General features: G+C 61.6%; 109 protein-coding genes, 3 tRNA genes and 2 rRNA genes (2 of these 114 only partly in view). 47 read left to right on the top strand and 67 right to left on the bottom strand.

Annotation, left to right across the window (positions count from 1 at the left end; all coding sequences use genetic code 11):
* On the top strand, positions 1-377 hold the end of the coding sequence (locus JHW44_RS01940; protein ID WP_245846968.1) for a L,D-transpeptidase family protein. Its footprint begins 871 nt before the window's first position; only the last 377 of its 1248 coding nucleotides appear in the window; its start codon lies beyond the left edge, outside the window; the stop codon is at positions 375-377.
* A 104-nt stretch (positions 378-481) separates the two neighbouring features.
* Here JHW44_RS01940 and JHW44_RS01935 read toward each other — a convergent pair whose 3' ends face one another.
* Positions 482-1807: a FliI/YscN family ATPase gene (locus JHW44_RS01935; RefSeq protein WP_089343813.1), complete on the bottom strand. Its 1326-nt coding sequence runs from the start codon at positions 1805-1807 to the stop codon at positions 482-484.
* 97 nt (positions 1808-1904) lie between these two features.
* Here JHW44_RS01935 and JHW44_RS01930 point away from each other — a divergent pair, with 97 nt between their 5' ends.
* The 10 genes from JHW44_RS01930 to JHW44_RS01885 all read left to right on the top strand — a co-directional run bounded on the left by JHW44_RS01930 (position 1905) and on the right by JHW44_RS01885 (position 7580).
* Positions 1905-2291 carry a FlgB family protein gene (locus JHW44_RS01930; protein ID WP_089343814.1) on the top strand — a complete coding sequence of 129 codons (387 nt, stop codon included), beginning with the start codon at positions 1905-1907 and terminating at the stop codon, positions 2289-2291.
* Positions 2292-2306: 15 nt separating this feature from the next.
* Positions 2307-2699 carry a flagellar basal body rod protein FlgC gene (flgC, locus tag JHW44_RS01925; RefSeq protein ID WP_089343942.1) on the top strand — a complete coding sequence of 131 codons (393 nt, stop codon included), beginning with the start codon at positions 2307-2309 and terminating at the stop codon, positions 2697-2699.
* Between the two features lie 11 nt (positions 2700-2710).
* On the top strand, positions 2711-3001 hold the full coding sequence (gene fliE, locus JHW44_RS01920) for a flagellar hook-basal body complex protein FliE (RefSeq protein ID WP_089343815.1): 291 nt from the start codon (positions 2711-2713) through the stop codon (positions 2999-3001).
* 9 nt (positions 3002-3010) lie between these two features.
* Positions 3011-3277 carry a flagellar biosynthetic protein FliQ gene (locus JHW44_RS01915; RefSeq protein WP_089343816.1) on the top strand — a complete coding sequence of 89 codons (267 nt, stop codon included), beginning with the start codon at positions 3011-3013 and terminating at the stop codon, positions 3275-3277.
* Between the two features lie 2 nt (positions 3278-3279).
* Positions 3280-3996, top strand: coding sequence for a flagellar hook-basal body complex protein (locus tag JHW44_RS01910; RefSeq protein ID WP_089343817.1), 717 nt, complete (start codon positions 3280-3282; stop codon positions 3994-3996).
* An 11-nt stretch (positions 3997-4007) separates the two neighbouring features.
* Entirely contained in the window at positions 4008-4793 is a 786-nt protein-coding gene (flgG, locus tag JHW44_RS01905) for a flagellar basal-body rod protein FlgG (RefSeq protein ID WP_089343818.1), read from the top strand.
* Positions 4793-5212 (top strand): flagellar basal body P-ring formation chaperone FlgA, encoded by a 420-nt coding sequence (gene flgA / locus JHW44_RS01900; RefSeq protein WP_089343819.1) that lies wholly within the window; start codon positions 4793-4795, stop codon positions 5210-5212. Before flgG ends, flgA begins: the two co-directional genes overlap by 1 nt.
* A gap of 25 nt (positions 5213-5237) precedes the next feature.
* Entirely contained in the window at positions 5238-5963 is a 726-nt protein-coding gene (flgH, locus tag JHW44_RS01895; protein WP_179217671.1) for a flagellar basal body L-ring protein FlgH, read from the top strand.
* A gap of 9 nt (positions 5964-5972) precedes the next feature.
* Positions 5973-6485 carry a hypothetical protein gene (locus tag JHW44_RS01890; RefSeq protein ID WP_089343821.1) on the top strand — a complete coding sequence of 171 codons (513 nt, stop codon included), beginning with the start codon at positions 5973-5975 and terminating at the stop codon, positions 6483-6485.
* Positions 6486-6575: 90 nt separating this feature from the next.
* A complete protein-coding gene (locus tag JHW44_RS01885) occupies positions 6576-7580 on the top strand; it encodes a glycosyltransferase (protein WP_089343822.1) in 1005 nt (334 codons plus the stop codon).
* On the opposite strand, the gene rfbA is transcribed toward JHW44_RS01885, so the two are convergent.
* The 4 genes from rfbA to rfbC are packed head-to-tail and all read right to left on the bottom strand — an operon-like array spanning position 7547 to position 10876.
* Positions 7547-8428 carry a glucose-1-phosphate thymidylyltransferase RfbA gene (rfbA, locus tag JHW44_RS01880; protein ID WP_089343823.1) on the bottom strand — a complete coding sequence of 294 codons (882 nt, stop codon included), beginning with the start codon at positions 8426-8428 and terminating at the stop codon, positions 7547-7549. The two genes, JHW44_RS01885 and rfbA, sit on opposite strands and share 34 nt — an antisense overlap.
* Positions 8425-9285: a dTDP-4-dehydrorhamnose reductase gene (gene rfbD, locus JHW44_RS01875; protein WP_089343824.1), complete on the bottom strand. Its 861-nt coding sequence runs from the start codon at positions 9283-9285 to the stop codon at positions 8425-8427. The genes rfbA and rfbD overlap by 4 nt, the downstream gene beginning before the upstream one ends.
* The gene (rfbB, locus tag JHW44_RS01870) at positions 9282-10319 is read right to left on the bottom strand and encodes a dTDP-glucose 4,6-dehydratase (RefSeq protein ID WP_089343825.1); all 1038 of its coding nucleotides are present in this window, start codon (positions 10317-10319) and stop codon (positions 9282-9284) included. Before rfbB ends, rfbD begins: the two co-directional genes overlap by 4 nt.
* Positions 10316-10876: a dTDP-4-dehydrorhamnose 3,5-epimerase gene (gene rfbC / locus JHW44_RS01865; protein ID WP_089343826.1), complete on the bottom strand. Its 561-nt coding sequence runs from the start codon at positions 10874-10876 to the stop codon at positions 10316-10318. Before rfbC ends, rfbB begins: the two co-directional genes overlap by 4 nt.
* A 247-nt stretch (positions 10877-11123) precedes the next feature.
* Between rfbC and JHW44_RS01860 the strand changes: the two genes are divergently transcribed.
* Together JHW44_RS01860 and JHW44_RS01855 are read left to right on the top strand one after the other, a co-directional pair.
* On the top strand, positions 11124-11930 hold the full coding sequence (locus tag JHW44_RS01860; protein ID WP_089343827.1) for a thymidylate synthase: 807 nt from the start codon (positions 11124-11126) through the stop codon (positions 11928-11930).
* A gap of 5 nt (positions 11931-11935) precedes the next feature.
* Positions 11936-12418, top strand: a complete 483-nt coding sequence (locus JHW44_RS01855) for a dihydrofolate reductase (protein WP_089343943.1) — start codon at positions 11936-11938, stop codon at positions 12416-12418.
* A gap of 112 nt (positions 12419-12530) precedes the next feature.
* On the opposite strand, the gene JHW44_RS01850 is transcribed toward JHW44_RS01855, so the two are convergent.
* From JHW44_RS01850 to JHW44_RS01795, 12 genes are all read right to left on the bottom strand, one after another.
* Positions 12531-13628, bottom strand: coding sequence for a flagellar basal body P-ring protein FlgI (locus tag JHW44_RS01850; protein ID WP_089343828.1), 1098 nt, complete (start codon positions 13626-13628; stop codon positions 12531-12533).
* A complete protein-coding gene (locus tag JHW44_RS01845) occupies positions 13625-14545 on the bottom strand; it encodes a hypothetical protein (protein ID WP_143811442.1) in 921 nt (306 codons plus the stop codon). The genes JHW44_RS01850 and JHW44_RS01845 overlap by 4 nt, the downstream gene beginning before the upstream one ends.
* 98 nt (positions 14546-14643) lie before the next feature.
* Positions 14644-16092 carry a flagellar hook-associated protein FlgK gene (gene flgK, locus JHW44_RS01840; protein ID WP_089343830.1) on the bottom strand — a complete coding sequence of 483 codons (1449 nt, stop codon included), beginning with the start codon at positions 16090-16092 and terminating at the stop codon, positions 14644-14646.
* 43 nt (positions 16093-16135) lie between these two features.
* Positions 16136-17452, bottom strand: coding sequence for a flagellar hook protein FlgE (locus tag JHW44_RS01835; protein ID WP_089343831.1), 1317 nt, complete (start codon positions 17450-17452; stop codon positions 16136-16138).
* A gap of 84 nt (positions 17453-17536) precedes the next feature.
* Entirely contained in the window at positions 17537-18298 is a 762-nt protein-coding gene (locus JHW44_RS01830) for a flagellar motor protein MotB (RefSeq protein WP_089343832.1), read from the bottom strand.
* Positions 18299-18381: 83 nt separating this feature from the next.
* Positions 18382-19602 carry a phenylacetate--CoA ligase family protein gene (locus JHW44_RS01825; protein WP_179217672.1) on the bottom strand — a complete coding sequence of 407 codons (1221 nt, stop codon included), beginning with the start codon at positions 19600-19602 and terminating at the stop codon, positions 18382-18384.
* Between the two features lie 9 nt (positions 19603-19611).
* Complete coding sequence (locus JHW44_RS01820) at positions 19612-20433, bottom strand: ABC transporter ATP-binding protein (RefSeq protein ID WP_089343833.1); 822 nt, start codon at positions 20431-20433, stop codon at positions 19612-19614.
* 53 nt (positions 20434-20486) lie between these two features.
* A complete protein-coding gene (locus tag JHW44_RS01815; RefSeq protein ID WP_089343834.1) occupies positions 20487-21770 on the bottom strand; it encodes an ABC transporter substrate-binding protein in 1284 nt (427 codons plus the stop codon).
* A gap of 51 nt (positions 21771-21821) precedes the next feature.
* A complete protein-coding gene (locus JHW44_RS01810) occupies positions 21822-22898 on the bottom strand; it encodes a branched-chain amino acid ABC transporter permease (RefSeq protein ID WP_089343835.1) in 1077 nt (358 codons plus the stop codon).
* 108 nt (positions 22899-23006) lie between these two features.
* Positions 23007-23990: a branched-chain amino acid ABC transporter permease gene (locus JHW44_RS01805; RefSeq protein ID WP_089343836.1), complete on the bottom strand. Its 984-nt coding sequence runs from the start codon at positions 23988-23990 to the stop codon at positions 23007-23009.
* Between the two features lie 21 nt (positions 23991-24011).
* The gene (locus JHW44_RS01800; RefSeq protein WP_089343837.1) at positions 24012-24836 is read right to left on the bottom strand and encodes an ABC transporter ATP-binding protein; all 825 of its coding nucleotides are present in this window, start codon (positions 24834-24836) and stop codon (positions 24012-24014) included.
* Positions 24833-26809: an AMP-binding protein gene (locus tag JHW44_RS01795; RefSeq protein WP_089343838.1), complete on the bottom strand. Its 1977-nt coding sequence runs from the start codon at positions 26807-26809 to the stop codon at positions 24833-24835. The genes JHW44_RS01800 and JHW44_RS01795 overlap by 4 nt, the downstream gene beginning before the upstream one ends.
* A 244-nt stretch (positions 26810-27053) precedes the next feature.
* On the opposite strand from JHW44_RS01795, the gene JHW44_RS01790 reads away from it, so the two are divergent.
* On the top strand, positions 27054-28922 hold the full coding sequence (locus tag JHW44_RS01790; RefSeq protein ID WP_089343945.1) for a hybrid sensor histidine kinase/response regulator: 1869 nt from the start codon (positions 27054-27056) through the stop codon (positions 28920-28922).
* Positions 28919-29620: a response regulator transcription factor gene (locus tag JHW44_RS01785; protein ID WP_089343839.1), complete on the top strand. Its 702-nt coding sequence runs from the start codon at positions 28919-28921 to the stop codon at positions 29618-29620. The genes JHW44_RS01790 and JHW44_RS01785 overlap by 4 nt, the downstream gene beginning before the upstream one ends.
* Positions 29621-29659: 39 nt before the next feature.
* On the opposite strand, the gene JHW44_RS01780 is transcribed toward JHW44_RS01785, so the two are convergent.
* On the bottom strand, positions 29660-31111 hold the full coding sequence (locus JHW44_RS01780; RefSeq protein WP_089343840.1) for an aldehyde dehydrogenase family protein: 1452 nt from the start codon (positions 31109-31111) through the stop codon (positions 29660-29662).
* 168 nt (positions 31112-31279) lie between these two features.
* Between JHW44_RS01780 and JHW44_RS01775 the strand changes: the two genes are divergently transcribed.
* Genes JHW44_RS01775 through JHW44_RS01765 form a run of 3 tightly spaced genes read left to right on the top strand, consistent with a single transcriptional unit; the run spans position 31280 to position 33950 of the window.
* The gene (locus JHW44_RS01775; RefSeq protein ID WP_089343841.1) at positions 31280-31936 is read left to right on the top strand and encodes a peroxiredoxin; all 657 of its coding nucleotides are present in this window, start codon (positions 31280-31282) and stop codon (positions 31934-31936) included.
* Between the two features lie 8 nt (positions 31937-31944).
* Positions 31945-32817: a hypothetical protein gene (locus tag JHW44_RS01770; RefSeq protein WP_089343842.1), complete on the top strand. Its 873-nt coding sequence runs from the start codon at positions 31945-31947 to the stop codon at positions 32815-32817.
* Entirely contained in the window at positions 32817-33950 is a 1134-nt protein-coding gene (locus tag JHW44_RS01765; protein WP_089343843.1) for a capsular polysaccharide export protein, LipB/KpsS family, read from the top strand. Before JHW44_RS01770 ends, JHW44_RS01765 begins: the two co-directional genes overlap by 1 nt.
* Here the strand turns inward: JHW44_RS01765 and JHW44_RS01760 are convergent.
* The 7 genes from JHW44_RS01760 to JHW44_RS01730 all read right to left on the bottom strand — a co-directional run bounded on the left by JHW44_RS01760 (position 33947) and on the right by JHW44_RS01730 (position 39602).
* On the bottom strand, positions 33947-34711 hold the full coding sequence (locus JHW44_RS01760; protein ID WP_143811443.1) for a glycosyltransferase family 25 protein: 765 nt from the start codon (positions 34709-34711) through the stop codon (positions 33947-33949). The two genes, JHW44_RS01765 and JHW44_RS01760, sit on opposite strands and share 4 nt — an antisense overlap.
* Before the next feature lie 85 nt (positions 34712-34796).
* Complete coding sequence (pnp, locus tag JHW44_RS01755; RefSeq protein ID WP_089343845.1) at positions 34797-36941, bottom strand: polyribonucleotide nucleotidyltransferase; 2145 nt, start codon at positions 36939-36941, stop codon at positions 34797-34799.
* A 277-nt stretch (positions 36942-37218) separates the two neighbouring features.
* Positions 37219-37488, bottom strand: a complete 270-nt coding sequence (rpsO, locus tag JHW44_RS01750; RefSeq protein ID WP_089343846.1) for a 30S ribosomal protein S15 — start codon at positions 37486-37488, stop codon at positions 37219-37221.
* Between the two features lie 162 nt (positions 37489-37650).
* A complete protein-coding gene (locus tag JHW44_RS01745; protein WP_089343847.1) occupies positions 37651-38652 on the bottom strand; it encodes a calcium-binding protein in 1002 nt (333 codons plus the stop codon).
* A 90-nt stretch (positions 38653-38742) separates the two neighbouring features.
* Positions 38743-39246, bottom strand: coding sequence for a DUF1643 domain-containing protein (locus JHW44_RS01740; protein WP_089343848.1), 504 nt, complete (start codon positions 39244-39246; stop codon positions 38743-38745).
* A gap of 72 nt (positions 39247-39318) precedes the next feature.
* Entirely contained in the window at positions 39319-39444 is a 126-nt protein-coding gene (gene ykgO / locus JHW44_RS01735; protein ID WP_042245282.1) for a type B 50S ribosomal protein L36, read from the bottom strand.
* Positions 39445-39527: 83 nt separating this feature from the next.
* Positions 39528-39602: transfer RNA gene (locus JHW44_RS01730), tRNA-Val, on the bottom strand.
* 118 nt (positions 39603-39720) lie between these two features.
* On the opposite strand from JHW44_RS01730, the gene JHW44_RS01725 reads away from it, so the two are divergent.
* Entirely contained in the window at positions 39721-40632 is a 912-nt protein-coding gene (locus tag JHW44_RS01725; protein ID WP_089343849.1) for an N-formylglutamate amidohydrolase, read from the top strand.
* A 46-nt stretch (positions 40633-40678) separates the two neighbouring features.
* Here the strand turns inward: JHW44_RS01725 and pyrF are convergent, their stop codons facing one another.
* On the bottom strand, positions 40679-41359 hold the full coding sequence (gene pyrF, locus JHW44_RS01720) for an orotidine-5'-phosphate decarboxylase (protein WP_179217673.1): 681 nt from the start codon (positions 41357-41359) through the stop codon (positions 40679-40681).
* 223 nt (positions 41360-41582) lie between these two features.
* Here pyrF and clpB point away from each other — a divergent pair, with 223 nt between their 5' ends.
* The 4 genes from clpB to msrA all read left to right on the top strand — a co-directional run bounded on the left by clpB (position 41583) and on the right by msrA (position 46348).
* Positions 41583-44222 carry an ATP-dependent chaperone ClpB gene (gene clpB / locus JHW44_RS01715; protein WP_089343850.1) on the top strand — a complete coding sequence of 880 codons (2640 nt, stop codon included), beginning with the start codon at positions 41583-41585 and terminating at the stop codon, positions 44220-44222.
* A gap of 145 nt (positions 44223-44367) precedes the next feature.
* Positions 44368-45333, top strand: a complete 966-nt coding sequence (locus tag JHW44_RS01710; protein ID WP_089343851.1) for an NAD(P)H-dependent flavin oxidoreductase — start codon at positions 44368-44370, stop codon at positions 45331-45333.
* A gap of 66 nt (positions 45334-45399) precedes the next feature.
* Entirely contained in the window at positions 45400-45840 is a 441-nt protein-coding gene (gene msrB / locus JHW44_RS01705) for a peptide-methionine (R)-S-oxide reductase MsrB (RefSeq protein WP_089343852.1), read from the top strand.
* Between the two features lies 1 nt (position 45841).
* On the top strand, positions 45842-46348 hold the full coding sequence (msrA, locus tag JHW44_RS01700; RefSeq protein WP_089343853.1) for a peptide-methionine (S)-S-oxide reductase MsrA: 507 nt from the start codon (positions 45842-45844) through the stop codon (positions 46346-46348).
* Between the two features lie 179 nt (positions 46349-46527).
* On the opposite strand, the gene JHW44_RS01695 is transcribed toward msrA, so the two are convergent.
* The 4 genes from JHW44_RS01695 to kynU all read right to left on the bottom strand — a co-directional run bounded on the left by JHW44_RS01695 (position 46528) and on the right by kynU (position 53008).
* Positions 46528-49596 (bottom strand): efflux RND transporter permease subunit, encoded by a 3069-nt coding sequence (locus tag JHW44_RS01695; RefSeq protein WP_089343854.1) that lies wholly within the window; start codon positions 49594-49596, stop codon positions 46528-46530.
* On the bottom strand, positions 49593-50699 hold the full coding sequence (locus tag JHW44_RS01690; RefSeq protein WP_089343855.1) for an efflux RND transporter periplasmic adaptor subunit: 1107 nt from the start codon (positions 50697-50699) through the stop codon (positions 49593-49595). The genes JHW44_RS01695 and JHW44_RS01690 overlap by 4 nt, the downstream gene beginning before the upstream one ends.
* The gene (locus tag JHW44_RS01685) at positions 50696-51757 is read right to left on the bottom strand and encodes an efflux RND transporter periplasmic adaptor subunit (RefSeq protein WP_089343856.1); all 1062 of its coding nucleotides are present in this window, start codon (positions 51755-51757) and stop codon (positions 50696-50698) included. The genes JHW44_RS01690 and JHW44_RS01685 overlap by 4 nt, the downstream gene beginning before the upstream one ends.
* A 63-nt stretch (positions 51758-51820) precedes the next feature.
* Positions 51821-53008: a kynureninase gene (gene kynU, locus JHW44_RS01680; protein WP_089343947.1), complete on the bottom strand. Its 1188-nt coding sequence runs from the start codon at positions 53006-53008 to the stop codon at positions 51821-51823.
* A gap of 62 nt (positions 53009-53070) precedes the next feature.
* Between kynU and JHW44_RS01675 the strand changes: the two genes are divergently transcribed.
* Positions 53071-53880: an alpha/beta hydrolase gene (locus JHW44_RS01675; protein ID WP_089343857.1), complete on the top strand. Its 810-nt coding sequence runs from the start codon at positions 53071-53073 to the stop codon at positions 53878-53880.
* On the opposite strand, the gene JHW44_RS01670 is transcribed toward JHW44_RS01675, so the two are convergent.
* Positions 53877-54347, bottom strand: a complete 471-nt coding sequence (locus JHW44_RS01670) for a YbaK/EbsC family protein (protein ID WP_089343858.1) — start codon at positions 54345-54347, stop codon at positions 53877-53879. The two genes, JHW44_RS01675 and JHW44_RS01670, sit on opposite strands and share 4 nt — an antisense overlap.
* Positions 54348-54488: 141 nt before the next feature.
* Between JHW44_RS01670 and JHW44_RS01665 the strand changes: the two genes are divergently transcribed.
* The 3 genes from JHW44_RS01665 (at position 54489) to JHW44_RS01655 (ending at position 56610) form a co-directional block, all read left to right on the top strand.
* The gene (locus tag JHW44_RS01665; protein WP_089343859.1) at positions 54489-54842 is read left to right on the top strand and encodes a hypothetical protein; all 354 of its coding nucleotides are present in this window, start codon (positions 54489-54491) and stop codon (positions 54840-54842) included.
* A 121-nt stretch (positions 54843-54963) separates the two neighbouring features.
* Positions 54964-56226, top strand: a complete 1263-nt coding sequence (locus JHW44_RS01660; RefSeq protein WP_089343860.1) for a lytic murein transglycosylase — start codon at positions 54964-54966, stop codon at positions 56224-56226.
* 144 nt (positions 56227-56370) lie between these two features.
* Positions 56371-56610: a hypothetical protein gene (locus JHW44_RS01655; RefSeq protein WP_272850291.1), complete on the top strand. Its 240-nt coding sequence runs from the start codon at positions 56371-56373 to the stop codon at positions 56608-56610.
* A gap of 43 nt (positions 56611-56653) precedes the next feature.
* Here the strand turns inward: JHW44_RS01655 and JHW44_RS01650 are convergent, their stop codons facing one another.
* The 7 genes from JHW44_RS01650 to JHW44_RS01620 all read right to left on the bottom strand — a co-directional run bounded on the left by JHW44_RS01650 (position 56654) and on the right by JHW44_RS01620 (position 63674).
* A complete protein-coding gene (locus tag JHW44_RS01650) occupies positions 56654-57145 on the bottom strand; it encodes an RNA pyrophosphohydrolase (protein ID WP_089343861.1) in 492 nt (163 codons plus the stop codon).
* A 4-nt stretch (positions 57146-57149) separates the two neighbouring features.
* Positions 57150-58565, bottom strand: a complete 1416-nt coding sequence (locus JHW44_RS01645; RefSeq protein WP_089343862.1) for a S41 family peptidase — start codon at positions 58563-58565, stop codon at positions 57150-57152.
* A 16-nt stretch (positions 58566-58581) separates the two neighbouring features.
* Positions 58582-59757, bottom strand: a complete 1176-nt coding sequence (locus JHW44_RS01640; protein WP_089343863.1) for a murein hydrolase activator EnvC family protein — start codon at positions 59755-59757, stop codon at positions 58582-58584.
* Positions 59754-61271, bottom strand: a complete 1518-nt coding sequence (gene gpmI / locus JHW44_RS01635; protein ID WP_089343864.1) for a 2,3-bisphosphoglycerate-independent phosphoglycerate mutase — start codon at positions 61269-61271, stop codon at positions 59754-59756. Before gpmI ends, JHW44_RS01640 begins: the two co-directional genes overlap by 4 nt.
* A 92-nt stretch (positions 61272-61363) precedes the next feature.
* Positions 61364-61831, bottom strand: a complete 468-nt coding sequence (gene rlmH / locus JHW44_RS01630) for a 23S rRNA (pseudouridine(1915)-N(3))-methyltransferase RlmH (RefSeq protein WP_089343865.1) — start codon at positions 61829-61831, stop codon at positions 61364-61366.
* 3 nt (positions 61832-61834) lie between these two features.
* Complete coding sequence (rsfS, locus tag JHW44_RS01625; protein WP_089343866.1) at positions 61835-62242, bottom strand: ribosome silencing factor; 408 nt, start codon at positions 62240-62242, stop codon at positions 61835-61837.
* A gap of 76 nt (positions 62243-62318) precedes the next feature.
* Positions 62319-63674 carry a mechanosensitive ion channel family protein gene (locus tag JHW44_RS01620; RefSeq protein WP_089343867.1) on the bottom strand — a complete coding sequence of 452 codons (1356 nt, stop codon included), beginning with the start codon at positions 63672-63674 and terminating at the stop codon, positions 62319-62321.
* Between the two features lie 261 nt (positions 63675-63935).
* On the opposite strand from JHW44_RS01620, the gene leuC reads away from it, so the two are divergent.
* On the top strand, positions 63936-65363 hold the full coding sequence (gene leuC, locus JHW44_RS01615) for a 3-isopropylmalate dehydratase large subunit (RefSeq protein WP_089343868.1): 1428 nt from the start codon (positions 63936-63938) through the stop codon (positions 65361-65363).
* Positions 65364-65418: 55 nt separating this feature from the next.
* On the opposite strand, the gene JHW44_RS01610 is transcribed toward leuC, so the two are convergent.
* Positions 65419-65976 carry a hypothetical protein gene (locus tag JHW44_RS01610; protein ID WP_089343869.1) on the bottom strand — a complete coding sequence of 186 codons (558 nt, stop codon included), beginning with the start codon at positions 65974-65976 and terminating at the stop codon, positions 65419-65421.
* A gap of 82 nt (positions 65977-66058) precedes the next feature.
* Here JHW44_RS01610 and leuD point away from each other — a divergent pair, with 82 nt between their 5' ends.
* The gene (gene leuD / locus JHW44_RS01605) at positions 66059-66664 is read left to right on the top strand and encodes a 3-isopropylmalate dehydratase small subunit (RefSeq protein WP_089343870.1); all 606 of its coding nucleotides are present in this window, start codon (positions 66059-66061) and stop codon (positions 66662-66664) included.
* Entirely contained in the window at positions 66655-67743 is a 1089-nt protein-coding gene (locus JHW44_RS01600; protein ID WP_089343871.1) for an endonuclease/exonuclease/phosphatase family protein, read from the top strand. The genes leuD and JHW44_RS01600 overlap by 10 nt, the downstream gene beginning before the upstream one ends.
* Here JHW44_RS01600 and JHW44_RS01595 read toward each other — a convergent pair.
* The 13 genes from JHW44_RS01595 to JHW44_RS01535 all read right to left on the bottom strand — a co-directional run bounded on the left by JHW44_RS01595 (position 67680) and on the right by JHW44_RS01535 (position 78703).
* Entirely contained in the window at positions 67680-68918 is a 1239-nt protein-coding gene (locus JHW44_RS01595; RefSeq protein ID WP_245846972.1) for an adenosylmethionine--8-amino-7-oxononanoate transaminase, read from the bottom strand. The genes JHW44_RS01600 and JHW44_RS01595 overlap by 64 nt on opposite strands.
* Positions 68915-69607, bottom strand: coding sequence for a dethiobiotin synthase (bioD, locus tag JHW44_RS01590; RefSeq protein ID WP_089343873.1), 693 nt, complete (start codon positions 69605-69607; stop codon positions 68915-68917). Before bioD ends, JHW44_RS01595 begins: the two co-directional genes overlap by 4 nt.
* Complete coding sequence (locus tag JHW44_RS01585) at positions 69592-70752, bottom strand: 8-amino-7-oxononanoate synthase (RefSeq protein ID WP_245846974.1); 1161 nt, start codon at positions 70750-70752, stop codon at positions 69592-69594. The genes bioD and JHW44_RS01585 overlap by 16 nt, the downstream gene beginning before the upstream one ends.
* 5 nt (positions 70753-70757) lie before the next feature.
* Positions 70758-71822 carry a biotin synthase BioB gene (gene bioB / locus JHW44_RS01580; RefSeq protein WP_089343874.1) on the bottom strand — a complete coding sequence of 355 codons (1065 nt, stop codon included), beginning with the start codon at positions 71820-71822 and terminating at the stop codon, positions 70758-70760.
* Positions 71823-71919: 97 nt separating this feature from the next.
* Positions 71920-72288: a hypothetical protein gene (locus JHW44_RS01575; RefSeq protein WP_089343875.1), complete on the bottom strand. Its 369-nt coding sequence runs from the start codon at positions 72286-72288 to the stop codon at positions 71920-71922.
* Positions 72282-73343: a flagellar type III secretion system protein FlhB gene (flhB, locus tag JHW44_RS01570; RefSeq protein WP_089343876.1), complete on the bottom strand. Its 1062-nt coding sequence runs from the start codon at positions 73341-73343 to the stop codon at positions 72282-72284. The genes JHW44_RS01575 and flhB overlap by 7 nt, the downstream gene beginning before the upstream one ends.
* A complete protein-coding gene (locus JHW44_RS01565) occupies positions 73340-74074 on the bottom strand; it encodes a flagellar biosynthetic protein FliR (protein ID WP_245846976.1) in 735 nt (244 codons plus the stop codon). The genes flhB and JHW44_RS01565 overlap by 4 nt, the downstream gene beginning before the upstream one ends.
* A 20-nt stretch (positions 74075-74094) precedes the next feature.
* On the bottom strand, positions 74095-76191 hold the full coding sequence (locus JHW44_RS01560) for a flagellar biosynthesis protein FlhA (protein WP_089343878.1): 2097 nt from the start codon (positions 76189-76191) through the stop codon (positions 74095-74097).
* Entirely contained in the window at positions 76188-76466 is a 279-nt protein-coding gene (locus tag JHW44_RS01555) for a hypothetical protein (RefSeq protein ID WP_089343879.1), read from the bottom strand. Before JHW44_RS01555 ends, JHW44_RS01560 begins: the two co-directional genes overlap by 4 nt.
* Positions 76466-77332 carry a flagellar motor stator protein MotA gene (motA, locus tag JHW44_RS01550; protein WP_089343880.1) on the bottom strand — a complete coding sequence of 289 codons (867 nt, stop codon included), beginning with the start codon at positions 77330-77332 and terminating at the stop codon, positions 76466-76468. The genes JHW44_RS01555 and motA overlap by 1 nt, the downstream gene beginning before the upstream one ends.
* Positions 77333-77341: 9 nt before the next feature.
* On the bottom strand, positions 77342-77884 hold the full coding sequence (locus JHW44_RS01545; protein ID WP_089343881.1) for a MotE family protein: 543 nt from the start codon (positions 77882-77884) through the stop codon (positions 77342-77344).
* Positions 77877-78230: a hypothetical protein gene (locus tag JHW44_RS01540; RefSeq protein WP_089343882.1), complete on the bottom strand. Its 354-nt coding sequence runs from the start codon at positions 78228-78230 to the stop codon at positions 77877-77879. The genes JHW44_RS01545 and JHW44_RS01540 overlap by 8 nt, the downstream gene beginning before the upstream one ends.
* Positions 78227-78703, bottom strand: a complete 477-nt coding sequence (locus JHW44_RS01535) for a flagellar basal body-associated FliL family protein (protein ID WP_089343883.1) — start codon at positions 78701-78703, stop codon at positions 78227-78229. The genes JHW44_RS01540 and JHW44_RS01535 overlap by 4 nt, the downstream gene beginning before the upstream one ends.
* Before the next feature lie 116 nt (positions 78704-78819).
* On the opposite strand from JHW44_RS01535, the gene fliF reads away from it, so the two are divergent.
* Genes fliF through fliP form a run of 4 tightly spaced genes read left to right on the top strand, consistent with a single transcriptional unit; the run spans position 78820 to position 81922 of the window.
* A complete protein-coding gene (fliF, locus tag JHW44_RS01530; protein WP_089343884.1) occupies positions 78820-80394 on the top strand; it encodes a flagellar basal-body MS-ring/collar protein FliF in 1575 nt (524 codons plus the stop codon).
* Entirely contained in the window at positions 80391-80951 is a 561-nt protein-coding gene (locus JHW44_RS01525) for a hypothetical protein (protein WP_089343885.1), read from the top strand. The genes fliF and JHW44_RS01525 overlap by 4 nt, the downstream gene beginning before the upstream one ends.
* A gap of 3 nt (positions 80952-80954) precedes the next feature.
* Positions 80955-81212, top strand: coding sequence for a FliM/FliN family flagellar motor switch protein (locus JHW44_RS01520; protein WP_089343886.1), 258 nt, complete (start codon positions 80955-80957; stop codon positions 81210-81212).
* Complete coding sequence (gene fliP, locus JHW44_RS01515) at positions 81176-81922, top strand: flagellar type III secretion system pore protein FliP (protein ID WP_089343887.1); 747 nt, start codon at positions 81176-81178, stop codon at positions 81920-81922. The genes JHW44_RS01520 and fliP overlap by 37 nt, the downstream gene beginning before the upstream one ends.
* Before the next feature lie 21 nt (positions 81923-81943).
* On the opposite strand, the gene dxs is transcribed toward fliP, so the two are convergent.
* From dxs to dapF, 5 genes are all read right to left on the bottom strand, one after another.
* Positions 81944-83860, bottom strand: a complete 1917-nt coding sequence (dxs, locus tag JHW44_RS01510; RefSeq protein ID WP_089343888.1) for a 1-deoxy-D-xylulose-5-phosphate synthase — start codon at positions 83858-83860, stop codon at positions 81944-81946.
* A 23-nt stretch (positions 83861-83883) separates the two neighbouring features.
* The gene (locus JHW44_RS01505; protein ID WP_089343889.1) at positions 83884-84747 is read right to left on the bottom strand and encodes a polyprenyl synthetase family protein; all 864 of its coding nucleotides are present in this window, start codon (positions 84745-84747) and stop codon (positions 83884-83886) included.
* Positions 84747-84983, bottom strand: a complete 237-nt coding sequence (locus JHW44_RS01500; RefSeq protein ID WP_089343890.1) for an exodeoxyribonuclease VII small subunit — start codon at positions 84981-84983, stop codon at positions 84747-84749. Before JHW44_RS01500 ends, JHW44_RS01505 begins: the two co-directional genes overlap by 1 nt.
* 165 nt (positions 84984-85148) lie before the next feature.
* Complete coding sequence (gene mtaB / locus JHW44_RS01495; RefSeq protein WP_089343891.1) at positions 85149-86402, bottom strand: tRNA (N(6)-L-threonylcarbamoyladenosine(37)-C(2))-methylthiotransferase MtaB; 1254 nt, start codon at positions 86400-86402, stop codon at positions 85149-85151.
* Positions 86399-87196, bottom strand: coding sequence for a diaminopimelate epimerase (gene dapF, locus JHW44_RS01490; protein WP_089343950.1), 798 nt, complete (start codon positions 87194-87196; stop codon positions 86399-86401). The genes mtaB and dapF overlap by 4 nt, the downstream gene beginning before the upstream one ends.
* 125 nt (positions 87197-87321) lie before the next feature.
* Between dapF and JHW44_RS01485 the strand changes: the two genes are divergently transcribed.
* A tRNA-Lys gene (locus tag JHW44_RS01485) sits at positions 87322-87397 on the top strand.
* Positions 87398-87716: 319 nt separating this feature from the next.
* Here the strand turns inward: JHW44_RS01485 and JHW44_RS01480 are convergent.
* Complete coding sequence (locus JHW44_RS01480; protein WP_089343892.1) at positions 87717-88556, bottom strand: NAD(P)H-binding protein; 840 nt, start codon at positions 88554-88556, stop codon at positions 87717-87719.
* 41 nt (positions 88557-88597) lie between these two features.
* Positions 88598-88879, bottom strand: a complete 282-nt coding sequence (locus JHW44_RS01475; RefSeq protein ID WP_089343893.1) for a DUF2218 domain-containing protein — start codon at positions 88877-88879, stop codon at positions 88598-88600.
* A 435-nt stretch (positions 88880-89314) separates the two neighbouring features.
* Here JHW44_RS01475 and JHW44_RS01470 point away from each other — a divergent pair, with 435 nt between their 5' ends.
* Positions 89315-91879: a beta strand repeat-containing protein gene (locus JHW44_RS01470; RefSeq protein WP_272850290.1), complete on the top strand. Its 2565-nt coding sequence runs from the start codon at positions 89315-89317 to the stop codon at positions 91877-91879.
* 86 nt (positions 91880-91965) lie between these two features.
* Here JHW44_RS01470 and carB read toward each other — a convergent pair whose 3' ends face one another.
* Together carB and JHW44_RS01460 are read right to left on the bottom strand one after the other, a co-directional pair.
* Complete coding sequence (carB, locus tag JHW44_RS01465; protein ID WP_089343895.1) at positions 91966-95304, bottom strand: carbamoyl-phosphate synthase large subunit; 3339 nt, start codon at positions 95302-95304, stop codon at positions 91966-91968.
* A gap of 208 nt (positions 95305-95512) precedes the next feature.
* Entirely contained in the window at positions 95513-96235 is a 723-nt protein-coding gene (locus JHW44_RS01460) for an SDR family oxidoreductase (RefSeq protein WP_089343896.1), read from the bottom strand.
* A 120-nt stretch (positions 96236-96355) separates the two neighbouring features.
* On the opposite strand from JHW44_RS01460, the gene JHW44_RS01455 reads away from it, so the two are divergent.
* On the top strand, positions 96356-97261 hold the full coding sequence (locus JHW44_RS01455; RefSeq protein WP_089343897.1) for a LysR family transcriptional regulator: 906 nt from the start codon (positions 96356-96358) through the stop codon (positions 97259-97261).
* Between the two features lie 247 nt (positions 97262-97508).
* On the opposite strand, the gene JHW44_RS01450 is transcribed toward JHW44_RS01455, so the two are convergent.
* Complete coding sequence (locus JHW44_RS01450) at positions 97509-98288, bottom strand: hypothetical protein (RefSeq protein ID WP_245846982.1); 780 nt, start codon at positions 98286-98288, stop codon at positions 97509-97511.
* Positions 98289-98315: 27 nt separating this feature from the next.
* Positions 98316-99419, bottom strand: a complete 1104-nt coding sequence (locus JHW44_RS01445; RefSeq protein WP_089343898.1) for a site-specific integrase — start codon at positions 99417-99419, stop codon at positions 98316-98318.
* A 137-nt stretch (positions 99420-99556) separates the two neighbouring features.
* On the opposite strand from JHW44_RS01445, the gene JHW44_RS01440 reads away from it, so the two are divergent.
* The 7 genes from JHW44_RS01440 (at position 99557) to JHW44_RS01410 (ending at position 108360) form a co-directional block, all read left to right on the top strand.
* A complete protein-coding gene (locus tag JHW44_RS01440) occupies positions 99557-100012 on the top strand; it encodes a MerR family transcriptional regulator (RefSeq protein ID WP_089343899.1) in 456 nt (151 codons plus the stop codon).
* Positions 100013-100039: 27 nt separating this feature from the next.
* Positions 100040-100285 carry a hypothetical protein gene (locus JHW44_RS01435; RefSeq protein ID WP_245846983.1) on the top strand — a complete coding sequence of 82 codons (246 nt, stop codon included), beginning with the start codon at positions 100040-100042 and terminating at the stop codon, positions 100283-100285.
* Positions 100282-100611 carry a hypothetical protein gene (locus tag JHW44_RS01430; RefSeq protein ID WP_089343900.1) on the top strand — a complete coding sequence of 110 codons (330 nt, stop codon included), beginning with the start codon at positions 100282-100284 and terminating at the stop codon, positions 100609-100611. The genes JHW44_RS01435 and JHW44_RS01430 overlap by 4 nt, the downstream gene beginning before the upstream one ends.
* A gap of 3 nt (positions 100612-100614) precedes the next feature.
* Positions 100615-103224, top strand: a complete 2610-nt coding sequence (locus JHW44_RS01425; protein WP_089343901.1) for a PriCT-2 domain-containing protein — start codon at positions 100615-100617, stop codon at positions 103222-103224.
* Between the two features lie 102 nt (positions 103225-103326).
* A complete protein-coding gene (locus tag JHW44_RS01420) occupies positions 103327-103836 on the top strand; it encodes a hypothetical protein (protein WP_089343902.1) in 510 nt (169 codons plus the stop codon).
* Positions 103826-105634 (top strand): phage terminase large subunit family protein, encoded by a 1809-nt coding sequence (locus JHW44_RS01415; protein WP_245846985.1) that lies wholly within the window; start codon positions 103826-103828, stop codon positions 105632-105634. Before JHW44_RS01420 ends, JHW44_RS01415 begins: the two co-directional genes overlap by 11 nt.
* A complete protein-coding gene (locus JHW44_RS01410) occupies positions 105622-108360 on the top strand; it encodes a DNA methyltransferase (RefSeq protein WP_143811444.1) in 2739 nt (912 codons plus the stop codon). Before JHW44_RS01415 ends, JHW44_RS01410 begins: the two co-directional genes overlap by 13 nt.
* Here the strand turns inward: JHW44_RS01410 and JHW44_RS01405 are convergent.
* Complete coding sequence (locus tag JHW44_RS01405; protein ID WP_089343904.1) at positions 108357-109352, bottom strand: HNH endonuclease; 996 nt, start codon at positions 109350-109352, stop codon at positions 108357-108359. The genes JHW44_RS01410 and JHW44_RS01405 overlap by 4 nt on opposite strands.
* 133 nt (positions 109353-109485) lie before the next feature.
* On the opposite strand from JHW44_RS01405, the gene JHW44_RS01400 reads away from it, so the two are divergent.
* From JHW44_RS01400 to JHW44_RS01390, 3 genes are read left to right on the top strand one after another with little or no spacing between them, the layout of a single operon-like run.
* On the top strand, positions 109486-110898 hold the full coding sequence (locus tag JHW44_RS01400) for a phage portal protein (protein WP_089343905.1): 1413 nt from the start codon (positions 109486-109488) through the stop codon (positions 110896-110898).
* A complete protein-coding gene (locus JHW44_RS01395; RefSeq protein WP_089343906.1) occupies positions 110891-112702 on the top strand; it encodes a prohead protease/major capsid protein fusion protein in 1812 nt (603 codons plus the stop codon). The genes JHW44_RS01400 and JHW44_RS01395 overlap by 8 nt, the downstream gene beginning before the upstream one ends.
* Before the next feature lie 2 nt (positions 112703-112704).
* Positions 112705-112914 (top strand): phage head-tail joining protein, encoded by a 210-nt coding sequence (locus tag JHW44_RS01390; protein ID WP_089343907.1) that lies wholly within the window; start codon positions 112705-112707, stop codon positions 112912-112914.
* 295 nt (positions 112915-113209) lie between these two features.
* Here the strand turns inward: JHW44_RS01390 and JHW44_RS01385 are convergent.
* The 3 genes from JHW44_RS01385 to JHW44_RS01375 all read right to left on the bottom strand — a co-directional run.
* Positions 113210-113286, bottom strand: a tRNA-Met gene (locus JHW44_RS01385).
* A gap of 73 nt (positions 113287-113359) precedes the next feature.
* Positions 113360-113474, bottom strand: a 5S ribosomal RNA gene (gene rrf / locus JHW44_RS01380).
* Positions 113475-113567: 93 nt separating this feature from the next.
* Positions 113568-115343 (bottom strand): 23S ribosomal RNA (locus JHW44_RS01375) (it continues 1057 nt past the right edge of the window).

Genomic DNA, 115343 nt, shown 5'->3' with positions numbered 1-115343 from the left:
CATCGCGCCTGTTCCACAGCCAGTCTCATGGTTGCGTGCGCCTGACCAACTGGGATGCGCAGGAGCTGGCCGGCATGGTGCGCGGCGGCGTGACCACAGTCGAATTCCTTCAGCCCGGCGTCACCATCGCTGATGCAACCGGAATCACCGCCCCGCCTCTGGCCCGCACCTCCAAACCCTTGAAGGCCACCGCCACGCCAGCGGCCATCGCGGCAACCCCGGAACCCAGCGAGAGACTGGAATTCCCCGACCAGACAGCCGTGCCCGATGCCGCGCCAGCACCGGCCACCGATGAAACGCCCGCCGATCCGCTCAGCACGGCCCTGTCAGACGCCCTGCCCGACGGGTTCGTCCCGCCCGGCTCTTCTGAAAACTGACCCCAACCTTGCCGATTGCCCCGATCCTTTGACAAACAGCACCATCGGGGCTTCCGTGCGGTTCTGCCGCCCATCGCGCCAATATGACGGGGACCGGATTTGCCCTAGCTGCTCACCCGCGAGGCGGGCAGGCGCAGAGCTTGGTCAAGCAACTTGAAGCTCTGCGCGATATCCTTGCTGCCCAGCGTCACGAAGTCATCCAGTTGCGGATAGAGGCTGACCGCCTCATCCAGTTTTGGATCGGCGCCGCGGGAATAAAGCCCCGCGCGAATCATCAACTCTGACTCGGCATAGGCCCCCAAAGCCGCGCGGGCACGAGCGATCATCCGGTTCTCCTCGGGCAAGGCCGCATCCGGCAGGGAGCGGGACACGGATTTCACCACATCTACGGCCGGGAAACGCCCGCGTTCGGCAATCGCGCGGTCCAGCACCACATGACCGTCCAGCGTTCCGCGCAGGATGTCGGCGATCGGTTCCTCCATATCCGATGCCGCGACCAGCACGCTGAATATTGCGGTAATATCACCCGAGCCTTCGATCCCGGGGCCTGCGCGCTCGGCCAGGGCCATGACCATGTTCGACACCGAAGGGGGAAAACCGCGAAAGCTGGGCGGTTCCCCTGCGGCAAGGGCAATTTCACGATGCGCCTCGGCAAAACGGGTGATGGAATCAGCCAGCAACAGGACATGCTTGCCCTGATCACGGAAATACTCGGCCACGGCCATCGCGGCCCAGGCGCAGCGACGGCGAATCAGCGGAGAACGGTCCGAGGTCGCAGCGACGATGACGGAACGCGCCATTCCCTGCGCCCCCAACGTGTTCTCGACGAACTCCCGCAACTCTCGCCCACGTTCTCCGATCATGGCGATCACGACGACATCCGCCCTGACCCCGCGCGCCAGCTTCGACAGCAGGGTCGATTTCCCCACGCCCGAACCGGCAAAAAGCCCCAGCCTTTGCCCCGCAACCAGTGGCAGCAGCGTATCGAACACCGCCATTCCGGTGGGCAATCGTTCGCCCAGCCGCTTGCGTTGCACGGCAGGTGGCGCTTCGCAACGAAACGGACGCGGCACCGCTCCACGTGGCAATGGCCGGTCATCCAGAGGCTCCCCCAACGGATCAATGATTCGTCCGATCCATGCATCACATGGCGCGATTTCCGGCGAAAAGAGCAGTTCAGCCTCGGCACCGATGGACAGACCTTCATGATTGCCTTCCGCCAGGACCTCGGCCGCGTGCGGCGTCAGCCCGACAATTTCACCGCCGATCCGGCGATCGGGCATCCGGATCATCACCCGATCCCCGACCGAAGCGCAGCGGTTGAGCCCCTGCAGGCTGATCAGCCCTGCACGGATCGCCTGCACCCGCCCGAAATGTCGCGCCACCCGCAAGGCGGATATCCGTTCGGCGATGGCCTTCAATTGATCCATGGCTGCATCCCTTTCGCTCAGGACAATCATTCCTCACGAAACGGTTTCTAAACCAATTGCCGTTAAGACCGGGTTATCGCCAATGCGGAGAAGCCTCATGTTTGAGAAGATCGAGATGATGCGGATGGCCCGTGCCATGGGGCAGCATGTCGCCCAACGCCAGACCGTGGTCGCACGCAATATCGCAAATGCCGACACGCCGGGTTTCAAGGCCCAGGACCTGCCCGGGTTCGAGGAAAGCTATCACCGCAGCGTCGGCATGGCTGAGCTGAAAACAACATCCATACGTCATTTTTCCACGCCGCAATGGTCCACGGCAATGCCGCGCGCCGAAACCACAGAAGGGGAAAGCTCTCCCAACGGCAATTCCGTTTCGCTGGAGAAAGAGATGCTGAAAGCGGCCGAGGTGAAACGTGCCCACGAGCTGTCGCTTGGTATCTATCAATCCGCGCTGACCCTGATGCGCAGCAGCATCGGCCGCTAAATGGGGGGCGAAAGGATGACGGATCTTCTATCTCCCCTCAGGCTCTCGGCATCGGGCATGCAGGCCCAAAGCGAACGCCTGCGCCGCACGGCGGAAAATATCGCCAATGCCGATACACCGGGTTATCGCCGCAAGCTGGTGACATTCCAGGAGGCAACGTCCTTCGGGCGCCATACCGGCGAGGTCAAAGCCTCGGACACCATGCTTGATCGCCGTGAATTGCAGCGAATTCACGACCCTGCGCATCCGCTGGCGGATGCAGAGGGATATTACCTCGGATCCAACGTGAACCTGTTGATCGAAATCGCAGATTCCCGAGAAGCCGGCCGCAGCTATGAGGCCAACCTGAAAATGTTCGAACAGACCCGACAGATGGGGTCCTCTCTGCTGGAACTGCTGAGACGCTGAAAGGTCATCTCATGATTTTCAATCTGAACGCCGCAAATGCCTATACCGTCGCGCGACAGGCTGTTGCGCCATCACATGCAGCAAGCTCGCCGACAGTCGAACGGCTGGGCTCTGCCGCCGAGGAATTCGCTGCGCAGATGGCGCAGGTCGATGCGGTTTCGACCGGTGCGATGACGGGCCAGATCGAGACACATCAACTGGTACAGACGATTGCCGAAGCCGAACTGGCGATGGAGACGGTCGTCGCCATTCGCGACAAGGTTGTCGAGGCCTACCAGGACATCCTGCGGATGCAGGTCTGAGGAGGCAGCATGAGTGAAACCCTGCTCTTCGACATGCTGCGCCAGGCCTTGCTGATCGCCGTGCGCATTTCGGCGCCGCTTCTGGGTGTGGCGCTGGTCACAGGTGTCGTCATCGGTCTTTTTCAGGCCTTGACCTCGGTTCAGGAGATGACCCTGACCTTCGTTCCCAAGGTCGGTCTGATGCTGGTCGTTTTCTGGGTCACCATGAGCTTCATGACCACCGCCCTTTCCGATTTCTATCTGGGGCAGATCATTCCCCTGATTGCAGGAGGCTAGGAATGGACAATGCGATCTATGCCACACTGACGCGGCAATCCGGCCTGATGAATGAAATGCGCGTCGTGGCGAACAACATCGCCAATGTGAACACGACCGGTTTTCGTCGCGAAGGTGTGATCTTTGCCGAGTATCTTTCCTCGGTCGGAGACCGCGGAAAGACACTGTCGATGGCCCATGCCCGGGGACGGCTGATCGATCTGCGCCAGGGGGTGCTGACGCAGACCAATGGCAATTTCGACCTGGCCATCGAAGGACAGGGTTTCTTTTTGGTGGAAACTCCTGAAGGCAACCGGCTGACGCGCAACGGTGCCTTCATGCCCTCGCCGGAAGGCGAGTTGATGACGGCCGATGGCTTCCGCCTGCTTGACGAAGGACAGGCTCCCATCGTCATTCCTGCGGGGGCAAGCAGCGTCAAGGTCGGCCAGGATGGCACGCTCTCGGCCAATGGTCTGGAATTCGGTCGTATCGGAGTTTTTGCGCCCGCCGGTGACGCGCAGATCACCCATCACGGCGGAACCATCTTCGCCACGGAGCTTCCGCCTGAAGTGATCGAGAACCCGCAGATCCGGCAAGGCTTCCTCGAGGAATCCAATGTCGATCCGGTTTTCGAGATCACCCGCATGATCGAGGTCCAGCGGGCCTATGAACTGGGCCAGTCATTTCTGGACCGCGAAGATCAGCGCATTCGCAACGCAATCTCTGCCATGAGCAGCTGAGAGGATTCACCATGCGAGCATTACAGATTGCCGCAACCGGCATGAGCGCACAGCAAACACGCGTCGAGGTCATCTCCAACAACCTCGCCAACATGTCGACCACCGGATATAACGCCCGCCGCGCCGAATTTGCCGACCTGCATTACCAGCAGGCCACACGTCCCGGCACTGTCACGGCGGCCGATGGCACGATCATTCCCGCCGGTGTCCAGATGGGGCTGGGGGTGCGCCCAACCGCAGTCACCGTGAACCTGCAGCAAGGCTCGCTGAACCAGACGGGAAGCGACCTGGATCTTGCCATTGATGGTGACGGCTATCTTGAGGTCATGCTGCCGTCCGGGCTGTCTGCCTATACGCGCGACGGCAGCCTCAAGCGTTCGGCCGACGGGCTGATCGTGACATCGGACGGCTTCCCGCTGGTACCGGAAATCACCATCCCGGATGACGCGCGCAGCATTGCCATCAACGCGGGTGGCGAGGTTTACGCCTATTTCAACGACCAGGTCGAACCCGAGCTTCTGGGCCAGATCACCCTGGCCAGCTTTGCCAATCAGAAAGGGCTGGAGGCGATTGGCTCGAACCTGTTCCTGGAAACTGCGGCCTCGGGCAATCCGCAGGTCGTCGATCCGGGGCAAGAGGGCACCGGCACCCTGCGCCAAGGGTATCTCGAGGAAAGCTCAGTCGATGCGGTCCGTGAAATTACCGAGCTGATCAAGGCACAGCGCGGCTACGAGTTGAACGCCAAGGTCATCACCGCCGCCGATCAGATGCTTGGCGCCACCACGCAGGTGCGCTGATGACGCGCCATGCCATCGCCGCCCTGTTTGCCCTCCTGCCCCTGACCGGACAGGCCGCCGTGCTTGCCGCCGCCCGCACATTGCAGGCCGGCACAATCATCACCGCATCGGATTTGCGCGCCATTGATGGAAAATCGGCCGGTCTCAGCGATCCGGCGAGCGCCATTGGCAAGCAAGCCCGCGTGACAATCTATGAAGGCCGCCCGATCCACGCCAACCTGCTTCAATCACCGCGCATCGTCAGGCGAAATCAAACAGTGCAGGTGATCTTTCAGCGCGGTGCATTGCAGGTCAGGGCACAGGCACGCGCCCTGTCCGATGGCGGCGAAGGAGACGTCATCCGGGTCATGAACACCGATTCTCGCAAGGTCATCTCGGCCCTCGTTCAACCCGATGGCAGCCTGCTTGCCGGATTCTAGGCCCACATTAGCCCAGGAACACCTCATGACATATCTCAAGCTCATCTGCCTCGCGCTGGTATTGGGCGCCTGCTCGCGGGTCGCCAATCTGGGGCAGGCCCCCGATCTGACATCGCCGCGAAATACCGAGGAATTTCTGGCAATCACCAATCCGCCACTGGATCTCCCCGTGAATTCCGGCCGACCCGAGGCCGCAGCCTCGCTCTGGGCAGGCAATTCATCATCCCTGATCTCTGACCGGCGCGCCTCGACACGCGGAGACCTGCTGACGGTGGTCATCGAAATCGACGACAGCGCGGAAATTTCCAACAGCTCCGACCGGTCACGCAGCGCGGGCGACAACCTGGAAATCCCGCAACTGGCCGGCATTCCCCAGCGGCTGAACGACAAGCTGCCCGAGGGTGCCAGCTTCGACGAACTGATTGATGCATCCTCAAGCTCCACCTACAAGGGCAGCGGCAATATCTCTCGCCGGGACAAGCTGACCCTGCGCATCGCGGCCACCGTGATCGACCGACTTCCCAATGGAACGCTTCAAATTCAGGGCACCCAGGAGGTCCGCGTAAATTACGAACTGCGCGAACTGACCGTCGAGGGATTTGTCCGACCCGATGACATCGATCTCAACAATGAAATCGAATACGACCGCATTGCTGGCGCACGGATTTCCTATGGCGGACGCGGACAGATCACCGATGTCCAGCAGCCGCGCTACGGGCAGCAGATCGCCGACATCCTTCTGCCATATTGAGGACCAGCCATGACCAAGATCCTCTTCCTGTCAGCACCGGTGATCGCGCTTGTCGCAGGCATCGCCGCCGGGGACTACCTGCGTCCGGCATCACCCGGCAGCGAAGCCGAGGACAACGCGAGTTTGTCCCCACTGATCGAGGCGAAGAACGATGCAGATACGCGCCAGGATCCCCCTGCGAATACCGGGACAGATGTAAGGACTGCCACCTTCAGCTTTCCTTCGCAGTTCTTCGTTCCGCTGATGCGCAACGGCGACATGGGGGCGATGATGATCCTGACCCTCAGCGTGGAAACCGCCAAAGATCAACTGGAAGCCATGAAACAACAGGAACACCGCTTGCGCGATGCCTTGCTGCGGCAATTGCTGATTCACGCCAATACGGGCGGATTCGACGGCAATTTCACCACCGAAGTCAGTTTGCGTGTCTTGCGCGAAAGTCTTCTGAAAGCGGCAAGGCACGCCACGACCCTGCCCGTCCACGCAGTCCTGATCGAAGATATAGCCCGTCAGGACGGATAACATGCCGGTTCGCGCGTGGTCGCCGCATTGCACCACGCCTTGTCACAAGGCAAAAGAAGGGCGAGCATCGAAGGATCGCGATCACTGGCCATGACCGAAATTCATCCCACGCCCCCCGGCAAGCCAGCAAACGGCGGCACCGCCCCAGAGGTGCAGATCCTGATGGCGACCTACCAGGGAGGGCGCTTTCTTCAGGAGCAGCTGCACAGCATTGGCGCACAGCGCTATACGAACTGGCAGCTGTTCGTGTCAGATGACGGCTCGTGGGACAATACCCGCGATCTGGTCGCCAGCTTTGCCGCGCAGGTCGGGCACGGTCGGGTGCATCTGATCGAAGGGCCGCGTCAGGGCGCAACGCAGAACTTTCTGCATCTGATCCAACAGGCGCCGGATAACCGGATGCTTGCCTTTTGCGATCAGGACGATGTCTGGCACCCGGACAAGCTTGCTTTTGCAGTTGAAAGCCTTGGCGAGATCAAGGGGCCGGCCCATTATGCCGCGCGCACGATCATCACTGACGAGAAGCTTGCCCCGGTCGCGCAATCGCGCCGCTTCAACAGACCGCTGACGTTTCGCAATGCCCTGGTGCAGGCCTGCATGGCGGGGAATACCTCGGTGTTCAACCCGGACGCCGCCGCATTGCTGAAATCAGGCGTCGAGGCCGCCCGCCTTGCAAAGATCGAATCCCATGACTGGTGGGCCTATCAGCTGACCTCTGGCGCTGGCGCGGCCATCATTCACGATCCCCGTCCGATGCTGATGTATCGTCAGCACAGCCAAGCCGAAATGGGCCGCAACGATACGATATCCGCAATGGCCAAACGGCTGGGGAAACTGTTCGCGGGGGATTACGGCAGCTGGGTCGGCGCGAATCTGGCCGCCTTGTCGCAATGCCGTGCCCTGCTTACCACCGAAAACCGACAGGTTCTGGATGGCGTTGTCGCAGCCCTGCAGTGTCGCGGCCCGTTTGCCGCACAGAGATTGCGCAGGCTTGGCCTTTATCGCCAGACCACCGCAGGGACGGTCGCGCTGCTAGCTGCGACCACAATGGGGCGGCTGCGTCAGCCCCTGTCGTCCAACAACCGCAGCAGATAGGTCCCATATTCATTCTTGGCGAATCTTGCGGCCCTGTCACGCAGTTCATCCGCTGTGATCCACCCGGCCTCAAAGGCGATTTCTTCCGGACAACCGGTCTGAAGCCCCTGCCGGTTTTCCAGCGTGCGCACGAAATTCCCGGCGTCCAGCAAGCTGGCGTGGGTTCCGGTATCAAGCCAGGCAAAGCCGCGCCCCATCTTCTCGACCGTCAGAATTCCGTCAGACAGATAGCTTTCCAGCAGGGTGGTGATTTCCAGCTCTCCGCGCGCGGATGGGCGAACCTCGGCTGCTCGATCAGATGCCGTCCCGTCCAGAAAGTAAAGGCCGGTCACAGCGAAATGCGACGGCGGATCGGCCGGTTTTTCAATGATCGCGCGCGCCCGCCCCGTCTTGTCGAAATCAACGACACCATAGCGTTCGGGATCACTGACCTGATAGCCAAAGACCGTGCCGCCCTCGCTTCGCTGGTCGGCAGCCTGCAGCAGGATCGGCAACCCGTGGCCAAAGAATATGTTGTCGCCCAAGACCATCGCCGAGGGCGCACCTTGCAGGAAGTCGCGCGCCAGCAGATAGGCCTGCGCAAGACCGTCGGGGGACGGCTGAACGATCCAGGTGAAGCTCACCCCCCATTGCGCGCCATCGCCAAGCAACCGCTGAAACTGGGCCTGATCCTCGGGCGTGGTGATGATCGCGATATCGCGGATGCCGGCCAGCATGAGAACCGTGATCGGATAATAGATCATCGGCTTGTCATATAGCGGCAGCAACTGCTTCGAGACCCCCATCGTGATGGGATAAAGCCGGGTTCCCGAGCCGCCCGCCAGAATGATACCTTTGCGCTGCGTCATGCCGTTTGCTCCAGTCTTGCCAGCACATCGGCCAGCCCCTTGCGCCAATCTGGACGATCAACGCCAAAATCCGCCTTGATTGCGCCGCAATCCAGCCGCGAATTCAAGGGCCGCGATGCCGGAGTCGGATATTGCGATGTCGGAATGGGCGTGATCTTGCAGGTCAGCCCGGCCTGACGGAATATCTCGGCGGCGAAATCCGCCCAGCTTGCATCGGGTGCACCTGCAAAGTGATACAGCCCGCCCTTGCCCGGATCCGAAAGCATCTGCTCGGTCATTTTGACCAAGGCGGCGGCGATATCGCCCGCCGGTGTCGGGCCACCGATCTGATCACAGACAATGTTCAGTTGATCACGCTCGGCCCCCAGCTTCAGCATGGTCTTGACGAAATTCGCACCGAAGCTTGAAAACACCCAAGAGGTTCGCAACACCGCCCATTGGCCACCGTTTTCCGCGATACGCTCTTCGCCCTTTCGTTTCGTCCGCCCGTAAACACCCAAAGGCGCGGTCGGAGATCCTTCGGCGCGCGGCCGGTCGCCCGAGCCGTCGAACACATAATCGGTCGAGACATGCAGAAAGGGAACAGACAGCTCTGCCGCCGCCTGAGCCATGGCCGCAGGTGCATCGGCATTGACGGTCCGCGCCAGTTCTGCCTCGGTTTCAGCGCGGTCCACCGCCGTATAGGCCGCTACATTCAGGACGGCACGCGGCCTCTCGGCCAGAATCACCTGGGCGCAATGCCCTGGATCGGCCAGATCGGCCTCGGCACGCCCCAGAAAACGAGCCTCGGGGAGAAGCCCTGCCAGCTCACGCGCGACCTGCCCCGTCTTGCCGAAAACAAGAATCCCCTCGCTCATCCGGTACCCAGCCTCTTGCCAACACCATCACGCTGATACAGTGGTTCCCACCAGTCGCGATTGTTCAGATACCACTCGACCGTCAGGCGCAGCCCTTCCTGCACCGTGACGGAAGGCCGCCAGTTCAGCTCGGTGCGGATGCGCTGAGGATCAATGGCATAGCGACGGTCATGACCGGGACGATCGGGGACGAATTCGATCAGCCGGTCATGAGGAGCACCCTGCGGATTCAGGCGATCCATATGGTCACAGATCATTCTGACCAGATCAATATTGCGGGCCTCGTTCTCGCCGCCGATATTGTAGCTGCGCCCGTTTTCGCCCTTTTCCAGCGCAAGCAGCAACGCATCGGCATGGTCTTCGACATACAGCCAGTCGCGCACATTCCCACCATCGCCATAGACCGGGATCGTTTCACCCGCCAGGGCACGCAGGATAACTACGGGCACCAGTTTTTCGGGGAAATGATAGGGACCGTAATTGTTCGAACAATTGGTCAGCACGACGGGCAACCCATAGGTTTCATGCCAGGCCCGGACCAGATGGTCAGAGCCTGCCTTGCTGGCGGAATAGGGACTGCGAGGATCATAGGGGGTCGTTTCGGTGAACTGGCCGGTCTCGCCGAGGCTGCCGAATACCTCATCGGTCGAGATATGGTGGAAACGGAATGAATCAGGGCGCCCCTGTGAAACCCAATAAGCCCGCGCCGCCTCCAACATGTTGAATGTGCCGATCACATTCGTCTCGATAAAGGCCGCAGGTCCGTCGATGGACCGGTCAACATGGCTTTCGGCCGCCAGATGCATCACCGCATCGGGGGCGTGTTTGTCAAAGATACGGTCCAATGCAGCGCGATCGCGAATATCGGCCTGCTCGAACCAGTAAAGCCCGCTGTCCTTGACCGAAGCGACATTTTCCAGATTCGCGGCATAGGTCAACGCATCCAGGTTGACCACCTCGTGACCGCGCCGAACGGCAAGCCGCACCACTGCCGAACCAATGAACCCGGCCCCGCCCGTTACCAGAATCTTCATGTCTCACCGTTGAAATTGAAGGGTGTCGTCCATTCGGCAAATGCCGTGCCGTTTCGATCCTTGTCAGAGAGGACCGGCCGCGCAAGGCCCCAGTCGATGTCCAGGCTGTCCCAGCGGACGCAGCCATCGCTGGTGCTGTCGTAATACGCCGTGCACTTATAGATGATTTCGGTCTCCGCTTCGCGCGTAACGAACCCATGCAGGAAGCCCGGTGGAATCCACAGCTGCCGACCATTTTCATAGGACAGTTCCACCCCGACCCAACGCCCGTAATCAGGGCTGCCGCGGCGCGCATCGACAGCCACATCATACAGCCGACCACGGCCACATCGCACCAACTTGCCCTGCGCATGAGGGGGCGCTTGATAGTGCAGGCCGCGCAATGTCCCGACCTCGCGCGACATGGAATGATTGTCCTGTACGAATTCCGGCAGATGAAGACCCGCGTCCTCAAGTCTGCGTTTGTTCCAGCTTTCGGAAAAAAAGCCTCGATGATCGCCATGGCGCTTGGGCGTAATGATCAGAACACCCGGCAGGGCCGTATTCTCAATCTGCATATCAACAATCACTTACTACAGGTACATCAAACATATATGCGCACCCAGGCGTCATGTCACGCGACACGTAGCCCCAACGGGCTGACCCGCGCGAAACCTGGACCGAGGAAGCCGGCATTGCAAAGCGGTTTCTTGTCATGTCGGATGGCATCGATCACAGGCGGGTTTAACATTCCGTTCTGCTGACTTACGAAACCAGACGTAAGATACGTCCCAGAGATCCATCCAACAGGCCGAGGAGCACGCCATGAAACCCTATCTGGATGCCCTGCAAACGATCCTCGACCAGGGGGTTGAGACCACCGACCGGACCGGCACCGGTACGCGATCCTGTTTCGGCATGCAGATGCGCTATGATCTGAGCCAGGGCTTTCCGCTTGTCACCACCAAGAAGCTGCACCTGCGATCGATCATACATGAACTGCTCTGGTTTCTGTCGGGTGATACCAATATCGCCTATCTGCAGCAGAACGGCGTCTCAATCTGGAATGAATGGGCCGACGAGAATGGCGAGCTTGGTCCGGTCTATGGCCACCAGTGGCGCCGCTTCGGGGCAGAGGGTGAAACCGATCCCCTGCCAGAGGCCGACCAGATCCGCACGTTGATGGATGCCATTCGCGACACCCCCGACAGCCGCCGCCTGATCGTCTCGGGTTGGAATCCGCTCCAGGTGAAGGCCATGGCCCTGCCACCCTGTCATACCCTGTGGCAGGTGCGCATTCTGGGCGGAAAGCTGCATCTGCAGTTGTATCAGCGCTCGGCCGACATGTTTCTGGGCGTCCCCTTCAATATCGCCAGCTATGCGCTGCTGACGCATATGATTGCACATGTCAGCGGCTATACGCCGGGCGATTTCGTGCATACGATCGGTGATGCGCACATCTATTCCAATCACATGTCTCAGGTCAAAGAGCAGCTGAGTCGTCAGCCCAGGGTGCTGCCGACCCTGAAGATCACGCGCGACGTTTCTCAGCTGACTGATTTCCGCTATGATGATTTCATCTTCGAGGGGTATGATCCGCATCCCTCGATCAAGGCCCCGGTGGCGGTCTGATGGCAATGCTGACACTGATTGCCGCACGGGACCGCAAGGGCGCGATAGGCCGCAACAACACCATCCCATGGCATGTCCCCGAGGACTTCGCGTTCTTCAAGCGTGAAACTTCTGGTTGCGCGATCATCATGGGTCGCAAGACTTGGGACAGCCTTCCCAAGAAACCCCTTCCGAACCGTTTGAACATTGTCGTCACCCGTCAGATGCAAGACCCGGCTCCGAACACATTATTTCTCGATTTCGAGCAGGCGATTCTCCAAGCGAAATCTGCCGGTCACGATCATATCTTCTGCATCGGTGGAGAGCAGATCTATCGGCAGATGTTGCCCCTTGCTGACCGTATCCTGCTGTCAACGGTCGAGACGGATATTCCGGATGCAGATGCCTTCTTCCCGGAATTTTCCGCATCGGAATGGCGCCCGGTGCAGACACAAATCCTGCGCGAAGCCGACCCTCGTTGCTCGGTGACGGAATATCACCGGGCGTGATCATGACAGCGCGTCAAACATGTCGTAGTGACCTGATATCCAGAGTTTTCCGGCCTGCAACCGGATAGCGGGAAGCCGGGGGCGAAGGATCGGGCGTCCCAGGGAACGACATTTATTGCACAACCAGATCCGCATGCAGCGCCCCGGCGGCATGTATCGACTTCAGGATATCAATCATGTCGCGAGGTCGAACCCCCAGCGCGTTCAAACCCTCGACCAACTGACTCAGAGACGTATTGCCCGCCACCTCGGCAAAGCCGATGCCCGGCTCCTCGGTCACGTTGGCAGAGCTACGTGGGACCGTTACGGTTTCGCCATGCGCGAAGGGATTGGGCTGCGATACCAATGGCGCTTCGCTGACCTTCAATGTCAGGTTTCCTTGCGAAACGGCAACGCGAGAGATCCGCACCCGTTCGCCCATGACGATTGTCCCAGCCTTGTGATCAATGACGACCTTGGCACGATCCTCGGGTTCTATCAGCAGATTTTCGATACGCCCGACGACGCGGGCCGGATTGACCTCCCCCAGGTTTCGGAATTCGACAAGCACCGTTCCGCTATCTTGCGCAACGGCGATAGGTTTCGAAAATTCGCGATTGATGGCGTCCTCGACTCTCATCGCCGTAGTGAAGTCGGCATTCCGCAGGGCAAGGCGAATATTCCGAACCTCTCCGAAATCGAACTCGACTTCTCTCTCGACCCTGGCGCCGACAGGGATCGTGCCGCCGGTCGGCACACCCTCCACCACACGCGCAGCCTCGCCGGATACCGACACACCGCCTGCAATGATCGAGCCCTGGGCGACAGCATAGATATTGCCATCCGCAGCTTTCAATGGCGTCATGACCAGCGTCCCGCCCAGCAGGCTTTTGGCATCCCCAATTGTCGATACATTCACATCTATTCGGCTGCCCGAGCGGGCAAAAGGAGGCAGCGTCGCCGTGACGATGACTGCGGCAACATTCTTTGACCGCATCGCATCATCGCTGACATTGGTCCCCAGCCGTTCCAACAGGCCCGCAAGCATCTCCTCGGTAAAAGGCGCATTGCGCAGCCCGTCGCCGGTTCCATCCAGTCCTACGACCAGACCATAGCCCACAAGGTCGTTGCCACGAACCCCGTCAAAATCAACCAGGTCCTTGATCCGTACAGGTATCGCGTTCGCTGCCGAACACCAGATGACAAGCAAAGCGGTCAACAGCCATCTCATCTCAGGAACTCCGACAAACGTAGCTGAGACAGGCGGGCCGTCACTGTGTAAAGCGTTTGCAACTGCGTTTCGACCTGTGTCAGCGCACCCGCTGTTTCAAACGGATCGGCGACACGCATATCATTGCGAGCAGTTTGCAACATCGCGATTGCCGAAGAATTTTCCGCCTGGGACCGCTGCGCGAACTGTTGTTTCTGGCCGATCCGGGCCATCTCGGCCAGCAGATCGGCGTCATTGTCGGCGAGGATCTGCCCGCCGCGCCGCAAAAGTTCTCTCTGTTCATGATGCTCACCGGTCAAGATACCTCGATCAACCAAGGCGGCAGTCGCCAGGCCTGTCAGTACCTTTCGAACAGACGAAGATGCCGCAGTGGTTGTCACGCTGATCGATTGTCCTTCCGACACCGGGAAAACCAACGGCGCATCAAGGCTACCTTCATATGCGACATCCAGAAACCCGCCTGCACCTTCAGGTCCATCGAACCAATCCTCTACTGCAGCTGCCACATCCGTCGCAGTCGTCAGGCCAGCCGTCAGGGTCTCCAGTTCAGACAGAATTTCCGCTCCTGACCGCAAGGCCGGTTGGTCGACATTCTGCCCGGAAAACAAATACGCTCCACCCAGGTTGCTATTGAGATGCGATACGACCGAGGCCAGCATGTCGCCGGCCTCTCCCGAGCGCATTCTTAGCAGCCCCTCGGTTTCGGCAAAGGGTGAGGCCAAGAGCGAAAGCCCCAGTTCGGAGGTTTGCGATTGCACCTGCCCCAGGATCTCCTGCATGCCGTTCAACCACAGGCTGGCTTCTTCGGAATTGGTCCCATATTGCTGTGCCGCTGCAAGCTGGGTCTCGATCCGGCGCAAGACCTGAGTGTTCCCTTGCAGCCGTTGACCAATATCCGAAACCTCGCCGCTGGCCAATTCGTCGCTCAGGGTCCCCAAGGATGTTTTCAGACGGTTCGAAGCGACCTGCACTGCAAAGGCCCTTGCCTGATCGCCAATTGAATACAAGGCCATCTTCATATCCTCAGAATTTGATCCATCATTTCTTCAATCGCCTGAACGACCCGTGCATTCGCGGCATATGCTTGTTCGTATTGCAGCAAGCGCTGCATCTCGGCATCACTGTCGACGCCATCCGCCATCAATGCGCCTGACACGACTTCCCATTGGCTGCTGCGCATTGTTGCATCGCTTTCCGCATTGACGCGACGTGTCGCGACGCGAGCTTCCAGATCGGCAAAACGTCCTTGAAGAGAGGCATTTCCGATGAACGGGCTGAAGGCGTCCGCTGACCGTATGCTGTTCATCGCATCGCACATGGCGGTCAGGAAACTGCTGTCACCGACCGCTCCTGCGACAGGCGCGGCAAGACCACTGCGGACACGCCAGACACCACCACTGTCCGGCTTGACCGCAAGATTGACGTCAATACGCACCGCCAGGCCTGTCATTCCTCCTGCAGAGGCCCGGCTCCCAGCATCAGTGAAGAGACCAGTATCCACGGAAGACAACGATAGATCCGCAGATAGAATCCGTTCGTGGAGATCGAAGGCCAAAGCATCCAGTTCTTCCTGGATCCGGGGGGCGTGCTCATCACGAATATCAAAATTCGCAGACAGTGTCCCTCCCGCAAAGAGCTGCATCCTGCCCTCAGACAACTCCTCGCCATTCAGGACAAGACGCCCGACCGGTGCTGTTTCGACGACCATTCCCGGGGTCATCTGGCCGACCGATGTATAGCTGATCTGCGCGGGACGGCTGCCGTCCAGCAAGGGCGCGCCTTCGGCGGTAAAAAGGGCAACCGCCCCGTGATCCCGTCCGACTTCCTGAATCGGAACGATTTCCGAGATGCGGTCAATGGTGGCCTGCCTCTGATCCTCCAGCCCGGACACATCGTCTTGCTTGGCAAGGGAGCGCGCGATCTGCCGGTTCAGCATGGCGACAGTTTCAAGCCCCTCATTCAGAGCCGCAACATCCGCCGCAATGGCCGCGTCAGCCATTGTCCGCAAGTCCTGCACAGCCCGCGACGAATCGTTCAATGCCCGTGCAAGTCGCATGGCAGCGTCCACCACCTGCTCGAGCCGAAGGTCGTCGTCCGGACGTGAGGCTGCCGACTGCAGGGAAGACTGGAATTCGCTCAGCGCTGTTCCCAGCGAGGATTCTTCACCGGGCATCCCAATGACAGCACCCATCTCGGCAAAGAAGTCTGCAAGGACGGATGTTTCGGCCTTGGCTGCACTGGCGAGTCGGGTTCCTGAAACCAGATTGGCATCGACCAGCCGCGCCACACCGTCGATGCGAACGCCGCCCATCCCCCCGCCCGGAGCTTGTGAGGACAGCGCAACCTCTCGGCGCGCATAGCCAGGCGTCATGACATTGGCGAGATTTGACGCGACCGTCTCGGTCCCCTTGGCTGTCGCGGTCAGACCCGACAGTGCATTGTTCAACGCAGTTGCAATGCTCATTGCCACCTCCTCATCTGTTTATGCGCCCCCCCGCAGGAACCCACTATCGTTTGATATTCGTGGTCTCCTGAAGCATCTCGTCGACGGTCTGGATGATCTTGGCGTTCGACGAATATGCGCGCTGTGTCTCGATAAGATGGGTCAGCTCTTCGGCAACGTCCGTGGTCGACGCCTCGCGCGCAAAGCCCTGCACCGAACCGGTCGGCCCGTCCCCGGCGTCCCAAAGGAAGAAATTCCCCGATGTCGGCGATACCTTGAAGGCCTGTGCATCAACAGAAATCAGACCGTTGGGATTGGGAACATCGGCCAGCGGAATCTGGTACAGCGTCTTGACGAAGCCCGTATCATAGGTCGCCTTCAGGAACCCGTCGGGATCGACCTCGACAGTTGTCAGGTTGCCCACCGGCGAACCGTTCTTGGAAATATTGGTAGGCGAGAAACTGTCCGACAGCTGGCGCAAACCGGTCACGCCGCCGGGAGTGCCGATGAACAACTCCATCGGCCCGCCGGCCACATCGATATCAAGGGTGCCGGTCGTATCGTCATAGGTGCCACCGGAAAGCACCGTGACGGATTCGATGCTGCCGCCATTGGCCTGCGTCTCGTCAAAGACGATGCGATAAGAGCCCACCAGATTGTCGGCGGGATCCGAAGCTGAGTCGCGTATCTCGACCAACCAGGTGTTGGACATCCCGGTGGTGTCCGAGGTATCCGGCAGGAAGGTCAGATCAAGGGATTCAGATGTTCCCAGATTGCCGAAATACTCCACCTTCAGCGCCAATGGATCACCCGAAGCATCCGGTCGTGTCTCGGCCGCAGGAAGGTTGACGCCCAGGCCTATCCGCGTTGTCGGATCGCCCGCCGTCTGATTGGCGGAAATGCGTATTGGTTCCAATGCGCCCATCGTGTCGCGCGGCATCAGGGGAACCGTTCCATCGGACTGTGCGGGCCACCCCAACAGAACCAGCCCGGAATCTGTTCTCAGCACACCTTCGGAATCGGTCCGAAAGGATCCTGTCCGGGTCATCATCATGGGCAAGTCCTCGAAACCATTGTCCAGATCGACCGCCGATGTCACCGGCAACATGCCGCGCCCACTGATGGCAATGTCCAACGGGTGGGAGGTCGGGACCAGCGCCCCGTCCTCGTCGATTTCACGAAAGGCCGTGGCACGCACCCCTCCGGCGGAATAGGCGCCCGCCGCATGGTTCTGGTTGAGCACGAAAGCGTCAAATTCGGTTTCCATGCGTTTGTATCCGTAGGTGCCGGAATTCGCGATATTGTCCGAGATCGTGGCAAGCCGCGTGGAATTCGCGGAAAGCCCGACCACTCCGGCATTCAGGGCTGAAGACATGGACATAGAAACATCCTTTCTAACCAGGGGCTGGAGGCAGTCTCGGCGGGACTGCTTAAGATTCGCCTAACGGCGCGCAGGCGAGGCCTGTCATCTGAGTAAAATCACCTCTATTCGGTTGTTCTTGGCATCCATGGGGTTGGCGACGCGGTTCTTGCGGTCGGCATAGCCCGTCACCCGATGAATTCGCTGTGCGTCAAAACCGCTCTGCTCAAGCAGGTTTCGGACCGTATGTGCCCTTGCGTCCGAAAGCGCCCAGACCGGCGATGAGACCAACATCTCGGGATAGGCCCGCACATGGCCCGAAATCGCCAGGTGATTCCGCACATGCCCCAGAACCCGGGCAACAATTGCGCTCAATTCCTTCAGCGCCGGCCGGGGCTGGGCCGTGCCATCGACGAAAAGCGGTTCATCGACCAGATCGCCCAGTTCGATCACCAGCCCCTCATCCGTCATGCGCGTCACCACATGCCGCAAAAGGTTGGTGAGTTGCATCGACTCGGCCCCGGTGCCAGTCAATTGCTGCTGGATCTGCCGGGCCAGTTCCTCGAATTCGGCCGCCTTGCTGTCAGGAAGAGTTTGATCGACCCCATGCCGCACGCCGTCCTGCACCCCGTCGCCGCTTGCTCCGGGTCTCTGCACAATGGTCGGGCTGAAATATTCCGCCAGACCGACGCGCTGCTTTTCGGTCGTCGCGCTCAACAGCCACATCAGCAGGAAGAAGGCCATCATCGCCGTCACGAAATCGGCATAGGCGACCTTCCATGCGCCACCATGGTGCCCCTGTTCAGTCACGGGGGCCAGGCGCTTGATGATGATATCGGGTCCGTTCGAGCCGCGCTGCGCTGCCATGTCACCACCTGCATTCTGACATCCGCGATGAATGTCGTCGCAATGCTGGTGGCAAACAAGTTAACGCATCAAATGCTGCCTATTCAGTCATATTTGCGCAGGTCCTCGATGACCTTGCCATCATTGGGCAGGCTGCCCGGCGGCACGATCTGGATCCGCGCCTTCATCTTCAGCGTATCGACCACCGATGCGGCATAGGCCTCGCCATCTCCGGCAGGGGCTTCCACCTTGACGGTCATCACGTCCATTTCCCCGTCACGATCTGCCACCACGCGGGCACGGCTGATCTCGGGGTGGCGCGCCACCAGGGCCGCAACCTGTTCCGGACGCACGAACATCCCCTTGATCTTGGTGGTCTGATCGGCACGCCCCATCCAGCCCTTGATGCGCATGTTCGTGCGCCCGCAGGGGGAGATGCCCGGCAGAACCGCCGACAGATCGCCCGTTGCAAAGCGGATCAACGGATAGTCGGGATTCAGCGTGGTCACGACCACCTCGCCGACCTCACCCTCGGGCAGGGGATCACCGGTGCCGGGACGCACGATCTCGACGATCACCCCCTCATCCACGATCATTCCCTCCAGCGCATCGCTTTCATAGGCGATATTGCCAAGATCCGCCGTCGCATAGCATTGCCGCGTGGTGATTCCCCGATCCGCATATTCCTGACGCAGTGACGGGAACAAAGCGCCCCCGCCCACCACCGCCCGCGAAATCAACAAAGTCTCGCCCATGGCATCGGCGCGATCCAGGATAACCTTCAGAAAATCCGGCGTGCCGGCATAGCAGGTCGACCCGATATCGACGGCGGCGCGAACCTGCAGTTCGGTCTGCCCCGTGCCTGCAGGCAGAACTGCGGCATCCACGGCACGGGCGCCGGATTCGAACATCATCCCCGCAGGCGTCAGATGATAGCCGAAACAATTCTGCACGATATCGCCGCGCCCCACGCCCGAGGCATGCAGAAAGCGGCCCAGTCGCCACCAGTCGCCCTCGCGCCGCCCCGGCTCATAGATCGGGCCCGGGCTTTGAAAGACATGATCAAATTCGGCGACCGGTCGCGTCGTGTAACCGCCAAAGGGCGGGTTCTTTTTCTGGGCCTGCGACAGTTCCGCCTTGCGGATCACCGGCAGCCGCGCCAGGGCCGCGCGATCGACCACCCTGGCAGGATCAACCTCGCGCAGCAGCCGCGCCAGCGCCGGAGCCGTCTTGGCCCGTGCAAGTGTCGCGGACAACTCGCGGGCAAGCGCCGCCTCACGCGCGTCCTGACTGCGCGTTTCCAGTTCGTCATAATGTCCGATCATTTTCGCTCCTCAGGCCAGCCAGCGCTTGCGGCGGCGATAGCTGCGCACATCGCGAAAGGACTTGCGCCCCTCGTCCGACATGCCCAGATAGAATTCCTTGACGTCGGGATTTTCGCGCAGGGAGGCCGCCGGGCCATCCATCACGACGCGACCGTTCTCCAGAATATAGCCGTAATGCGCATAGCGCAGCGCGACATTGGTGTTCTGTTCCGCCAGCAGGAAGGTGACGCCCTCGCCCTCGTTCACCGCCTTGACGATTTCGAAGATCTGCTCGACCAGTTGCGGAGCCAGTCCCATCGACGGCTCGTCCAGCAGGATCGTTTCGGGACGCGACATCAACGCGCGGCCCATCGCCACCATCTGCTGTTCCCCGCCCGAGGTATATCCGGCCTGGGATTTCCGCCTTTCGCGCAGACGCGGGAAATAGTCGTAGACCATCTCCAGATCGCGCTTGATGGCGGCACTTCCATCGCTGCGCGTATAGGCACCGGTCAGCAGATTTTCCTCGACGGTCAGATGCTCGAAGCAATGGCGGCCTTCCATCACCTGTATCACGCCGGTCTTGACCAGGGCGGCGGGATTGGCGTCCGAAATCGGCTTGCCGTGGTAGAGGATACTGCCCTTGGTGACCTCTCCACGTTCACTGGCAAGCAGGTTGGAAATCGCCTTCAGGGTGGTCGTCTTGCCAGCGCCATTGCCCCCCAGCAATGCGGTGATGCCGCCCTTGGGCACGGAAAGGCTTACCCCTTTCAGCACCAGAATGACGTGATTGTAGATCACCTCGATATTGTTGACTTCCAACAGGTTTTCTTGGTCTGGACTATCCAGCATGGCGCGTCTCCCAAAGGGTATCCCCGGCGGCGACCCGCGCCGCCGGGAGAAGGTCAGCAATCGCGCGGCGTGATGCCCGATTCCTTGGCATAGGCGGCGCTGTCTTCCTCGACCAGCGGCGCGAGAATATCCTGATCAGGTTCGGTGAATTCGGTGATCAGGTTCCACTGCTTGGCAGTTGCATCCCATTGCTGCAGACGGGCCATGCCGCTGCCGCCATGGTTGTCGCAGCTCATCTTGATCTCGGGACCAAAGTCCGGCAGCCCGATTTCAGACAGGCGTTCGGGGGTGATTTCAAGATTCTCGAAGCCGTCGCGCAGTTGTTCGGCGGTGATTGCGGACACGCCCGACAGTTCCTGCGCCGTGCGGATCGCCTCGGAGATCACCACGGCCGCATACATGCCCCGCGAATACAGCGCCGAGCCGACATGCTCGCCCCCCTGGGACGCCTTGTCGGCATCCAGAAGATAGGTCTTGATATCGTCATAGATCGGATAGTCCATGCCGACACCGTTGAAGGTCAGCGCCTTGTAACCATTGGCCTTGTCACCGACCGGCAGCACGTCCACCTCGGAACCGGACCACCAGATGCCGATGAAATTCTCCATCGGGAAACGGATATTGGACGCTTCCTGAATCGCCGCCTGGTTCATCACGCCCCAGCCATACATGATGACATAATCGGGCTTGTCGCGGCGGATTTGCAGCCATTGCGACTTTTGCTCCTGACCCGGCGCGTCAACAGGGACCAGGCTCAGCTCGTAGCCGTGCTTTTCGGCCAGTCCCTCCAGCGTGCGGATGGGTTCCTTGCCATAGGCCGAGTTGTGATAGACCAGCGCGATCTTCTTGCCGGACAGATCGCCGCCGTTTTCATCCAGCAGGTATTTGATCGCGACCGAGGCGCCGTCCCAGTAATTGGCAGGCGCATTGAAGACCCATTCGAAGACCTTGCCGTTCTTGGCCGAGGTCCGCCCGTAGCCCGGTGTATAGAGAACCTTCTTGTCGACCGAGACCTTGGGGATCAGCTGATAGGTGATGCCGGTGGACAGCGGGTTATAGACCAGCGCGCCGGTATCCTTGGTCTCTTCATAACATTCGATGCCTTTTTCGGTGTTATAGGCCGTTTCGCATTCAGGGACCTGAATGATCTCGCCCCCGATACCTCCGTCACGTTCGTTCAACAGGGCGAAATAGTCGTTGAAGCCATCGGCATATTGCGTGCCATTGGCGCCATAGGCCCCGGTGCGATAGCTGAGATTGGGCACGACAAGATCGGCCATGGCGGGTGCCGCACCCATCAGTCCGGCGACGGTCAAAGCGATAAGTCTGGTTTTCATTCGGGTCTCCTCCCCAAGTTCAAATGTGCCGGTTCTCCGGTCTTTTCGGGTTCAGTGCGGGAATGGCCAAAGGCGCAGCTTCTCCTTGGTCAGAGCCCAAAGGCGCGCCAGCCCATGCGGCTCGACGATCAGAAAGAACACGATCAGCGCGCCCACGATCATCAATTCGAAATGCGCCGACAGATCGGTCGGCCATCCCAGCGAGCCGACCAGCAGGTTCTTCAGCATCACCGGCAACAGCACCATGAAGGCCGCCCCGGCAAAGCTGCCGAAGATACTGCCCAGCCCGCCGATGATGATCATGAACAGCACCAGAAAGCTCTTGTTGATGCCGAATGCCTCGCCCACCTCTGCCGCGCCCAGGTAGACCGAGAACAACAGTGCCCCGGCGATGCCGATGAAGAAGCTGCTGATTGCAAAGGCCGACAGCTTGGCGGTCAGCGGATTGACCCCGATGATCTCGGCCGCAATGTCCATGTCCCTGATCGCCATCCATTTGCGTCCCAGCATGCCGCGCGTCAGATTGCGCGCGACCCAGGCCAGAACGAAGGCGAAGCACAGGCATATCAGGTATTTGGCGGGGGCGCTGGTCGCAGGCCCCGTGACCGCCCAGCCCAGCACCGTACGCTCGGGCGAGTTGATCTGCCCCGAAGCCGAATAGTTGTAAAACCACGGCACCTTGTTGAACAGCCAGACCAGAAAGAACTGCGCCGCCAGCGTCGCCACCGCCAGGTAAAAGCCCTTGATGCGCAGGCTGGGCAGACCGAACAGCATGCCGACAATGGCCGTCACGCCACCCGCCAGCACGATGTGGATGACGATGCTGACATCGGGAAATGCGGTCATCAGCTTGTAGACGGCATAGGCCCCCACCGCCATGAAGCCACCGGTGCCCAGACTGACCTGCCCGGCATAACCGGTCAGGATGTTCAGCCCCAGCGCCGCAATGGCATAGATCAGAAAGGGTACCAGAACCGCACTGGCCCAGTAGTCATTGATGATGAAGGGAATGATCCCGAAGGCCACCACCAGCACCGCGTAATAGCCCCAACGGTCCAGCTTGATCGGAAAGGTCTGGCCGTCACTGCGATAGCTGGTCTTGAAGTCGCCCGCCTCACGATAGAACATTGCACGCTCCTGCCTGTCCGGTCATGCGTCCATGGTTCAGGGGAAAGCCGCCCTGCACATGCCACGCTGAGATTGCTGTTTCGGGATCTGTGAAATGCGTCATCATCCTCAGACCCTCTCGATGATCCGCTCGCCGAACAGACCCTGTGGACGGAACACCAGGAAGATCAGCGCCAGCACATAGGCAAACCAGTTCTCGGTCGCGCCGCCGATCATCGGCCCGATCAGGAATTCGAACAGCTTTTCGCCGACGCCGATGATCAGCCCGCCCACGATTGCCCCCGGGATCGAGGTAAAGCCTCCCAGCATCAGCACCGGCAGCGCCTTGAGCGCGATCAGCGACAGGCTGAACTGCACGCCCGATTTCGTGCCCCACATGATCCCGGCGACCAGCGCGACAAAACCCGCGATCGACCAGACCATCACCCAGATGAAGCGCAGGGAAATCCCCACCGACAAGGCGGCCTGATGGTCATCGGCCACGGCCCGCATGGCGCGCCCCTGCTTGGTATATTGCGCAAATGCGACCAGGGCGGCGACCAGCAGCGCTGCAATCGCCGTCGCCCAGATATCCAGGCGGTCGATAAAGAAACCATAGCCGAACCACTTGTCGGTCGCGATCTCGATACTATCCGAAATCCCCTGCGGCAGACCGACATCCAGACGCTTGATATCCGCGCCCCACATGACATCGCCCAGACCTTCCAGGAAATAGGCCAGACCGATCGTCGCCATGAACAGGATGATGGGTTCCTGCCCGACCAGATGCTGCAGGACCAGCTTCTCGATCAGGAAGGCCAGCAAGACCATCACCACTGCGGTCAGCAGGATCGCCAGAAAGGACGGCACGCTCCAGCCGAAGGTTTCCAGATGGGTACCGAAGGTGGCATTGATCATATGGGCAAAGGGCACCTGCCCCTGCTGTATGCCCACCAGCGTCATCGCCGCAAAGAGGGCCAGCACGCCCTGCGCATAGTTGAACACGCCTGAAGCCTTGAAGATCAATACGAATCCCAAGGCCACAAGCGCATACATGACACCCGTCATCAGCCCGTTCAGGACCACTTCGATGGCGTAGATCAGCTGATCCATCAGACAGCCCTCCTTGTGCGATCAGTCATGGGCGACCCCCAGATAGGCATCGATGACCTCTTTGTTGTTGCGCACCTCATGAGGGGTGCCGTCGCCGATCTTGCGGCCATAATCCATCACCACCACGCGATCCGAGATATCCATCACCACGCCCATGTCGTGTTCGATCAGCGCGATGGTGGTGCCGAATTCGTCATTCACATCCAGAATGAAACGGCTCATGTCCTCTTTTTCCTCGACGTTCATGCCGGCCATCGGCTCATCCAGCAGCAGAAGCTGAGGCTCGGCCGCCAGGGCGCGCGCCAACTCGACACGTTTCTTCAGGCCATAGGGCAGACGCCCGACCGGCGTCTTTCGGATGTTCTGGATTTCGAGGAAGTCGATGATCTTCTCGACCTGCTCGCGGTTTTCGTTTTCTTCGCGCTCGGCCGCACCCCACCAGATCGCCTGTTTCACAATGCCCGAGGACATCTTGTTCAACCGTCCGGTCATGATGTTGTCCAGCACGGTCATGCCATCAAACAGCGCGATGTTCTGAAAGGTGCGCGCAATGCCGAGGCGGGCGACCTCATAGGGTTTCATCGGGCCGCGACGATAGCCCTTGAACCACACTTCGCCCTCTTGCGGGTTGTAAAAGCCCGAAATGACGTTGAGCATGCTTGATTTGCCCGCGCCATTGGGGCCGATGATGGCCCTGATCTCGCCCTGCCGGATGTCAAAGCTGATCTTCTTGATCGCCTCGACCCCGCCAAAGCGCAGCGTGATGTCGCGCATATCCATCAGCACGCCGCCGATTTTCCGGCCATCCGCCGTGGTGAAGCCTTCCTGCGCCTGTTCCTGTGTCATTGCGCCGCCACCCTCTGTCGCTGTGCCGCCCCGAAGACCTGCACATCCTCGATCTTCAGTGTCGCGGTGATCTTGCCCCTGCGGCCGTCCTCATAGGTGACCTCGGTTTCGGTATAGACGCTGTCCGACCCGTCATAGAGCGCATCGACCAGATCCGAGAATTTCTCGCCGACAACCGCGCGGCGGACCTTGCGGGTGCGGGTCATCTCGCCGTCATCCGGGTCCAGTTCCTTGTGCAGGACAAGAAAGCGATGCACCTGGCAGCCCGCCAGCATTTCATCCTCGGCGACCGATCTGTTCACCGCCTCGACATGTTCCTTGATGGTGGCATAGACCTGCGGATGCCCGGCCAGTTCCTGATAGGAGGCATAGGCGATATTGTTGCGCTCGGCCCAGTTCCCGACCGCGCCCAGATCGATATTGATCATCGCCGTGCAGAAATCACGCCCATTCCCCAGCACCACGGCCTCAAGGATATTGGGATAGAATTTCAGTTTGTTCTCTACGAATTTCGGCGCGAACATGCCGCCATCGGCCATCTTTCCGACATCCTTGGCGCGGTCGATGATGCGCAGATGCCCGGTCGATTCCTCGAAGAAACCGGCATCTCCCGTCGCGACCCATCCTTCGGGATCCTTGGTCGAGGCCGTGCTTTCCGGGTTCTTGTAATAGGCGACAAAGGTCCCGGGGCTGCGATAGAAAACCTCGCCATTTTCTGCGATCCTGACCTCGACCCCCGGTGAGGGAACGCCGACCGTATCGGAACGCACCTGACCATCGGGCTGCTGGGTGATGAAGACCGAGGCCTCGGTCTGGCCGTAAAGCTGTTTCAGATTGATCCCCAGAGAGCGATAGAAATCAAAGATCTCCGGGCCGATCGCCTCGCCGGCGGTATAACCCACCCGCACACGTGACAGCCCCAGCGTGTTCTTCAGCGGGCCATAGATGAACATCTTGCCCAGCCCATAGGACAGCCGGTCCATCAGGCCGACGGATTCTCCATCCAGCAATGCCGGGCCGACACGCTGCGCAACCGCCATGAAATGCTTGAACAGCCAGCGCTTGAAGCGACCTGCATCCTCCATGCGGATCATCACCGTGGTCAACTGGCCTTCAAAGACCCGCGGCGGTGCAAAGAAATAGGTCGGGCCGATCTCGCGCATGTCGGTCATCATCGTATGCGCGCCCTCGGGGCAATTGACGGTGAAGCCGGCCCACATCGCCTGACCCAGCGAAAAGATGAAATCGCCCACCCATGCCATGGGCAGATAGGCAACGATTTCCTCGCTTTGGCGAAGATGGTCGAATTGGGCCGAATTCCTGGCGGTCTCGATGATATTGCGATTGGACAGGATCACGCCCTTGGGCTTGCCCGTCGTGCCGCTGGTATACAGCATCACGCAGGTGCTGTCGTAATCCAGTGCCGCGATGCGGGCGTCCAGTTCGCCACCCAGACGTTGCGCGGCGGCGCGGCCTTCGGTCTGCACATCAACCAGGGCGTTCATGCGGGAATGATCGTATTTCCGCATGCCGCGCCGGTCGGTATAGATGATCTGATCGACGGCCTTGACCGTTTCCTCGACCTCCAGAACCTTGTCGACCTGCTCCTGATCACCGCAAATCACGAAACGCGCGCCGCAATGTTCCAGCACATAGGCCATCTCTTCGGCAACGGCGTCCTGATACAGCGGCACCGGAATGGCTCCACACATCTGTGCGGCGATCATGCCCCAGTAATGGGCAGGCCGGTTGCGGCCGATGATGGCCACATAATCCCCCTGTTTCAGGCCCAGGGCCAGAAACCCCAGCGCCAGCGCCCGGATTTCCTCGGCGGCCTCTGCCCAGGTCCAGCTCTGCCAGATCCCGAATTCCTTTTCGCGATAGGCAGGCCTGTCGCCGTAGCGGGCCACATTGCGCGCCAGCAACGCAGGAACAGAAAGCAATTCGCCTGCCGGCGTTTGCGGGTCCGTCATCTTACCTCCCCTGTCGCGCGGCTTTTGATGCCGCGTCGTCCAAAGCCTCCTCCGCCCTGGATTGACTGACTGTCACCGCCAATCATTGCCGCAGTTTTTCACAAATCCAACGAATTGTTTCAGCGCTTTTGCAGCTAGGATGCGAATGCTATCGCTGATGAACAGGAGGAAAGACGCCCATGACATGCCGTTCAGCCACTGCCTGCTGGCCGATCGAGACCCGGCGCACCCCGGTGGCACAGCCATGACCTCGGACAAGCTCCGCGCCGATCTGACCCGTTCCGGGCTGAATCTGATCGGACAGGCGCTGTCGATCTTTGACGCGGACCTGCGGCTGGCAGTGGCGAATCGCAAGTATCAGATGATGTTCGACCTGCCGGACGAACTGATCCGCCCCAATGCCAGCTTCGAGGACACGATCCGCTATCTGGTCCTGCGCGGCGAATACGGCCCGCAGCCCGATACCGAGGCCGCCGTGGCGCTGCGTGTCGAACAGGCGCGAACCTTTCAGCCCCATTACTTCGAACGCCAGCGCGCCAATGGTCGCTGGATTGCTGTCGAGGGCGCTCCGCTCAGCCAGGGGGGCTGGGTGACGGTCTACACCGACATGACCGACATCAAGCGGCAAGAGGCCATGCTGCGTGCCAGATCGGCCGAACTGTCCGAACAGGTGCTGGAAAACGCCGAACGTCTGGCCGCCACCAACCGACAGCTTGAAGCAACCAATGCCGCCCTGCACGAGGCACAGCGCATCCTGACCCGGACCGAGGCACATACCCGCCAGGTCACCGAGATGGTGCCCGCCCATATCGCCCATGTCGATCGCGAATACCGCTACAGTTTTTCAAACAGGCGCCAGCCATTGATCTTTCCGGGCGCGGCCAGCGATGTGGTGGGGCTGAGCGTCGAAGAGGCGTTGGGAACGCCGACCTTCCTGCTGCTGAAACCCTATCTCGACGAGGCGCTGGCCGGCGAGGCTCAGGTCTTCGAGATCACCCATCCGCAGTCAGGGCGCCGGATCCGCATTGCCCTGACGCCCGATCAGACCCGTGGCGGGGTCTATATCCTGTCCACCGATGTCAGCGCCGAGGTGCAGGCCCGCGAGGCCCTGACCCATGCCAGCAAACGCAGCCTTGCCGCGCAGCTCACATCGGGCATGGCGCATGATTTCGGCAATCTTCTGACCATCATTCTGGGCCTGCAAACCCGCCTTGCCGCGCAGAAGCTGCCGGAAGCAGCCAGCGAGGACGTGCAGGCGACGCTGGCGGCCGCCCGCCGTGGCGCGACCCTGCTGGAGCGACTTGCCAAGATCAGCGGCCCGCGCGAGGTCTCGTTGCAGCCTGTCGACCTGGCCGGGCTGATCCATGAAACCGCGACGCTTGCGCGCCCTTCGATGAACGAGGGCACGGTGCTTGAACTGCAGATCGATCTGCCACAAGAGAAATTGCTGCTGGACCCGGGTGCCCTGCAGGATTCCCTCCTCAACCTGATTCTGAATGCCAATACGGCAATCAATGGCGCAGGCCGAATCGTGATTGCCGCATCGACAAGATCCGAATGGGTCGAGGTCATGGTCAGCGACACCGGTCCGGGCTTTTCGGAAGAGGCGCTGAAACGTGGGGCCGATCCGTTCTTTTCGACGAAGAAGGGGCATGGATCGGGGCTGGGGCTGTCGATGGTCTATGACCAGACCAAGCTGATGGGCGGAACCATGCGGCTGGACAATACCGGCACCGGGGCGCGCGTCACCCTGCGCCTGCCCCGCCGCAGCGTTGCGCGTCAGCTGGTGCTGCTGGTGGAAGACGATGACACCATCCGCGCACAGGTCCGGGGCCAACTGACCGGGCTGGGCCATGCCGTCATCGAGGCCGAAAGCCTGGCCGAAGCGCGGGCGATGACCGATCTGCCCGGTCTCAGCCTGATCCTCTCGGATATCCAGCTGGGCGACGGGCTGGGACTGGATCTGAACACCGCGCTGCCCACCGTGCTGATGACCTCGCTGCCGCCGGGGGATGCCCTGCGCGACCGCGCATCGGGGCCGGTGCTGACCAAACCCTTCACCTCTGCCCGCCTTGCCGCAGCGCTGGCACAGGCCATTCAGGACTGCCCATGACCGAAGCCCCCCTGATCGCAATCCTCGACGATGAACCGGAAATCCGGCGCCTGCTGTCCGCCGCGCTGCAAGATGCAGGCTTTCGCACCCAAAGCTATGGCCGCGCCACCGAGTTCGAGGCCGCGCTGCGCCGCATCATGCCCGATGCCTGTCTGATCGACCTGGGCCTGCCCGACCGCGATGGCCTGGCGCTGGTGCATCGCCTGGCCACCGAATCCGGCGCGGCGATCATCATCATATCTGGTCGGTCACAGGTTCAGGATCGTGTCACCGGGCTGGAACTGGGGGCAGATGATTACATCATCAAACCCTTTGAGCCGGCCGAGGTCGTCGCCCGCATCCGCGCAAGGCTGCGCCGCCCCGCACAGCCACAGGGGCGCAACGGCCAAAAGGTCGGATTTGCCGGATGGACGGCGGATTTCGACCGCTACACGCTGACCTCGCCCGAGGGTGTGGACGCGCCGCTCAGCCATGCCGAAGCCGAGGTTCTGCGCATGTTCACCGACAACCCTCGCCGGCTGATCACCCGTGCCCAGATGCTGGAAACCCTGGGCGGCACCGCCGGGGACAGCTTTGACCGGGCCATGGACGTGCGGATTTCGCGCCTGCGCACCAAACTGGGCGAGGATCCGAAAAACCCGCGCCTGATCAAGACGATCTATGGCGCGGGTTACATCTTTCTTGCCGAGATCGATTAGGCTCTGACCGGCGGGACTGCCCCGCCGGCCGGAAAAACATCAGGCGTCGCGGTCCCAGCCGCTGATCGACTTGGAATCCATGAATTCCTCCAGCCCCATGATGCCGCCCTCGCGGGCACGACCCGACATCTTGACGCCACCAAAGGCGGCACCGGCCCCGCGCGATTCACCGTTCATCTCGACCATGCCGGACTGCAGCTGCCGGGCGACACGATTGCGACGGGCACCATCCGAGGACTGCACGTAATTTGTCAGCCCATAGGGGGTGTCATTGGCGATCTCGATGGCCTCTTCCTCGGAATCGAAGGGGATCATGCTCAGGACCGGGCCAAAGATTTCCTGCTGGGCGATGGTCATGTCGTTGCTGACATCAGCAAAGACCGTCGGGCGCACGAAGTAGCCGCGATTGACGCCTTCGGGCAAGCCGGTACCCCCGGCCACAAGCCGCGCCCCTTCGTCGATTCCGGCCTGGATCAGACCCTGGATCTTTTCCCACTGGGCCTTGCTCACCACCGGGCCGATATGCCGCCCGGGCTGATGGGCGGAACCGACTCTGGTTTCCTCGGCGACCTGAACTGCAGTCTCGACCGCCGATTCATAGATGCTGCGCTCGACCAGCATGCGGGTCGGAGCGTTGCAGGACTGGCCGGTATTGTTGAAGCAATGCTGCACGCCACGCCGCACGGCCTTGTCGTCGGCATCTGCAAAGACGATATTGGCGCCCTTGCCTCCCAGTTCCAGCACGACCTTTTTCAGGCTGTCGGCGGCGGCCTTGGTGATCGCGATGCCCGCCCGTGTCGAGCCGGTAAAGCTGATCATGGCCACATCGGGATGCGTGGACAGTTGCGTTCCCACGCCCAGCCCATCGCCATTCACAAGGTTGAAGACGCCCTTGGGCAGCCCGGCCTCGTCAAGGATTTCCGCAAACAGCATCGAGCTGAGCGGCGCAATCTCGGATGGTTTCAGCACGCAGGTATCGCCTGCCAGAAGCGCCGGGATCACCTTGAGCGTCACCTGATTCATCGGCCAGTTCCACGGCGTGATCAGACCGACGACCCCGACAGGTTCCCATGCCACCATGGTCGTGGGGGCGTGATCGCCAAGCGGACGGATGAACTGGAAATCGCGGAAGGCATCGATGAAGTTCTGGATGTGATAGCTGCCCGAGGCCACCTGGCTGTTCAGCGACATGTCCTGGGGGGCGCCCATTTCATGGCTGATTGCCCATGCCATGTCCTTGGCGCGGCGCTTGTAAACCTCAAGAATCTTCTCGACATGGGCCAGACGCTCTGCCGGGGGAACACGCGACCATGCCGGCAGGGCGCGCTTGGCGGCGGCGACGGCGGCATCGGTATCGCTCTGATCGCCAAGGCTGATGACAGCGACCGCTTCCTCGGTCGAGGGATCGATCACCTCCAGATCGCGGGCCTGCGCCGGATCGACCCAAACCCCGTCGATGTAGAATTTGCGCTTGTCCAATAGCGTGCTCATCGCGTCCTCCAGTGACTTGTCGACATGAAGGTGGCATCTGCCCCTTGCCACTGCAAGGGTCGGCCATGCAATGATTCCGCCATCACAGGCCGCGACGACATGTGCCTATGGCAATTCTTTCCCGCAGGCCTATGTTACCCACAGCGCAACCAACCGAAAGGACCCGCCATGTCCCTGCGTATCAATGACATTGCCCCCGACTTCACCGCCGATTCAACCGAAGGCAAGATCCATTTCCACGAATGGCTGGGCGACAGCTATGCCATCGTCTTCAGCCATCCGCGCGATTTCACCCCGGTCTGCACGACCGAATTCGGCGCTGTGGCGCAACTGGCCCCCGAGTTCGAAAAGCGCAACACCAAGGTGCTGGGTGTGTCGGTCGATTCCGTTGAAGACCACGTGAAATGGAAGAACGACATTCAGAAGGTTGCCGGAACGCCTGCGAATTTCGCGATCATCGATGACACCTCGCTGGCAGTCGCCAAGGCCTATGACATGCTGCCCGCAGAGTTCTATCTGCCGCAGGAAGGCCGCAGCCCGGCCGATTCCGCGACGGTGCGGACAGTCTTCATCATCGGGCCGGACAAGAAAGTCCGCCTGACCATGACCTATCCGATGTCGGTGGGCCGCAATTTCGCGGAAATCCTGCGTGCTCTGGATGCAGTGCAGAAGACTGATGGCGCCCCGCTGGCGACGCCTGCCAACTGGGTGCCGGGTCAGGATGTGATCGTTGCGCTGTCACTGGACGATGCCGCCGCAGAAGAACGTTATGGTGCGCTGGATATCCGCCTGCCCTACCTGCGCTACGCCAAGGATCCGGCCTGATTGCGCGCATGACCCGGTCCGACCGTCCGCTGTCGCGAAAACTGGTGCGTCTTGGCTTTCAACTGCTGGGGCGTGACAGGGCGCATCGACAGGATGTCTGGCCGGGTCTGAAGATCGACAAGGACAGCGGCCGCACCCGATGGCGCGGCCGCCATCTTCTGACCCTGTGTCGCGCGAACAGCTTTATTCCCGCGCAACGGCCCCAGATCGCGGTGGTCGGTTCAGGGCCTTCGCTTGGCAGTCAGAAGGTCGAGGCCATTGGCGACGACAACGCCATCCTGTGCAATGGCGCCGCCAGCCTTGCCGACCGGCTTCGCCCCCTGGCCGTCGCGGTCGAGGATGAACGCTTTGTCTTTCGCCATCTGTCGATGCTGGGCAATCTGCCCCGCGACGTTCCCCTGCTGCTGTCCCCCGCCGCGCTGCGCGCCTGGGCCGAAGGCGACAGCGCTTCACTTTCAGGACGCCGGGTCGCACTGATCGACAATCTGCTCAAGCCTCTGGGTCAGCCCCGCCGCAAGATTTCCGATCCGGCCTTGCGTGACATCGTGATCCGCAGCCCGCAATCGGCGCTGTCGTTGCGCCCCGATGAGGGCGTAGTGATCACCGGCACCGTGGCATTTTCGGCGCTGCAATTTGCATTGGCCGCACAACCCGAACGAATACTGCTGGCCGGAATCGACCTGTCAAACGACCAGCTGCCGCGCTTCTACGAAGGCGAGGAGCGCGCGCCCTCGGGGCTGACAACGGGGCTTGATCGCATTCTTGCCGGATTTGCCCTGGCCCATCAGATTGCCGACCGACGCGACTGCAAGCTGGCCTGCGCGTCGCCCGTTTCGGCGCTGTTGCCGCTTGGTATTCCTCTGGATCGGTCATTGATGTGATGCAGCGCAGCCTCCACCGCTCGGCCTATATGGTTTCCAGGGACAGCTTCTGCGATGGCATCATGCAATCGCTGTTGCTGAATGGTGCAGCGCCGCAGCCGATCAGGATGGAATCGCGCATCGGTGCATTTTCGCGCAGATCATGGCGCGACTCTGGGCGACTGTGCGCGCTGCATGAATTTCGGCCCGGATGGTCGCAGGTCAAGCGCCTGTCGATGGCGGCCCGACACGCGCGCTTTGCACGCAAACTGCGCGACGAGCAGATCGACATTCTTTTCCTCTGGCGCGGCCTGCTGGGACGGGCCGGGCTGGCCTCGCTTGCCGCGCAGAGCGCCGGTCTGCCCTGCATCTATTTCGAACGCGGCCCGCTGCCCGGTTGGATCCAGATCGACCGGATGGGCGTCAACGCGCGCAGTTCGATCCCACGCGATCCGGAATTCTTTGCGCGCTGGCGGGCGGCTGCCGGCCCCCTTCGCGATTGGCGCAATCTCAAGGAAAGCCTGGCTGCCCGCACACCACGCCGGGACCGGGTGGCGCAACATGCCCGCAAGGAATGGAGCGACGAAGGCCCCTTCCTGTTCTGCCCCTTTCAGCTGAACGCCGCGCGCGACATGCTGCCCGATGGCGGCTGGGTCGCAGATCCGGCGCGGCTGGTGCTTGCCCTGGCGCGGGCCAGCGCCAGGCTGCCCGATGGGTGGCATCTGCGGATCAAGCCACATCCCAACGCGCCGGGCGATCTGGCCCATTTGCTCGCCCCGCATCTGAGCCCCAAACTGCGGCTGGACCGCGACACCAATTCGCTGGACCAGCTGGCCGCGTCACAGGGCGTGATCACGGTGAATTCGGCCATGGGGCTGGAAGCCTTCTTTTTCGACAAACCCGTGATCGTTCTGGGCGACAGCTATTACAGCGGGGCCGGACGCAGCGCCATCGCCCGTTCGGACGAAGAGCTTGGCACCCTGGTGTCACATCCTGACAGTTTGGGCTTTGACCAGAGGGCGCGGGATGATCTGATGAGCTTTCTGTTCAACGATTTCTTCGTCACCGAAGGGGATCTGCAAGCCGGGAAGTTCACCGTCGAGACCTTGCTGGAACGGCACGAACGTCATCAGAATCTGGCCCGGAGCCTCTAGCGCCGGCGAAGCCAGTGCAAAAACCTCAGCACGCCCGGAGAGCGCCGCGCCGCCGCCGTCAGCTGCCGCAGGACCGGAAGCCGGTCCCAGAACCTCAGTTCGGCGATATCGCTGCGCGAGGACCTTTGCACCGCCAGCGGCGCGCGGCTGCCCAGAACCACCAGATCGGGAAAGGCGGCGCGCATCCAGCAATAGGCGCCATCGACATGCATGGGCCCACCCTTGGGGTCTCCATTTGGTCGGGCCTGCATTTCTTCAAGGTAGGGCACCGCGCGCCGGGAAAAAGCTGCACTGAAGCCGACAAAATGTGCCAGGGGAAAGGTATGTTCGGGCGAAAGCTGCAGCAAATGGTCGCCAATTTCCCTGTCGCCGGGGCCTGGTTCCAGTGGCGAGACCGAATAGAACATGTCCCAGTCGATCTTGCGCAGGTCATCGGCCATTGCGGACAGCAAGGCGTGGAAATCCGGCGCGAAATCGGCATCATCCTCCAGCATCAGGGCGCGGCGGGCTCCATCTTTCACGATGGCCCGATGGACACCCAGCTGGCTTTCGAAACAGCCCCTTGCTCCGCGGGTCGGAAACTTGCCCTCATCTGGGGGAAAGCTGGCCGGGAACAGCACCACGGCCGGATGATCAAGACCCAGACCGATGCGGCTCAACTGCTCTTGCATCTCGGCACGTCGATCTTCGCGATGTGCCAGATTGATAATGTAGATCCGGTCAAAGACCGACAGCAGAACTTCAGACCCCAGACGCGACAACAATGAACCCCCGACATGATGACAGCCCCGGAATTTCCGGGGCTGTCCATATCTTACAGGAGTTTCCGAATTCGACGAAGCGCGATCACGCGTCGTTGGATTCTTCTTTCTTCTCGGTGATTTCTTCACCGGTTTCCTGATCGACCATCTTCATGCCAAGGCGAACCTTGCCGCGATCGTCAAAGCCCAGCAGTTTGACCTTAACTTCCTGACCTTCCTGCAGCACCTCGGACGGATGCCCCAGACGGCGATTTGCGATCTGGCTGACGTGAACCAGACCATCGCGCTTGCCGAAGAAGTTCACGAAGGCACCGAAATCGACCAGTTTCACGACCTTGCCGGTGTAGATATGGCCTTCTTCAGGCTCGGCCACGATCGAATAGATCATGTCATAAGCCTTCTGGATCGAATCGCCATTTGCCGAAGCGATCTTGATGATGCCGTCGTCATTGATGTCGACCTTGGCACCCGAGGTTTCCACGATTTCGCGGATGACCTTGCCGCCCGAACCGATCACTTCACGGATCTTGTCGGTCGGAATCTGCATCGTCTCGATGCGCGGGGCATGGGCGCTGAATTCGCGGCGACCTTCGGTCAGGGCCTTGCTCATCTCACCCAGGATATGCATCCGGCCGTCCTTGGCCTGGGCCAATGCCTGCTGCATGATTTCGGGCGTGATGCCGGCAACCTTGATGTCCATCTGCAGGCTGGTGATGCCGTTTTCGGTACCCGCAACCTTGAAGTCCATGTCGCCCAGGTGGTCTTCGTCACCCAGGATATCGGTCAGAACGGCGTATTTGCCGTCTTCTTCCAGGATCAGACCCATGGCGACACCGGCAACCGGTGCTTTCAGCGGAACACCCGCATCCATCATCGACAGCGAACCACCGCAGACCGAGGCCATCGAGGAGGAACCGTTGGATTCGGTGATCTCGGAGACAACGCGGATGGTATAGGGGAAATCGGTCGCAGCCGGCAAAACCGCCTGCAGGGCGCGCCAAGCCAGCTTGCCGTGGCCGATTTCGCGACGACCGGGCGAACCGACGCGGCCAACTTCACCAACCGAATAGGGCGGGAAGTTGTAATGCAGCAGGAAGTTCGAACGGAAGTTGCCATGCAGCGCGTCGATGATCTGTTCGTCATCACCGGTGCCAAGCGTGGTCACGACCAGCGCCTGCGTTTCACCGCGCGTGAACAGCGCCGAACCATGGGTGCGCGGCAGGAAGCCGACTTCGCTGTCGATCGGACGAACCGTCTTGGTGTCGCGACCGTCGATGCGCGCACCACCGTTGATGATGTCACCACGCAGAATGCCGGATTCCAGCTTTTTCAGCGCTGCACCCAGATTCGGATCGGCCAGTTCCTCTTCGGAAAGGGCGGCTTTCACCTTGTCCTTGGCGGCAGCAACAGCGTCCTGACGTTCGCTCTTGTTGCGGATACCATAGGCGGCGCGCATATCGGCCTCGCCCAGTTCCTTCACACGTGCATAAAGTGCGCTGTAGTCGGGCGACTGGAAGTCGAACGGCTCTTTGGCGGCAACTTCGGCCAGATCAATGATCAGGTCGATGACCGGCTGGATCTGCTCGTGGCCGAACTTGACCGCGCCCAGCATTTCTTCCTCGGACAGCTCATAGGCTTCCGATTCGACCATCATCACGGCGTCCTTGGTGCCGGCGACAACCAGGTCCAGACGCTGTTCGGGGTTGTTGCGCAGCTGGTCCATGTCCTGAACTTCGGGGTTCAGCACATATTCGCCATTGGCATAGCCCACGCGAGCCGCGGCGATCGGCCCCATGAAGGGCACGCCGGAAATGGTCAGCGCCGCCGAAGCGGCGATCATCGCAACCATGTCGGGATCATTGACCAGATCGTGGCTCAGCACCGTGCACATTACCAGGACTTCATGCTTGAAGCCGGGGGCGAACAGCGGGCGGATCGGGCGGTCGATCAGACGGGCCGTCAGCGTTTCTTTTTCGGTCGGGCGCGCTTCGCGCTTGAAGAAGCCGCCCGGCACTTTGCCGGCAGCATAGTATTTTTCCTGATAGTGAACCGTCAGCGGGAAAAAATCCTGCCCCGGCTTCGGTTCCTTGGCGAAGGTCACGTTGGCCATGACACTGGTTTCCCCCAGCGTGGCAATCACCGTGCCATCGGCCTGACGGGCAACTTTGCCCGTTTCCAGTGTCAGGGTTTCCTGACCCCACTGGATTGATTTCTTCACTTCATCAAACATCTGATTTCCTCTCGGGCATCACACCGACCCTTTCGGTGGTACCCATGTCCAATGGCGGCCCCATTGCCGCCGCCCCGATCCTTTGCGTAGCCCCGGGGCCGGGCGTCACGTCTCAGATTGTGGGCGAATACAGGAAAACATGACAGTTGGGAAGTGCAGCAAAACCACAGTCCCACAGCAAAACCCGCCAGGGGAAGCCCTGCACCAGATCCTGCAACACATATGAAAACGCCCGCGGCCTGGGCCACGGGCGTTCCAATCAGACAATCGACAAGGCTTAGCGGCGCAGGCCCAGCTTGGCGATCAGCGCGGTGTAACGCGCTTCTTCTTTTTTCTTCAGGTAGTCCAGCAGCTTGCGGCGCTGAGCAACCATCATCAACAGACCACGACGCGAGTGGTTGTCTTTCTTGTGCGTCTTGAAGTGCTCGGTCAGCGTCGCGATGCGCGAGGACAGGATCGCAACCTGCACTTCGGGCGAGCCGGTATCGCCTTCCTTGGTACCGAATTCCTTGATGATCCGGTTCTTTTCTTCAACAGTGATCGACATCAATGTCTCCTATCGGAAAAATTGTGAAAGCCAAGCCCGGGATGTCGTCCAGAACCGGCCCAAATCAGCCCCCCGCAGACGTGCAGGGTGGATGCGGGCGTTTAGCCGAGATCGCGCAGGATTGAAAGCCCTTTTGCGCAACCATGCCTGACAGGATGCCTGTCATCCCCGGTAGGGAAGGATGACGATATCCTCGACGTTCAGATCCTCGGCCTGCAACAGTCGGGCGATCGGCCGGCCATTCAGCCGGATCAGGGTGCTGCCATCCCGATCCTGCCGCAGCGCGACCAGAACATCCTCTGACATGCCCCTGGGCAAATGCAGGTGGATCACGTCCCGGGTCGCGTCATAATCGGCGATGACGGGCAGATCCGCCTCATCCGCCTCATCCGGCTGCAGCAGGAATGTATCCGCACCGGCCAGACCCTCGGCGAAATCGCCCGCACCGGGCAGCAACCTATCGTCGCCATCGCCGCCATGCATCCAGACCGTTTCCCGATCATCCGCGCCGATCAGGATGTCATCGCCATTCCCGCCGTCCAGATCATCCGCACCTCCGCCCGAGACCAGCAGATCATTCCCGTCATGGCCGGACAGCCAGTCATTGCCCGCCCCGCCATGAAGCGAATCATCCCCTTGGCCTCCCAGCAGGGTGTCATGCCCTCTGCCGCCTTTCAGCAGGTCGTCGCCGCCCTGGCCGGCCAGCGAATCATCTCCCGATCCGCCAAGGAGCCGGTCGTTGCCGCCCGCGCCATAATTGCCGTCGCCCTGCACCCAGTCATCACCGGCCCCGGCGCGGATCGTATCGTCGCCCTGCCCGCCGCGCAGATCATCCGCCCCCTCGAAGCCACGGATCAGGTCGTCGCCCTCGGCGCCCATGAGAAGATCGTCCTGATGCCCGCCGTCCAGCGTCGCGCCTGTATTGCCGGGGACTCGCGAGGACGTGGATTCTTCCGGCGCGTTCCCGGCAATCGGGTCGGTCGCATCAGTTTCAAATTCGTCAGGATCGGGCATATAGGGTGGCAGAAGCGCATCGTCACCGGCCGGGTCACCTTTCAGATCATCCGGATCATCCTCGGGATCTTCGGATTTTCCGGTGTCAGAGGCCACATCAATGGTCATCCCTGCCATCAGCAGCCCCATCAAACTGGCAAGCAGAAACATTTCACAACCCGTAACGTGACCAAGACATTCGTTCTCGGGCAAGTATAGCTGCGTCAAAGGCCGCCAGCTAAACCGTTTCTTAATAAAAGGTTAACGCCACGGGATCAGGACGGTGGCATAGCTGACATAAAGCGGGTGTCGCGGCAGGCCCGCCTGCGTCAGCCCCAGGTGGAACAGCTCGGTCGTATTCTCTCGCAACAGCGGCAGGACCGCACGATCCCGCGCCATGTGGTTTCCATGCACACCCCAGGCGCAAAGGACCTGGTCGGCCCATTGCGCGGCCTCGACCAGCATCCGGTCGTTCAGCGCGCCGACCGGCGCCGCAGCCCGCTTGAGATCGCGCGGATCGGTGGCCCGATAGGCGAAGAGATTGACGATTCGCATGGCGCCAAAGCCAAGCCGTCGGGCGCGGCGCTCGCAACGCTCGATGGTCGGGTCATTGCGCTGTTCATCCGCAGTCGAGGGATTCAGCATCACGAAGGCAATGCGCCTGCCACTGCCCCATTCGCGCGTCAGCGCATAGCGATAGGTCAGACAGTCCGAAAAGACCGCCGAGGATCTCTGATCGCCGTCCTCATGTCTGCGGGTGATCATCGGGCTATCATCCATGAAAAAACCCGCCAAGAAGGCGGGTCGTTTCGTTTTCGCAGTGATCGCGACGTCACATCAGCCCTGACGAGCCTTGAAACGACGGTTGGTCTTGTTGATCACATAAATGCGGCCCTTGCGGCGCACGACTTGGCAGTCGCGGTGCCGGCTCTTGAGCGAGCGGAGCGAGTTGCGAACCTTCATCGGTCTTCTCCATCGTCGCGGCGCATCGCAGCCGCCTGGAAAACGAATACCCCCGACGCCGAAGCCGGGGGCGGCGAAATAAATGGTGGGCGGTACTGGGATCGAACCAGTGGCCACTACGATGTCAACGTAGTGCTCTACCGCTGAGCTAACCGCCCTTGCCTTTGGTGTTTCGCTGCGCCTTCCGTAGGGAAAGCAACGGTGAAACCCCGTCGGTCCGCGTGTCTATACAGACGTCATTCAGAGGTTTCAAGACCTATCCGCACAACAATCTTTATGACTATAAAAGATTATCCTGAGCTCGCCTGGGTCCCGCTTTTGACTTCGCCTGACTTGCCAATTCAGATCATCCGCCCCGACCGCTGGAAAAGCGGCGTCATCTTCGCGTCTCCGCATTCGGGACGCGATTATCCCGAATGGTTTCAAAGGGAAACGCGGCTTCCGATGAAGATTCTGCGCTCATCCGAAGACGCTTTCGTGGATCATCTGATCAAGGATGCACCGGTCGCAGGGGCGGTTTCCCTGACCACCCGGGTGCCGCGCTGCATCGTCGACCTGAACCGTGGCAGCGACGAAATCGATCCGGTGCTGGTGCGCGACGTGCCGCGTCATCCGCTGAATCAAAGAACGCTGGCCGGTCTGGGCGTGATTCCCCGAGTCGTCTCGAAGGGCCGCGCGATTCACGACAGCCCGATGTCACGGGAAGAGGCCGAACGCCGAATCAATGCCTATTGGCGTCCCTATCATCAGGCGCTGACGGCGCTGATCGGTGAAGCCCGCGCCCGTTTCGGTCAGGCGATCCTGATTGACATGCATTCCATGCCCCATGATGCGCTGACACATTTGCAGGGACGCCGCCCCGACATGGTTCTGGGCAACCGTCACGGGCTGTCAGCCTCGGCGCGCATTTCGAATGCGGTCTGTGATGCGATCGCGGCCGAAGGCTGGACGATTCGACGCAATTCGCCCTTCTCGGGCGCCTATATCTGCACCGCATACGGACGACCGGGAAAGAACATCCACGTGGTGCAGCTGGAAATCGACCGCTCGCTCTACATGGACGAGGTCGATATCGCGCCGCGCCCGGATTTCGACCAGTTCGCCATGCGCATGTCGCGCGTCGTGAGCGGGCTGGCCTCATTGGGCATTGACGATGCCGGCCATGCGACTGGAATCGCAGCGGAATAGAAAATCCCGCTGCAGAGTCCCGCCCCCTCGCCGGCCCTTGAAGAATTCAGGGCAACTCTGACAGAATGGCGCGCGCCGCGCCCTGCGGATCCTCTGCCTGCCAGACCGGACGGCCCACCACGATATGATCGGCACCTGCGCGAATCGCGCTGGCCGGTGTTTCCACCCGCTTCTGATCGCCCAGAGCCGCCCCTGCCGGACGCACGCCGGGCGTCACGATAAGCCCGGCATTGGGCAAGGCGCGAATCGCAGCGGCTTCGCGAGGTGAACAGATGATTCCGTCGGCTCCGGCCTCGAAGGCCCGCGAGGCCCGTTCAACGGTCAGTTCATGCAGATCACCTGCCTGCATCAGCCCGTCATCCAGATCTGCGCGTTCCAGCGATGTCAGGATCGTCACCCCGAGAATCTTCAGATTGCTGCCCGCCGCACCCTGTTTCGCGGCGCGCACGACGTGGGGATCGCCATGCACGGTCAGGAAATCGAGATCATATTGCGCCAGTCCGCGCACTGCAGCCTCGACCGTGGCGCCGATATCGAACAGCTTCATGTCCAGAAAGATGCGCTTGCCATGCTCCTGCTTCAGCTCGTTCGCAAGCGCCAGACCGCCCCCGGTCAGCATGCCCAGCCCGATCTTGTAGAAACCGACCTCGTCGCCCAGCTTGCGCGCAAGCTCCAGCCCGGCCAATGCGTTGGGCACATCCAGTGCCACGATCAGTCTGTCGTCCATGCTTGCCTCCGAGGTCATGTTCCGGCGGCTGTATTGCATGCCGCGCGAAGCAAAAAAAGGCCCGGTCAGGATCAAGGGCTGCATGCCCGGAAACAGCGGCAGATCGCCGCATATGGCCTTGAAACACCCCTGAACTGCCCCATTTCGTATATAAAGACCCGGAAGGGAACGTGCCGCAACAGGGCGTTCGCGATGCGGGGGCTAGTGAAAAGGAGATTTGCCGATGGACATGGAAAAGTTCACGGAGCGGTCGCGCGGGTTTCTGCAGGCTGCACAAACGATCGCGATTCGCGAAGAAAACCAGCGAGTCGTTCCCGAGCACCTTCTGAAAGCAATGATGGATGACGAGCAGGGGCTTGCATCCAATCTGATCAACCGTTCGGGCGGGGATGCCGCGCGCGTCAAGCAGGCGGTCGATCTGGCCGTGGCCAAGCTGCCCAAGGTTTCAGGTGGGGATGGTCAGGTCTATGTCGACACCTCGATGGTGCGGGTTCTGGACGAAGCCACGAAGATCGCGACCAAGGCCGGTGACAGCTTTGTTCCCGCCGAGCGCGTGCTGATGGCGTTGGCGATGGTCAAGACCAATGCCAAGGATGCCCTGGAAGCCGGAGCGGTCACCGCCCAGAACCTGAACAGCGCCATCAACGACCTGCGCAAGGGTCGCACCGCCGATTCCGCCAGTGCCGAAGACAGCTATGAGGCCCTGTCCAAATACGCCCGCGACCTGACCGAGGCCGCCGAGCAGGGCAAGATCGACCCGATCATTGGCCGCGACGAGGAAATCCGCCGCGCCATGCAGGTGCTGTCGCGCCGCACCAAGAACAACCCGGTGCTGATCGGTGAACCCGGCGTGGGGAAAACCGCCATTGCCGAAGGTCTGGCGCTGCGGATCATCGACGGCGACGTTCCCGAAAGCCTGCGCGACAAGAAGCTGATGGCGCTGGATATGGGCGCACTGATTGCCGGATCGAAATATCGCGGCGAATTCGAGGAACGGCTGAAGGCAATCCTCAAGGAAATCGAGGATGCGGCAGGCGAGATCATCCTGTTCATCGACGAGTTGCACACCCTTGTCGGTGCGGGCAAGACCGATGGCGCCATGGATGCGGCCAACCTGATCAAACCCGCCCTTGCGCGGGGCGAGTTGCACTGCATCGGCGCCACCACGCTGGATGAATACCGCAAGTATATCGAAAAGGATGCGGCTCTGGCCCGTCGTTTCCAGCCGGTCATGATCGCGGAACCGACCGTCGAGGACACGATCAGCATTCTGCGCGGCATCAAGGAAAAATACGAATTGCATCACGGCGTTCGTATCAGCGATGCAGCGCTTGTCGCGGCTGCGCAACTGTCCCACCGCTACATCACGGACCGCTTCCTGCCCGACAAGGCGATCGACCTGGTTGACGAGGCCGCCAGCCGCCTGCGCATGGAGGTCGACAGCAAACCCGAGGAACTGGATCAGCTGGACCGTCAAATCCTGCAAATGCAGATCGAGGCCGAAGCCCTGAAGAAAGAGGATGACGCCGCCAGCAAGGACCGGCTCGAGCAACTGGAAAAGGATCTGTCGGAACTGCAGGAACGCAGCGCCGAGATGACCGCCCGCTGGCAGGCCGAACGCGACAAGCTGGAAGGTTCACGCAACCTCAAGGAACAGCTTGATCGTGCCCGCGCCGAACTGGATCAGGCCAAGCGCGAGGGCAATCTGACCCGCGCCGGGGAACTGTCCTATGGCATCATCCCCGACCTGGAAAAGAAACTGGCACAGACTGACGAGGTCGACAGCGACGGGCTGATGGTCGAAGAGGCGGTCCGCCCCGAACAGATCGCCGAGGTCGTCGAGCGCTGGACCGGCATTCCAACCAGCAAGATGCTGGAGGGCGAGCGTGACAAGCTGCTGAAGATGGAGCAGGAAATCGGCAAGCGCGTCATCGGCCAGCAAGAGGCCGTCACTGCGGTCAGCAATGCCGTGCGCCGTGCTCGCGCAGGGCTGAACGACGAAAAACGCCCGCTTGGCAGTTTCCTGTTCCTTGGCCCGACCGGCGTCGGCAAGACCGAGCTGACCAAATCGCTGGCCGAATACATGTTCGACGACGATCAGGCCATGGTCCGCATCGACATGTCCGAATTCATGGAGAAGCACTCGGTCGCCCGGCTGATCGGTGCCCCTCCGGGATATGTCGGCTATGACGAAGGCGGCGTACTGACCGAAGCCGTGCGGCGCCGGCCCTATCAGGTGATCCTCTTTGACGAGGTCGAAAAGGCCCATCCCGATGTCTTCAACGTGTTGTTGCAGGTTCTGGATGACGGGCAGTTGACAGATGGACAGGGCCGGACGGTCGACTTCAAGCAGACGTTGATCATCCTGACCTCGAATCTGGGCTCGCAGGCGCTGTCGACGCTGCCGGAAGAGGCCGATTCAAGCGAAGCACGCCATCAGGTGATGGAGGCGGTCCGGGCCCATTTCCGGCCCGAATTCCTGAACCGGCTGGATGAGATCATCATTTTCCGCCGCCTGACGCGTGCGAATATGGACGGCATTGTCGATATCCAGCTTCTGCAGCTGGAACAGCGACTGGCAAGCCGCAAGATCTCGCTGGAGTTGGATGCGGATGCACGCAAATGGCTGGCCGATCAGGGCTATGATCCGGTCTTCGGTGCCCGCCCGCTGAAACGCGTCATCCAGCGCGCCTTGCAAGATCCGCTGGCAGAAATGCTGCTGGGCGGCGAGGTGCTGGACGGTCAAACCGTGCATGTGACGGCGTCGGATGCCGGTCTGGTGGTCGGCAACCATGTCGGCACCGCCGGGCCCAAGCTGGGCGCGGTCGGCGAAGGCCCCAAGCCTGACGTTCCGCTGCACTGACATGACGGACCCCGGCCCTTGTGGCCGGGGTTTTTCCCTGCCCCATGCCCGCCCACATGCGTGAGCGCGCATCTGTCGCCGCGTTACCCATTGTCCATGACCGGATCTCGCGCCATCCTCGCCTCGAACCAGAGGGGAGAAACTCATGTTGCCACCTGTCCTGCAAAGGCTGCGGATCCCGGTCGTTGCCGCACCGATGTTCATTGTCTCGGGCCCGGAACTGGTCATCGCCCAATGCAAGGCCGGGATCGTCGGCAGCTTTCCCGCACTCAATGCCCGCGAGGACAGGGGCGATACGCCGCTGCTGGACATCTGGCTGACGCGCATCTCGGAAGAACTGGACCGGCACAATCAGGCCAATCCCGATCAGCCCGCCGCCCCCTTCGCGGTCAACCAGATCGTGCATCGCAGCAATGCGCGCCTGCAGCGCGATATCGAGATCTGCCACCGCCACAGGGTGCCGATCTGGATCACCTCGCTTGGAGCCCGCCCCGAGGTCAATGAGGCCGCACATGATTGTGGCGGCATCGCCCTGCATGATGTCATCAACAACAAATTTGCCCGCAAGGCCATCGACAAGGGCGCGGATGGGCTGATTGCGGTGGCTGCAGGCGCGGGCGGCCACGCCGGCGCGCAATCGCCCTTTGCGCTGATCCAGGAAATCCGCGACTGGTTCGATGGCCCGCTTCTGCTGTCGGGAGCCATTGCAACCGGTCGCGCGGTTCTGGCCGCCCAGGCCATGGGCGCCGATCTGGCCTATATCGGCAGCCCCTTCATCGCCACAGAAGAGGCCAATGCCGACCCGGCCTACAAGCAGATGATCTGCGACAGTGGCGCGATGGATATCGTCACATCCTCGCAGTTCACCGGGGTTTCCGGAAATTATCTCGCCCCCTCGATCCGCAATGCCGGGCTGGACCCCGACAATCTGGACAGCGCCGAGGCGTCCTCGATGAATTTCAGTGACGCCTCGGGGAAGCCCAAGGCCTGGAGCCAGATTTACGGCGCCGGACAGGGAATTGGTGCCATCCACGAGATCCTGCCCGTCAGCGCAAGAATCGACCGTCTGGCACAAGAGTATCAACAGGCCAGAGAGTCATTGCTGGCCTGACCTTTGGTTGTTCCTGCCGCATCCCCATATAAGGATGCGAACAGGAACTGACTTGCGGAGGCAGACATGCCCTATCGGAAATCTCAGGAGGCCATCGCCCGCCTGACCCCGGAACAATATCGCGTCACGCAGGAAAACGGCACGGAGCGCGCCTTCACGGGCGAATACGACCATCATTTCGAGCCCGGAATCTATGTTGATGTCGTCTCTGGAGAGCCGCTCTTTGCCTCGTCGGCGAAATACAATTCCGGCTGCGGCTGGCCCGCCTTTACCAAACCGATCGACGACATGATCACCGAGCATCAAGATCGGTCGCATGGCATGACGCGTGTCGAGGTGCGCTCGAAACATGGCGACAGCCACCTTGGGCATGTGTTTCCCGATGGTCCGCCAGAGGCAGGTGGCCTGCGTTATTGCATCAACTCGGCTTCACTACGCTTTGTGCCCAGGGATCGCATGGAAGCCGAAGGCTATGGAGCCTATCTGAACCAGGTCGAGGAGTCCTGACATGACGGAACGGGCAGTTCTTGCCGGCGGATGTTTCTGGGGCATGCAGGACCTGATCCGCCGTCTTCCCGGCGTGATCTCGACGCGTGTCGGCTATACAGGTGGCGATGTGCCCCATGCCACCTATCGCAATCACGGCACCCATGCCGAAGGCATCGAAATCAGCTTTGACCCGGACAGGATCAGCTACCGGCGACTTCTGGAGTTCTTTTTCCAGATCCATGACCCGACGACACGCGATCGGCAGGGCAATGATGTCGGGAAAAGCTATCGCTCGGCCATCTATTACACGGATGAAACCCAGCATCGGATCGCGCTGGACACCATCGCGGATGTCGAAGCCTCGGGCCGCTGGCCGGGCCGTGTGGTCACCGAGGTCGAACCCGTTGGCGACTTCTGGGAAGCCGAACCGGAACATCAGGACTACCTGCAGCGCCTGCCCAATGGCTATACATGCCATTTCCCCCGTCCGGATTGGGTGCTGCCTCAACGAAGCGCGACCGGCTAGGCGCGCGCCCCAAATGTCTTAACAGCCCCCGGCTGTTTCATCCGGGTTCCCGCGCAAAGCTGGCTTTGCGTGGGAGATTGCGTCCCGCGATGGCGGTGCCGCCAAGCCTGTCACCACCGGAACGGTTGCACACGGGCGGCGCCGCAGACCAGAGCTACGGATGGCCCGGACCCTGACCGTTATGTGACCGCACGCTGCGGCCGCCTATCTTTCGAAGGGCGGTGCACGTTGAACACCGCACAATAGAGCGCAGGCACGAAGACAAGCGTGATCAGCGTCCCGGCGATGATCCCCCCCATCATGGCGAATGCCATTGGCCCCCAGAACACCTGCCGCGAAATCGGGATCAGCGCCAGTGACGCGGCCGCTGCCGTCAGCAGAATCGGACGAGCACGACTGTCCGAGGCCTCGAACACCGCATCCCATTTGCTGCGGCCTTTTTCCAGCAATACCTCGATTTCATGAACCAGAATGACCGAATTGCGGATCAGTATCCCGATCAGCGCCAGGATCCCGAGGATCGCGACAAAGCCCATCGGAACGCCGAAGGGGACCAGCACCGCCACCACGCCGATCAGTCCAAGAGGTGCGGCGGCAAAGACGATCAGCGACAGGCGGAAGCTTTGCATCTGTGCCATCACCAGAACCGCCATGATCAGCAGCATGACGGGGACCACTGCCGCGATAGGCGCCTGACTGTCAGCCGAGCTTTCCACGGTTCCGCCGACCTCGACATGCACAGAAGGAGGCAGGGACGCGGCATATTCGGCGACCCGATCGGCCAGCGCGCTGACCAGCGTCGCGGGCTGATCCTTGCCGGCTATGGCGGCCTTGACGGTCACCGTCGGCAGGCCGTCGCGTTGCAGGATAAGGGGCTGTTCGGTGTCGTAATGCAAACCAACCAGCGCTGTCAGCGGGATGCTCTGCCCGTCGCCCATGGGCAATTGCAGATTGCGGATCGAGTCCAGAGATTCCCTGTCGGTATCCGCACCACGCGCGATGACATCGATCAGATAGATGTCATCGCGCAGCTGCGTGACCGTCTTGCCCGAGAACAGCACCGAGAGCGAGTCGGCGATATCCGCGCTTGATACCCCCAACTGCCGGGCCTGATCCTGATCGACATCCAGCCGGACAACCCGCGCCGGTTCATTCCAATCCAGGGATATGTCGCTCAGCCGCGGCTCGGTCGCCAGAACCGCCGCCAATCCGGATGCCGCATCGCGTGCCGCATCGGCATCGGGGGCGCTGACTCGATACTGAACCGGCTTGCCGACGGGGGGGCCGATCTCGAGATTCTTCACATACAGATCGACTCCGGCGAATTCCGTATCGGCCAGCTCGTTCAAACGCGCCTTGATCCGGTCACGTGCGGCCAGATCCGGGGTCTGAATGATGATTTGCCCCATATGCACCCCCGGTGTCGGGACATCCATCGACAGCACGAAGCGCGGCGCGCCGCTGCCGACATATGAGGACCAGAAGAGCACATCGTCGTCATTCGCAAGATAGGCCTCAAGCCGATCCATATCCGCGCGGGTCTTGGCAATGGAGGCGTTCTGACGTTCGTTGACGTCAATGATGACCTCGGTCCGGTCCGAGGTCGGAAAGAACTGCTGTTCGACGAAACGCATGCCGAAAACCGCAATCGCGAACAGCAGCAATGTGACGCCGATTGTCGTCCATTTGAAGTCCATCGCCCAAAGCAGAAGCCCGTGAAAGCGCCGCCGCAGCCAACCGGCCTTGTGCTCGTGATGGGCCATTCTGGACGACAGGAAGGTCACACCCAGCAAAGGTGCGAACAGCACCGCCACGATCCACGAGATCAACAGCGACACGGCGATGACGACGAACAGCGAAAAGGTGAATTCGCCCGCGGCGGAGCTGTTCAGCCCGATGGGAATGAAGCCCGCCACAGTCACCAATGTCCCGGTCAGCATCGGAAATGCAATCGAGGTCCAGGCGTAGCTTGCGGCATTTTCCAGCGTCTCGCCAAGCTCCAGCCGCGAGATCATCGTTTCGATCGCGATCATGGCATCATCCACCAGCAATCCCAATGCGATGATCAGCGCCCCCAGCGAAATCCGCTGCAGCGTAATGCCATAGACGTCCAGAATCACAAATGTGATCGCAAGAACCAGCGGAATGGTCAGGGTCACGACAAAGCCCGCGCGCACCCCAAGGCTGATGAAGCTGACAAGCAGGACGATGATGACGGCCTCGGCCAGGGCCTGCACGAAATGGCCCACGGCGTGATCCACCACATGTGGCTGATCGGCGATCTTGGCCATTTCGATCCCCACCGGCAGATCGGCGGCGACCTCCTCCATCAGCGCATCCAGTTCCGCGCCGAACTGCAGGATGTTCTCGCCCTCCCGCATGCCGATCTGCAGGCCGATGGCCGGCTTGCCATTATAGCGAAACAGCGAATCCGGCGGATCCTTGTAGCCGCGCCGGACCGAGGCCACATCGGTCAGATTGAAGAACCGTTCGCCCACGCGCAGATTGACGGCCTCAAGGGCCGAGGCATCGCTGAACTGCCCGCCGACGCGGATCAGCACCCGCTCGGGGCCGGACTGGATGACCCCGGATGGCGAGATGGCGTTCTGGGTGGCCAATGTCGCCATGACCTGCTGCTGGCTGAGACCAAGGGCCGCAAGCCGTTCGGCCGAAAACTCCAGATGGATTTCCTCTTCCTGCTCACCAAGCAGGACGGTTTTCCCCGCCGCATCCAGTGCGGCGACCCGTTTGCGAATCGCATCGACACGGTCGCGCAATTCGCGCGGGGTGAAACCATCCGCGGTAAAGGCATAGATGTTTCCGAAGACATCACCGAAATCGTCGTTAAACTGAAAACCGGCAAACTCCTGAGGAAAATCGGGCTCAATATCCGACATCATGTGCCGCACGCGCTTCCAGATTTCCGGCACATCGGCGCTGCGCGTGGTCGGCAGCAATTCGACATAGACGATCGATTGCCCTGCCGAAGTCACCGAGCGGGTGAAATCCAGCTCGTCCAGTTCCTCCAGCTTGGTCTCGATGCGGGTCGTGACCTGCTTGAGCGTCTCTTCAACCGTCGCCCCCGGCAAGGCCGCGCCGATGACCATGACCTTGATGGTGAAATTCGGGTCTTCTTCGCGTCCCAGATTGGCATAGCTGATCGCCCCTGCGATCATCGAGACGATCAGCAGGAACCAGACGAAACTGCGATGTTTCAGGGCCCAGTCAGACAGATTGAATTTCTTCACGGTTTGACCCTCCGCCCGACAGGCTGACCTTCATGCAAGGAATTGACGCCCCTGATCACAACCTCGTCGCCAGCCTTCAGTCCCGATGTGACCACGACGCGCCCCTGTATTTCCGGACCAGGAGTGACATCAACCGCCGTGACATAGGCGCTGTCGCCCTCGCGCAGCACACACCAGACGAAGCTGCGGTCATCGTGATGCACGACCGCCTCGGAGGCCACGGTCAGTACCGGTGCCGTTTCAGTGCCCAGCCGTGCGCGGACCAGGGCCCCCAGGCGGAATGTCGTATCCGCAGGCAGGGACAGATACAGGCGCCGCGTCCGGGTGGCGGTATCGGCCATCGGGTCAATCCGGTCCAGAACGGCAGGCACCCGGTGGTCGGGATCATTGCGCTGCCATACGGTGAAGGCCACATCGTCCGGAAGTCCGGCCAAGGCTGTCTCGGGCAGGTCTATGACCACCTCGCGCTGATCCTCGGCCGACAATTGCAACACCGGCGCCCCTGCCCCGACCACGGCGCCTGCTGCCTCGTAAACTGCGCTGACGACACCGGAAAACGGGGCCGTCATGGTGGCAAATCCTTCCGCATCCTTGGCCTGTATCAGTTCCGATTCCGCCTGCGCGACGGCGGCGGCGGCAGAGGCGGCGGCACGTTGCGCCTGCTCCAACTGCGCATCCGAGGCCACGTTGCGAGCAACCAGCGCCTCGGTCCGTTCCAGCGTGCTGCGCGCGGTGCTCAACTGCACCTTCGCCGAATCCAGCGCCGCCTGGGCTGCACGGGTATTGGCCTGAAGATCCTCGATCGCTAGCTCGGCCAGCACCTGCCCCTTGGTCACGCGCGCCCCCAGATCAACCTTGCGCTCGACCATGCGGCCAAGCGTCTGGAAGGCCATGTCCACCTGGGTCTTCGACGCGATGATGCCGGGCACCCAGCGGGTATCCTCATCGGTATCCTGCAGGATTTCCGTCACCACCGGACGCGGTTTCATCTCGGCGACGGCCTCTTCATGTCCAGTCAGCCAGGATGGCAGGGACAGCGCCGAGGCGGGCGCGGCCAGCCCAAGACCAGCCACCACAATGCAAAGCAGTTCGCGCAGCTTCAACGGTCATCCTCCATGCTCTGGACCCTTCGGCCGGGATACATGAGCTGTGACCCGCCGGCGACAACGCTCTGCCCTTCGCTCAGGCCATCAGACAGGAACACCGTTCCATTCGAAAAATGCTGGATGGTCACCGGCGTCAGATGAACCCGGTTCTGCCCATCCACCACCCAGACGGCGGGATGGTCCCCGCTGCGCATCAGGGCGGTCCAGGGAATCGCAATCCCCTCCTCTCGGGTGACATACATGCGACCACGCACTGCCGAGCCCAGCAAATTCGTATTCTGGAACAGGCCCGCGATCCGAGCCTTGACGGTGACGGTCCCGGTATCCGGGTCCACCAGCGGGGCGATTTCGGTGACATGACCGACCATCTCGGCGCGGTCGATATCAATGGTCCTGAGCATGACCTCCTGCCCCATGGCATTGCGCAATTCGGGCTGATCGGGGGCCATGAACACCGCCTCCAGCCCGTCCAGGGTCGCCAGTGTCAACGCAGTCTGCGCAGCCGCGACGATCTGGCCGGGGGCGATGTCGCGCATGGTCACGACGGCGTCTTCCGGTGCGACCAGCACGGTGTCCTCGACCGCACGCCGGGCCTGATCAACGGCACTTTCGGCGCGCTGAACGGCACCGGTTGCCTCCGAATAGGCCTCTTCGGCGCTGTCACGGGCGGCGCGCGTCCCGACGCCGCGTGCCAGCATGGCAATTGCCCGGTCATAGGCCTGCTGCGTCTGCGCCTGAGATGCCAGCGCGGCTTCCAGGCTGGCCTGGGCCACTTTCAGCGCCTGATCCTGCTGCACGGAATCAAGCCGTGCCAGAACCTGTCCGGCGGTGATCCGGTCTCCTTCTTCGACCAGCACATCGGTGACGCGCCCGCTTTGACGAAAGCTCAGCTCGATCGTATCCAGCGCCTCGATGGTGCCCGAGAGTTCAAGCTGCAGGCGCAACGGCTCCAGCGACGCCTTGGCAATCTCTACCCGGATCGCCTCGTCGTCTGCATGAAGCGGGCTAGCACAGAGCAGAGCCAGACCTGTTGCAACAATACGAAATGCCATCATGTCGAATACTCCCCGGTAAAAGACTTCTGAGCCAGAAAGTATCGATATGAAAGCCTTGTGACCCTACGTCACATCAGCGCGTTGCATATAATCTTCACGATCCCACAGGCGATCGCGCAAGATTCGTGTCAGGCCATCCACGGCGCGCGCAACATCGTCCAAGCCATTGTAAAGCGGCGCAAAGCCAAATCGCAGCACATCCGGAGCGCGAAAGTCACCGATGATCTTCTGGTCGATCAATGCCTGCATCACCGCATAGGCTTGGGGATGACGGAACCCGACCTGGGACCCGCGCTGCTGCGGGTCGCGCGGTGAATGCAGAACCACCTCGGGACAGTTGGCCTCGACCCCGGCAATGAAGGCCTGTGTCAGTTCGATCGAGCGCGCGCGCAGATCCGTCAGGGACACATCGTCCCAGACATCCAGCGCGGCATCCAGCGCCGTCAGCGCGATGACCGGCGGTGTGCCGACGCGCATCCGCTCGATGCCCGCGGCAGGCTGATATGCCAGATCGAAGTCAAATGGCGCGCGATGCCCCATCCAGCCCTGAAGAATCGGTTGTGCCGCATCGGCATGGCGGGGATGGGTCCAGATAAAGGCCGGTGAACCGGGGCCGCCATTCAGATATTTATAAGTGCAGCCCACCGCGAAATCCGCATCCGCATCCAGCAAGGCGACATCCACTGCCCCCGCCGAATGCGCCAGATCCCAGACCGTCAGGGCGCCCATCTCATGGGCTTTTCGGGTCAGGGCCTTCATGTCGTGGCGACGGCCGGTGCGGTAATCCACCTCGGTGATCATCAGCACGGCGATATCCTTGGTGATCGCGGCCTCGACCTCTTCGGGTTCGACCACGCGCAATTCCGCATCGACCGCCCGCGCAAGCCCCTGCGCCACGTAAAGATCCGAAGGGAAATTCCCGCGATCCGACAGGATCACCCGCCGGTCGGGGCGCAGGGCGCGCGCGGCGCTGACAGCCTGAAACACCTTGATCGACAGGGTGTCGCCCATCACCACCTGCCCGGGTCCGGCCCCGACAAGCCGGGCAATCCGGTCCGCGACCCGCCGGGGCTGCGTATACCAACCGGCCTTGTTCCAGCCCGTGATCAGCATCTGAGACCATTCCTCGGTCATCATGCGCGCCACCCGCTGCGCCGCTCCGACAGGCATCGGTCCCAGCGAATTGCCGTCCAGATAGGTAACCCCATCAGGCAGGTCGAAAGCCTGCCGTGTCTTGCTGAAATCGGTCATCATTCCATCTCCCTTGACCGAAAGCTAGCTGCGGGTTCTGCTGCGCGAAAGAGGAGAAGTTCATGTTCTACAAAGTCACCGATTGGGACGATGCCTATGCCAATGGCGCGCATATTCCCGATGCCGCCCAATATCCGCCGCGCTGGCAGGAACAGGCCGCCGCATTTCGTTCCGCGCATCCCCCGCGTCAAATGGACCGCAGTGACCTGTTCCTGCCCGACGGGGATGTGGCCGGACTCGCCGTCTTCATTCATGGCGGCTACTGGATGAAGTTCGACCCCTCCTTCTGGTCACATTTCGCGGCCGGTCCCCTTGCCGCAGGCTGGGCCGTGCTGTTTCCCGCCTATACGCTGGCTCCCAGGGCGCGGATCACCGAAATGACGGTCGAGATCGCCGCCGATATCGTCAGGGCTGCGGAAATCGTCGACGGTCCCATCGCGTTGACCGGCCATTCGGCGGGCGGGCACCTGGCAGCACGCATGATCTGCAATGACGGCACCCTGCCAGATGAGATTGCCGCGCGCGTCTCGTCCTGTGTTCCGATCTCGGCTCTGACGGATCTGCGCCCGTTGATGCGCACCGGCATGAACGATACCCTGAATATCGACGCCGAAGAGGCGCAGCGCGAAAGCCCCGCCCTTCTGTGCCCGCGCATGGATATTCCGGTGACGCCATGGGTTGGCGGCGCCGAGCGGCCCGAGTTCATTCGCCAGTCGCGCATCCTGGCGGATATCTGGGCCGGTCTGGGCGCGGAAACGGAACTGGTCATCGATCCGGGTCGCCATCATTTCGATGTCATCGAGGCCATGCGCGACAGGAACAGCCCGTTGGTGCGCCGCCTGCTGCGCCCTGCAAGGGGGCGTCAGGCCTAGCCGGTAAAATCCGCGATCTCGGCCCCGGTCACCCTCAGCAGGTCTTGCGGGGCAATGGCAAAGATGTGGCGCGGCGTGCCTGCCGCCGCCCATATCTGATCGAAATCCGACAGGCGCGGATCGAAATAGCATTGCACCGGTTTCAAATGGCCGACTGGCGCTACACCGCCAATGGCAAAGCCGGTTTCGGCACGGATCAACGCCGCATCCGCCTTGCCCAATGACTGTCCCGCGACGCCTGCGGCCCTTTCCGGGTCCACACGGTTGCCACCGGCGGTCAAGAACAGGAAGATCTCGTCACTCTGAATGCCTCGAAAGATGATCGACTTGGCGATCTGATCCACCAGGCATCCCGCCGCCTCGGCGGCTTCGGCGGCGGTGCGGGTCGAGCCCGGCATCTCGAGGATTTCGACCGCCTCGCCCGAAGCCTCCAGTGCCGCGCGAACGCGCTTCAAACTCTTGCTCATAAGCCCATCTCCTGTCTGGCGCCGCGAAGCTAGCGGGGGAAAGCCACCGCGAAAAGTTGATTTCACCGCGGCAGGTCGGGCAAGGGAGCAGCACCACGGGGGTTGCGGCCCTGTGCCGGCAGGGTTACGCAAACGAAAGAGATGAACAAGGGGGCAAGCCCGATGGATGTCTATACCCTGCTGGTCGAAGTCGGCCGCAAGGCCGGCGACGGCCTGCCCAGGAAAGCCACGGGCGCGGCGCTGATGTGCTTTGCTTCCGGCAAGGATGAGGGCGAAGCCGTGCGGGAAACCGTTGCCATCCTCAAACAGGCTGACATGGCACCGCTGGATGTGACCGCCTATGGCACCCTGGAAGAACGGCTGGCCGAAGGGCATGAGATCAGCGACGAAGAGCGGGCGTTGATGCAGCGGGCCGCCGACGAGAATTCGGTGATCATCGCGCAGTTCCAGCCTTTCTATGATGGCATGGACAAACCGGCCGACGGACAGGCCTGAAAGCCGGACCCGGCCCGGCCAGTGCGCCCGTGACGCCCGCGGCCGCCCCTACCCAAGGCAAATCCTGACTGCTACACTGAATCACAATAATAACAGCAGCAGTCACGAACGGGCGATTGATATGAGTTTCAGCAGATTTCTAGTGACCACGACCCTTGTCGGGGCCCTTGCCGCATGCGCCGGACCCACAAGCCGCACCCCCGGCAGTTACAGCGGCAGCACGCCGGTGACGCCATCACCGATTCCCGCCGCTTCGGCAAGCGACGAGGCAGGTCTGCAGCGCTTCGTCCAGTCCTTCCGCGCGCGGGCGCTGTCTTCGGGCGTCTCTGCCAGCACCTATGACCGTGCAATGCGGATCGCCCGCTACAATCCCGATGTCATTCGCCTTGACCGGAAGCAGGCAGAGTTCTCGCGGCCAGTCTGGTTGTATCTGGACAGCGCGGTTTCGGATGCGCGCATTGCGACCGGACGCGAGAAACGGGCGCAACTGTCCGGCACGCTGGCCTCGATCGAGGCGCGTTATGGCGTTCCCCGTGAAATCGTCCTGGCCGTATGGGGCATGGAGTCCAATTTCGGCGCCAACCGCGGCAAGATGCAGATCATCCCCTCGCTGGCAACGCTGGCCTATGATGGCCGCCGCGGCGAGATGTTCCAGAACCAGCTGATCGCGGCGCTGAAGATCCTGCAGGCCGGAGATACGGATGCCGAGCACATGCTGGGCAGCTGGGCTGGCGCGATGGGCCATACCCAGTTCATGCCGACCTCCTATCTGGAATATGCGGTGGATTTCACCGGCGACGGTCGTCGCGACATCTGGTCTGACGATCCCACCGACGCCCTGGCCTCGACGGCGGCCTATCTGGCGCGCAATGGCTGGAAACGCGGTCAGCCATGGGGGACCGAAGTGCGTCTGCCGGACAGCTTCAACATGGGGCAGATCGGCAAGGGCACGCGCAAGTCCAACTCGGCATGGGCCGCGCAGGGAGTCACGCGCTTTGGTGGCGGATCGCTGCCGTCGGGCAGCGGATCGATCATCATGCCCGCAGGCGCCCGTGGCCCGGCCTTCCTGGTCATGGACAATTTCCGCGCACTGTTGCGCTATAACAACTCGGACAACTATGCGCTTGGCGTGTCCTTTCTGGCGGAACGGATCGCGGGTCGTTCGGGCATCCAGGGGTCCTGGCCGCGCAACGACCGGCCTCTTTCGACATCGGAACGCAAGGAAATCCAGCAAAGATTGCGGGCCAAAGGCTTCTATGATGGCGAAATCGACGGCCTGTTCGGCTCGGGCACGATGACCGCCGTGGCGGCCTTTCAGCGTTCGATCGGCGTGACGCCTGACGGCTATCCGACCTCCATCCTGCTGGGGCAGTTGCGCAAGTAAAGCCACCCGGGTCGCCGCGTTCATGTCCGCCAGCCATATATGCTGGCGGATATGTTTCGATTTCTTGCCAAATGGTTTAATTTGACTTTAGACAAAACGTGCAATTGCTCGTCAGAGCGCAATTCATCACAGTGATCGGAGTTCATGATGTTCAACAAAATCGCCCTGGCCGTCGTCGCCACCGCAATCGTGGCGGGTTGCTCGCCCAAGAATTTCGAATCGGATCCCGTAACGGTCGATACGCCACAAGGCCCGGTGGTCTGCCAACTTTACACCAGGGGTCTCGGTGACTGGGATCGCTCGATCTCTCATCCCGATGGCATGAGCGTCAAGGCTGCCGATCAGATCTGCATCGCAGAAGGTCAGCGCCAACTGAAGGGCTGATCAAAGACGGTGGCGCCGCGGCCATATGGACGCGGCGCGACGCCTAAGCTGCCAGATGCGCGCGGAAGGCGGCAAGAACCTCTTCGTAAACCGCGCGCTTGAAGGGCACGATACTGTCCAGCAGGTCATCGCCGGACATCCAGCACCAACGGTCGAATTCGGGATGTTCTGTCTCGATGCAGATATCACTGTCCTGACCCAGAAAGCGCATCAGCACCCATTTCTGGCGCTGTCCGCCGAACCTGCCCTTCCAGACCTTGCCCAGCAGTTCCGGCGGCAGGTCATAATAGACCCAGCCCGGGGCCTCGGCGACGACCTCGACCTTATCTTCCGGAATCCCGGTTTCCTCGGTCAATTCGCGCAACGCCGCCTGAAGCGGTGTCTCTCCGGCATCGATCCCGCCCTGCGGCATCTGCCAGGCACCGGGCCGGTCCAGCCGTTGCCCGGCAAAAACCAGCCCCTGACGGTTCATCAGCATCACGCCGGCGCAAGGCCGATAGGGCAAGCCGCCCGGCCCTGACCGATCTGCAACCATGCCCTCAGCCCTTGTCATTGGCCGCATCCGAATCCTTGCCCTGCCCCGTCACGGCAGGCGCATCCTTGGCGGGAACGTCATCGGCCGTGTAATCGACAGCCGCCAACCCCTTGAGGATATCGACGGCATAGGCCAGCTGGTAATCCTCTTCGCGCAGCTTCGCGGTCGCCTCGACCTCGGCAGCCTCGTCTTCCATCTGCTTTCTTTCTTCATCGCTGATGGAATCATTGTTCAGCGCGCCGCGCAGATCTGCCTCGCTGCGGCCGAAATTCGACTGGCTGCGCGGTTCGTCCTCTTCCTCGTTCACCGCGCGTCGCGGTTGGGCCACCAGGATATCAGGCTGGATGCCAAGCGACTGGATCGAGCGCCCCGAGGGCGTGTAATAGCGCGCCGTGGTCAGGCGGATCGCGCTGTCGGATGTGACCGGCATGACGGTCTGGACCGAGCCCTTGCCAAAGGATTTCTCGCCCACGACGATGGCGCGATGGTGATCCTGCAGGGCCCCCGTGACGATCTCCGAGGCACTGGCCGAACCTCCATTGATCAGCACGACCATGGGCTTGCCCTGTGCCAGATCGCCCGGCTCGGCGTTCCAGCGTTCGCTTTCCTCGGGCATGCGGCCACGAGTGCTGACGATTTCCCCGGCATCGAGGAAGGCATCCGAAACGCTGATCGCCTGGTTCAGCAGCCCGCCCGGATTGTTGCGCAGATCCAGCACGAAGCCGGTAACCTTGTCGATGCCGCCGATTTCATTGACGGCCTTTTCCAGTTCGACCTTGAGGGTATCATAGGTTTCGTCATTGAAGGTCGAAACCCGCAGCACGACCGCATGACCTTCGATCCGGGTCTTCACGACGGTCAGCTTGATCGTGTCGCGCGTCATGGTCAGATCGAAGGGCTCGTTTTCGCCCTCACGCAGCAGCGTGACCGTGATTTCGGATCCCACCGGACCGCGCATCATGTCGACGGCCTCGTCCAGCGTCAGGCCCAGCAGCGATTCGCCGTTCACATGGGTGATATAGTCACCCGCCTTGACCCCGGCTTCGGCCGCGGGTGTGTCATCAATCGGCGAGACGACCTTGACCAGCCCGTCTTCCTGGCTGACCTCGATCCCCAATCCGCCAAAGCTGCCGCGGGTCTGGGTCTGCATCTCTTCATAGTCATCTGCAGACAGGAACGAACTGTGCGGATCAAGCGAAGTCAGCATGCCATTGATGGCCGCTTCGATCAGTTCCTTGTCGTCGGGCACCTCGACATAATCGGCACGCACCCGCTCGAAGACATTTCCGAACAGTTCCAACTGCTCATAGACCGATGTATTCTTGCCTGCCTCTTGCGCGACCAGCGGCCCTGCAAGCTGGGTCGTGACAACGGCTCCGGCAAGAATGCCCCCAAGCCCTGCAATCAGATAATGTTTCATGGCGGCCTTTCCTGCCTCAGTTCTCTTGCGGCTCGACTATTGGATTCAGCACGAACCAGTCTGCCGGGTCCAGCGTTTCGTCGCCCTTTCGCAGTTCCAGATACAGGGTTTCGGTCCGCCCCGCATCCAGCCCGCGCGCAGCATCGGCGACGAACTGCGCTCCGAATTCCTGTGCCGGTGCCTCTGACCCACCCATGAGGCCAATCGGATCACCGGCTTTCAACACATCGCCCACTTCACCAAACACCTGTGATAGTCCAGCAAATATCAGAAGATATCCCTGTGCGGGCTCGACAATCATCACATTGCCGTAATCCAGCAGGGTTCCGCGATAGCGGATGGTCGCAGGCCAGGGCGTGGTGACCAGCGCGGCAGGCGCGGTCGCAATGATCCAGCCCGGTCGCTTGACCCCCGCCGCATCGGGTTGGCGATAGGGCCGCAAGACGCTGCCCACCACCGGCAGTGGCAAGCTGCCCTGCGCACCGGCAAAATCTTCCCTTGGCGGGCCGACATCGCTTTCCATGTCCTCGATGCCCCGGGCAAAATCATCCAGACTTTGTGCCGCTTCCTTCAGCCGCTGCAACTCCTGGGGGGCCTCGGCAAAGCGAACCGGAACGGTCGAACGGTCGGTCACGGCGCTGGCCAGCAGGCGACGCGCCTCCTGCACCGAGGCCAGCCCCGATCCCAGCATCTCGGCCGCGGCCGATTGCAAGGCGCGCACCGTCGAGATTTCTTCAAGATCATCCTGCAGACGCTCGGCCTCGGCCTGCAGCCCCGGTGTCACATCGGCCAGAATCATGCCGGATCTGGCGTTGGCCAAAGCGCCGGCGGGATGCAGCAACAGGGTCGTTTCAGGCGATTTCTGCAGGGCCGTCATCGCGCCCAGCACGCTGGCAAGCCTTGCCCGTTCGGCTTCAAAGCGACCGTGCAGTTCCGCCTCCCGCGCGCTGGCCTGACGCAGCCCCTCGCGCAGGGCGGCCAGCCCCTGTTCATAGCCACGGATGACATCCGTCAGCGCCGTCACCTGATCATCTGCGGAAACCGCTTCGGCCAGCTTGCTGACCGAATTGCGCAGCTGCGTGGCGGCGGCCTCGGCCTCGATCACCGCCTGATTGGCTGGCGTGGCGGATTGTGCCGGCGCGCCGGTCGCCATCCCGCTGCACAGCAGAGCCAGTAAAAGCCGTCGGATCATGCGGTTACGATCAGGCTTTCGCCAGTCATTTCAGCCGGTTGCTCAAGCCCCATCAGGGCCAGGACCGTCGGTGCCAAATCGGCCAGACGTCCTTTGCGAAGCGCGATCCCGGCCGGACCGTTATAGACGATCACCGGCACCGGATTGATGGTATGGGCCGTATGGGGTCCACCGGTTTCAGGGTCGATCATGGTTTCGCAATTGCCATGATCGGCACAGATCACCGCAGCACCCCCCGCCTTGTCCAGCGCGGCCAGCATTCGCCCGACCTGCAGGTCGACGGCGGCACAGGCGCGCTTGGCGGCCTCGAGGCTGCCGGTATGCCCGACCATATCGGGATTGGCGAAATTGACGACGATCAGATCGTAGCCTTCCTCGATGGCCTGAACCAGGCGATCGCCCACGGCCTCGGATGCCATTTCCGGTGCCAGGTCATAGGTCGCCACCTTGGGGCTTTGCGGCATGAACCGGTCTTCGCCCTTTTCGGGCTCTTCCTTGCCGCCATTGAGGAAGAACGTCACATGCGGGTATTTCTCGGTCTCGGCCAGACGGAACTGGCGCAGCCCCTGCGCGGCGACCCAGGCCCCCAGCGTATTGGAGACCTGCTGCTTGGGATAGGCCGTGGTCATGAAGTTGTTGTGACGCACGCTGTAGTCCACCATGCCCAGCATGGCGGCCCATTCAGGTCGGTCGCTGACATCGAATTCGCCGAACTCGGGATCAGCCAGCGCTGTCAGGATCTCGCGGGCGCGGTCGGCACGGAAATTCAGACAGAAGAAACCGTCGCCATCCAATGCGCCGTTATAGCCGTCGATCACGAAGGGTTGGATGAATTCATCGGTCTCGCCGCGGGCATGAGCCTCGGCCACCGCCTTGTCGGCACTGACGGCAGGATCGCCCTTGCCGGCGACAATCGCGCGATAGGCCCGTTCGACGCGATCCCAGCGGTTGTCGCGGTCCATGGCGAAATAGCGGCCGATCACCGTACCGATCCGGCAGCCTTCAGGCATCTGCCCCTGCAATTCGGTCATGAAGCCAAGGGCCGATTGCGGCGCCACGTCACGCCCGTCGGTGATGGCATGAATGATCACGGGCACACCGGCATCGGTGATGGCCTTTGCAGCGGCCAGAACATGGCGCAGATGCCCATGCACACCACCGTCAGAGATCACACCCATCAGATGTGCGCTGCCACCGGTCTGTTTCAGTCCGGTCGCGAAATCACGGATCGCCGCATTGTCGTAAAAGCTGCCGTCCTCGATGGCCAGATCGATCTGGCCCAGATCCATCGCGACAACGCGACCAGCGCCGATATTCGTATGGCCGACTTCGGAATTTCCCATCTGGCCCGATGGCAGCCCGACATCGGGACCAAATGTCGTCAAGGTCGCATTCGGACATTCACGCATCAGACGGTCGAAATTCGGGGTCTCGGCCTGGTCCGGAGCGCTCTGTTCGGGACGATCCGAAAGGCCCCAACCGTCAAGAATGCACAGGATCACGGGTTTCGTCATGTCGGCCTCGCTTTGGTTTGCGTCTTGTTACTCCCGCCAGCGGGCTGCGACAACCGCCCTCAAGGGCAGGTGAAGGAAGGCAAAAGTCGCGTTCAGGCCCGGTGATAGGGGGAACCGGCCAGAATCGTCGCGGCGCGATACAGCTGTTCGGCCAGCATGACCCGCACCAGCATGTGCGGCCAGACCATGCGGCCAAGGCTGATCTGCCAATCCGCGCGGGCGCGCAGATCAGGGGCCAGCCCGTCCGCGCCGCCGATCACGAAACAGACATCACGAGCGCTGTCGCGCCAATGCGCCAGCTTGCGGGCGAATTCGGGCGAGGTGGGCTGATCGCCGCGCTCGTCCATCATCACCAGCGCCGCACCCTCGGGAATGACGCGTGACAGCAGGTCGGCTTCGGCCAGCATTCCGCCTCCGCGCCGGCCCTCGACCTCACTCACATGAACTGCGGGGAGTCCCAGCCCGCGTCCGGTTTTGGCAAAGCGCTCCAGATAGTCCGAAACCAATTGCGATTCCGGACCCTTCTTCAGCCGCCCCACGGCGGCGATCTCTATTCGCATCGTCTACTGCGTGGGTTGAGCGGGATCCCGGACACGATTCAGCGTGTCTGCCGGCATCCACATCTTTTCCAGCTGGTAGAATTCGCGAACTTCGGGGCGAAAGACATGCACGATCACATCATCGGTGTCGATCAGCACCCAATCGCCGGTTTCCTTGCCCTCGATGCGCGGTGAACGGCCCGTGGCCTCCTTCACACGCTCGGCCAGCTTCTCGGCAATCGCACTTACTTGCCGGGCACTGCGGCCCGAGGCGATCACCATGTGATCGGCCATGGACGAACGGCCACGCAAATCAATGGTGACAACATCTTCGGCCTTGTCATCATCAAGCGAAGACAGAATGCGGGCAAGTTGCTGCTCACCCGCGGCGGTCGCAGCCGGCCCACCGGCCGACGAGACGTCTTGTGACAGGGTTGTATCCTCCGGTCAGCGCGCCGATCGCCCCCGGCGCAGGGGTATCCTAAAGATAGCACTTTTTCGGCCCATCTCAATCATCCGTCACAGAATCGGGATCGGCAGGCGAAAAAACTTCACTACGCATCGCGATATCCTTGTTCAACACCCTGACTTCGCGCTGGGGGAAGGGAATGCTGATTTCATGCTCCTGAAAGGCGTCCCAAAGCGCCAGAAAGACCTGCCCGCGCACATTGGTCAGCCCGCTTTCGGCGTCCCTGATCCAGAAGCGCAGCACATAATCGACCGAACTGTCGCCGAAACCGGTCACCCAGCAGACCGGGCGACGATGTGCCAGCACCCGGTTGACGCCCATGGCGGCATTGATCGCGATATCGCTGACCTTGTGGGGGTCATCGCCGTAAGAGGCCCCGAACTTCAGATCCAGTCGCACGAAATTGTTGCTGTGGGACCAGTTCACGACCTGTCCGGTCACCAGATCCTCGTTGGGAATAAGGTATTCCTTGCCGTCGCGCGTCACCACGCTGACATATCGCGCGCCCAGTTCCTCGATCCAGCCAAAGGTCTCGCCCAGGCTGATCACGTCACCGGGCTTGATGGATTTGTCCAGCAGGATGATCACACCGGACACGAGGTTGGAGACGACCTTCTGCAGACCGAAGCCAAGCCCGACACCCACGGCGCCTGAAAACACCGCCAGCCCGGTCAGATCAAAGCCAAGCGCCTTCAGCCCCGCGATCACCGCCAACGAAAACAGCGCGACCTGCAACAGCTTGGCCGTCAGCACCTGCATCGTCGGCGAGATATCCTCGTTGCGCGACAGCCGCGTGGCGACGATCCGCGACAAGGATCGGGCCACCGCGATCATCAGCCCGCTTATGATCAGGGCCTCAAGAACCGTCAGCAGCGACAGCCGGAAATCCCCGAAGGTCAGCGCAACGCTTTCCAGAAACTCGGAAAACGGCTCGGTCAGCCCCAGCAGATCCAGCGTTACCCAGATCCAGGCGGCCCAGCTGACGATGCGCCGCAGAAAGCGGTTCGCGATGACCCGTGCGATGAAATAGATGGCAACCCATGCCGCCGCGATGGTCGCCGCCAGCGCGATCAGCTGGCTGCGAAAACTGTAGGTGACCTCGCGCATGACCAGCACCACGGCCCAGCTGATCAGGGTGAACACGATCAATGTCAGCCGTCGGTCGATCAGCAGGCCCAGCCGCAGCCGCCATTTCGGCCAGTTCTCGCGGCTGCGCAGCCAATGGGTCAGCGCCGGCGAACACAGTCTGGCGATCAGCCAGGACAACAGCATCAGCCCCGCGATGGCGGGCAGTTGATACATGCGCGAAGGAACCAGCAGGGTTTCAAGAAACAGCCAGATGCGATCCATCAGCCCCTGCGCCGCCGACAGAACCTCGGGATTCAGCTGTTCCATGAATTCCTCCTGCCACGATGAAAGCCTGTGGCGGGCGATACGGCAAGCCCCAAGCTGATATTGCGAAAACCCCGCAACGGGCCTAAGACAAGAACCATGTCAGGCTTTATCTATTTTGATATCCATGATCGGGCGCGATTGCCTTCGCGTTTTTTCGGCGAGACGCTTCGCGTCACGGCGAAAGGCTGATTGCGGGCGGTTGAACCGCCCTGTGCCGCCTGCCCATATCTAGAATTCGCATCACAGCCGAAAGTCACAGCCATGACGAATCCCGCCAAGCCACGCACTCTTTACGACAAGATCTGGGACGCCCATGTGGTCGACCAGGCCGAGGACGGCACCTGCCTGCTGTATATCGACCGCCATCTGGTCCATGAGGTGACCAGCCCGCAGGCATTCGAAGGCCTGCGGATGACCGGTCGCAAGGTTCGTGCGCCCGAACGCACCATCGCGGTGCCCGACCATAATGTGCCCACGACGCTGGACCGCCAGAAGGGCATCGACAACGAGGAGTCGCGGATCCAGGTCGATGCGCTTGACCGCAATGCCCGCGAATTCGGCGTGAATTATTATCCCGTCAATGACATCCGTCAGGGCATCGTGCATATCGTCGGCCCCGAACAGGGCTGGACCCTGCCCGGCATGACGGTCGTCTGCGGCGACAGCCACACAGCCACGCATGGCGCCTTTGGCGCATTGGCCCATGGCATCGGCACCTCCGAGGTCGAACACGTCCTGGCCACCCAGACCCTGATCCAGGCGAAATCTAGGAACATGAAGGTCGAGGTCACTGGCCGGTTGGCGCCGGGCGTGACCGCCAAGGATGTCGTGCTGCGCATCATCGCCGAGACCGGCACCGCCGGCGGCACCGGCCATGTCATCGAATATTGCGGCGAGGTGATCCGCAACCTGTCGATGGAAGGCCGCATGACGATCTGCAACATGGCCATCGAAGGCGGTGCCCGCGCTGGCCTGATCGCCCCCGATGAAACCACCTTCAACTATGTCAAGGGGCGCGCCCATGCACCCAAGGGGGCCCAGTGGGAGGCCGCCGTGGCATGGTGGAAGACATTGTTCAGCGATGCAGATGCCCATTGGGACAAGGTCGTGACGATCCGTGGCGAAGACATCGAGCCCACCGTCACATGGGGCACCAGCCCCGAGGATGCGCTGCCGATCTCGGCCCGCGTCCCCGCCCCCGAAGATTTCACCGGCGGCAAGGTCGATGCGGCGCGGCGCAGTCTTGAATACATGGATCTGACGCCCGGCAAGAAACTGACCGACATTTCCATCGACGCGGTCTTCATCGGCAGTTGCACCAATGGCCGGATCGAGGATCTGCGCGCCGCCGCCGAGGTGCTGCGCGGTCGCAAGCTGGCCGATGGGGTCCGCGGCATGGTGGTTCCGGGTTCGGGCCTTGTCCGGGCACAGGCCGAAGAGGAAGGTCTGGACCAGATATTCATCGAGGCAGGCTTTGAATGGCGTCTGGCCGGTTGCTCGATGTGTCTGGGCATGAATCCTGACCAGCTGAAACCGGGCGAACGCTGCGCGGCGACCTCGAACCGCAATTTCGAGGGCCGTCAGGGCTACAAGGGCCGCACCCATCTGATGTCGCCCGCCATGGCTGCGGCCGCCGGCGTGACCGGACGGCTGACGGATGTGCGGGAACTGATGGCCGCGACGGTCTAGGTCCGGGATGCCGGGGCGGATCGACAGCAGGATCGGATGGCACTGCGGGGCGGTTCTAGCCGCGCCGCAGGATCCACAGTGCATTCAGGGCAATCAGCAGCAGACCGACGTTTTCGAACAGATAGTTGGTGCTGACCCCGAAGCCGTGGCTGCCGATCAGCGCATCCATATGGTGAAAGCCGATCGCCCGGACCGCCACGAAGCTGCACAGAACCATCAGTCCGCTCAGGGCAATTCCGTTGCGCCACAGTTGTCCGCGCAGGGCCCGCAAGCCCATCAACAGCGCAAGGAACATCAGGCCCAGCACGCCCAGGACAAAGGCCATCTGCACGATCCTGCGATGATCATACCAGCCCTGTGCCTGCGCAAGGCAGCGGCCCGAGGCCGTCAGCGCGCTTTGCAGGTCAAGCTGCTTGTTCACCGCAAGGGCCAGCATCAGCAAGGCGACAAGCCCCCAAAAGGCCCGGCCGCCTCGTCCATGCAGCTTCAGCCAGACCTTTGCCGACAGGGCGAAGCACAGCAGATAGGCCAATACGGTCAACCAACCCGTTGCGTTCGGATCCCCGATTCCGGGCTGCCATGCGGCGGCCACGCAATTCGCCAAACCAGACATATCCACACCATCACATCTTCCTGGCCGTTCAGGGCAAGACCTTCACCATCACTGCGCCAGGATACAGCAATCCGAGGATAACATGGACAAGTTCACCACGCTTACCGGTATCGCGGCCCCCATGCCGCTGGTCAATATCGACACTGACATGATCATTCCCAAACAGTTCCTGAAAACGATCAAGCGTTCGGGACTGGGCGTGAATCTGTTCGACGAGATGCGCTATGATCGGGAAGGAAACGAGATTCCCGACTTCGTGCTGAACCAACCCGCCTATCGCAATGCCGAAATCCTGATCGCGGGCGACAACTTCGGCTGCGGATCGTCGCGTGAACACGCCCCCTGGGCGTTGCTGGATTTCGGTATCCGTTGCGTCATCTCGACCAGCTTTGCAGATATCTTCTTCAACAACTGCTTCAAGAACGGCATCCTGCCGATCACCCTGCCGCAAGAGGCCATCGATGTGCTGATGGATGATGCGAGCAAAGGCGCCAATGCCCGCATGACCGTGGATCTGGAAAACCAGACGGTCAGCACCTCGGACGGGACCGAGTTCCATTTCGACATCGATCCCTTCCGCAAGGAATGTCTGCTGAACGGTCTGGACGATATCGGGCTGACGATGGCCAAGGCCCCCTCGATCGACAGCTATGAAGAGCAAATGGCACAGGCGCGCCCTTGGGTCTGAAGGCGCTTGCCTTCCTTCTCTGCCTGACCGCGCCGGTCGCGGCCGAACCGCTGCGCCTGGCGACCTATGATCCGGGCCTGACACGGGACGGCCCCGGACTTTTGCTGCGCGACATCCGCCAGCGCGAATCCCGGGTCATGGCCGCTGCCCAGGTCATTGCGGCGGCCAAACCGGATGTGATCCTGCTGACCGGTTTCGACTGGGATTACGGCGGCAAGGCGCTGGCGGAATTCGCACAGCTTCTGACGGATGAAGGACAGGACATGCCCTTCCGCTTTGCCGCCCGCCCCAATCGCGGCATGCCCACGGGGCTTGATCTGGACGGCGACGGCAGGCTGGGTGAAGCCGATGACGCGCAGGGCTGGGGCCATTTCACGGGCCAGAACGGCATGGCGATCCTGTCGCGCCTGCCGCTGGTCGCCGTGACCGATCATTCCGATCTGCTGTGGCGCGATCTGCCCGGCAACATCATGCCCGATACAGATGCCGGCATCGCGGCGATCCAGCGCCTGTCCTCGACCGCTCATTGGGATGTGACCGTGACCTCCCGGCAAGGTCCGCTGCATCTGCTGGCATGGTCTGCCACGACCCCGGCCTTCGACGGCCCCGAGGATCGCAACGGGAGGCGCAATCACGATGAGGCCGCCTTCTGGCTGACCCATCTGCCGCAGGCACCCTTTGCTCTGATCGGCAAGATCAATCTGGACCCGCATGATGGCGAAGGGCGTCGCGATATCCTGCCCCGGCTGATGGCCCATGTTCAGGACCCAGCCCCCCGTGGCATGTGGCAACCGGCGCAAACGGGGGCCAATGCCAGCCACCGGGGCGACCCGGCACTGGATACCGCCGTCCATGACGCGCAAGGGCCGGGAAATCTGCGGGTCGATTACGTGCTGCCCTCGCGCGATCTGACCGTGATCGACAGCGGAATCCTGTGGCCCGCGCCGGATCATCCGCTTGCCGATGCGGTCGAAACCGCTTCGAACCATCGTCTCGTCTGGGTCGATCTTGAACTTCAGCCCTCGAAAGAGGCAATGGCCGACCAGGCCAGGTCAAGATCGCCAGAGGTCACGCAATAGGGCGGCAGGACATAGACCGTATTTCCCAAGGGCCGCAGCAACACGCCCTGACGCAGGAAATGCGCCCGCATGCGTGGCCCAGTCTCGGCCAGATACCCACCGTCTGACACTTTCAGGTCCAGCGCCGCAATGGTGCCGCATTGCCGGGCATTTTCGAAGCGATCGTCGCGCTGCAAATCGGCCAGATGATCGCCCTGCATGCGGCTCAGGTTATCCAGAATGCCCGCCATGTCCCGTTCGCGCCACAGGCGAACCTGCGCCAGCGCCGCAGCACAGGCGATGGGATTGGCCGTATAGCTGGAGGAATGATAGAAGGTGCGCCGGCGATCGGTCGAATAATGCGCCTGAAAGATCCGCTCGCTGGCCAATGTCACGGCCAGCGGCACGACACCACCCGTCAGCCCCTTTGATGTGCACAGGATATCGGGCGCGATTCCCGCATGGTCACAGGCCCACAGCCGCCCCGTGCGACCCCAGCCCGTCATCACCTCATCCGCGATCATCAGAACGTCATGGCGATCACAAATCGCCCGCAGCCCGGCCAGAACCTCGGGCGGATACATCCGCATTCCACCCGCCCCCAGCACCAGCGGTTCAAGGATCAGCGCCGCCATCTCGCCGGTTTCGGCCAGAGCCTCGAAGGCCTGCAAGGTCGCCTGACCGTCATCCGCGGGGCATGGCAGCTTGTCCACGGCGAACATCAACGGATCATAGGCGGCGTTGAACACGCTGCGTTCACCCACGCTCATGGTGCCGATGGTATCGCCGTGATAGCTGTCCTCGATAACCGCGATCCGGTGACGCCCATCGCCCGCATGGCGCCAGTATCCCAAAGCCATCTTCAGGGCGACCTCGACGGCGGTCGATCCGCTGTCGCTGTAAAAGACCCGCGACAATCCGGCAGGGGCCACCTCGACCAGAGCCTCGGCCAGTTCTTCCGCCGGCTCATGGGTCAGGCCAGCGAAGATCACCTGATCCAGTCGCGAGGCCGTCTGCTGTATCGCCTCGACGATTTCCGGTTGGCGATGGCCATGCGTCACCACCCACCAACTGGAAATACCGTCCAATATGGTCCTGCCGTCCTCGGTGAACAGATAGGCACCCTCACTGCTGGCGATGCGCAGCGGGTCGGGTTCGGTGGCATGTTGTGTAAAGGGGTGCCAGACCGCGCTCAACGGAAGTCCTCCGGATCGAATTGTTCGTGCATGGCCGCCGCCAGACTGAAGCGGTCCAACTGCTCCAGAAAGGGCAGCCGTCCCAGCAGCCTGACCCTGCCCAGTTCGCAGATGGTTCGCAGATTGTCGGGATTGTCCTCGCCGACAAAGGCGATTCCATGGACCGGCACCTGACGCGCACGCAGACTTTCCAGCGCCGAAAGGCTGTGGCTGATCGTGCCCAATCCCGTCGTGGCCACCAGAATGACCGGAATCTGCCATTGCGCGAAGAGATCCGCGAAGAGAATGTCGCGGGTGACGGGCACCAGAACACCACCTGCGCCTTCGACGACCAGCCGATCCGCATCCGGGGGTGTCAGATCGGCCGGGTCGATCTCCACGCCATTCAGTTCGGCGGCGCGATGGGGCGACAGCGGCTCGCGCAGCAGATAGGCTTCGGGATGCACCGGCTGGCCGGAGAGATGCTCGACCTCGGCGGAATCGGTGCCCGCGACAGGCAGATAGGCGCGGCTGCCATCCATGGGAGACAAGCCCTGCCTACGCCCGCCCGCCATCGGATTGGGCAGATCATGCGCCAGTCCGGTCTGGACCGGTTTCCAATAGTCCGCCCCGATCAACCCGCACAGACCCGCCGCAAGGACGGTCTTGCCGATATCGGTTCCGGTGCCGGTGATCACAAATCTGGCCACAACTCCTCCAGTGTGTCCGTCAGGCGCCGGATATCCTGCCGGGTCACATTCAGGTTCAGCGAAATACGCAGCCGCGCGCTGCCCTCGGGGACGGTCGGGGGACGAATGCCCCGCACATCAAAGCCGCGTGCCTGAATCTGCGCGGCAAGTGCCATGGTCTCTGCATCGGGTCCGACAATCAAGGGGACGATCTGGCTGCCGCTGGTCTGAATCCGCGGCAGGCGGCGGGCCATCTCGTCGTTGAAACAGGCGATATGGTCCTGCAGCAGGTCACGTCGCCAGGGCTCGTCGCGCAGGATCTGCAGCGCGGCACGTCCGGCAACCGCCATCAAGGGCGACGGCGCGGTGGCAAAAATGAAGGGCCGGCTGCGGTTGACCATGAAATCCAGCAGGCATTTCGCGCCACAGATCAGCGCGCCCGAGCCTCCCAGCGCCTTGCCCAATGTGTGCAGGGTCAGAACATTCTCGCGTCCTTCCAGATGATGCGTCAGACCGCGACCATCGGGACCGAAGACTCCGGTTGCATGAGCTTCATCAACGATCAGGAAACCGTGGCGATCCGCCAGCGCGGCCAGTTCCCGCAGCGGCGCGACATCGCCATCCATGCTGTAGAGGCTTTCCACCGCGATCCAGACCGCGCCGGTATTGCCAGCACGGCGCCAGTTCGTGATGACGTCCTCGGCATGCGCGACATCGCCATGTCGAAAGCGTTGCACGCTGGCCCGCCCCGCACGCGCCCCCTCATGCGTGCTGGCATGAGACAGCTCATCCATCAACAGCAGGTCTTCGCGCTGTGGCAAGGTTGCAAGCAGCGCGAAATTGGCCATGTAGCCGCCGCCGAACCCCAGCGCAGCCTCGGCTCCGAAAAACCGCGCAGCCTCGAATTCGAAGTCCGCCTGCCATTCGGTATGCCCGCGCAGCAGACGCGACCCGGCGGCACCGACCGCGACGCCATCGTCCAATGCAGCGCGGATGGCATCCTTCAGCCGGTCACTGGCCGCCAGTCCGATGTAATCATTGGATGAGAAATCCACACCGGCCCGCGGCGACAGGCTGCGCAGCCGTCCGCGTTGCGACAATTGCGCCATATCCTTGCGGTAGAAATCCAGCCGGTCGTGTTCCGGACCGGTCCCGATGGGGGCCACGCCGTTCAGCGCAGCACCGGAATTGCGGGATCGGCCGCGCGAGCCGCGGCCCGTCGTGCCTCTGGGGCGTCTTCAGCCGAGGGCATATGTTCGTGAACCTTCATCGGCTGAATCCCCAGCTTGGCGAACAGGCGCATGTCGTCATCTTCACCGGGATTGTCCTTGGTCAGCAAGGTATCCCCGACAAAGATCGAATTCGCACCAGCGAAAAAGCACAGGGCCTGCATCTCGTCCGACATCTCTGTCCGCCCGGCGGACAGACGAACATGGCTTTGCGGCATCATGATCCGCGCCGTCGCGATCACGCGAATGAAATCGATGGGGTCGACGGGCTCGGCATCCGCAAGCGGGGTTCCCTCGACCGGAATCAGCATGTTCACCGGCACGCTTTCCGGGGGTTCGGGCAGATTGGCCAGAGTGACCAGCATGTCGACGCGGTCCTGCGTGGCTTCACCCAGCCCCAGAATACCGCCCGAACAGACCTTGATTCCGCTGTCGCGAACATTCTGCAATGTCTCCAGCCGATCGGCAAAGCTGCGCGTCGAAATCACGTTGGAATAATGCGCTTCCGAGGTATCGATATTGTGGTTGTAGTAATCCAGTCCTGCGGCTTTCAGCCGCTTGGCCTGATCCCCATCCAGCATCCCCAGCGTCATGCAGGTTTCCATGCCCAGGGATTTGACGCCTTCGATCATCGCGACGATCTGGGCCATGTCCCGCTCTTTCGGGCTGCGCCATGCCGCGCCCATGCAATAGCGCGTCGCACCGGCATCACGCGCCTTGCGAGCCTCGGCGATGACGCGCTGCACCTCCATCAGTTTCGAGGCGGACAGTCCGGAATCATAACGTGCGGACTGGCTGCAATAGGAACAATCTTCGGGGCAGCCGCCCGTCTTGATCGACAACAGGCGGCTCATCTGGACGCGATTGGGGTCGAAATTCTGACGATGAACGGTCTGGGCCTGAAACAGCAACTCCATGAAAGGCAGATCGAAAAGCCGTCTTGCCTCCTCTGCCGTCCAGAGCTTGCGAGATGTCGCAACTTCGGGGCGCGGGCTGGCTTCAAGCATCGGGTTCCTCCTCGAATGGCTGACGCATTGCGTATCATTCCCGATACGCCCTGTCCAATACGCCGCAGCGCAGCACCGGAAGATTTTCGCCTGCCGGTCAGCCTGCGTCTTGCCGGTTGCGGGCCTGGCGCGCGGCCAGTTCGGCCAACACCTCGGCCCGTCCGAATTCGCGGGCAGCGACCTGACGCGCGGCCTCATAGACGGGCTGCATGCGTTGCAACTCGTCCTCGGCACGGGTCATATCCCGCGCGGCACGGGCGGCCTGCGCATTTGCCATGCGCGCCTCGCCCAAAGCAAGCGGGGCATCACTGCGATAGCTTTGATCCAATGCCGTGCGTGCCGCATCCACACGCTGCCTTGCCGCCTCGACATGCTGCGCAAGGGCGGCCAGTTTCTTCAACTCTTGCTCGGCCTTGATCCGGGCAATGCGCTGAAGCCGGCCAAGCCGAGATGCTGAATCTACCATCCTGCACGCACCTTCTGACGCATGTTCTCGGCGAAACGTATCGCGGCGGCCACCGCGGCGAAATGTTCGCGCCGGATTTCGCTGCCGATGTCGACGGTCGCATGGATGGCGCGCGCGCAGGGCGGATCGGACCAGATCGGCACATTACCCTTTCTGGCCCGCTCACGAATGCGCGCGGCGACATCATCCGTGCCCTTGGCCACACATACCGGCGCGCGCCCGCTTCCCGGTTGCCACTGCAGCGCAACGGCATAATGGGTGGGATTGACGATCACCACATCGGCCTTTTCCACATCGGCCAGCATTTGCTTCATCGCAATGTCGACGGCGCGCTGACGCCTTGCCGCCTTCAGATGCGGGTCGCCCTCGGCCTCCTTGTGTTCATCCTCCATCTCCTTGCGGCTCATGCGGTTCTTGCGCAGGTGTTCAAACCGTTTCCACACCATGTCCAGCACCGCGAAGCCGACCGAGACCAGCACAGCCAGCAACAGCACCCGCCCCAGGATTTCGCCCAGAGCTGTCACCCAGCGCGTTCCTGCCATGGCGCTTGCGCCCAGCCGATCAATCAGACCTGCGAAGAGATACCACCCTCCGACACAGACCAGAGCCGCCTTGGCAACCGAGATGCCAAATGTCACCAGCCCCGAGGGACCGAATTTCTGCCCCGCAGTCTTGATCGGGTTGAGGCGATTGATGTCAGGCGCAAGTTTCCCGGGCGAAAGGATCAAGGCCCGCTGCAAGATCAGACCGATCACGATCATCACACAAGGGACCAGGATCAACAGGACCAAGGCAAGCGCCGCATGACGCCACAACGATCCCGCCAGCGCAAACACCGATCCGACAGGCCACCCCCCTGCCCCCAGCGCGCGACCGGCCAGGGCCAGCCATTGCTTTACCGCAAGACCCGCAGCGACGGCAAAGGCCAGCCAGGCGCCAAGATACATCATTGCCGTATTGAACTCGGTCGAGCGCGGCACATCACCCTGCTCTCTTGCCTTGCGCAGCTTCTGCTCGGTCGGTTCGAAGCTCTTGTCGTCCTTGTGCTCGCTCATCCGGGCCTCGGCAGGGTGAATTGCAGAACGGCATCTGCCCAGATTCCGATCAGCATCGGTGCCAGGACGGCCAGCGCCACAAGAGCCAGAAGAATGGCCCCCGGGGAGCCGATGAAGACGACGGGCAAGCTCGGCATGACCCGGCTGATCACGCCGGAAAGTGCCTGGAACAGCAGACCACCCAGCGTGAAGGGGGCCGCAATCATCATCGCCAGCAGAAAACTGTCGGCCAGCACCTGGACAGCGGCGGGGGCAAGCCGGTCGATATCGGGCAGAGACCCGGGGGGCCAAAGCAGGAAACTGTCGGCCAGAAGGTTTGCCAGCATCACCGGCAACCCCAGTGCCATCAGGATCGCGATGCCCCCCAGATGCAACAGATTGCCAATCGGATGAGGCGCGGCCTCATTCTGAACGCCCACCAGCTGCGACAGTGAGGCGGTTGCCGCGATTGCCGTCGTCGCCATATCCAGGGCAAGCGCCAGCAAACGGATCAACATGCCTGCAGCAAGGCCGATCACCAGTTCGCTCGCAGCCAGGGCCAGACCACCCGCAAGATCTTCTGGTGAAGCACCTGGAGGGATACCTTCGGCAAGCAGCGGAGTCAGGGCCATCGCCGCGGCCACACGAACTCGCAGCGGCAGAACGCTTTCCCCCAACCCGGGCAAGGCGATCACACAGGCCTGCACGCGCAGATAGACGATCAGCAGCGCCCAGCCCTGAAACGGGATCATGCTGGCGACCTGGCTCCACATCAGGCAAACTCGACGGCAGAAACCAGCTGAAGATCGGCAGCCGGGTCCACCTCTTCCAGACCCAGGACCGGCGCAGAGACCCCGGCGGATCCCAGAACGGCTCTGATCATGCGCCGACGGTGATCAGGCACGACCACCACGGTCGTCATTCCGGGTTCGCCGCCTGCAAGTGCTTTGTTCACCGCCTCGACCAGCTTGCGGGTCAATGCGGGCGGCAGTGCCCCGCCACCATTGCGGCCGGTTTCCGCATCCGCACGCACGAATTCGGCCTCCCATGCGGGATGCAGCTGTACTGCCCAGATCCTGCCACGAGCGTCCGAAAACTGCTGCGTGATCTGCCCGCGCAAGCGTTTGCGAACCATTTCATAGATCGCTTCAACCGATTCAACCGCACGAAACTCTGACAGGGCATCAATGATCAGTGGCAGGTTGCGAATGGATATCTGTTCGTCGAGCAATGCCCTCAAGATGGCCAGCAAGACCTCGGGCGACACCTTGTCGGGGATCATGCTGTCCAGATAGCGGCGGTTGCGCTCGCTGCGAGCGGGATCGGACAACGACTTCAGTTCCTCAAGCTGACGCTGCAGCGCGCCCAAAGTCATCAGCGAGGAGAGATTGGCCTTTACCACCTCCATGAGATGGGTAGAGACCACCTCCATCGGCGTCACGACGGTTGCCCCTCGCGTTGCAGCCTCATCCTGATCCTCTCGCGATATCCATTTGGCGGGGCTGGAATAGACGGGTTCGCGCACCTCGCTGCCCTGCAGCTGATCCAGCAGTTGATCGGGTGCCAGGGCAAGAACCTCGCCCGGGCACAGGCTGCCGCGTCCGCGCACGACGTTCTGGATCCGGATCAGATAATCGCCCGCCGGCAGGTCATCGCTATCCGTGATCCGGACCTCCGGCAGTATCAGTCCGAAATGCCGCGCCACATGAATGCGCAGATTGCCGATCCTGCCGCCCAGCCCCCGCGCCGGATCAAGCGCGATTGTCACCAGCCCCGCACCGATCTCGACGCTGATATCATCCGTATCCAGAAGATCGCCGATCTTGCCCTGTGGTGCGGCGACCTCTGGCACATCGACCTCTGGATCGGCGTCATCGCTGTTCTCGGGTCGGTCGGAAAGATACCATGCCGCCCCGGCCATGGCCGCCGCCAGAGTGATGAACAGCAGCCGCGGCATTCCCGGTACGAAGGACATCAGCAACATGGTCGCGGCAACAACCGCGGCGGGCTGCCATGTTCTGGTAAATTCGCGCGACAACAGGTCAGACGTCTTGTCAGTGGCGCCCCCGCGCGACAACAGCAGCGCGGCCGCCATCGAGGTGATCAGCGCCGGAATCTGGCTGACCAGCCCGTCCCCGATGGTCAGATGCGAATAGGTCGTGACGGCATCGCCCAAACTCATGTCATGCCCGATCATGCCGACCGTCAACCCGATCAGAAGATTGATCAGGGTAATGACGATCCCGGCGACAGCATCGCCCTTGACGAATTTCGATGCCCCGTCGAGCGAACCGAAAAAGCTGATCTCGCGTTGCTCCTGACTGCGCCGCTGCTTGGCCTCTTGATGGTCGATCGCGCCGGCATTCAGATCCCCGTCGATCGCCAGTTGCTTGCCCGGCAACGAATCCAATGCGAAACGCGCGGCAACCTCGGCCATGCGGCCCGATCCCTTTGTGATGACCATGAAATTCACCACCGAGATCACCGCAAAGACCGTCAGCCCGATCAACAGCGATCCCCCGGCCACGAAACTGGCAAAGCCGTTGATCACCTGCCCCGCCGCATCCGTTCCCATATGCCCCCGGGTCAGAATGAGCCGCGTCGAGGAAACATTCAGCGAAAGCCGGATGATCAGGCTGACCAGCAACAGAACCGGGAATGCCTGGAAATCGGTCGGCTTGTCCACCAGCGAGGCCATGACAAGAACCAATGTCGCCGTTGCAATCGACAAGGCAATTCCGAAATCCAGCAAGCCCGGCGGCAAGGGGATGACCAGAGAGATCACGATCACGATCAGCGCGCCAGTGACCAGCAAGGGTGCATCCACAAACTTTCCGGACTTCGACTCGATCGCGCCAACAGCTTTCATTTTTCGTCCTCGGTAGCCTGGGCAGCCGGCTTGAGGATGTCGTCAAGGCGCCAGCTCTTGCCGGTCAGCAGGCCGGAGCGGCGCAGGAACACGATGGCCTGCAACCGCCGGGATGGTGTCATCTCCAGCAGGCGCGGCCTGTAGTCCGGGGGAAGGTCCCGACCTTCAAGCAGCCAACGCGTCGCCTCTTGCTCAAAGGTTTCAGGTCGCGGCGAGGCATCGACCATCTGTCCGGCCGCGCCGACACCTGCCAGAAAAAGTGCCGCCACCAGCATCACGCCGCCTTTTTCAGTTCGCGCAAGGCGGCTTCCAAAGTGTCGAAATTCGGACGGACATGCTCTGGCACCGCCTGCCGCCCGACCTCAACACAAAGGTTCGTCGCATGCTGATGCAACCCGGCCACAAGGACGGATTTCACCACGTCGTAAAAGCCCAGATCCTGCTTCACGACGCCACCAAGGCGGTTGGCCAGAGGTGCCACGAATCCATAGGCCAGAAAGACCCCCAGGAATGTGCCCACCAGCGCCCCACCAATCATCTTCCCCAGAACCTCGGGAGGCTGGTCGATGGCACTCATGGTCTTGATCACCCCCAGAACCGCGGCCACGATCCCGAGCGCAGGCAAGGCGTCTGCCATGGTTTGCAGCGCGTGGGGGACATGCATTTCCTCTTCGCGCATGATGGCAATGCGCCGGCTCAGCATCTCTTCGACCTGATAGGGATCGTCATAGGTCAGGCTGTTGGAACGCAGCGTATCCGAAATCAGCGACACCACATGATGATCGGCGGCCAGCTTCGGATAGGCCATGAAGATCGCGGATTCTTCGGGCGTTTCGATATGCTGTTCCAGTTCGACCGGGTTTTCGCGCGCGATCCTCAGCAGCTGGAACATCAGGCACAAGACATCCTGATGGTCCTGGGCCGTCCACTTCGGTCCCGAGAATGCACGTTTGAACCCTGTCAGCGTCGCCTTGAGCACATGACTGTCATTTGACAGAAGATAGGATCCGATCGCGGCCCCCATGATGATCATCATCTCGAAGGGCAGCGCATGGGTGATCACGGCCATCTTGCCACCAGCCAGCAGATAGCCGCCGAAAACCATGGCGAATGTCACGATGATGCCAAGAAAACCGAACATTTCAGCCTCCTACTGTTTCCGGACGCTGCGCGCGCCCATCTGAGCCGTCAGCAGGGCGGCCTGACGCGGCTCGACCGCTGCGATGATTCTGGCCCCCGCTTCGGGACGGACCCGGATCAGGATCTCGGCCGCAAAATCTGCTGGCAGATTGGTGAGGACCGCCGCCGCCTGGTCCGGCTTCATCTGGTCATACAGGGCCACAAGCCGGTCGATATCTGACCGCACATCGCTTGAGGCAGAGTCTTGGCGCGCGCGAATACGGCTCTTTTGCGCCTTGAGTTCGCGCAGTCGCGCCGTCAGGCTCTCCTCGGCTTTCGCCAGTTCGGTCTTGCGGTCCTCGATGCTTCGCATGTAGCGCTCGATGCGCAGTGCGCGGTCTCTCAGCTCCTCTGCCAAGGCCACTGCTTCGGGCACATCTGTGCAGCCCTGCAGCAGCTCCCCGGACTCCGCAAAGGCGGCAAACAGGCGCGAAAGGCCCTGCGCCTGCCAAAGGGCCAGCGCGGCAGGCGCAAGAAATGTCAAGATCAGCAAGGGCATCAGAACCTTACGCATCCTGTCCTCCAACGCGTTTGCGCAGCCGACGCATCGACTGCACCGTGGGCTGATCGGGGCCCGCTGCCTCATCGATTCGCTGGCGCAGTTCCCAAAGGGCACGTTCCTTGCGCGCGCGGGCAATCTCCTGCGACAGGCTTTCACCCGCTTCGGTGGCTTCGGCACGCGCTGTCTGGATGGCCTGTTCCAGCCGATCAACCTCGGCGGCCATCACTGCGATGGCCCCTCCCAACCCGGTTTCAAGGTCATTCAGGCGCCGAAGCCTGCGCGCCAGAACCAGGCAGAAACATGCCAGACCAAGTGACGCCGCCACCAGGGCAGCCTGCAACATCATCTCCACTGTCATCTGATCAAGAACTCCGTGATCAAAAGGCCTTTCACCGCCTCTTCTCCCAGAATCTGGCGCGCCCGCGTCATCAGTTCGGCCCGCACGATCTCAAGCACACCACGTTTGTCATAGGCGGCGGGATCGATCCCGGCGACGAAGGCGTTGAACGCATCCAAGAGCCGGGGCGTCAGCTGTTCGATCCCGGCGGCATGCTCCGCCCCGGTCTCGATGGAAACCGACAGAACCACATTGCGCCCCCCGCTTCCGGGCAGGCTGTGTTCGATCCGGGGAAGCCCCAGAAACACGACATCTCCGAGCGCATCCTGCGACTTGTCCCGCCTTGCCTGTTCCAGCAGTGCGGCCGGGGACCAAAACCCCAAATAGGTCGAGGCAAATCCGCAGGCTGCAAACAGAACAACCGCGCCAGTCATCATCAGTAAACGCTTTTTGCCGGCACCCGTCTCGGGTGACGCCCCGGTCGCCTGGGTCATGGTGATTCTCCGTCGTGACAAGACGGACTTAGCAGCCGGCGACTAACCAATTCTTAATCGACACCATGGCATCAAGACCCTGACGACAGACGGATGCTGATTCGAAGGGGACGGTTTTGCAAAAACTGCGAGACTATTGGAACGAGCGAAGCTCAGGTCAGAAAGCCATTCTCGCGGCGGCCTTTCTGGTATCATTTCTTGCGATCACCGGTTTTGCCTGGCTGGCCAATCATCCGAAGATGGCATTGCTGTATGGTGGCCTGGATGCGGCCCAGTCGGGCGAGGTGATTGCCGAAATAGAAAAATCCGGCACCGCCTATGAGATCCGCGGCGATGCGATCTGGGTTGATGAAAGCCAGCGTGATCATCTGCGCATGGAACTGGCCGCGCAGGGGCTGCCGGCCACGGGCACGGCGGGATATGAGCTTCTGGACGGCATGTCCGGGTTCGGCACCACATCGCAGATGTTTGATGCCGCCTATTGGCGCGCCAAAGAGGGCGAGTTGGCGCGAACCGCATTGGCCTTGCCCAATGTCGAATCCGCAAGGGTCCATCTGGCCGTCGAAACCGGCCGGGGATACCGCCGCAACATCACCGGCAGCGCATCCGTGACCCTGACGACAAACGGTCAGGGCATCACCGGTGAACAGGCCTCGGCCTTGCGATATCTGATCTCATCAGGGGTGCCGGGCATGCGCCCCGAGGATGTCACCGTCATCGATAGCCAACGCGGGATTGTTTCGGCATCGGAAGAGCATGCCGGCAAGGATCGCGCGGCCCAGATGAAGCGCAATGTCGAACGCATTCTGGAACCCCATGTCGGGGTCGGAAATGCCATTGTCGAACTGAACCTCGATCTGGTCACGGAAACCGAGCTTGTGACCGAGCAGCGCTATGACCCGGACCAGCGCGCCCTGATCTCTCAGGTCACCGAGGAAACCAGCAACCAAAGCAATTCCTCTGGTCCGGCGGCCGTTACCGCCGCCTCGAACCTGCCCGAAGGCAATGGAGCACAGGAAGAAAGCGAGCAGACCTCGCGTTCCGAAAACCGCCAGCAAGCCAATTACGAGGTCAGCAGCCTGCGACGCGAAGTGTCCCGCCAACCCGGCGCGATCCGCCGCCTGACCGTCGCTGTACTGGTGAACGGTATCGAGACACGCAATGACCGGAACGAGCCCGTTCTGGTGCCCCGCCCTGACGCCGAGCTCGATGTCCTGCGTGACCTGGTGGCCTCCGCCGTAGGCTATGATGAAAGCCGCGGCGACATGATCACCGTGAAATCGCTGCCTTTCGCACAGCTGGAGACGACAGGGACGCAGGCCGATTCCGGATTTCTTGACCGCCTGGAGCTGAACACTCTCGCGCGTCTGGCCATGGTCGGTTTCTTTGCGCTTGCCGTGGCGCTGCTGATCCTGCGCCCGATCCTGAAAAACCGCCCGGTGCTGCAGCCGACCGCATTGCTGGATGACAGCGCCGCTGGCACCGAAACAGTTTCAGCCGCCAGTGAACCCGTGGCTGCCGACGCCGAACCTGACGGCCAGCTACTGGCACCGCCCGTCACGCCCCACCCGCAACTGTCGCTGCCCCAGGGCGATCCGGTGGCGCGCCTGCGCAGCATGATGCGCGAGCGGCACGACGAAAGCGTCAAGATCCTCAGCGGCTGGATCGACAACAAGGAGAACGCGCATTGACCCTCGCTTCGTTTCAACTCGAATCCTTTTCAGCCGCAAAACCGGGGCGGCAGCAGGTTCCGACCTTTCTTCAGGCGGATCTTGACCAGGCATTTTCCGACGGACTGGCTGAAGGTGTCGCAAAGGCAACCGACGACCAGCTGCGCAATCTTGAAGCCGGGCTTGCGCGTCTGGGCAAGGCTTTGACGGACGACAGCCTTCGTCGTGCCGAGATGCGCAAGGAAGCGGTCTCTGCGCTGGCGCCGATTCTGGACGCAATCATCGACAATCTGGCTCCGGCCTCAGAATCACGCCGCCTTGAAGAGGCCCTGCTGGAGGAACTGGTCCGCCTGTCGGAAACGTCCCAACCGCTGCGTGCCAGAATTTCATGCGGTGCGCGCCAGACAGCAATGGTCCGCAAATGTCTGGGACAGCTGGAGATTGAGAATATCGAAGTGACCGAAACCGAAGACAACCGGATCAACCTGACCCTGCAGGGGGGGCGCATCGAGATCTCGGCCGAACAGATCGCCCAGGAAATTCGCGCGATCATTCATGAACTCAATGACGGCAGTTAACCCATGGACGGACTGAAACATCTGATCGATACCGACAATATCCAGGTCGAGGTCACCATACGGCTTGGGCGGACGCGCCGAACCGTGGCGCAGCTGGCCGCCCTGCATGAAGGTGACATCCTGATTCTGGACCAGACAATCGATGACGGCGTCGAAATCTGCGTCGGCGACAAGGTGATCGCGCGGGGCGAGCTGACCGGCGATGGCAGCGCAGAGGAACGGTTATGCGTGCGTATCTCCGGGCCGACGGAGGTCGCGTGAAAGGGACCATCCTGATCGCGCTGCCCATCATCACGATACCGGCGACTCTCCATGCGCAGGTGCCGGGTGGGCTGGATCAGGCTGCCGCCGGTCTGGGACAGAATGCTGTCTTGCTGGTTCTGGTCCTGACGGCGCTGTCTCTGGCACCGGGCATTGCGATTATGATCACCTGCTTTCCCTTCATCGTGACGGTGCTGTCGATCCTGCGTCAGGCCATTGGCCTGCAGCAATCGCCACCCAATATGCTGATTGTCAGCCTGGCCATGTTTCTGACCTGGTTCATCATGGATCCGGTCCTGCGCGAGGCATGGCAGGTGGCCGGCGCGCCGCTGCGTGACGGCTCGATCGGGATCTCCGAAGCACTTCGTCTCGGCATTCAACCCTTTGCCGATTTCATGAGTGCGCGTACCGATCCGGACACCATGGCCGGACTCGCGGAACTGGCTCCCGCCGCGTCAGGGCCGCCGGACCGATTGTCGGTCCTGATACCCGCCTTCATGCTGTCAGAGATTCAGCGGGCCTTCGAAATCGGCTTTCTGATCGCGCTGCCCTTCCTGATCATTGACCTGGTGGTCTCTGCAGTCCTGATGTCCATGGGCATGATGATGGTGCCACCGGTGGTGGTCTCCCTGCCCTTCAAGCTGGCGTTTTTCGTCGTTGTCGATGGTTGGAGCATGATCGCCGGCGCCCTGATCCGCAGCTACAGCTAGGCAACCGGCCGGCGTGTCGGTTCAAGCGCGGCAATCCGCGATGGAATCGACGCCCAGAACATCCAGAACCTTTGCCTCGATATGCCGCGCATTCAGCGCGGAATCCTCATACATGGCAAAGGGGGCATCGTGATCGACAAAACGGTCGGGCAGCACCATAGAGCGGAACTTCAACCCATGGTCAAAGACGCCTTCATCGGCCAGCAATTGCGCGACATGACTGCCAAAGCCGCCGATGGCGCCTTCCTCGATGGTGATCAGCGCGTCATGGTCGCGTGCCAGTTCCAGGATCATCTCGCGATCAAGCGGTTTGGCAAAGCGCGCATCCGCAATGGTCGGCCGGATACCACGGGCCTCCAGTGCCTCGCGCGCCTCGATGGCCGCGCCGAGGCGCGTCCCGAGGCACAACAGCGCAACGCCACTGCCGGGCTGCACGATCCGGCCCTTTCCGATGGGCAGGATCTCACCGCGCTCGGGAAGATCGACACCGGTTCCCTCGCCACGGGGAAAACGAAAGGCTATCGGCCCTTCGTCATGGGCCGCCGCCGTCGCGACCATATGCGCCAGTTCGGCCTCATCCGAGGCAGCCATCACCACGAAACCGGGAAGATTGGCAAGGAATGCAATATCGTAGGCGCCCGCATGGGTCGGCCCGTCCTGGCCGACGAGCCCCGCGCGGTCTATCGCAAAACGCACGGGCAACCCCTGAACGGCGACATCATGCACGACCTGATCATAGCCGCGTTGAAGGAAGGTCGAATAGATCGCGCAAAAGGGCTTCATCCCCCCCGCCGCCAGACCGGCGGCAAAGGTCACGGCATGCTGTTCGGCAATGCCCACGTCAAAGCTGCGGCGTGGAAAGCGATCGGCGAATTGTTTCAATCCGGTGCCATCCGGCATGGCGGCGGTGATCCCGACAATCCGGTCATCGCCGGTTGCCTGGGTGATCAGCTCCCTGGCAAAGACCGAAGTATAGCTGGGTGCATTCGATTTGGTCTTGGCCTGAACCCCCGTGCCCACATGGAACTTGCCGGTGGCATGACCGCGATCGGCGGCGTTTTCCGCCGGCGCATAGCCCTTGCCCTTACGGGTGACGGCATGGATCAGAATCGGACCGCTCGCGCGCGATTTGACGGTTCGCAGCAGCGGCAAGAGCTGTTCCAGATCATGGCCATCGACCGGCCCGATATAGGAAAACCCCAGTTCTTCGAACAGCGTGCCGCCGACGGCGATGCCCTTGAGCATCTCTTTCGCGCGCCTTGCACCCTCCTGAACGGCATCGGGCAACATCCCGACCGCGCCCTTGGCCACGGCCTTCAGTTCCTGGAAAGGCCCGCCCGTGTAAAGACGCGTCAGATAAGAGGACATTGCGCCCACCGGCGGCGCAATGGACATTTCATTGTCGTTCAGCACCACGAACAGGCGCTTGCCCAGATGACCGGCATTGTTCAGGGCCTCATAGGCCATGCCCGCGCTCATGGCACCATCGCCAATTACTGCGATGGCATCGCCCGGATCTCCGCCCAGATCCCGCGCTGCGGCAAAGCCCAGGGCGGCCGAGATCGAGGTGCTGGAATGGCCCGCGCCAAAAGGATCATAGGGGCTTTCCGCGCGTTTGGTGAAACCGGCCAGACCGCCACCGGTGCGCAACGTGCGGATACGGTCGCGCCGTCCGGTCAGGATCTTGTGCGGATAGCATTGATGCCCGACATCCCAGATCACCTTGTCACGCGGCGTATCGAACACCGCATGCAGCGCAACCGTCAATTCGACCACGCCCAGCCCCGCGCCCAGATGGCCGCCGGTCACGCTGACCGCGCTGATGGTTTCCGAGCGCAACTCATCCGCCAATTGCCGCAGTTCGGTATCGGTCAGGGATTTGAGGTCCGAGGGCAGATTGACCCTGTCAAGAACCGGTGTCTGGGGACGATCTGTCATGGCTTGGCCCTCCGGCGCGGCGATCAGGTATCGCGTTCGATAACGAAACGCGCCAGATCACGCAAGTTTTCCGCATCCTCGCCATAGGGGTTCAGCGCATCCGTTGCCTTGGCGACATAGCGTCTCGCCTCGGCCTTTGCGCCCTCAAGCCCCAGAAGGGAAACGAAAGTTGCCTTGCCTGCGGCATCATCCTTGCCGACCCGCTTGCCGGTCAATTCCTCGTCACCGGTCACGTCAAGAATGTCATCGGCAATCTGGAATGCCAGCCCCAGCGCCTTGGCATAGCGTCCAAGAGGCGCGGAATCCCCTCCGGCAATCAGCGCCCCCGACATCGCCGAAAAGCCGAACAGCGCCCCGGTCTTGGCGCGCTGCAACCGCTTGACCTCGGCAAGATCCAGCGGCCGGTCGGCGGTTTCTGCCGCGATATCCTGTGCCTGTCCCCAGACCATGCCATTTGCGCCCACCGCTTCGGCAAAGGCCCGCAGCAACCGAAGACGCGCCTCGGCATCGCCGATCACCTCGCTTGTCAGCAACTGGAAGGCCAGGGTCTGCAGGGCATCGCCAGCCAGAATGGCCGTCGCTTCGGACCATTGAACGTGACAGGTCGGCATGCCACGCCGCAGGTCATCATCATCCATGGCTGGAAGATCGTCATGCACCAGACTATAGGCATGCAAGGCCTCGACGGCGGCGGCAACGGGCAAGGCGGCCCGGGCATCAATGCCGTGAAGACGACAGGATTCCATTACCAGAAAGGCCCGCACGCGCTTGCCACCGACAGTGGCATAGGCCATCGCATCACGCAGTTCGCTCTCGGGCAGGGTCGCAATGGCGCCATCCAGCGTGGCCTGAACCTGCGTCTTGACCTCCTCCAGCCGGGCCTGCATCACGATCCCTCGGCCGGCTTGACGGCCTCGGGCTGCCCATTGGCCGACAGGGTGATCTTCTCGACCCGCTCCTCTGCTTCGCGCAGGCGCTTTTCGCAATGGGCGCGCAGCGCGGCCCCGCGTTCATAGAGGGAAATGGATTCCTCCAGCGTCGCTTCGCCGGTTTCCAGCTTGCCCACGGTCGCCTCCAATTCGCGCATGGCCTCCTCGAATGACAGCTTTTCGATCTCGCTCAATTTCGGGCCTCCATCAGGATATCGACATGGGTGCGGAAAGACCGCCCCAAAGCTGGCAGATCATAGCCACCTTCCGGGCCGGATACCACCGTGACAGGGCATTCTGTCGCCAGGCCGCAAATTGCCCCACAGTGCCGCAGGCCGCAAGCAGCATCACATGCCATCTCAGACCGTCAGGCGAAGACCGTCATGCCCGGCGATGGTTACATCCATCAGGCTGCCTTCGGGCTGATCGGTGGAGAATTCCACCTCGGTGAACTGCTCGGTGCGCCCCAGCCGCGGCCCTTCTGTCAGGACGCGGTGGACCTGCCCCTTCTGAGCCTCGAGATGACGGCGCAGCGCCGCAGCGCCGGCCTGACGCAGCCGGCCCGCGCGTTCGCGAATGACCGGCCCCTTGACCGCAGGCATCCGGGCGGCCGGTGTGCCCTTGCGGGCGGAATAGGGAAACACATGCAGGAAGGTCAGCCCGCAATCCTCGACCAGCTTCAGGCTGTTTTCGAACATCTGTTCGGTTTCCGTCGGGAATCCCGCAATGATATCAGCCCCGAAGACCAGATCGGGGCGCAGCTTGCGGGCGTCCTCGCAAAAGCGAATCGCATCATCGCGCAGATGCCGCCGCTTCATCCGCTTGAGAATCATGTCATCGCCAGCCTGCAGCGACAGATGCAGATGCGGCATCAGGCGTGGTTCCGAACCGATCGCCAGCATCAGGTTTTCATCGGCCTCGATGGAATCGATGCTGCTGATCCGCAGGCGCGGCAGATCGGGGATCAGGCGCAAAATCCGCATGACCAGATCGCCCAGGCGCGGCTGTCCCGGCAAATCGGCACCCCATGAGGTCAGATCGACCCCGGTCAGCACCACCTCGTTGAAACCGCGGCCGACAAGCCGCTTGATCTGTTCGACCACCACGCCCGCGGGAACGCTGCGCGAGTTGCCACGACCAAAGGGGATGATGCAGAAGGTGCAGCGATGGTCACAGCCGTTCTGCACCTGCACATAGGCGCGATGACGGCCGAAACCGTCAATCAGATGACCCGCCGTTTCCTTGACCGACATGATGTCATCGACCCGAACCTTCTCGGTCTCTCCGATCAGATCGGGGGCATGCAGGCTTTGCCATGTTTCAGGCTGCATCTTCTCATGATTGCCGATGACCTTGGTTACCTCGGGCATGGCGGCAAAGGTTTCCGGCTCGGTCTGGGCGGCGCAGCCGGTCACGATCACCGGCGCGCCGGGATTCTCACGCGCCAGCCGACGGATTTCCTGCCGCGCCTTGCGCACGGCCTCGGCGGTCACGGCGCAGGTATTGACCACAACCGCGCCCGAAAGCCCTGCATCCTCGGCCATTTCGCGCATGGCCTCGGTTTCATAGGCGTTCAGACGACATCCCAGAGTCGAAAAGACGGGCGTGCTCATGATGCCAACCATTGTGGCGTCAGCACGCCGTCAAAGACATAGGCGGTCGGGCCTTCCATCCAGACGCCACCCTCGCGCCAGTCGATCATCAGCACGCCTCCGGGAACATTGACCTTGACCCGCCGGTCCGTCAGCCCGCGCCGCGCCGCCGCAACGGCCGCCGCACAGGAACATGAGCCAGACGCCAATGTCGGACCAGTGCCCCGCTCCCAGATGCGCAGGCGGATCTCATCGCGCGCCAGCACCTGCACCACCTCGACATTTGTGCGCTCAGGGTACAGCGGGTGATGTTCATGTTCGGGACCGAAGCTGTGCAGATCCACCGCATCGGCATCCTCGACGAAAAAGGTCATATGCGGATTGCCCATTCCGGTCGCCACCGGATCGCCCGCGATTGGCAGGTGGTCTATATCCACCTCTTGCGCCAGGGGAATCGACTGCCAGTCCAGCACCGGCTGCCCCATGTTGACGCGGGTCAGCCCGTGTCCTGCGTCCTCGGCATACAGCATGCCGTGATCCGTGCGCAGGCTCAGCCGGTCCCGGCCGGTTTCGTCCATGACGAAACGGGCGATACAGCGCGTGGCATTGCCACAGGCGGAACTGAACGAGCCGTCAGCGTTCCAGAAGACCAGCCGGACATCGGCCTGATCGTCCCATGCGACGGTGGCCAGTTGATCGAAGCCAACGCCGCAATGGCGGTCGGCAATGCGCGCGACGACCTGCGGCGAGGGAGGCGCGCCCCCGTCCCGCAAGTCCAGAACCACGAAATCGTTGCCCAGGCCATGCATTTTCATGAAGCGCAGGCCGTCGGAATTATTGTTCATCATGGGGTGCATATAGTGAGCCTGAAACTTTTCCGCTAGTGGGATGTTTTTTCTGCTTGACGCCCCCGAGCACTCCCCCTAGTAAGCGCCGTGTTGGGCCCGTAGCTCAGTTGGTAGAGCAACTGACTTTTAATCAGTGGGTCACAGGTTCGAATCCTGTCGGGCTCACCACTGTCTTTCACGTCGAAGATTATTCGACCGTGATTGCCGCCAAGGCGGTCCGGCGCAAGCCGGCTGGAAAGACAGATTTCATCTATCCTGAACAACAGTTCCGAAAACCCGTTGCAGGGTATTCGCCCTCGGGGTTTGCGAAAGCTTGTGGTCACGAGGTCCGCAGCCGGCATGGCGCCTGATCGCATTGATCACACACGATCCGCGCGACCGGAAAAGCCGCCCGGAAAATCCCGGGCGGTCATATCCGTTTCGTTTCCCGAACGACAGTTCGCCCGGCGCGGAAGTCATCGCGGGCGGTGCCTGCCGCACCGCTGCCTTACAGGCTGCCGAAATAATCGTCCCAGCTTTGATGGGCCCGTCCGGTCACCGCCTGATAATCACTGGGGTTGTCAAACGCGCCCAGACGAATGCCTTCGTAGATGCCGCCGATGATCTGCCCAAGGAAATCGCCCAACTCGGCGCTGCGCTGCGCCGCGAAATCGGCGACCGAAATCTCGTGATAGGTCAGTCGGGCATCAAAGCTCTTGTTCAGGTAATCCACCAATTGCGACTGGGTGATCGCCGTGCCATGAAGATTGTAGGTGCCGCCATCCAGTTCCGGTCGCGTCAGCAGGCTGGCATAGGCCTGCGCCAGTTCAGCGCGGGTGGTATAGCCGCATTTGGCATTTCCGGCGCAGTTCGCGACCTCTCCAACGGTCTTGTAGCTGTCGATATATTCCACATCCGGTTCGATATAGATGCCATTGCGCCCGATCGCCCAGTTCATCCCGCTGGCACGGATATCTGCTTCGGTCTGACGGTTGCTTTGCACCACGGGTGAGAATGCCGTGCCCTCTTCAGGGCCCTGAATGCTGGTATAGACGATCTTGCGAACACCATTTGCATGCGCCGCCTCGATCACATTGCGATGCTGCCGGATACGCTTGTCGGGCGCCTCCATGCCCGAGACCAGCAACACGGCGTCGATACCGGCCAAAGAGGCGTGAAGCTGATCGGGGGAGTCATAATCGCCCGGGCGCAGATCGATATCCAGCCCCTTCACATGACCTGGGGTGCGGGCCAGGCCCACGACATTCTCACCCCCGACGGATGCGACCAGATTGCTGGCAATGGCATGCCCCAACTGGCCCGAAACGGCCGTAACTGCGATTTTCATGCTCAGTTCTCCTGTATGACTTGCGGGGGAATGCGGAGGCATCAGCCGTCGCGCTGCCAGGTCAGTGAAAATTCCTCACGGAAGGCAAAACGGGCAAGATGATCCCCGATGACCTTCTCCATTTTCTCGATGTTCTCGGGCTCGCAGATGTTTATCAGGGTCAGCCCTGCCTCATCCGCGCGCAGGGCGCATGTTCCGAAAGGCAGGGTGATGTGGCCCTCATGGGCCGTGAACTCGACGGGCACCTTGTGACCGAAATGCTTGCACAGCTGCTGCAAATAGGTGCTTGCGCGCGCGGTCAAAAGTCGGGCGGTGCTTTTCATCGTGAACGTCTCCTGTCTGCCTTGCCATGACATAGCCCGCGGCGGCCTTTGCGATTAGCCCCCTATTGGCGGAATGATATTTCGAACAAATGGAAAGATGCTGCGCCATGACATCCAGCGTTGATCGCGGCAACCGGCACCCGCTGTCAGTGAACGCACCGCTCCGGTCAATGCGGTTTCACACGGGAATCACGCACGGGGAATCGCCAGAAATTACACCAAGCCATTGAAAATAATAAACTATCACTGCCAATTGCGACACCAGCCCGAGCAGCTGCAGATCCCGCCGCGCCGCGGATTCGACACTACGGAAAAATAATCCAATAAAATCAAAGCCAAAAAGCATTTCACAGCAGTTTCACGGCGCTTCGGTCAACTCGACTTCGGGAATTATCCGATTTGCGGGTCCTGCAAATGGACTGAAAGGAGCACGACATGCCTATCTTCGGTACAAATGGAAATGACAACATTCCAGGCACCTCGGGTGCCGACCTGATCTATGGCTTTGGCGGCAATGACCGGCTTGGCGGCGCTGGTGGGCGCGACACGATCTATGGCGGTTCCGGCAATGACACCATCCGTTCCAGCGGACAGGGTATCTATGACGGCGGCAGCGGCAATGACTATGTCTATGCCGGGCTGGGATCGGCCGAGACCCTGCGTGGCGGTTCGGGAACCGACTGGCTGAACACCGCCAGCTTCACCGGAAACTACAATGTCAACATGACGACGGGTGCCACGAATTTCTCCGGCGAAAGCTTTACCCAGTTCGAGAACCTCTATTCCGGGTCGGGCAATGATACGCTGACCGGCACAACGGGCGCGAACCGCATATATGGCAACAATGGCAATGACCGCATCGATGGCCTGGCCGGCAACGACTATATCAGCGGCGGCGCCGGAAATGACAATCTGACCGGTGGCGGCGGACGCGATACCGTCTATGGCGGATCCGGAAATGACACCATCCGTTCCAGTGGCACCGGCATCTATGACGGCGGCAGCGGCAATGACTATGTCTATGCCGGGCTGGGATCGGCCGAGACCCTGCGTGGCGGTTCGGGAACCGACTGGCTGAACACCGCCAGCTTCACCGGAAACTACAATGTCAACATGACGACGGGTGCCACGAATTTCTCCGGCGAAAGCTTTACCCAGTTCGAGAACCTCTATTCCGGGTCGGGCAATGATACGCTGACCGGCACAACGGGCGCGAACCGCATATATGGCAACAATGGCAATGACCGCATCGATGGCCTGGCCGGCAACGACTATATCAGCGGCGGCGCCGGAAATGACAATCTGACCGGTGGCGGCGGACGCGATACCGTCTATGGCGGATCCGGAAATGACACCATCCGTTCCAGTGGCACCGGCATCTATGACGGCGGCAGCGGCAATGACTATGTCTATGCCGGGCTGGGATCGGCCGAGACCCTGCGTGGCGGTTCGGGAACCGACTGGCTGAACACCGCCAGCTTCACCGGAAACTACAATGTCAACATGACGACGGGTGCCACGAATTTCTCCGGCGAAAGCTTTACCCAGTTCGAGAACCTCTATTCCGGGTCGGGCAATGATACGCTGACCGGCACAACGGGCGCGAACCGCATATATGGCAACAATGGCAATGACCGCATCGATGGCCTGGCCGGCAACGACTATATCAGCGGCGGCGCCGGAAATGACAATCTGACCGGTGGCGGCGGACGCGATACCGTCTATGGCGGATCCGGAAATGACACCATCCGTTCCAGTGGCACCGGCATCTATGACGGCGGCAGCGGCAATGACTATGTCTATGCCGGGCTGGGATCGGCCGAGACCCTGCGCGGCGGTTCGGGAACCGACTGGCTGAACACCGCCAGCTTCACCGGAAACTACAATGTCAACATGACGACGGGTGCCACGAATTTCTCCGGCGAAAGCTTTACCCAGTTCGAGAACCTCTATTCCGGGTCGGGCAATGATACGCTGACCGGCACAACGGGCGCGAACCGCATATATGGCAACAATGGCAATGACCGCATCGATGGCCTGGCCGGCAACGACTATATCAGCGGCGGCGCCGGAAATGACAATCTGACCGGTGGCGGCGGACGCGATACCGTCTATGGCGGATCCGGAAATGACACCATCCATTCCAGTGGCAACGGCATCTATGACGGCGGCAGCGGCAATGACTATGTCTATGCCGGGCTGGGATCGGCCGAGACCCTGCGCGGCGGTTCGGGAACCGACTGGCTGAACACCACGTCGTTCAATGGAGACTACAATATCAATCTGGCGACCGGGGCCACGAACTATACCGGCGAAAGCTTTACCGGCTTTGAATACCTTCGCTCGGGCAATGGTGACGACCGTCTGACGGGCACGTCGTCGGCCAACGCGATCTATGGTGGCGGCGGTGAGGATACCGTCTTTGGCGGCGCCGGGAACGATTATCTCTATGGCCAGAATGGTGATGACAACCTCTACGGCCAGTCGGGCCATGACCGGATGTATGGCAATTCGGGCGACGACGAGATGTCCGGCGGTCGTGGGCATGACTATGTCCATGGCGGCACTGGCGATGACGATCTGGAAGGCAACCGGGGCGATGACACGCTGGCAGGCGGTCAGGGCGCGGATACGCTGACCGGCGGTAGCGGCGAGGACACGTTCCGCTTCTTCAGCACCTCGGAATCGCCCTTTGGCAGCTCCGGCAACTATGACCGGATCACCGATTTCCAAGGTGCGGGGATCAATCCTGTTTCGGCGACCGAAGACAAGATCGACCTGTCCTCGATCGATGCCAATACGGGATTGGCAGGTGATCAGGCCTTCACCTTCAATGGAACCTCCAATGGCGGTGCTGGCACGATCTGGATGCAGAATGTCGGTGGAGAAACCTGGCTGCGGGTCAACACCGATGCCGACAGCGCACCCGAGATGACGATCCGCATTCTGGACGGCGCGGATGACGCCAATGACTACTGGGCCGGAGATTTCATTCTCTGATCCTGCAGTCGGAAAAACCGGGGCGCGGCCATTTCTGGCCGCGCCCCTTTTCATATCCGAAGGAAAGTCCGGCCCCGCCCGGCCTCTCAGGCCTGAAGCGAGCGCACCCCGACTTCGCCTTCTTCGCGCGACTTGATCGCGGCAACCGCCGCAATGCTGCCCGCCGCCGTGGTGAAATAGGGGATCTTGCCATAGAGCGCGACGGCACGGATTTCACGGGAATCGGCAATCGCCTGCGCGCCCTCGGTCGTGTTCAGCACCATGGCGATATCCTGATTCTTCAACCGGTCAACGATATTCGGGCGCCCCTCGTAGACCTTGTTCACACGGCTGGCCTCGACGCCCTGCGCGGCAAGGAAATCCGCCGTGCCCGAGGTTGCGATCAGCTCAAAGCCCATCTGAGTCAGATCACGAGCCGCCTGGGCCAGCGCATCGGTCTTGTCGGCATCCTTGACCGACAGGAAGATCCGCCCTTCATGCGGCAGAACCGTTCCGGCCCCCAGCTGTGCCTTCAGGAAGGCGCGCGGGAAGTTGCGATCCCAGCCCATGACTTCGCCGGTCGAGCGCATTTCCGGCCCAAGCAGGGTGTCCACGCCAGGGAAACGCGCAAAGGGCAGCACGGCCTCCTTGACCGAGAACCAGGGCGTGATCGGATCGGCCAGAGTCATCGGATCGGCGAAGGGCAGATCGTCCTCGGGGCCGACGCCTTCGGGGTAGGCCGCCCGCGCCGGGAAGTTCGACATCGGCTCTCCCGCCATCAGGCGCGCGGCAATCGACGCAATGGCGCTGTCGGTGGCCTTGGCAACAAAGGGCACCGTGCGCGACGCCCGCGGGTTCACCTCGAGCACGAAGATCTCGCCATCCTTCAGCGCGAACTGCACGTTCATCAAGCCGACGACGCGCAGACCGCGCGCCATCAGTTCGGTCTGACGCTTGAGTTCGGCAATCGTGTCGGAATCCAGCGTATGGGGCGGCAGAGAGCAGGCACTGTCGCCCGAATGGACGCCGGCTTCCTCGATATGCTCCATGATCCCTGCGACATGGACATTCTCGCCATCGCAAAGTGCATCCACATCCACCTCGATGGCGCCGGTCAGATAGCTGTCCAGCAACACCGGGTTCTTGCCCGACACGACAACCGCCTGGGTGATATAGCGGTTCAGATGGTCCATATCGCGCACGATTTCCATGGCTCGCCCGCCCAGCACATAGGAGGGGCGGATGACCAGCGGAAAGCCGATCCGTTCAGCAATCGCAACAGCTTCGGCAGCGCTATGTGCGATACCGTTGATCGGCTGTTTCAGCTCCAGCCGGTTCAGCAGATCCTGGAACCTTTCACGGTCCTCGGCCAGATCGATGGCGTCAGGCGTGGTGCCCAGGATCGGAATACCCTCGGCCTCAAGATCATTGGCCAGCTTCAGCGGAGTCTGCCCGCCGAACTGAACGATGACGCCATGAAGCGTGCCATTGTCCCGCTCGGTCCGAAGGATTTCCAGAACATGCTCAAGGGTCAGCGGTTCGAAATACAACCGGTCCGAAGTGTCATAATCGGTCGATACGGTTTCCGGGTTGCAGTTGACCATGATGGTTTCATAGCCGGCCTTGGTCAGCGCGAAACAGGCATGGCAGCAGCAATAGTCAAACTCGATCCCCTGGCCGATCCGGTTGGGGCCGCCGCCAAGGATGACGACCTTCTTCGCATCCGTCGGACGCGCTTCACATTCCACATCGCCCATCGCCGGGGCTTCATAGGTGGAATACATGTAGGGGGTCTGGGCCTCGAACTCGGCGGCGCAGGTATCGATACGCTTGAAGACCGGGCGGATGTCGGCGGCCAGACGGGCACGGCGGATGTCGGCCTCTTCGCGCCCGGTCAGATGTGCCAGCCGCAGATCGGTGAAGCCCATCATCTTCAGCGCGCGCAGGTCATCTGCATTCTCGGGCAACCCGTTTTCACGAACGCCGTTTTCCGTTTCGACGATCTCGCGAATGCGGGCAAGGAACCACGGGTCAAAGCTGGTGACTCGCTGGATTTCGTCATTGCTCATGCCAAAGCGCATGGCCTCGGCAATGACGCGCAGACGGTCCGGCGTCTGCTGGGACAGCGCGGCGATGACGGCGGGCTTGCCCTGTTCGGCCATGCCTTCGATGGCGATCTCGTCCAGACCGGACAGGCCGTTCTCCATCGAGGTGAGGGCCTTCTGCAGCGATTCATGGAAGCTGCGGCCGATGGCCATAACCTCACCCACCGATTTCATCGCGGTGGTCAGTTCGGGCTTGCTGCCCGGGAATTTTTCAAAGGCAAAGCGCGGGATCTTGGTGACGACATAATCGATCGAAGGTTCGAAGCTTGCCGGAGTCACCTTGGTGATGTCATTGTCCAGCTCGTCCAGAGTATAGCCAACCGCCAGCTTGGCGGCGATCTTGGCAATCGGGAAGCCGGTGGCCTTGGAGGCCAGCGCGGAAGAGCGGCTGACCCGCGGGTTCATCTCGATCACGACCATGCGGCCATCGGCGGGGTTGATCGCCCATTGCACGTTCGATCCGCCGGTCTCGACACCGATTTCGCGCAGGACTGCGATCGAGCCGTTGCGCATGATCTGGTATTCGCGGTCCGTCAGGGTCAGTGCCGGCGCCACGGTGATCGAGTCGCCGGTGTGAACCCCCATCGGGTCCACGTTCTCGATCGAGCAGACGATAATGGCATTGTCGGCGCGATCACGCACGACCTCCATTTCGTATTCCTTCCAGCCCAGCAGGCTTTCGTCGATCAGCACCTGTGCCATGGGCGAGGCATCCAGCCCCGAGCGAACGATCCGTTCGTAATCGTCCCGGTTATAGGCAACACCGCCGCCGGTTCCGCCAAGGGTATAGGCCGGACGGATAATCGCCGGCAGCCCGATTTCTTCCAGGGCTTCCATCGCCTGTGCCACACCGGCCGAGATGTCGTATTTGCCGTTGGCCAGCTTCGGTGCGGCAACGATCGTGGCGCGCGGATTTTCCAGCCCGATGCGGTCCATCGCCTCACGGAACAGCTTGCGGTCTTCGGCCATTTCAATGGCCATCCGCTGCGCGCCGATCAGTTCGACGCCATAGCGGTTGAGCGCGCCGGAATCAGCCAGCGCCAGCGCGGTGTTCAGGCCGGTCTGCCCACCCATGGTCGGCAACAGCGCGTCGGGGCGTTCCTTGGCGATGATCTTTTCGACGACTTCCGGGGTGATCGGCTCGATATAGGTGGCATCGGCCATCTCGGGATCGGTCATGATCGTCGCCGGGTTCGAGTTGACCAGAATGACCCGGTATCCCTCTTCACGCAGCGCCTTGCAGGCCTGGGCGCCCGAATAGTCGAACTCGCAGGCCTGTCCGATCACAATGGGCCCTGCCCCGATGATCAGGATAGATTTGATATCGGTACGTTTGGGCATGGGAAACTCCGAGGCTTTCTGGGGGCGGCGCAAATCGACCGGGTTTATAACCATGACGCGCCGCTGTGCAAGGGCCAGAGGCGGTCATGGCCCCAGAATGTCAAGCCCGCCCGCCCCGGAAAGGCCGAAAAGCGACGGTGATCCCGGAGCGGAACTGCAAAAGCGCAGGATGCCCGTCGCAGCCATTGCCACTGCGGGCATCCCGAACTCAGGCTGGTTGCCGCGTCGCTGCGACGACCAACTCGCGAATGTTCACATTCTGCGGTTGATCATACATGAAGGCTGCCGCCCGCGCGATGTCATCTGCCACAAGAACACCGCCCATCGCGTCCTTCCAGGCCTCGTAACCGTCCTTGATCTCCTGACTGGTGGTATGGGACAGCAATTCCGTGTCCACGGCCCCCGGACAGATCGTCATGACCCTAACTCCGCTGTCCGAGACCTCTTCGCGGACATTCTCGCTCATGGCGGATACTGCAAATTTCGTACCCACATAGGCCGCGTGATTGGGAAATGACTTTCGTCCGGCAATCGAGCTGATGTTCAGGATCGTGCCACGGCCACGGAATTTCATGTCCGCCAGGACCGCCTGCATGCCGTTCAGCAATGCCAGGACATTCACATTGAACATCCGCTGCCATTCTTCGGGATCCTGGGTTTCGATCTGGCCCAGCAACATCACCCCGGCATTGTTCACCAGGCAGTCGACCGGACCATATTCGGCCTCGGCCTCTTTCAGCGCGGCACGAAAACTGGCCGTATCGGTGACATCAACCGCCCGGCACATCGTATTGGGCAGATTCAGAGCTGCAAGCCGTTCGACCCGCCGCGCGACCAGCAACAAGGGATGGCCTGCCTCGGAGAAGCGTTTTGCAATGGCCGCACCGATGCCCGAACTTGCACCGGTGATGACGATAAGTGGTTTGGTCATGTCGCTCTCCTGAGTATCGACAGCGGTCGTGGTTGCCGCGGCCTCTTGTGTCCGGACATGACCTATGCGCAGATATTAAGCTGATCTATGGCGTTAATCTGAAATCATCGTTCGGTTATCATGAACAATATTTCATGGCGTGGTATCCGCGCCTTCATCCTCGTGGCCGAACATGGCAGTTTCACCGCCGCCGCCGGAGTTTCACGCTATTCCAAGGCCAATCTTTCACAACTGGTCAGTGACCTTGAGCTGTCTCTTGGCGTTCAGCTTCTGGTCCGCACGACACGCCGGCTTCGACTTACCGAGGTCGGCGAAGGATATTTCCGTCAGTGCAAGCAGGCGATGCTGCAACTTGATGCTGCGTCGGATTGGGCGAGGCAATCGACACGCACGCTGAAGGGGGATATCCGGATGAACTCTGTCGGCGGGTTGATCGGTGAAGATCTGGTCGCGCCGCTCATCATGGAATTTCAGGAAGAACATCCCGAGGTGTCGGTTCGGCTGGATTTCTCCAGCCCTCGCGTCGATCTGATCGAACAGCATTACGATCTTGTCGTCCGGATGGGGGATCTGCCTGATTCATCGCTGATGGTGCGAGGACTTCACCGTATTCGCACGCGCTATGTCGCGAGCCCAGCCTTTCTCGCCAAACATGGCCCCATAGTGAGACCGGCGGACCTCGAGGCCGTTCCATTGATTTATGGCAGCGTGGAGCAATGGCTGCTGAAGCGCGGCCACCAGCGCCACGTGGTGCAGGTCAACAGGGGGCTGAACATTGCCAGCGGCCGCGTGATGCTGCGCGCTGCCCGATCGGGGCTTGGCGTCGCGCGTCTGGCAGACATCTATTGCCAGGCCGATCTTGCTACTGGGGCGTTGGTTGAAGTACTGCCTGACTGGTCAGAGGAGACCCAGCTTTCGCTGGTTTGCCCACCACTCCGCCATCAACTTGCGCGTGTTCGGGCATTGATGTCGATGATCAGCGACAATTTCGGCTCCAGATACCTGTCGGCTTTGCGCGGGTTCTGAGCCATTCTCCCGTCATTGACACGAGTTTGAACGCGTCATGTCCCTGCCATTTGGCGGGATTTCGGAATATTTTTATTACTTATTCTGGTTGCGGGGGCAGGATTTGAACCTGCGACCTTCAGGTTATGAGGCAACCCGGGGAAGTCTGAATAGTTTCGCAAAATCAAAAAATTAGAGCAATTTTGAACTCGCAACGTCATCCACGTGTCGCACGGAATAGACGCAACACGTTGGGAACGAATGGGAACTACGAAGCCAGAGCCGCCTGAACCGCTTCTCGCGCCTTTCGCCCCAGTGCAGCACGGTCATGATCGTTCACGCCGAGCCAGTTGGGGATCAGGGCTCCTTGCGACGCAAAATGCTCGACATGCACGAAGGTGATGTCTCCATCGGAATAGGCGACCTCGTTCACTGTCCTCCACTTTCCCGGGCGCGCTGCCTCAACCAGCTTTCGCGCGGCCCGGACATAGTTGAGCTTCGTGCCCAAACCGAACATGACGACAAGCCGGGTCCGTGACGGCAACGCGCCGAGGAACTGCGAAGCACAGTTCGTCGCCACCTCGTTCCCGAATGGCGTGGCCATGAACTTGTCGAGCATGCCGCCACCCGAGCCTTTCCAGGCTTGAGCCTTCTCGTCGTAGCGCTCGACAGTGCATCGAACGAGCGAACCGAAATGGAATCGGCCATTCCTGTCGGAGATGAGGCGGTCGACCATTCCCCTGTAGTCACCATTCGTTGGCGTCGGGACGACGCCGATGTGCGAGAGGATCTTGCCCACGGCCGTGCGCGATCCTTTGTAGGCAATCTCGTCGTGAGGTGAACTCGCCAATGCGCCGGCTTGCGTCGGCCCCTTTGAGAACCCCAGCACGACAATTTCGGGCTCCACGCTGCCCCACGCGAGCGGGTTCGAAGTAATCCGCCATGTGCGGTCTGGCGACTCGCGTCTAGTCTTGTCGAAATCGGAGGCCGTCGCGGGCGCGAAGCAACGCACGCAATTCACGCGACCGTGCGAGGGAAGGCAGCTCATTGGAATTCCTGTCGTTTTCTCTGACAGCTATCCAAGCACGCGCTGCTCCACAAGAACCATCGATTTCTGGTGGTCGGGCGACGGGAACAGGTGGCCGTAACGCTCCATGGTCATCTGAATCGAGGAATGACCGGCGAAGGTCATCACCTCCTTGATGGAAAAGCCCTGCTCGATCCAGAGCGACACTGCGAAATGACGCAGGTCGTGCCAGCGCAGCTTCACACCGACCTTCGCCTGCAGCTTGCGGAACCGGGCCTGCGTCCTGGTGTGCTGGAGGACGCCGCCCCGCGGTGCCGGGAACACCAGCCCAAGGTCGCTCTTCGGGCAGCGCAGCTTCCAGCGGCGCAGGGCGTTCAGTACCATCGGCCCGGCGGGGATGTCGCGATAACCCGCGCGCGATTTCGGCTCGCCCATCTGGTTGTAGGCATCGGCGCGCTGGCGCACGTGGATGAAGCCCTTCTCGAAATCCACGTCCTGCCAGCGCAGCCCGCGCAACTCCGAAGCGCGCAGGCCGGTCAGGGCCGAGACAATCAAATGCGGCTTGAAGTCCTCGTCGGCAGCCTCGATCAGCGCGCGGATCGTCTCCTTCGAGGGCACCGGCGCCTTGTAGTCGATTCGGCTCGACTTGATCACCCGCACGCCTTGCGCGGCGTTGGTGAAGAGCTGGCCGTTGTCGATGGCATGGTCGAGGATGAGCTTGAGGACCGACAACGCGCGGCGCGTGAGATGTTCGGACCGGCCGTTCAGCAGCAGCCGGTCGCGGAACTCGTTCACATGGCGGCGGGTCAGCTGGACGATCAACTTGTCCCCGATCCCGACCTTCGCATCCGTGATGTGCAGTCGGACATAGTCGCTGTAGCCGCGAAGCGTGGTGCGCTCCATCCGCCGCCCCGTCTTGCAGCGCATCTCGCAATGGTCGAGCCACGCCTTCGCGGCATCGGCCACGGTGATGCTCTCGCTGTCGGCCAGATAGGTGTTGTTGGCGACCAGCGAGCGGACCTTCACAAGGTAGACATCGGCATCCTTCCGGCGCGGGAACAGCTTCGATCGGCGTTTTCCGGCCTGGTCAGTGAAATCCACCTGCCAGCGCACCAGGCCCGAGGGCAATGTTCGCTTCCGGATCGTGGCCATTTGCGTCCTCCAACGCTCAATCACGCTCTGCTTCGCCGGGAAGGCAAGTCCATAATTTTGCAGTCTAGATAATACCATTGACAGTTCGTCGGAGGTCATCTACCCATAGCTCAAACACACTGTCAAAGGTTATCGTCATGGACCAGGAATTCACGATCCAGCAGATCGCGGACGCGGCGCAATTAACCCGCTATCAGGTCGAGGCATGGATCTCGCGCGGACACTTCAAGCCCGAGAATCCTGTTGAGCCGGGCAAGGCGAGGAAGTTCACCTACGAGGATGCCATCGTTCTCGGCGCGGTTGCCGAGTTCAGCCGCCTTGGGCTCTCGCCTGCGGTCGTCTCGATGCACACGGCGCAGCTGCAGTTCCGCGAAGAGCGTGGAGCGCTGTTCGTGATCAGCACGATCTGCCGGCAGGTCAGCACCACGGAGGCTGACCCGGACATCGAGGGCGAAATCGACATCACCTCGGGTAGCATTGTCCCGACCGCCGAGATCGCCAGCATCGTCGCCGATCCAAAGGTTCGCGCCTTTGCGGTGGTGAACCTCGAGCAACTCGAACACCGCGTGAAGGCGTCCCTCGGCGTCGCCTGAGGCCAATCAGAAACTTCGGAGGACAACATGCAGGAGCATTTGCGGGCTGGACCCGCCACGGGAGAGGTTTGCCCGACGCTGGCCGAGGATCTTCTGCGGGGCGCGGACGCCATCGCGCTCTTCGTCTTCGGCGACGCGAAGGAGCGGCGGAAGGTCTATTACTACGCCAGCGAGGCCAAGGTGCGGATGCCCACGTTCCGCATGGGCAACGTGATCTGCGCGCGCAAATCGCGGCTTCTCGAATGGATAGAGCAGCAGGAAGCCGCGCGATGAGCGATTTTCGCAACCCGTTTTCGACTGACGAACATGTGTTCGTGGACAACTGCCTTCGCAACACCCGCGATGCTCTGATCCACGTGATGGCCTCGGCAGTGCCCGGCACCCCGACCTATCGCGAGGCGGATCGGACCCTCGCAGCGTTGGACCGGCTGCGCGCCGAGCTTGATCACGACCTGCGCGGGACCACCTCCTGGGAGCGCGACCCACGTGGTCTGACCAGCAAGGTCTACTACGGCCTCGTCAAGTTCATCGGCAGCCCCGAAGCGGCCGAAGATCATGCACAGGATGACTTCGCCGCTTGGGTTCTGGACGGAGAGTAAGCCATGGAGGACGCCATCCGCACGACAAAAGACACGACCCACAACGATGCGTCGGCGGATGCGTCCGCCAACGCGCTCGCCCCTGCGGCGCCCGAGGATCCGACCGAACTGCGCCTGCAACTGCATCGCAACGGCTATCGCCCGGTGCCGGTGCTGGGCGCACATGTCGCCATGAAGGCCGCGGGCAAGCGGCCGATGATGAAGGGCTGGGAGACGGTCTGTGCCAACGCCGACGAAGCCGAGATCGCCCGCTGGACGAAGGCGCAGCGCAATTGCACCAACACCGGCCTGCTCTGCGGGACACTGGTCGGCATCGACATCGACGTGCTCGATCCCCAGCATGCCCGACAGCTGAGCGGCATCGCCACCGAGATGCTTGGCCCGACGCCCGCATGCCGGATCGGGCGCGCGCCGAAGATCCTGCTGGCCTTCCGGACGGACGCGCCCTTCGACAAGATCCAGACGCCCGAGTTCCACATGCTTGGCGGCACGGTGGCGCGCGTCGAGATCCTGGCGACCGGGCAGCAATTCGTGGCCTTCGGCATCCACCCGGACACGAAGGCGCCCTACTATTGGCCCGAATGCTCGCCGCTCGATGTGCCTCTGCATGAGTTGCCGACAGTCACCAAGGAGCGGTGCGCGGCGTTCATCGCCGCGGCCGAAAAATATCTGCGCAAGGTTGGCGGGTGCAGCACCGCTGACCGCCGCGAGATCGAGCGCGAGGGTCGCAAGGCCGCCGGGCTCAAGCGGAATCAGGCCCCGTCGCGCGAACTGGTCGAGGAAGCCGTCGCCCACATTCCGAACGACGATCTGCCCTACGACGACTGGATCAAGGTCGGACTCGCACTCTACGCCGCACTCGGGCCTGAGGGGCGCGACCTGTGGGAGAGCTGGTCGGCGCAGGCGGGCAAGAACGATCCGGGATACACTGCCGAAAAATGGGACAGCTTCTCGACCGTGCGCAGCGTGACCGTCGGCACGCTGTTCTGGCTCGCACGACAGAACGGATGGCGCGCCGCGCGGGTGGAGCGGGTGCGAACCTCGCGCGCTCGCATTTCAGACGGCCAGGATGCCGACGATGACGACGGAGACGGCCGCCCGGTAATCCGCATCTTTGCGGGCTTCCTGCATCGGGCCGTGGACATGGCCGAGGGCGCGCTGATGCAGGCGGGGCTCGGTTACTATCAGCGCGGCAGCATGGTGGTGCGTCCGGCGATGGTGCCGGTGGCAGTCTCGGACGGGCGCACGGTCGATGCGCCGCGTTTGGTGAGCGTCAAGGCGCACCACATGGCCGAGACCTTCACCCGCGCGGCGAATTGGAAGAGGTTCGACAAGCGCGAGGGCGAGTGGTTCAGCACCGACTGCCCGCACAGGATCGCGGAAACCTTCCTGGCGCGCGAGGGCCAATGGCGATTGCCGGTGCTGACCGGGATCATCAACTGCCCGACCCTGCGCGCCGACGGCTCGATCCTCGACCTGCCTGGCTACGACGCGCAGACCGGGCTGCTGTTCGATCCGCAGGACGCCCATTTCCCGGCGCTGCCGCGCGAACCCGACCGCGCCATGGCGTTGCGCGCTCTGGCCTATCTCAAGGATCTGATCTCGACCTTCCCCTTCGTGACGGAAGGAGATCGCGCCGTGGCGCTCTCGGCCATCCTGACCGCGCTGGTGCGCCGCTCGCTGCCCACGGCCCCTCTCCACGGCTTCAACGCGCCGACCGCGGGCACTGGCAAATCCATGCTCGTGGACCTCGCGAGCCTGATCGCCACCGCCCGTCCCGCGCCGGTGATCGCGCAGGGCAAGTCCGAGGAGGAAATGGAGAAGCGGCTGGGCGCGGCGCTGATCGCGGGCGATGTGCTGATCGCCATCGACAACTGCGAGGAACCCCTGGGAGGCGAGCTTCTCTGCCAGACCATGACGCAAACGAGCCTCAAGGTCCGAATCCTTGGCAAGTCCGTGAACGCCGAGGTGCCGAGCAACGCGGCCATCTTCGCCACCGGCAACAACCTCACCTTCGAGGGCGACATGACCCGCCGCGCGCTCCGCGCCACGCTCGACGCCGGGGTGGAGCGGCCAGAGCTCCGCGCCTTCGACCGCAATCCCCTCGCCATGGTGAGCGAGAGGCGCGGTGACTACGTCTCGGCCGGGCTGACCATCCTGCGCGCCTTCCACATCGCCGGCCGACCGCAGCAGCGCGCGCCGCTCGGCTCCTTCACCGATTGGTCGCGCTGGATCCGCGACGCGCTGATCTGGCTGGGTGAGGCCGACCCCTGCGACACGATGGAGGAACTTCGCGGCGCCGATCCGAAGCTCGAGGCGCTGACCGCTGTCCTGGAAGGCTGGCGCGAGGTGATCGGCCTGCAACCGGCCAGTGTTCGCGACGTGATCGAGCGTGCGACCGAACAGCGACCGCAGCTTTATGGCCGCGCCGAATTCGTGCACCCCGAGTTCCGCGAGGCCCTGCTGCGGGTCGCGGGCGAAGGCGGCGCGATCAACGGCAGGCGGCTTGGGCGCTGGATCGGGGCACACCAGAACCGGATCGTAGGCGGGCTGCGCCTCGTCAACGGACGGCGACGCCCGGCACGCTTCGCGAAAACTTCAGAACCGTCGTGAATGGCAGGGATCATTGGATTGCGAACCGCCGGGCGGTTCCTCCTGCGCACATTCGTATGTGGGGACCCGCAGCGCATTGGTCCGCCAGCGTGAGGGCCGAATATGCCTAAACTCAACGATGCCGAGACCAAGACCGCCTTCGCCGCCCGCGTCGGGCTGACCAAGGGGCGCATCTCGCAACTGGTGGCCAAGGGGCTGCCGGTCCGCGCAGACGGGCGCATAGACGTCGCTGAGGGGCTGGCCTGGATCGAGACCAATCTCGACCCCGCCCGGCGCAACAAGGGCGGCGCACCCACCGCGACCACCCGCACCGCCACGCTGGCCGAGGCGAAGCGGCTGCACGAGATCGTCAAGGTCCAGCGCGCCCGGCTGGCCTATGAGCGTGAGCAGGGCAAGCTGATCGACGCCGAGGAGGCGCGGCGCACGGTCTTCGCGCGCGCCCGTGCCGAACGCGACGCGCATCTCGCCTGGGTCCAGCGCACGGCGCCGCTTCTGGCCGCCGAGCTCGGCGCCGACCCCCGCGCCACCTTCACCGCCCTCGACCGGATGATGCGCGAGCATCTCGAACATCTGGCCGACATGCCCTTGGGGAGCTTCGGTGATGGTTCCTGATATCGATCTCGCCTGGCGGCGCGGCATCCGCCCCGAACCGCCGATCCCGGTCTCGGAATGGGCTGACCGGCATCGCATCCTGCCGCCCACCTCGGCCGAGCCCGGCCGCTGGCGCACAGACCGCACGCCCTATCTACGCGAAGTGATGGATGCGCTGTCCACGTCCAGCCCCTATGAGCGTGTCGTGCTGATGAAGGGCGCGCAAACCGGCGGCTCGGAAGCCGGGCTGAACTGGCTGGGCTACATCATCCAGAACGCGCCCGGCATCGCCATGCTGGTCATGCCTTCGCTGGACATGGTGCGCCGGAACACAACCGTCCGTATCGACCCGCTGATCGAGGCCACGCCCGCCCTGCGCGAACTGGTCGCCGCGCCCCGATCCCGCGACGCCGGCAACAGCCTGTTCCGCAAATCCTTTCCGGGCGGCCAGTTGGTGATGACCGGCGCGAACAGCGCGGTGGGCCTTCGCTCCACGCCGGTGCGCTACCTGTTCCTCGACGAGGTGGACGGCTATCCCGGCGATGCCGATGGCGAGGGCGATCCCGTCGATCTGGCGATCCAGCGCACCGCGACCTTCCGGGGCCGGCGCAAGATCTACATGGTGTCCACGCCCACTCTGAAGGGTCATTCCCGCATCGAGGCGGCCTTCGAGCAGAGCGACCGGCGCTACTACCACGTCCCCTGCCTGCATTGCGGCGACATGGCCCCGATCACCTGGGCGCGCATCCGCTGGCCCGAGGGGCGGCGCGACGAGGCGTATCTCGTCTGCGAGGCCTGCGGTGGTATCCACCACGAGCACGACAAGCCCCGCCTGCTGGCCGCGGGCGAGTGGCGCCCGACGGCCGAGGGCGACGGCCGCACCGCGGGCTTCCACCTCTCCGCGCTCTACTCCCCGTGGGAGACATGGGCCGAGATCGCAGCCGAGCACGGCCGCGTCCGCAAGGATCCCGCCCGGCTCCAGGTCTGGGTCAATACCAAGCTGGGCGAGTCCTGGGAGGACCAGGCGGGCGACACCGTGCCGGCCGACCCGCTCATGGCGCGCCGCGAGGACTGGGGCGAGGCGCTGCCCGCTGGCGTCGCCGTGCTGACCGCAGGCGTCGACGTGCAGGGCGACCGGATTGAGGTGCAGATCCTCGGATGGGGCCGCGACGAGGAGGTATGGGTCATCGACTACCGCGTGCTCTGGGGCGACCCCTCCGGGCCGCGTCTATGGTCCGATCTCGACATGGTGCTGCACGCGACGTTCCCGCATCCGTCGGGGGCGGAGCTGCCCGTGCGCGCCGCCGCAATCGACACCGGCGGCCACCACACCAAGATGGCCTACGAGTTCTGCCGCACCCGCCTCGCCCGCCGCATCTGGGCGATCAAGGGCCGCGGCGGGCCCGGCATTCCGGTGTGGCCGCGTCGCCCCACCCGCTCGAACAAGGGCAAGATCCCGCTGTTCATCGTCGGCGTCGATGCCGTGAAGGACGCCGTCTATGCCCGCCTGCGCCTCACCGAACCCGGCCCTGGGGCGATCCACTTTCCCCGCCGCCTCGATGCAGAGTATTTCCGCCAGCTGACCGCCGAACGCGTCGTCACCCGCTTCGAGCGTGGCCGCCCGATCCGCTCCTGGCAGCCGAAGCGCGACGGCGAGCGCAACGAGGCGTTGGACACATTCGTTTATGCCACCGCCGCTCTGCACGGCCTCATCAGCATGGGGCTCAGGCTGAACGAGGAGGTGGAGGGGGTAGCGTCGGCGCCGGTTCGGCCCGGCACTGTGGCAGCGGGGGTGATCCGATCGCCTTGGATGGAATAGCCTGCAAAGCGATTTCTCAGTGGACGCTCCGCACACCCAATGGTACCTACAATCAAAATGAACAACTCGGAAACGTGGGGCAAGCAGTGCAACATCACAAGACGATCTACTTTTCCGACTTGGCGGGAAATCACCGGGGCCGCCGCGGGCTTACCGTCGCCTTTGGACCCGACGACGGCGACCTTTTCAAGAGCGTAGAGCATCTAAGCAGTGCAAGGCTGCGAAAACTCATCGGTGTCGACAGTTTCGGTGAACTCGAACGCGCCGCACGGGATGCGCGCACAAACATCAACCATTTCTGCAAGATTCGACTCAGCGAGCATGTAGCTTCTGGTCTCTTGACCGACGAAGGGGCATTCAAAGATCCACTGCAGGTAACGTTCGCAGGCGGCCGCCACGATCCGCTGCACAACTGGTTTCCTTATCTTGAAGGCTACTCCCCAGACTTCGTATGGGAAGTGTATAGCCGATACTGCGATGGCGCAGAGCGTGTCCTAGATCCATTTGCTGGATCTGGAACGACACCAATGACCATCATGGGCCTCGGGAAAACAGGACTTTTCTCGGATGTGAACCCACTGTGTATCCATGTGATCAAGGCAAAGTCGCTAGCGCGAACCCTCAGTCAAGAGAAGCGTAGTGAATACGCGGAGAAGCTTTTGACGCTCGTAAAGGTTGCCAAGGACAAAGCGGCGAACCATCCGAGGCATGAAAAGCTGGATGTAAGCTATCGCGCGACCTTCGGAAAGAGCGAGTTTTTTTCGCCAGAGCAGTACGAAGCCATTCTTCGCGTTCGCAGCATCTTAGATCGAATTGGCATTTCCGGTGTTCGCCAACTCGCTGAGGTAGCGGCGATCCGCAGCCTTATTCCGGCTTCGCGCCTCATTCGTAGAGGCGACCTCCGTTTCAAACGTGAGGCTGAGGAACGACGCGGAACTGAGAACTTCATTGAAGCTTTCAGCGCCTCTCTCGAACTGATCGCAAACGATCTCCAAGAATTGACGCCCTCGGATGGCTCAATCCATCAGGTGGGAATGAGCGCGCTCGAAAATCGATATGACGACAACATAGATGCCATTATCACCTCTCCACCATATCTCAATGGAACAAACTACTTCCGCAACACTAAAGTCGAACTGTGGTTTCTCGGGTATCTCAATTCGAAAGCGGATCTGAGCGCATTTCGAGAGCAGGCGGTTACGGCAGGCATCAACGATGTGACAAAAGGCAAGTCTAATCGGCGCGATGGCAGGTTTGAGTCTAGGAAGCTCGACGAGATCGTTAGAGAAATTGCTGAATGCGCTTACGATCAACGCATACCAGCAATGGTGCGCACCTACTTTAACGACATGCATGAGGCGCTCCGTCCCGCCTTCGCCGCGCTGACGGAGCATGGCCGTGTCTGCATTGATATTGGAGACAGCGTCTATGGCGGCGTCCATGTGCCAACTGATCAACTGATCGTTGAGATTGGCGAACGCCTTGGCTTCAAGTTGAAAGACGATGTGACGCTTCGCGAACGCATGTCCCGAAATGGACGAAAACTTCGGCAATCCCTAATTGTCCTTGAGAAGCCGTCCAAAGGTCGTGTGGAGCGCATATCCACGCGCTCGAGGTGGCAATCGTTCAGAACGAACTTGCCACATCGGAAACCCGGAATGGCCGCTCGAAATTGGGGAAACAAACTCCACTCACTTTGCTCGTACCAAGGAAAGCTGAAGCCCGCGATTGCATCCAGCCTTGTGGATATCTTCGTCGGCGATGACGGTTCCATGCTGGATCCATTTTCTGGCGTGGGCACTATAGCGTTTGAGGCTTCTCTGCGCGGCGCAGCCTCTTTCGCGCTTGAGATCAGCCCGTCAGCTTTTCGAATCTCCCACGCCAAACTTTCCCGTCAGAGCCGATCTGACATTGAGGATGTCCTCGAGAAGCTCGAAGCCTTTTTGAGCGACTACCGGGCTAGCGATTTCGAAATGGAGCGCGCACTGCAGATCAGATTCAACAAAACGCTTGACGAATATTTCCACCCAAGAACTCTCAATGAAATTCTCGGCGCCAGGAAGTTCATGGCATTAAACGATTGCTCATCCCCTGCTGTATCATTCGTCCATGCCGCTTTACAGCATATCTTACACGGAAACAGGCCTTATGCCCTTAGCCGGCGATCCCATCCATTGACGCCATATGCTCCAACAGGGCCGTTCGAGTATCGGAGCCTGATGGAACGGCTTCGGGCCAAGATCGAACGCAGCCTTGACGTGGATATTGGAGATAGGTTTCGCGAGGGTCACGTTTGGCAGATGGATGCGACGGATCCTTGGCCCGGTGAAATCAACAACATCGATGCAGTAATCACTTCCCCACCGTTTTTTGACAGCACGCGCTTCTATCTCGGAAACTGGATGCGCCTGTGGTTTTCTGGATGGGAGGCTGAAGATTTCAGAATCCAACCACAGAAGTACATCGATGAACGCCAGAAGACCGGGTTTGATGTCTATGAGCCGATCATTCGACAATCCCGTGAACGACTGAAGCCTGGAGGCTTCTTGGTGTTTCATCTCGGAGAGAGTAAAAAGTGCGACATGGCCGAAGAAATTGAGAAGATTGCACAGCCGTTCTTCAGAACGTTCGACGTATTTTCGGAAAGCGTCGAGCATTGTGAAAAGCACGGCCTCCGAGACAAGGGATCCGTTACAGCGCACCAGTATCTCGTACTTCAGAGCTAGCTGGCAGCGCTGCCGAGTTGCTTGTCTGCTTGCTCAACGATGCTCTGAGAAATTGAAGTCGATACAGAGAAAAAATCGAATCCTGTCATTTTGAGGATTCGGTTTCTTACCTTGATGATCTCATCGATGTAGGCGGCGTACTTTGCCAGCAACTGATCGACGAACACCTTGTTTTCCAGTGCATTGAGAGCATCTGGATTGATATGTGCAGGCCCCAGAAGTGTCTCATAAGGTACACCCGTACTTATCGCCAAGCGCTTCAACTCTGCGTCGGAATAGTACTCGCTGGGCCAGCGACCAGATTTTTCTCCGTTGTGGCGCCCACATAGCAACGTAGCATTGTCTGTGGTTAACGGCCACAGGAGTGAAACCGGAAGCGTGTGATCCAAATGGCCCTCCTTCGGGTCGCTCAGATCGCATCCACACTTAAAGCACTTGTTGTCGAACCTTTTGCGGACCTGCCCACTATCAATCTTTCCTGGTCCAGCGATGTCAAGATATAGACGCCTCTTTTGCGCAGCTTCTCGGTGCTGATCGGTTATCCGTGTTTGATTCTTGATCCCATTGTAGACTGTTTTGCAGAGACGGCACTCGCCTTGCCTACCTGACCTCCGTGAGGCATGTTTATGGAATGCCTCTAACGGCTTTAGCGCATTACAGATGATGCAGTATTTGTACTGCATCGCCTCAGCAACATAGTCGTCAATCAGGATTTCGAACGACCCATCTTCAATTTTTTTGTTCGTGGTCGTATGCAACAGCTCGTAATCATAGAACTTTTGGGCGTCGCCCGTCCGGTGCACATACCCGCACGCAGGGCACTTAATCTCAAAATCTTCACCCAGCGTGTCTTCTCGGACTGCTATGATCTCTTGGCACTCCGGGTTGAAACATTGAAATACCTTGAAAACGACGTCCCCCATGTCTTTGACATGGGCTGCCCGCACTTGGTCGAACTTTTTGACTTTGGTGTATGCCGTGCGTCTCGCCATAGCGCTCATTCTACTGGCGGCAATCTTCAAGCACAATCCGGAAGGGAGTACACGTGGGGGCGGGAGGCTGCCTCTTGGGTTTCCCAAACATTCCCAATAGCTTGAGGGTCCGTTTCGGGCGATTCTTTTGCCCATGCGCACGTTCCTCCATCGCCTTCTCCGCCTCGCGCGGGCTCGTAGCTTTGACGCTGCGAGCGGCGGCCGGCGTTGGGAGAGCGCCAAGACGGTCGATGGGCTAAACGCCGCAATCTTGGCGGGCGCGACCACGGCGGCGCGGCGGGCCGGGTGGTATGCGCGGAACAACCCATGGGTCGCGGCGGCGATCGACAGTCTAGTCGGCAATGTCGTCGGCGCCGGAATCAAACCGCAATCCACCCATCCCAACCGCGCGGTGCGGGAGCGGCTGCAGGCGCTCTGGCTGCGCTGGACGGATCACGCCGCCCCGGATGGGCTGGCGGATTTCTACGGGCTACAGGCCATGGCCGTGCGCGCGATGGTCGAGAGCGGCGAGAGCTTCGCCCGGCTGCGCGTGGCCAGCGACACCGCCAGCATCCCCCTCCACCTCGAGCTTCTGGATCGCGAGCAGGTTCCAATGGACCTGCACCGCGAGATCGGCGGCGGGGCGCGGATTCGCGCGGGCATCGAGTTCGATGCCGCCGGCCGGAGGGTCGCCTATAGGGTGCTGTCCTCCCGCCCGGGCGATCCGCTGGGAACTCTCCGCATGGACCCGCTCCGCGTCCCCGCCGCCGATTGCCTGCACCTGTTCAAGCCGCTCGCCGCGGGCCAGCTGCGCGGCATCACCTGGCTCGCGCCGGTGCTGCTGCGGCTGCACGAGCTTGACCAGTTCGAGGACGCCGCCCTCGTGAAGGCGAAGGTCGCGGCTCTGTTCACCGGCTTCATCACCGATCCCGACGGCACGGCGGGCGGGCTCTCGGGCACCAACACCGGCGGCGCGCTGACCGTGGGCATGGAGCCTGGCAGCCTGATCCCGCTGCCGCCCGGCGCCGACATCCGCTTCTCGAACCCGACCGAGCACGACGCCTACGCGCCCTTCGTGAAGAACCACCTGCGCGCCGTCGCGACGGGGCTGGGCTTGCCCTATGAACTGGTCTCGGGCGACCTGGAGGGCGTCACCTATTCCTCGATCCGGGCGGGGCTGATCGAGTTCCGCCGCCGTGTCGAGCAGCTCCAGCACAACGTAGTGGTTCACCTTTTCTGCCGCCCGGTCTGGGAACGGTTCGTGCGGCTCGCGGCGCTGACCGGCGAACTTCCCGCGCGGGACTTCGACCGCAACCCGGACGCCTATCTGGGCTGCGAATGGCTGCCGCCGAAGTTCGATTACGTCGATCCGATGAAGGACGTGCAGGCCGAGATCCTGGCGATCAATGCCGGGCTCAAGAGCCGGTCCCAGGCGATTTCCGAACGCGGCTACGACGCCGAACAGGTCGATGCCGAGATCGCCGCCGACCTCGAGCGTGCGGAGGAGCTGGGGCTGAGTTTCGACCAGTCCGTGGCGTCGCAACGGAAGGAGGCCGGAAATGGCTGACACCGTGGAACTGCACACCCGCCGGGCGTCGCTCCGACCACAGACGGTCAACGTTGAAGAACGCAACGTTGAAGTCGTCTGGTCCACCGGCGCGCCCGTGCGCCGCCGCGACATGGCGGGGCCATACATCGAACGGCTGAGTCTCGCACCTGAGGCCGTGGACCTGTCGCGCCTTGAGGGGGCCAGCGTCCTTGACGCACACCGCCAGACCGCGGTGCGCGATGTGCTTGGCACGGTCCGCAGCGCCACCGTCGATGGCAAACGCGGCACGGCGCTCATACAGTTCTCGGCCCGACCCGAGGTGGAGCCGGTCTGGCAAGACGTGCTGGCAGGCATCCTGCGGCATGTCTCGGTCGGCTACACGGTCGAGGAATGGTCCGAGACCACCGAGAACGGCGCGCGCGTGCTGACCGCCGTGCGCTGGACGCCCCACGAGATTTCCCTGGTGCCGACGCCCGCCGACCCCGGTGCCCATATTCGCATGGAGACAGAGATGACCGACACGACCACCCGCGAGGGTGCCGACAAGGCGCCCACCACCGAGACCCGCGCCGAGGCGAATGCCGAGATCCGATCCATCGCCCGCATCGCAGGGCTGGACCAGTCCTGGATCGACGGCCAGATCGACGCCGGGGCCGATCCCGACACCGCCCGCCGCGCGGCTTTCGAGGCTCTGGCCAAGCGATCCGCGCCGGCGATCCGCACCGAACAGGTCCGCGTCGAGATAGGCGAGAGCCAGGATGACCCTGCAATCCGCGCCCGCCAGATGGGCGAGGCGCTCTATGCCCGCATCAATCCGCGTCACGAACTGAGCGAACCCGCCCGGCGTTACGCCTATGCGACGCCCGTGGACATGGCGAAGGAGCTGCTGACCCTGCGGGGCGAGTCCACCATGGCGCTGTCGCCAGCGAGTCTCGTCACCCGTGCGCTGCACACCACTTCGGACTTCCCCATCATCCTCGGGGACACGGTGGGCCGCGTCCTGCGCGACGCCTATCAGGCTGCCCCCTCGGGCATCCGCCGCCTCGGTCGCCAGACAACGGCGCGGGATTTCCGCTCGGTGAACAAGATCATGCTGGGCGAGGCGCCGCTGCTGGAGAAGCTCGACGAGCATGGCGAGATCAAGGCCGGGACGATGGCCGAGGCGCGGGAGGCATACAAGGTCGAGACCTGGGCACGCAAAATCGGCATCACCCGGCAGGTGCTGGTCAACGACGACCTTGGCGCCTTCGCGGACCTCGCCCGCCGGATGGGCCAGGCCGCCGCCGAGACCGAAGCCCGGATCCTCGTCACCCTGCTGGAGGCGGGAAACGGCAATGGACCTACGATGTCGGACGGCAAGACCCTGTTCCATGCCGATCACGGCAACAAGGCCGGCACCGGGGCTGCGATTTCCGACGCGACGCTGTCGGCCGCTCGGCTGGCGCTGCGCACCCAGAAGGGCATCGAGGACCGCACGATCCGGGTGACGCCGAAGCACCTGCTGGTCCCGCCCGCGCTGGAGACCACGGCCGAGAAGTGGCTGGCCTCCATCGCGCCTGCGACTGCTGCGGATGTGAACCCGTTTTCCGGGTCGCTCTCGCTGGTGGTCGAGCCGCGTCTGACCTCGCCTACGCGCTGGTATGTCACCGCCGAGCCCGGCGAGATCGACGGGCTTGAATTCGCCTATCTCTCGGGCGCCGAGGGCCCGCAGGTCGAGAGCCGGTCCGGCTGGGACGTGGATGGCGTCGAGATCCGGGTGATCCTCGATTTCGGCGCGGGCTTCATCGACCACCGCGGCTGGTTCATGAATGCGGGCGCGTAAGCATGGCCGACCTCGCCCAACTCAGCGCCTGGCGGGACGCCCTGATGGCGGCGCGCTACCGGGGCGTCCGTACCGTCGAATACGAAGGCAAGCGCATCACCTACGCGAGCGACGGCGAGATGGCCTCGGCGCTCGCGGACCTCAACCGGCAGATTGCTGGAGCGACCGAGCGCATCTCGGTCGTCCGCATCCAATCCTCGAAAGGGCTCTGATCATGATATCGCGGCAGTGGCCGTATGATCCGCGACAAAACGCGTTGTCGGCTGCAACGCGTTTCTCCGCAAGCGGAGCCGAGCCCAGCCGGCCCCAAAGAGCAAGCTCCGTCGGCAGTGAACGCCTTGCGAACATCGCCGTTGCCCGGGTCGCATCCGTGTCGCACGGAGGAATCGGGGCCGGTCGTAAGCCTTTGGAATCTTTGGGGAGTGATCGGGACGGGTTTGCGACGCGGCGCGACACGCAAAAGCCGCCCGGAGGCGGCTTAAGTGTTTGACATCTTGTCAGAAATTTTGGTTGCGGGGGCAGGATTTGAACCTGCGACCTTCAGGTTATGAGCCTGACGAGCTACCGGGCTGCTCTACCCCGCGCCATTTCCGCGCGTATTTGTTCAGATTTGCGCGTATTTTTTGATCGTTTAGAGAGATACTCGTTTCTTTCCAGGTCTGGCGGTGACCTACTCTCCCACGTCTTGAGACGCAGTACCATCGGCGCAGCGGCACTTAACGGCCGAGTTCGGGATGGGATCGGGTGTTTTGCTCGCGCTAGGGCCACCAGACCAGGAAAGAAACGATCAGCGTTGATCCCGTTTCATGGGGATTAAGTTGTCCAAGGATGCTTTTTGGAGAAGACAGTCTGTCTTCTTCCGGATCAAATCAAGCCTATCGAGCCATTAGTACCGGTCAACTGAATGCATTGCTGCACTTACATCTCCGGCCTATCGACGTGGTGGTCTTCCACGGCTCTCAAGGGAGACCTTGTTTTGAGGGGGGCTTCCCGCTTAGATGCCTTCAGCGGTTATCCTGTCCGTTCATAGCTACCCAGCACTGCCGTTGGCACGACAACTGGTCCACCAGTGGAACGTTCACCCCGGTCCTCTCGTACTAGGGGCAACTCCTCTCAAGTCTCCAACACCCACGGCAGATAGGGACCGAACTGTCTCACGACGTTCTAAACCCAGCTCACGTACCTCTTTAAACGGCGAACAGCCGTACCCTTGGGACCTGCTCCAGCCCCAGGATGAGATGAGCCGACATCGAGGTGCCAAACGATGCCGTCGATATGGACTCTTGGGCATCATCAGCCTGTTATCCCCAGCGTACCTTTTATCCGTTGAGCGATGGCCCTTCCACTCGGGACCACCGGATCACTATGGCCGTCTTTCGACTCTGCTCGACTTGTCAGTCTTGCAGTCAGGCTGGCTTCTGCCATTGCACTCAACGAGCGATTTCCGACCGCTCTGAGCCAACCTTCGCGCGCCTCCGTTACAGTTTGGGAGGCGACCGCCCCAGTCAAACTACCCGCCACGCAGGGTCCCGGATCCGGATAACGGACCGCGGTTAGACATCAAGAGTGCGAAGGGCGGTATCTCAAGGATGGCTCCACGGGAACTGGCGTCCCCGCTTCAAAGCCTACCGCCTATCCTGCACATCGCAATCCTGATGCCAGTGCGAAGCTGTAGTAAAGGTGCATGGGGTCTTTCCGTCTAACCGCGGGAAGTCTGCATCTTCACAGACAATTCAATTTCGCTGAGTCCACATTTGAGACAGCGGGGAAGTCGTTACGCCATTCGTGCAGGTCGGAACTTACCCGACAAGGAATTTCGCTACCTTAGGACCGTTATAGTTACGGCCGCCGTTTACCGGGGCTTCAATTCAAGGCTTGCACCTCTCCTTTTAACCTTCCGGCACCGGGCAGGCGTCAGACCCTATACGTCGCCTTGCGGCTTCGCAGAGCCCTGTGTTTTTAGTAAACAGTCGCCACCCCCTGGTTTGTGCCCCCGACCAACAGTTGCCTGCCAATCGGGCCTCCTTCTCGCGAACTTACGGAGGTATTTTGCCGAGTTCCTTAAATGTGGTTCTCTCAAGCGCCTTGGTATTCTCTACCAGTCCACCTGTGTCGGTTTAGGGTACGGTCTCATGGAGGGCTATTTCCAGGAACCCCTAAGCAGCCCGATCAATCCGTTAAGATCGAACTACCCTCGGGATCCGTCACCATCTCCTGGCCCAGGAATATTAACCTGGTTCCCATCGACTACGCCTTTCGGCCTCGCCTTAGGGGCCGGCTTACCCTGCTCAGATTAGCTTTAAGCAGGAACCCTTGGACTTTCGGCGACAGGGTCTCTCACCCTGTTTGTCGCTACTCATGTCAACATTCTCACTTCTGATCACTCCACCGGTTGCCTCACGGCCCGGCTTCACAGTCAGAACATTGCCTCCGTAACCCATTGCTGGGCTAAAGAGGCAGCGTTCTATATCACAGAACGCTCCGCTACCACGCACAACAAGTGTGCATCCAAAGCTTCGGCTCGTGGCTTGAGCCCCGTTACATCTTCGCCGCAAGACCTCTTGATTAGACCAGTGAGCTGTTACGCTATCTTTAAAGGATGGCTGCTTCTAAGCCAACCTCCTGGTTGTTTTGGAAGTCT

It is taken from the genome of Paracoccus seriniphilus (assembly GCF_028553745.1).
GTDB classification, from domain to species: Bacteria; Pseudomonadota; Alphaproteobacteria; order Rhodobacterales; family Rhodobacteraceae; genus Paracoccus; species Paracoccus seriniphilus.
This window is presented reverse-complemented; position numbering and strand designations above follow the sequence as displayed.

Bases quoted from the DNA above. Each gene is read 5' to 3' on its own strand.
- JHW44_RS01660 (WP_089343860.1), top strand. From the start codon at position 54,964: ATGAGTTTCAGCAGATTTCTAGTGACCACGACCCTTGTCGGGGCCCTT.
- leuD (WP_089343870.1), top strand. From the start codon at position 66,059: ATGGACAAGTTCACCACGCTTACCGGTATCGCGGCCCCCATGCCGCTG.
- flgG (WP_089343818.1), top strand. From the start codon at position 4,008: ATGCGAGCATTACAGATTGCCGCAACCGGCATGAGCGCACAGCAAACA.
- JHW44_RS01405 (WP_089343904.1), bottom strand. From the start codon at position 109,352: ATGGCGAGACGCACGGCATACACCAAAGTCAAAAAGTTCGACCAAGTG.
- JHW44_RS01665 (WP_089343859.1), top strand. From the start codon at position 54,489: ATGAACAAGGGGGCAAGCCCGATGGATGTCTATACCCTGCTGGTCGAA.
- JHW44_RS01475 (WP_089343893.1), bottom strand. From the start codon at position 88,879: ATGAAAAGCACCGCCCGACTTTTGACCGCGCGCGCAAGCACCTATTTG.
- rpsO (WP_089343846.1), bottom strand. From the start codon at position 37,488: ATGTCGATCACTGTTGAAGAAAAGAACCGGATCATCAAGGAATTCGGT.
- JHW44_RS01540 (WP_089343882.1), bottom strand. From the start codon at position 78,230: ATGACAGTGGAGATGATGTTGCAGGCTGCCCTGGTGGCGGCGTCACTT.
- JHW44_RS01910 (WP_089343817.1), top strand. From the start codon at position 3,280: ATGGACAATGCGATCTATGCCACACTGACGCGGCAATCCGGCCTGATG.
- JHW44_RS01650 (WP_089343861.1), bottom strand. From the start codon at position 57,145: ATGGTTGCAGATCGGTCAGGGCCGGGCGGCTTGCCCTATCGGCCTTGC.
- rfbD (WP_089343824.1), bottom strand. From the start codon at position 9,285: ATGAGCGAGGGGATTCTTGTTTTCGGCAAGACGGGGCAGGTCGCGCGT.
- JHW44_RS01415 (WP_245846985.1), top strand. From the start codon at position 103,826: ATGGTTCCTGATATCGATCTCGCCTGGCGGCGCGGCATCCGCCCCGAA.
- fliE (WP_089343815.1), top strand. From the start codon at position 2,711: ATGATTTTCAATCTGAACGCCGCAAATGCCTATACCGTCGCGCGACAG.
- JHW44_RS01765 (WP_089343843.1), top strand. From the start codon at position 32,817: ATGCAGCGCAGCCTCCACCGCTCGGCCTATATGGTTTCCAGGGACAGC.
- JHW44_RS01775 (WP_089343841.1), top strand. From the start codon at position 31,280: ATGTCCCTGCGTATCAATGACATTGCCCCCGACTTCACCGCCGATTCA.
- JHW44_RS01425 (WP_089343901.1), top strand. From the start codon at position 100,615: ATGGAGGACGCCATCCGCACGACAAAAGACACGACCCACAACGATGCG.
- JHW44_RS01745 (WP_089343847.1), bottom strand. From the start codon at position 38,652: ATGTTTCTGCTTGCCAGTTTGATGGGGCTGCTGATGGCAGGGATGACC.
- kynU (WP_089343947.1), bottom strand. From the start codon at position 53,008: ATGACCGATTTCAGCAAGACACGGCAGGCTTTCGACCTGCCTGATGGG.
- rfbB (WP_089343825.1), bottom strand. From the start codon at position 10,319: ATGAAGATTCTGGTAACGGGCGGGGCCGGGTTCATTGGTTCGGCAGTG.
- mtaB (WP_089343891.1), bottom strand. From the start codon at position 86,402: ATGAGCACGCCCGTCTTTTCGACTCTGGGATGTCGTCTGAACGCCTAT.
- JHW44_RS01790 (WP_089343945.1), top strand. From the start codon at position 27,054: ATGACCTCGGACAAGCTCCGCGCCGATCTGACCCGTTCCGGGCTGAAT.
- JHW44_RS01440 (WP_089343899.1), top strand. From the start codon at position 99,557: ATGGACCAGGAATTCACGATCCAGCAGATCGCGGACGCGGCGCAATTA.
- JHW44_RS01565 (WP_245846976.1), bottom strand. From the start codon at position 74,074: ATGATCCCGTTTCAGGGCTGGGCGCTGCTGATCGTCTATCTGCGCGTG.
- JHW44_RS01435 (WP_245846983.1), top strand. From the start codon at position 100,040: ATGCAGGAGCATTTGCGGGCTGGACCCGCCACGGGAGAGGTTTGCCCG.
- rfbA (WP_089343823.1), bottom strand. From the start codon at position 8,428: ATGACGCAGCGCAAAGGTATCATTCTGGCGGGCGGCTCGGGAACCCGG.
- JHW44_RS01830 (WP_089343832.1), bottom strand. From the start codon at position 18,298: ATGGCAGCGCAGCGCGGCTCGAACGGACCCGATATCATCATCAAGCGC.
- JHW44_RS01770 (WP_089343842.1), top strand. From the start codon at position 31,945: ATGACCCGGTCCGACCGTCCGCTGTCGCGAAAACTGGTGCGTCTTGGC.
- dxs (WP_089343888.1), bottom strand. From the start codon at position 83,860: ATGACAGATCGTCCCCAGACACCGGTTCTTGACAGGGTCAATCTGCCC.
- flgA (WP_089343819.1), top strand. From the start codon at position 4,793: ATGACGCGCCATGCCATCGCCGCCCTGTTTGCCCTCCTGCCCCTGACC.
- leuC (WP_089343868.1), top strand. From the start codon at position 63,936: ATGACGAATCCCGCCAAGCCACGCACTCTTTACGACAAGATCTGGGAC.
- clpB (WP_089343850.1), top strand. From the start codon at position 41,583: ATGGACATGGAAAAGTTCACGGAGCGGTCGCGCGGGTTTCTGCAGGCT.
- ykgO (WP_042245282.1), bottom strand. From the start codon at position 39,444: ATGAAGGTTCGCAACTCGCTCCGCTCGCTCAAGAGCCGGCACCGCGAC.
- JHW44_RS01480 (WP_089343892.1), bottom strand. From the start codon at position 88,556: ATGAAAATCGCAGTTACGGCCGTTTCGGGCCAGTTGGGGCATGCCATT.
- JHW44_RS01835 (WP_089343831.1), bottom strand. From the start codon at position 17,452: ATGTCCATGTCTTCAGCCCTGAATGCCGGAGTGGTCGGGCTTTCCGCG.
- JHW44_RS01450 (WP_245846982.1), bottom strand. From the start codon at position 98,288: ATGAGCTGCCTTCCCTCGCACGGTCGCGTGAATTGCGTGCGTTGCTTC.
- JHW44_RS01445 (WP_089343898.1), bottom strand. From the start codon at position 99,419: ATGGCCACGATCCGGAAGCGAACATTGCCCTCGGGCCTGGTGCGCTGG.
- motA (WP_089343880.1), bottom strand. From the start codon at position 77,332: ATGTTCGGTTTTCTTGGCATCATCGTGACATTCGCCATGGTTTTCGGC.
- JHW44_RS01825 (WP_179217672.1), bottom strand. From the start codon at position 19,602: ATGATCGGACATTATGACGAACTGGAAACGCGCAGTCAGGACGCGCGT.
- JHW44_RS01575 (WP_089343875.1), bottom strand. From the start codon at position 72,288: ATGGTAGATTCAGCATCTCGGCTTGGCCGGCTTCAGCGCATTGCCCGG.
- msrA (WP_089343853.1), top strand. From the start codon at position 45,842: ATGACGGAACGGGCAGTTCTTGCCGGCGGATGTTTCTGGGGCATGCAG.
- JHW44_RS01890 (WP_089343821.1), top strand. From the start codon at position 5,973: ATGACCAAGATCCTCTTCCTGTCAGCACCGGTGATCGCGCTTGTCGCA.
- JHW44_RS01935 (WP_089343813.1), bottom strand. From the start codon at position 1,807: ATGGATCAATTGAAGGCCATCGCCGAACGGATATCCGCCTTGCGGGTG.
- rfbC (WP_089343826.1), bottom strand. From the start codon at position 10,876: ATGCAGATTGAGAATACGGCCCTGCCGGGTGTTCTGATCATTACGCCC.
- bioB (WP_089343874.1), bottom strand. From the start codon at position 71,822: ATGCTTGAAGCCAGCCCGCGCCCCGAAGTTGCGACATCTCGCAAGCTC.
- JHW44_RS01780 (WP_089343840.1), bottom strand. From the start codon at position 31,111: ATGAGCACGCTATTGGACAAGCGCAAATTCTACATCGACGGGGTTTGG.
- JHW44_RS01610 (WP_089343869.1), bottom strand. From the start codon at position 65,976: ATGTCTGGTTTGGCGAATTGCGTGGCCGCCGCATGGCAGCCCGGAATC.
- JHW44_RS01430 (WP_089343900.1), top strand. From the start codon at position 100,282: ATGAGCGATTTTCGCAACCCGTTTTCGACTGACGAACATGTGTTCGTG.
- flgC (WP_089343942.1), top strand. From the start codon at position 2,307: ATGACGGATCTTCTATCTCCCCTCAGGCTCTCGGCATCGGGCATGCAG.
- JHW44_RS01930 (WP_089343814.1), top strand. From the start codon at position 1,905: ATGTTTGAGAAGATCGAGATGATGCGGATGGCCCGTGCCATGGGGCAG.
- JHW44_RS01395 (WP_089343906.1), top strand. From the start codon at position 110,891: ATGGCTGACACCGTGGAACTGCACACCCGCCGGGCGTCGCTCCGACCA.
- fliP (WP_089343887.1), top strand. From the start codon at position 81,176: ATGCGTGCGTATCTCCGGGCCGACGGAGGTCGCGTGAAAGGGACCATC.
- rlmH (WP_089343865.1), bottom strand. From the start codon at position 61,831: ATGCGAATAGAGATCGCCGCCGTGGGGCGGCTGAAGAAGGGTCCGGAA.
- JHW44_RS01675 (WP_089343857.1), top strand. From the start codon at position 53,071: ATGTTCTACAAAGTCACCGATTGGGACGATGCCTATGCCAATGGCGCG.
- JHW44_RS01640 (WP_089343863.1), bottom strand. From the start codon at position 59,757: ATGATCCGACGGCTTTTACTGGCTCTGCTGTGCAGCGGGATGGCGACC.
- JHW44_RS01400 (WP_089343905.1), top strand. From the start codon at position 109,486: ATGCGCACGTTCCTCCATCGCCTTCTCCGCCTCGCGCGGGCTCGTAGC.
- gpmI (WP_089343864.1), bottom strand. From the start codon at position 61,271: ATGACGAAACCCGTGATCCTGTGCATTCTTGACGGTTGGGGCCTTTCG.
- JHW44_RS01850 (WP_089343828.1), bottom strand. From the start codon at position 13,628: ATGAGATGGCTGTTGACCGCTTTGCTTGTCATCTGGTGTTCGGCAGCG.
- JHW44_RS01795 (WP_089343838.1), bottom strand. From the start codon at position 26,809: ATGACGGACCCGCAAACGCCGGCAGGCGAATTGCTTTCTGTTCCTGCG.
- JHW44_RS01420 (WP_089343902.1), top strand. From the start codon at position 103,327: ATGCCTAAACTCAACGATGCCGAGACCAAGACCGCCTTCGCCGCCCGC.
- JHW44_RS01710 (WP_089343851.1), top strand. From the start codon at position 44,368: ATGTTGCCACCTGTCCTGCAAAGGCTGCGGATCCCGGTCGTTGCCGCA.
- JHW44_RS01855 (WP_089343943.1), top strand. From the start codon at position 11,936: ATGCTGACACTGATTGCCGCACGGGACCGCAAGGGCGCGATAGGCCGC.
- JHW44_RS01800 (WP_089343837.1), bottom strand. From the start codon at position 24,836: ATGACACAGGAACAGGCGCAGGAAGGCTTCACCACGGCGGATGGCCGG.
- JHW44_RS01785 (WP_089343839.1), top strand. From the start codon at position 28,919: ATGACCGAAGCCCCCCTGATCGCAATCCTCGACGATGAACCGGAAATC.
- carB (WP_089343895.1), bottom strand. From the start codon at position 95,304: ATGCCCAAACGTACCGATATCAAATCTATCCTGATCATCGGGGCAGGG.
- flgH (WP_179217671.1), top strand. From the start codon at position 5,238: ATGACATATCTCAAGCTCATCTGCCTCGCGCTGGTATTGGGCGCCTGC.
- JHW44_RS01545 (WP_089343881.1), bottom strand. From the start codon at position 77,884: ATGCGTAAGGTTCTGATGCCCTTGCTGATCTTGACATTTCTTGCGCCT.
- JHW44_RS01860 (WP_089343827.1), top strand. From the start codon at position 11,124: ATGAAACCCTATCTGGATGCCCTGCAAACGATCCTCGACCAGGGGGTT.
- JHW44_RS01810 (WP_089343835.1), bottom strand. From the start codon at position 22,898: ATGTTCTATCGTGAGGCGGGCGACTTCAAGACCAGCTATCGCAGTGAC.
- flgK (WP_089343830.1), bottom strand. From the start codon at position 16,092: ATGAGCATTGCAACTGCGTTGAACAATGCACTGTCGGGTCTGACCGCG.
- JHW44_RS01505 (WP_089343889.1), bottom strand. From the start codon at position 84,747: ATGCAGGCCCGGCTGGAGGAGGTCAAGACGCAGGTTCAGGCCACGCTG.
- JHW44_RS01915 (WP_089343816.1), top strand. From the start codon at position 3,011: ATGAGTGAAACCCTGCTCTTCGACATGCTGCGCCAGGCCTTGCTGATC.
- pyrF (WP_179217673.1), bottom strand. From the start codon at position 41,359: ATGGACGACAGACTGATCGTGGCACTGGATGTGCCCAACGCATTGGCC.
- JHW44_RS01460 (WP_089343896.1), bottom strand. From the start codon at position 96,235: ATGACCAAACCACTTATCGTCATCACCGGTGCAAGTTCGGGCATCGGT.
- JHW44_RS01560 (WP_089343878.1), bottom strand. From the start codon at position 76,191: ATGAAAGCTGTTGGCGCGATCGAGTCGAAGTCCGGAAAGTTTGTGGAT.
- JHW44_RS01520 (WP_089343886.1), top strand. From the start codon at position 80,955: ATGGACGGACTGAAACATCTGATCGATACCGACAATATCCAGGTCGAG.
- JHW44_RS01740 (WP_089343848.1), bottom strand. From the start codon at position 39,246: ATGATCACCCGCAGACATGAGGACGGCGATCAGAGATCCTCGGCGGTC.
- JHW44_RS01885 (WP_089343822.1), top strand. From the start codon at position 6,576: ATGACCGAAATTCATCCCACGCCCCCCGGCAAGCCAGCAAACGGCGGC.
- pnp (WP_089343845.1), bottom strand. From the start codon at position 36,941: ATGTTTGATGAAGTGAAGAAATCAATCCAGTGGGGTCAGGAAACCCTG.
- JHW44_RS01725 (WP_089343849.1), top strand. From the start codon at position 39,721: ATGACTATAAAAGATTATCCTGAGCTCGCCTGGGTCCCGCTTTTGACT.
- JHW44_RS01670 (WP_089343858.1), bottom strand. From the start codon at position 54,347: ATGAGCAAGAGTTTGAAGCGCGTTCGCGCGGCACTGGAGGCTTCGGGC.
- flhB (WP_089343876.1), bottom strand. From the start codon at position 73,343: ATGAGCGAGCACAAGGACGACAAGAGCTTCGAACCGACCGAGCAGAAG.
- JHW44_RS01820 (WP_089343833.1), bottom strand. From the start codon at position 20,433: ATGCTGGATAGTCCAGACCAAGAAAACCTGTTGGAAGTCAACAATATC.
- JHW44_RS01645 (WP_089343862.1), bottom strand. From the start codon at position 58,565: ATGAAACATTATCTGATTGCAGGGCTTGGGGGCATTCTTGCCGGAGCC.
- JHW44_RS01685 (WP_089343856.1), bottom strand. From the start codon at position 51,757: ATGATGGCATTTCGTATTGTTGCAACAGGTCTGGCTCTGCTCTGTGCT.
- JHW44_RS01655 (WP_272850291.1), top strand. From the start codon at position 56,371: ATGATGTTCAACAAAATCGCCCTGGCCGTCGTCGCCACCGCAATCGTG.
- JHW44_RS01455 (WP_089343897.1), top strand. From the start codon at position 96,356: ATGAACAATATTTCATGGCGTGGTATCCGCGCCTTCATCCTCGTGGCC.
- JHW44_RS01805 (WP_089343836.1), bottom strand. From the start codon at position 23,990: ATGGATCAGCTGATCTACGCCATCGAAGTGGTCCTGAACGGGCTGATG.
- dapF (WP_089343950.1), bottom strand. From the start codon at position 87,196: ATGAAAATGCATGGCCTGGGCAACGATTTCGTGGTTCTGGACTTGCGG.
- JHW44_RS01470 (WP_272850290.1), top strand. From the start codon at position 89,315: ATGCCTATCTTCGGTACAAATGGAAATGACAACATTCCAGGCACCTCG.
- JHW44_RS01555 (WP_089343879.1), bottom strand. From the start codon at position 76,466: ATGCTGGTGGCGGCACTTTTTCTGGCAGGTGTCGGCGCGGCCGGACAG.
- JHW44_RS01815 (WP_089343834.1), bottom strand. From the start codon at position 21,770: ATGAAAACCAGACTTATCGCTTTGACCGTCGCCGGACTGATGGGTGCG.
- JHW44_RS01620 (WP_089343867.1), bottom strand. From the start codon at position 63,674: ATGGAACAGCTGAATCCCGAGGTTCTGTCGGCGGCGCAGGGGCTGATG.
- JHW44_RS01390 (WP_089343907.1), top strand. From the start codon at position 112,705: ATGGCCGACCTCGCCCAACTCAGCGCCTGGCGGGACGCCCTGATGGCG.
- msrB (WP_089343852.1), top strand. From the start codon at position 45,400: ATGCCCTATCGGAAATCTCAGGAGGCCATCGCCCGCCTGACCCCGGAA.
- JHW44_RS01535 (WP_089343883.1), bottom strand. From the start codon at position 78,703: ATGACCCAGGCGACCGGGGCGTCACCCGAGACGGGTGCCGGCAAAAAG.